This is a genomic window from Rathayibacter sp. SW19, assembly GCF_030866825.1.
Classification (GTDB): Bacteria; Actinomycetota; Actinomycetes; order Actinomycetales; family Microbacteriaceae; genus Rathayibacter_A; species Rathayibacter_A soli.
This window is the reverse complement of the sequence record NZ_CP133020.1, coordinates 628539-743881: the sequence shown is the minus strand read 5'-3', so window position 1 is coordinate 743881 and position 115343 is coordinate 628539. Positions and strand designations below refer to the sequence as shown.

Here is a 115343-nt window from a genome sequence, read left to right as displayed (position 1 = left end):
TCGCAATTCGCGCTTGCTTCGCTCGGCGACGACACCTGGGCTCGTGCCCGAGGTTGGGCACTGAGCATGGCGACGGCAATGGCTGCGCACTCCGACGACAATCCGCGGATGGCCGCGGTCGGCGCCCACGCAATCGAGCAGGTACTTCTGGGAGGCTGATGCCCCCAGATTGACAGCAAATTCACTCAAACGAATTAAAGGCACACTGCTACGCTTAATCAATGACCACGTCGCTTGAAGACCAGCACGCGGCACTCGCCTCACGAATTCGCCGCGATGTATTGAGCGCGTTGACAGAAGCACAGGGGCCCCTGGATGCCGCTGCAATCGCTGCCCGCTTCGACGTGCACGTCACCACGGCCCGCTTCCACCTCGAGCAGCTGGAGCACGCCGGGCTTGTGACGCGTTCCACGCAGCACGCGGGCGGGCGAGGTCGCCCGCGCGTCGTGTTCGAGGCGGTTCCCGTTCAACGCAACGATGACGCCTTGCGCCAGCTCAGCGAAGTGCTGGTCGACGCACTGGCACACGACGCGGATGGCGGCAGAAGCCGCGCACGCGAGGCCGGAGAACGGTGGGCATCCGCCTATGCAGATGAAACAGCCGACAAGGATGTCGATGCCGCAGAACCGATCATCCGAATCTTCAACCAGCTGGGCTTCGAACCGGAACTGAGCACGGAGTCAGTGCCAGGGGACGACGGAGCGCAGCGTGTGATCGCGTTGCACGGGTGCCCCTTCCGCGAGCTGGCCACCGAGTATCCCGATGTCGTCTGCTCGGCGCATCGCGGCCTGCTCGAGGGCGCCATCACCCGGCTCGGTCACGATCGCGACGACGCGACCCTGCGACCGTTCGTCGAACCGCAGCTGTGCCAGGTGCGACTGCTCGGCGCCTTGGCGACGCACTGAGCGAAGCAGCGACTCCCATAAAGCCTTCGCCGCAGCGCCCCTCCCCGCAGGGCTTGCCCAAAAGCGCGCTCCCAACAGCGCTTGCCCAACAGCGCGTTCGTCTCGGCCTCGAGCCGAGTCATAGCCAATTAAACCGTAAGATGTTACGTTTAATTAGATCCGCCGAGCGGCACCCGAATCCTGGAGTAGAGGCATGAGCGAGGAACGTTTTACAGTGGTGGCTGCCAGCGGTGAGCTGTTGCTGGGTGCCCTTCCGGTGGAAAGCGGCCGCATCGGTTCGCGGCGCATCCTCAAGGCGCCGGGCGCGCGCATCGTGCGACTGACGCTCGACGCCGGGCAGGTACTGCGCGAACACACTGCCGCCGTGCCGATTCTGATCCAGGTGCTGGCAGGCGACGTGCGCATCGACACAGACGGAACAACCCTCGATCTGCCCTCAGGCGCCATCATGCACCTGGATGCCGGTCTCCCCCACTCGGTCGAGGCGCTCACCCCCGCGCATTTGACGTTGACTCTTCTCGACGGGCACGATGCCGTGAGGCTCCGGCACGGCAGCAGCGCTGGCAGCGCCCACAGGAACGAGCCCCCAAAAACCGGGCACCAGCAGCCCGTGGCGACCAGCGGTGATCCGGTGGAGCACGTGTCACCGGATGCGCCCAGCACGCACGCAGACTCCTCTCCGACGAACATGCTCGTGTTCGCGACGAACGGCGCCGACTCGGCCGCCCTGACCGCGATCACCCGGCACCACGCCGACCTTTCCGGTGCTCTCGCGACGGATGCAGCGCGCTTGCTCGAGGCTGCAGCATCCGGCGATTCAGAGGCGCTACGTGCTGCGCGTGCACAGCTGGTCAGCTGGTGTCATGAGTCTCTTGCGCCACAGCTTTCTGCCGAGGCGGGCGCACTGTACTTAGCCGCAGAGGATGTACCGACAGGCGACGAGCTGGTTCGCACGTTGCGGGCGGACATCGAGCACATCGGCGACCTGTTCGACCGGGTCGCGTGCGAGGAAGAGCCCGCTGCCCTCGCGGCCGTGACGGTCACGTTGCGGGTGGCGGTTGCACGGCACCTGACAACGGAATCGGAGCGTCTGTTACCGCTACTGGCCGGTTCGCGCATCCATTCGCTTGCAAGCCTGTGGCAGGGGCAACTCCCGCAATTGGCCGCGGTTGCAGCCGCCCACTGACTCAGAAAGCCGCGGTGGCCTGCTAATCACCCTGCCCGGATGATGGAGCAGTGTGCGCTTCGGTGAAGACTCTCAGCGCGTGAGGAACGACCTCGTGCGATCTGAGAAAGCTGGTTGACCCATGTCGCTGGACACGACTGAGATTCGGGCGCTCGCCGCCGAAGCATTCACTTACCTCTATCCGATCGTCATCATGGACGTGACGAGGATGCAACTCACCGATGGATCGGCGTCGATCGGGCATAGCCTACCCAACACCTTCGCTCACGTTCCTGTGTTCCCGCCTGCGGATTTCCGAGGTGTCGTACGTCCGAACTTCGACACGCTCTATTCGGTCGCGTGGCTCGACCTGTCGAACGGCCCCCTGATCATTCACGTACCGGATACAGCTGGACGATATTATCTGCTGCCCCTCCTGGACATGTGGACGGATGCTTTCGCCGTGCCAGGCAAGCGAACCACTGGTACGAGTGCGCAGGACTTCGCGATCACCCCTCCGGGCTGGCAGGGCGCTGTGCCCGACGGCATCACCCCGATCGCGGCTCCGACACCGTTCGTATGGGTCATCGGACGTACCCAGACCAACGGGCCGGCGGACTACGACGCCGTGCACGCCGTGCAGTCCGGCTTCTCGATCCGAACGTTGAGCGGCGGCGAACCGTCAACCGATCGGGACAGCACTGCGGCACCCGCCTCCCTCGATCTCAGCAAGGAGCCGCTTCGACTGGTCAATTCGCTCGACGCGCTGCAATTCTTCAGTTACGCCAACCGGTTGCTTGCGATGCATCCTGGGCACGTCACCGATTACTCCGTGCAGGCCCGGATTGCGCGCATCGGCGTCGGGCCATCAGACGCTTTCGATCCATTGCCGCTCGGGGACGGAGCCGTCGACGCATTGAACGCGGGAATCAGAGACGAGCTTGCCCGGTTGACGGCGCTCATCCCTGCAGTGGGCAAGCGCGTCAACGGTTGGGAGATGATCCTCGACACGGTTGGCGTCTATGGCAACTTCTATGCAAAGCGGGCTGTCATCGCGATCGCAGGGCTTGGCGCGAACCCACCCGAAGATGCTGTCTACCCTCTTGCGGTGGCTGATGACCACGGCGATCCTTTCGTCGGCGAGCGAAGCTACCGTCTCCACTTCGAAAAGGCCGAATTGCCTCCGGTCGAAGCGTTCTGGTCCCTCACCATGTACGACGCGGAAGGCTTCCAGGCCGCTAACGAGTTGAATCGGTTCGCAATCGGCGACCGCGATGCCCTCACTTACGCATCAGACGGCTCCCTCGATCTCTACATTCAGCACACGAACCCCGGCCCCGGCAAAGAAAGCAATTGGCTGCCGTCACCTCTCGGGCCCCTCGGCATCACGATGCGGCTCTACGCACCGAAACCGCAGATCCTTAACGGAACCTGGGCGCCGCCGCCCGTCCGCGTGGTCAGCCCGTAAGAAGTCGGCGCAACGGGCCGCCTACCGGCCGGCTGTTCAGTCCTGTTGCGCCAGTCCTGGTGCGTCAGTCCTGGTGCGGGAGCCACGCCTCGGGTGGCGCCGCCCTGCCGGTCTCGTCCAGCCATTGCTGGCCCTGCTGTTGCAGCGCGTTGATCAGCGGAAAAATCTGCTCGGCGGGGATCCGCACCCGCGAACCGACGACGGCGGACAGCACCGCGTGACGCACCTCGCCGGTGTCCGGGTCCGGCACCGGTTGCGGCGGGTTCTTGATCGACAGAAAGTCGAGCACGAAGTTCTGCGGGGTGTGCCAGACGTTCACGAAGTCGGCAAACTTCCCGACCTCCCGATGAGTCGGCACGTCGATTGCGATCTGCACGGGCAGCTGTTTATTCTCGTCGCTCATAGCGACACGGTATCGCGTTCCGCGTCCGGCAGTAGCACGTCCTGACGCGGCGCCGCACCCATGGAGCCCGCACGCCGATCCCGGTAACGCACCAGACGGATCGCGTTCAGGATCACGATCAACACGCTGATCTCGTGCACGAGCATCCCCGTGGCCATGAACACCTGCTGCAGCAGAACGCCGGTCAGCAGCAGCACGACGGTCGCGAGGGCAATAACGGTGTTCTGCTTCATGTTGCGCACCGTCGCCTTGGCCAAGGTGTATGCGTGCACAAGCTGGTCGAACCGGTTGCCCATCAAGATCACGTCCGCCGTTTGAATGGAGACGTCCGTTCCAGCGCCCATTGCGATACCGACATCTGCCGCCGCGATCGCGGGGGCGTCGTTGATGCCATCGCCGATCATGCCCACGCGATGCCCGTCCGCTCGCAGCTCCTGCACCACGCGCACCTTGTCGTGCGGCAGCAGTTCCGCCCCGACGACGTCGATGCCCAATTGGTCGGCGACCAGCTGCGCCGTGTGCCGGTTGTCACCGGTGAGCATGGCGAAGTTCTTCACCCCTCGCGATCTCAGCGCGGTGATAGCCGCTCGTGCACCCGGGCGGATGCTGTCGGCGATCGAGATGAGCCCGGCAAGTTCGCCGTCTACCACCGCAAACACGACGGTGTGGCCGTCGCGCTCTCGCTGTTCGGCGCGGCCGGCGACGACATCGGACATCGCGATTCCCATGCTTGCCAGCACGCGCCGCGTGCCGACCGCGACGAAACGATCGCCTACCTGACCGCGGATGCCACCGCCGGTAATGATCTCAACGTTGCGCGGCTGCAACGGCAACTCCAGATTCTGTCGCCGCGCCTCGTCCACAATGGTGCGGCCGAGTGGATGCTCGGAAGCCAGTTCGAGCTGGGCGCTCAGAGCGAGCACGGTATGGGCAGAATCGCCGCCGGTCGCATGCAGTTCGGTCACCTCCGGGCGCCCTACCGTGAGGGTGCCTGTCTTATCGAGTACCAGCGTGTCGATCTTGGAGAGACGCTCCAACGCCTCGCCGCCCTTCATCAAGACGCCGTGCCGTGCCCCGTTGCCGAGGCCGGCGACCATGGACACCGGGGTCGAGATGACAAGAGCTCCCGGGCACGCGATCACGAGAAAGGTCAGTGCGAACTCCACGTCCCGGGTGACAAGCAGCACGAGTGCGGAGAGCGCGACGATTGTGGGAGTGTAGATGGTCGCAAAGCGATCCAGAAAGCGTTGAGCCCGCGTCTTCGTCTCCTGGGCCTCTTCAACCAGTTCGATGATCTGCGCGAACGTGGTGTCATCGCCGACTTGCTCCGCGAGCACCGTCAGATAGCCGTTGTCGAGGATAGTTCCGCTGTATACCCTGTCTCCGACGCCTTTCGATGCGGGCACGGGTTCGCCGGTGATCGTGGCCTCATCGATGAGTGCGCTGCCGGAGAGGATGGTGCCGTCGACCGCGATTTTGCCGCCGGATTGCACGACCACATGATCGCCCTCGACGATCTCGTCGACCGCGACAGTAACCGCTTCGCCGTGACGGATGACACGAGCCTCCTGTGGCGCCATGTCCACGAGATCACGCAACGAACGCCGTGTCTTCTCGAGTGTGCGAGCCTCCAGCCAGGCTCCGAAAACGAACAGGAACGACACGACGGCCGCTTCCATGTATTCGCCGATGATCAGCGCTCCCACCACCGCAATGGTGACGAGCAGGTCGATGCTGAACACTTTCGCCCGCAACGCCTGCACCGCGCGAATGGCGGTGGGGATCGCGGCGAGCACCGCGGAGGTGAGCAGCGTGGCATCCGAAAGCCCGGTAAGCCCGGTGAGATGGAAGATCAGCGCCAACAGCAAAAGGCTGCCGGTGATAGTCGCGATCCAGGCTCTGGTCCTGCCGCTCATGATGCTCCTTGGCTCGAGGGGTCGGCTGCAGTTGCAGCCTCTACTGGTCAGTCCAGCAGCAACGCCCCGAAACCACCTTGACCGGCGTCAAGGGGCGCCGAAACGGGTGACGTCGGACTGCTGACGTCAGACTTGGGTGACGTCAGACTGCTAGAGTGCGGCCAAGGCCGCGCTGTCGATCAGATCGATGCGTCGCCGCGGATGAAGCCGGATCCAGCCTGCGTCGTCGAACTGGGAAAGCTTGCGGCTGAGGGTTTCCGGGGTCAGACCGAGGTAAGAGGCGATGTCTTTCTTGGCGATTGGCAGCTGTAGCGTGGTGGCTCCCTGTGTGGTGCTCCCCTGTGAAGTGTTCCCCGCTGTTTGGGCCAGGTCGAGCAAGTAGTGCGCGACACGGTGTTCGGCACCGTCGCCCACTAATGAGCTCAACTGCCGCTCGGTGTCCCCGAGTCGATCGCTGAGAGTCTCGAGCATGGTCACAGCCACCGACGGGAATCGCAGCAGATAGTCGCGAACGTCGTCGTGGTGGATGGTGCAGAGATCCGTCGTCTCCACGGTGGCAGCGAAGTGATCGGCGGGGGCGCCGCTCATGAACATTGTTTCGCCCAGGAAGTCTCCGGCTTCGAGTACACGGATGACTTGCTCATGACCGGATTCGGTGATCCGATAAATCTTGACACGCCCGCTGTGCAGGATCATCAGCGTCGGCACAGTGTCGCCGGCCCCGTACAACTGCTCGCCGGCCTCGAAACGACGTGGACGCACTCGACCGGCAACATCATGAAGCTGGTCGGCGGTCAGCTGGCTGAAAAGGGGAACACGCGCCACCAATTGCTCCAGTGACGCGTGTTCGTGGTGGTTGGCGGCATGTGCATCCATGTTGCTAGTGAATCAGTCTTTGCGGATTCGTGTGCACCGTCTGCCGACCTGATTCAGGCGACCTTCTGAGACAGCACCGGGTAGCCGAGTGTAGAGATCGACCGGGCGATGGTGTCAGCACTCACGAGGTCTTCGTCGAATTGCACCTTGACCTTGTTGGAGTTGAACATGACCTGCGTCGAGGCGACACCGTCGAGTTTGCCGACGACGCCTTCGATCTTCTTGATGCAGGATGGGCATGTGAACGGTTCGGTCTCGAACTTCGCGGTACGCATGATCTGACGCCTTCCTTTCGAACGCTGCTGCGTTATCTCTTCTAGCAAAGCCGAAGCACGCTGCGATCGCCTTGATGTGGATCAAGGAGCGTCGGATTGCACGTGCTTAACGCAGGAAAGCCACCCCCGAAGGGATGGCTTTCCTGGTATTGCACGTTAAGTCCGGCGGTGTCCTACTCTCCCACAAGGTCGCCCTTGCAGTACCATCGGCGCTGGGAGTCTTAGCTTCCGGGTTCGGAATGGGTCCGGGCGTTTCCCTCTCGCTATGGCCGCCGTAACAGGTATCAATCTGTGTACGGTTCTTTTGTTTCAACCATGGTGTTGGTTGTGTTTGGTTTCCCGTCCGTAGATCGGGAACCACATAGTGGACGCGTGTCATCTCACGGTGTTACACCGTGTCCCCTGTTACCAGCCTTACAACATGTATCAGGGTAGTGATTGTCAAGTCATCGGCTTATTAGTACCGGTCAGCTGCGGCAGTCTTTCGTCCTGCCTTCCACATCCGGCCTATCAACCCAGTCGTCTGGCTGGGAGCCTCTCCCCCCGTGGGGGTTGGAAATCTCATCTTAAGGCCGGCTTCCCGCTTAGATGCTTTCAGCGGTTATCCATCCCGAACGTAGCTAATCAGCGGTGCTCCTGGCGGAACAACTGACACACCAGAGGTTCGTCCAACCCGGTCCTCTCGTACTAGGGTCAGATCCCTTCAAATTTCCTGCGCGCGCAGAGGATAGGGACCGAACTGTCTCACGACGTTCTAAACCCAGCTCGCGTACCGCTTTAATGGGCGAACAGCCCAACCCTTGGGACCTACTCCAGCCCCAGGATGCGACGAGCCGACATCGAGGTGCCAAACCATGCCGTCGATATGGACTCTTGGGCAAGATCAGCCTGTTATCCCCGAGGTACCTTTTATCCGTTGAGCGACAGCGCTTCCACAAGCCACTGCCGGATCACTAGTCCCGACTTTCGTCCCTGCTCGACGTGTCTGTCTCACAGTCAAGCTCCCTTGTGCACTTACACTCGCCACCTGATTGCCAACCAGGTTGAGGGAACCTTTGGGCGCCTCCGTTACTCTTTAGGAGGCAACCGCCCCAGTTAAACTACCCACCAGGCACTGTCCCAGAACCCGATCAGGGTTCGTAGTTAGATATCCAGTATGACCAGAGTGGTATTTCAACAATGACTCCACCCGAACTAGCGTCCAAGCTTCACCGTCTCCCACCTATCCTACACAAGCCACACCGAACACCAATACCAAGCTGTAGTAAAGGTCACGGGGTCTTTCCGTCCTTCTGCGCGTAACGAGCATCTTTACTCGTAATGCAATTTCGCCGAGTTCGCGGTTGAGACAGCTGGGAAGTCGTTACGCCATTCGTGCAGGTCGGAACTTACCCGACAAGGAATTTCGCTACCTTAGGATGGTTATAGTTACCACCGCCGTTTACTGGGGCTTAAATTCTCAGCTTCACCCGCAAGGGTTAACCGTTCCTCTTAACCTTCCAGCACCGGGCAGGCGTCAGTCCGTATACATCGTCTTGCGACTTGGCACGGACCTGTGTTTTTAGTAAACAGTCGCTTCCCACTGGTCTCTGCGGCCATCCACGCATCCCCCAGCTAGTGGGTTCACGCTTCAGGCCCCCCTTCTCCCGAAGTTACGGGGGCATTTTGCCGAGTTCCTTAACCACGATTCTCTCGATCTCCTTAGTATTCTCTACCTGACCACCTGAGTCGGTTTGGGGTACGGGCAGCTAGAACCTCGCGTCGATGCTTTTCTTGGCAGCAGAGGATCACCGAATTCGCCTAACGGCTATGCATCAGATCTCAGGCATCATGAACAACGGATTTACCTATCGTTCGCCCTACATCCTTACCCCGGGACAACCATCGCCCGGTACGGCTACCTTCCTGCGTCACACCTGTTATCACGCTAACCGCACCAGCATAGGGTCGCACGCTAGGCCCCACCCCCCAACCCGAAGGTCAAGGTAATAGGGATTCAGATGCTTAGCATTACTGGATTAGCTTGGGCGGTTCTTCGCCGGTACGGGAATATCAACCCGTTGTCCATCGACTACGCCTGTCGGCCTCGCCTTAGGTCCCGACTTACCCAGGGCGGATTAGCCTGGCCCTGGAACCCTTGGTCTTCCGGAGGACGGGTTTCTCACCCGTCTTTCGCTACTCATGCCTGCATTCTCACTCGTGTAGCCTCCACGGCTGGGTCACCCCGCCGCTTCACCGGCCACACGACGCTCTCCTACCCATCAACACGGCTGAACCAACACACAAAATGTGCGGCTTACCACTAATGTCAATGCCACAACTTCGGTGGCGTGCTTGAGCCCCGTTACATTGTCGGCGCGGAATCACTTGACCAGTGAGCTATTACGCACTCTTTCAAGGATGGCTGCTTCTAAGCCAACCTCCTGGTTGTCTGTGCAACTCCACATCCTTTCCCACTTAGCACGCGCTTAGGGACCTTAGTCGATGGTCTGGGTTGTTTCCCTCTCGACGATGAAGCTTATCCCCCACCGTCTCACTGCTGCGCTTACACTTACCGGCATTCGGAGTTTGGCTGACGTCAGTAACCTTTTAGGGCCCATTAGCCATCCAGTAGCTCTACCTCCAGCAAGCAACACGCAACGCTGCACCTAAATGCATTTCGGAGAGAACCAGCTATCACGAAGTTTGATTGGCCTTTCACCCCTATCCACAGCTCATCCCCTCCATTTTCAACTGAAGTGGGTTCGGTCCTCCACGTGCTCTTACACACGCTTCAACCTGGCCATGGATAGATCACTTCGCTTCGGGTCTAGGACCTGCGACTGAAAACGCCCTATTCAGACTCGCTTTCGCTACGGATACCCCACACGGGTTAACCTCGCCACAAATCACTAACTCGCAGGCTCATTCTTCAAAAGGCACGCCGTCACACCAACAAAGGGCGCTCCGACGGTTTGTAAGCAAACGGTTTCAGGTACTATTTCACTCCCCTCCCGGGGTACTTTTCACCTTTCCCTCACGGTACTTGTCCGCTATCGGTCATCTGGGAGTATTTAGGCTTATCAGGTGGTCCTGACAGATTCACACGGGATTTCTCGGGCCCCGTGCTACTTGGGATCCTCTCCACGCCAACAACAACATTTCAACTACCGGGCTGGCACCGTCTACGGCTGGCCTTTCAAGACCATTCATCTATGCTGCGCTGAAACGATCGGCGGACGGCAGCCCACCACGGAAAGTCCCACAACCCCGACCATGCAACACCTGCCGGCTATCACACATGGACGGTTTAGCCTGATCCGGTTTCGCTCGCCACTACTCACGGAATCACTATTGTTTTCTCTTCCTGTGGGTACTGAGATGTTTCACTTCCCCACGTTCCCTCTACCCGCCCTATACATTCAGACGGGAGTCACCAGGCCACCTCACGGCACCCAGCGGGGTTCCCCCATTCGGACACCCTCGGATCACAGTTCGTTTATCAACTCCCCGAGGCTTATCGCAGATTACTACGTCCTTCTTCGGCTCCAGATGCCAAGGCATCCACCGTTTGCTCTTAGAAACTTGAAATCACATGAATATCGAATCGATCGCACAACACCCCAAAAAAGGATGCTGCAAAATTGACCAATGATTAGTCAGAACATCCCCGAAGGAATGCCCTAAAAATCTTTTGTGATCCAGAACTCACGTCCTGAATCTAAGATGCTCGCGTCCACTGTGTAGTTCTCAAAATACGGGCGGCACCCCCACCATCGGCCAGTAATGCCGACAAGCAGAAGCCCAGAAGGTCCAGTTCCCACCCCCCACCCAAACGGCGGGCCGGTAAGGCCGGGTCCCTCAGGACCCAACAGCGTGCACGTCACCAGCGTCACCGCCCACACCTTTCCTTACCCCCGAAGAGGTCGTACTCGCTGCGAACAGATCCGCCGACAACCAATGTCAATGTTCCACCCATGAGCTACCAGCCGAACCAGGCTCCACCACGAAATGCGGCGGACTGTTCGAATCTGGCGCCTGGAAGACCGAAGCCTCCAGTTGCTCCTTAGAAAGGAGGTGATCCAGCCGCACCTTCCGGTACGGCTACCTTGTTACGACTTAGTCCTAATCACCGATCCCACCTTAGACGGCTCCCCCCCTTGACGGGTTAGGCCACCGGCGTTGGGTGTTACCGACTTTCATGACTTGACGGGCGGTGTGTACAAGGCCCGGGAACGTATTCACCGCAGCGTTGCTGATCTGCGATTACTAGCGACTCCGACTTCATGAGGTCGAGTTGCAGACCTCAATCCGAACTGAGACCGGCTTTTTGGGATTCGCTCCACCTTACGGTATCGCAGCCCTTTGTACCGGCCATTGTAGCATGCGTGAAGCCCAAGACATAAGGGGCATGATGATTTGACGTCATCCCCACCTTCCTCCGAGTTGACCCCGGCAGTCTCCTATGAGTTCCCACCATCACGTGCTGGCAACATAGAACGAGGGTTGCGCTCGTTGCGGGACTTAACCCAACATCTCACGACACGAGCTGACGACAACCATGCACCACCTGTACACCGACCTTACGGGGAGACTGTTTCCAGCCTTTACCGGTATATGTCAAGCCTTGGTAAGGTTCTTCGCGTTGCATCGAATTAATCCGCATGCTCCGCCGCTTGTGCGGGCCCCCGTCAATTCCTTTGAGTTTTAGCCTTGCGGCCGTACTCCCCAGGCGGGGAACTTAATGCGTTAGCTGCGACACGGAGACCGTGGAATGGCCCCCACATCTAGTTCCCAACGTTTACGGCATGGACTACCAGGGTATCTAATCCTGTTCGCTCCCCATGCTTTCGCTCCTCAGCGTCAGTTACGGCCCAGAGAACTGCCTTCGCCATCGGTGTTCCTCCTGATATCTGCGCATTCCACCGCTACACCAGGAATTCCATTCTCCCCTACCGCACTCTAGTCTGCCCGTACCCACTGCAAGCCCGAGGTTGAGCCTCGGGTTTTCACAGCAGACGCGACAAACCGCCTACGAGCTCTTTACGCCCAATAATTCCGGACAACGCTTGCACCCTACGTATTACCGCGGCTGCTGGCACGTAGTTAGCCGGTGCTTTTTCTGCAGGTACCGTCACAACCCAAAAAAGGATCACTTCTTCCCTGCCAAAAGAGGTTTACAACCCGAAGGCCGTCATCCCCCACGCGGCGTTGCTGCATCAGGCTTGCGCCCATTGTGCAATATTCCCCACTGCTGCCTCCCGTAGGAGTCTGGGCCGTGTCTCAGTCCCAGTGTGGCCGGTCACCCTCTCAGGCCGGCTACCCGTCGTCGCCTTGGTAAGCCATTACCTCACCAACAAGCTGATAGGCCGCGAGTCCATCCCCAACCAAAAAATCTTTCCACCCCCAGACCATGCGGCCAGGAGTCATATCCGGTATTAGACGTCGTTTCCAACGCTTATCCCAGAGTCAAGGGCAGGTTACTCACGTGTTACTCACCCGTTCGCCACTAATCCAGGAAGCAAGCTCCCCTTCATCGTTCGACTTGCATGTGTTAAGCACGCCGCCAGCGTTCGTCCTGAGCCAGGATCAAACTCTCCATAAATGCTCAATAGCCAACCACCGAAGCGACTGACACACATTACGCCTCAACACCACCGGAATAGGCGGACATCAAAGCAAGTTTGAAACTGACAGAACAAATCATTACTGACTTGCTTTGTTATAAATATTTCCAAAGGAATCTCGACCCAACCAAAAAGGCCAGGCACGAGGTATTTGGCATATGACATTGTGCACGCTGTTGAGTTCTCAAAGACCAGACGCACCCGACTTCAAACCTCACGGCCATCACTTCGGGGCAACTTCTCTACTTTACCACTCTGCAGTACGGTGTCAAACTGCTCGACCCCTATACTCCCGGGCGGCCCACGAGGGACAGCACAGTTGCACACGATTCGAGTGGGTTGAACCTACTCTGGAAGTGGATTTTCATTGTCCCCGCTTGAGGCCGGGAAGCGCTTCGGCTTACCCGCACCTTTGGGGTGACAAGTAAGTACTTTACGGGAGCACAGAGGCTTCCTGCAAATCGAATACTGCGCGCCTCGGCAAACGGTCAGCTTTGGCCGTCAATCCGCACGGTAGGCAGCGTGCGGCGCCCGAACAGTTGAAATAGGAACAGCAGCACCATCACCGGCAGCGCGAACCGGAAGAGCGCCGCCTGGGTGATCGCTTCTGGCTCGAAGAAGTTATCGGCGAGCCGTGTATTCGCGGAAACGGCGGTGTGCTGGCCGGAGAAGTAGACGATTGTGCCCGCGAGCAGGATCGCATAGCCGAAGAAGCCCATTACCCTCGTCGATCGGGGGAAAAATCGGCTGCTACCGTTCGTCAGCGATTCGCCGGACATAGTGATGTCCCAGCCGATCGCAACCAAGATGATGACGGCTGCCCATGCGGCGACCTGGTCGGCGCCCAGCGCCTGCGTGTAGAGCAGGTCCATCACGTACAGCACGAGCGTGGCGCATCCCAACGCAGACAGAGCTCCCGGCAGCCGTTCGGTCCATGGTGCGCTCGCTGGCGCACTCCCCTGTGCACGACGTCGTGCACCGCGTCGTGCACCGACCACGAGTGCCACGAGCCCGAACAGTCCAACACCGATCAGCAGGCGTGCCTCGCCAAGGCCTGGCCAGACGGCAACCGTTCCAAACAGTTGCCGCAGCGCAGCTCCACCGAACGACACGATCGTGAACGCCGTCACCACTCCATAAAGCAGAACCCCCACGCGTGCACTGATCGGCCAGCGCCTGCCGAAGACGAGCAGAAGCACGATGGCCAGGATGCTCACCAGCAGATCGAATCCGATGCCGATCGTCTGCACGAGGTCGTCTTGCCGCTGCGCCACCGCGGTCGCGGTCGTCGCGACGGAAGAGCCGGAGTGCGCGGCCGTGGCGTAGCCCGGGACCACATCGCTGAGCTTGGCCGGCGTCGCATCCGCTGCCCGGAACGAGCGCACGATCGCCTCGAGCGCACGCATCCGTTCGCTGTAGTTTGCCCCAGTCGTCAGGCCGTAGAAGACGAACGACCGCGCGCCCTGAGGCTGCGTGGCCTGAGAAAGAGGTTGCGTCCAGATCGCTCCGTCTCCGCCACCTGTCGGGGCGATCTCAAGCCGCAACCAGGCGCCGTCATGTTGCGGCGTTCCGCGCGTTGTGAGCTTCAGCTGAGTAGCGAAGTCAACCGCCGTGACCTTGCCTGGGATCTCGACGGCGGTCAATACGGTCCGCGTTCCGGCTGGCACGAAGCTTGTGATCACGTCGACGGAGCTCTTAGTCTCGGCAGCCCACCCACCCTGAAGCAGCACCGTGAACCCGGAGGCACCCGAATAGCTGCGAACATTCGCAGCCGCCGTATAGTCGCCGTGCGCAGAAACCGTCGGCACTTGCGGGGTCGAGAACGCGCCGGACAGTGATGCCGTGACCGCCCCGCCGGCCCAAGTCGAAACTGCCAAGACTGAGAAGAGCACGGCGAACCCGAGCGATCGCGGCCAGCGGATGCTCGGCACCCGCGCCGCGCGCCCGATCCCGAGGAAGACGGCAAGCAGCACAAGCAGAATCAGCACGGCCTCGCCGACCACGATCAAGCGTGCCAGCACGCTTCCCGGCAGGGCTGACCAGCCGATGACGATCAACGCCAGGCAAACGAGAGTCGGGACCACACGTATCCGCCACCACCCCGGCACCTTGGATGCCGCACGCAACTCGACACCGCCACCGTCGGCGCTGCTGTCATCGCCAACATGATGACTGGTGGTGAACGCCAGTCTCTCACCGGAGAGCTGGCCCCACTCGGCGAAGTCGACCGCCGCGATCCGCAGCAGCGGGATGGACAGCAGCGCGACATCCGTCATCAACGAGTGCACGGACAGCGGAAACAGCGACAGACCGTTCAGCGAAACAGAGGCGAACGCCAGCACGACAAAGAAGGCACCGAAGATCGCACACGACGCTATGATCACCATCAACCGAATCCGGATGCTGCGCGCAACGACCGCAGGTCGCGTGAGCACCGCCAGCATGAGCATCCAGATCAGTGCGAGAAGCGCCCAGCACACGGCGCGTGCCCAATCCGGCATCACGGCGAGCAGGCCGGCGACGCCCAACAGCCCGGTCGTCCACGCGATCAGACCGGTGATCAGCAACGTCGAGCCGACTGCGATCCAGCGTGCGGCGAACATCGCCGCTGCGGTGAGGTAACCGAGCCCGAGCGCCAACAGCACCAGGGTTGCGACAAACAGCGGAATGCTCAGACTCGTCTGCACGCCGCCGGTCGCGCCGAGCATTACGTTTCCTGCTTTGACATCACGCAATGCCACCAGGATGGCCGCGCCGAACAGACTGGCGAAGGTGACGGCGGTGGCCAGCCGAAGCGGGCGATCCATCGTGGCGATCGACAGTCGTCGCTGGGCGAAGATCGCGCGAAGGCCTTCCGCCGACGACGACGCGTCGGCCGACGGTGTACCTGCAGCGGGTGCACTGGCGGAGCGTGCACCGACTGGCGGTACAGGAGGCTGCGCGGACTCCGCAATCGGACTCACGGCAAGACAGTACGACCGGGCAGGCCTCACGCATAGAGCGCGCGCACCCCCGAATCAGGGGGTATGTTTCGCCTGTTCTTTCCGCGTGCGGCGCGCGTGAGCATCCGATGGATAAGGAAGCGTCACGTGTGAAGGATGGCAAATTGCGGGCAAATCGCTGTTCCTGGCAATGCGAAAGCCCCCACACTCCTGGCAATTACAGGGATGCGGGGGCTTGCACGTGGCGGTACCGGTGGGATTTGAACCCTAGTTCGGGGGCTTGGGCCCTTGGCATCCAGTCCAACTTCCGCGGAATGTCAACGAAGTAGTGCCCTGGCGATCTCAATAGATCTCATGCGAACTTGTGCGGTTGTAGTCAAAATGTAGTCAAACGTGGCTGGTAGTGAAATGTAATGTACGGTTCTGCCTCACGCCTATGGCTGCACATGTACAGGCAGTCCCGAGTCGATGATTCCCCACCGGACACAACTGAATCACAGCGCAAACATCTAATCGCTCGCTGGAGGCGTTCACTTGCTGTAGGGGGCCAAGGCATCGTCCCCCGCTACCACCAAAGCGTCAACTAGCACTTGCCAGTCGACGAGTCGGTCGAGTGAGTCGGCTGTTCTACGCACGTCGGTAAGCCACTTGTTGAGAAGGGAGGTCCAACTCGCGAGGGCACGATCATCATGAAGGCACAACTCGGACAACCAGGAAATTCCACGTGATACCTGGTCGTCAATCGGCAGACGTGCGACGACGCTGATGAGGGCGTCCACGCACATCAGTTTGTTTCTTCCAAGCGGGAGCCATTCGCCGATCAAATCCACGAGGTCTTCAACGTGTACCCAGTCAATTGGTGGCCCTCCCAACTCGCTGTACATCCCCGCCGCCCAGGACAGAGGAGTTGGAAGCAGCGCCGCCGCGGCCCAGTCACCCCACTGGCCATCGCGGAACGGGTCTGGTTCCTCGCTTGCATATGTGATTGCGCGTCTCAAGAGCGCTGGCCAGACTTGACGTGCTGCCCCCGCAAGAGTTTTGCGTTCTGCGCCCGCACCTGCGATCCCGTGGAGGAAATGCATCAGAAGACCCGCGTCCCCGCGGAAAGCGTCCAGATGCGTGAGAATCGCGCTCAATTCACCATCTGAGCTGACGGTGCTCAACAGGGCCCTGGCGGCGACCAAGTTATGCGTTCCCCTGTCGTCGACCGAGTATCCCTCCCTGGCGTGGTGAACCATCGCGCGGCGCTGTATCTCTAAGAAGTGCGCCAACAGCGACTGAGCCCGCTTCACCTGACAGTGATCTATTGCAGACGCAGCTCCCAGTCCTCGAATCACGGCGTCCAGCATGCGAATGTCGATCGAATCGCCGGCGATTCGAGCAAGGCGCTCGGGAACGTCGCCCTCGATGTAGCACCTCGACCTTCGCTGATTGTCCGGGTCCCAATCGCCAATCTCGGCATTCCGCGCAGTTTCGATCAGCCAGTCGATCGCTGTTGAATGAATACAAACGTCTCCGTGGCATGCTGCTGGCCAGACCCGATCGCAGCCACGCGCAAGGTAGAGTCGCGTTTCCAAGGCCGCATGGCGCGCCATCCCTAGTCCGGCCTTCGCGACGTCTTCTGGTGAGGCTCCGGTTGACGCCAGGAGCGAAGCTGGCGACGTCGTAAGTAGGGCCGGAAGGGCAAGGGCAACGGCGCGGTCCGCACCAAGGTCGAAGAACTGCTCATCGTACGGAGCGGTGCTTACGTCGAGAAAGTCGGACGCAGTGTCTAGGACAAACCGCACAGCAAAGTTGCCCTGATCGCCGAGCTCATCACATTGCCCATCGGCCGCGAGCTCGATCGCGGCGCGCGCAACGTGGGCGAGAATATCCAGCGAACGTGTCGGAAGTTGTTCGTCGTCAGCTTGGATGAGCTCCCGAGCGTCTCTCAGATCCCTGGCGACTTCGGCGGCAGTCGGGGGAACATAGTCGAGGTCGTGCTTTCTCGAGCTCCAATATCGGTTTTGCAGCCGTAGTGCTGTGTTGCTTAGTTGTCGACTTGCCTGGTGCCGCGCCTGAGCGAGTTGAACTTCGGGGGACGGGACAACCTGGATCAGTACTTGATCACCTTGCTGAGTCAGTTCGAAATTCGACGCATCCAAGGCCGCTGCCCAGTTTCTACTCACCTCGGCCTCGAGCCCTATGCGGTGCCCGTTCGCGACCAGCGCCGCTGCCACCTTAGATAGCTCCTCACGCCGGTCATCTCCTCCCACTGTAACCAGCCACATGGCGACCTCGGGTGGGGTCCAACGCCAGCGCTCGGCATTCACTACGTCATCGCTTGGTGCTCGAAAAGCGAAGCTTTCGCTTATGACTCGCCCGAACTCCAACTCCCAGACAGACGGCTCCGCTAAGTACCGGTCCAATTCACCGTTGAGCCGTTCCAGATGGCGGACGAAGGTCCCGTACAACAACCCGGGAACGGCCAAGTTTGAGCAACCCTCGAGCAGTGCATCCATAACTGTCGAAGGAAGAACCCCCTGGTCAAGCCAGCGGTCCACAGTGCGCTGCATCGCCAAGAGGGCGGAAGTAGCTGCCTCTGGCCCGACGGACGTGCCCCTGTACCAACTCCAGACGTGGCTATCTCCCGTGTAAAGCCTCGGGGTGCCGTCCAGATCAAGCAGAAGCCCATCGGGCTCGGGTTTGAAATCGGCCGGCTCAATTGGTGCCGCGAACGCGCTTGGGCGACGAAGTTTGCTCAATGTCTCGACTCGAAACTTTGCGCCGTGATTCAGGATGTTGTTCAGCACTCGAACGGACGTCTTGTACGGCGCGTTCTGGAAAAGTGGCCAGAATCCACCGAACCAGAACGCGGAAAATGGCGGGCCGATAAAAGTCCAGCGTCCCTGGTGACTACGCACTCCGTCATCTGGGCCCCACCTGTCGGCATCGGTGTCGATGTAATACGCCTCAATCATGTCCGCTAGCAACTCGGGGTCGCGCAATATGAGTGCCCGCGCGCTGAACGGTGAATCGGCTGCGGGTGCCAGAAACGCCGGAGCGCGCTCGCAAATGAGCCTTAGTGCGTTCTCGACGGCGGCATCGATGTCCGGCCCGAGCAACGCTAGCGTCTCCACGAACTCCTCTCGTGTGACGTGGTAGTCGAGTCGGCGATGCTGCTGTGGCCGCTGGGCCGGGGCGCCGGACGTGTCGTCAACATCGGCGGGGAACGAGTCCCAGAAACGGAGCAATCGATCCCTGAGCATGATCCGCAGCCGATTGCCGGACGGTGCGCCCGTCATAACCAAGGCTCGCAGCCAACTAGTGAGCAATTCAAAAGAGTCTTTCGGTCCTGCCCAGGGTTCATCCGCCTGCAGAAGCAACTCAACTACGGGCGCAGCGACGACCTGATTAACCAGGCCGCCAATGGTGTGCCGTTGTTGAACCACTCGCACCAGGTCGCTCATGGCAAGAACTGGGTCTGTACCTCTCACGGCAGTGTTCAAACATTCATAGGTCGATGTGGATCCAAGCACGGCTTCAATTGGGACATCGGCCCAACGTGCGCCGTGCTTAGCGCCAAGGTCCCTGAATCGGGTGAGCGCGGTGACAAACTCGATCGGCGCTATTTCTCGCGGCGAACGGTCCAGCGCCCCACGGCACGCTAGCACTGCCGCAGACATAGCCCATCGAGGAGCGTGAGCTGATTCCAACTCGGCCGCAACGTCCGGGGAGCGGACCAATAAGATCGCGGTCGCGTAGCGACGCACTTCGTCGTGTGCGAACTGAGGTTCGCCGACGAAGGGGTTAGCTGGCGCGAGCAAATGATCGCGTCGAAGAGCGTCAATCGAGACTGCCTCGAAGCTTATGTGGGCGCCACTGGCTCGCGCACTGCCTAGATTCATGGCTGCTACAGCGAGGAGCGCACGCTCCCGACCTTCCGCCGACCCGGCTTCTGGTCGCCCTTCGCCACGGGCCACGTGCCGCCAGATTGTCTCGAGACACTCCCACTCGCTCATCGACTGTCTGAGTTCGAGCCCAGTGCGCGCTAGCAGGTCAAGCACAACAAGTCGTCGAAACAGTGAGTCCGTGGGGAGGTCTCGCAAAACGTTGCGGAGACTTGGAAACTTCGTCGCCACTTTCGATATGTCGTCGTCATCTAAGGTTTGTACGGTGAAGGTTGACGGCCGAGTATCGGTACTTCTAGCAACCTGATCGCGAACGAACTCCTCGGCGACATCCGACGTGACTACTACGAGACCTGTACCTGTGCTGGCGGCCGACCGGCCAAGGTCAACGAGCAAACCCTCTGATCGCTCGAGGGCAGCGTCGGCGGCGTCAATGACCAGCATTCGAATCGGCGCCGCCATCTCTTCAAGCGCGTCATCAATCGAAAAACCGACCGCCGACCGCAATTCGAGGCTCGTACGCGGCAACGCTCGGAAGTTTAAGACCAGTGCCTCGAAGTCTCCAGGGTTCTTCGATTCGAGCTCAGCAATGGTGGACAGCACGAGAGCGCTTTTCCCCGTTCCAGATTCGCCTGCCACCACCAGGGCAGACCCTTCCAGGCCTACCGCGCGAATACGTTCGCCAAGTTCTGAATGCCGGTCTTGGAAGGGGATCTCGAGCACACTGGTGGACTCGCCCATCGTCGTGCGAACCGCTGAGATCGCTGCTCTCCGATGATCAGCAAGGACTTCCCAGGCCCGCGCATTTCGTCCGAGGTTGGTCGGCAGCAATCCGTGCAAATCTCGACGCAGCAGGTTTTGGTCCACGATCGCTCCTGTCGCGTCATAACGCGTGGCCTCAACCTCGATTCGATCCCGTATCGTAATCCCGTCGACGCCGTCTGCAGCAATCGAATCGAGCACTAGCGCAACGTTTGTTCGGTCGGTCGCGTTTGGTCCTTGGACAGCAAATCCGATTACGTGCAACCTCGAAAGCAACTTCCAACCAAGTGCCAGAACTTCGTCCTCCGACAACTCGGCGACCTCGGCCTTCTCGACCATCTTTAGAAACTGCTTCAGCCTGTTGCGAACCTGACGTGACCAGCGGCCCTTCACGTCTATTGCCATGCGGAATGATGTCGGGTCGGCATGACTCTGAGCCACCAAGCACACGGTGGCGAGTTCTTCCCATTGGCTTTGCCAGCCGGCAGTTGCGACTGCTACATGTTGAGTGTCACTGTCGAACCTTGCAATCTCGTCGAGAAGTGACCTAACCAACTTGACCGACGCTTCATGGCTGGGGACGAAGTTGGGCGTAGCCCTGCAAGCGATAGCAACAGAAACGGCGGTCTCGGCAGCCGAGCTGTCGATCAACAGGTCATCCACGGGATGGCTTGGGCCAGTCTGAAACGAAACTCGAGTGACTGGCAGATCCGAGACTTCGGGGCGGCGCCCATTGGTCAAAAGGTTCGCCAAGTACACCGTTGCCACGCGGTGGGCGAATGAAACTCCGCCGCCACCCGTAGCGTACGGGCTTGCTCCCAAGACTTCCGCTGGCTGCCCGGACTTCTCTGCCACAACCCCCCCCCTAGTGATCCTCTGTACGAGGCGTGTCGCCCGTCAATTGGGCCCAGCCTACCGACCACGTGCATTCGGCACCGGGACGGTCTGACGCGGCCGGTTGTAAAGTCCCCTCGATACCTATGCCGACCTCTTCGATGACGACTTGGATGCCGTTGCTGTTGCTCTTGATGCGGCTCGGACGAGGGCAGCCAGAGATGTCGCAGGCTAGCTGCCTCACCCGATTGAGGGCTACAAGATCAAGCCACACTCCGGCCAGAGTAGATGTGAGAGCAGCCTCAGCCCGGTGAACAGCCGTCGGCGTCGAGGTCCAAGCAGTCGCGAAAGTGAGACAGGTCCGAGTAGGCGGATCTAGTCGAACATCGCCGCAGCGATGAAACGGACAATTGCTGCTCCTCATTCGATGACTTTTGAAATGGGGAAACACTGTGCAATACCTCTTGGCAATCGGGGCCGTGATAGTCGTGATCGCCCTCCTGATCACGTTCTGGTACATCGCTGTGCCGATTGCTTTGATCGTCGTGTTGGCGTTCGTGCTGCCTCGGCTCATCCGAACCATCCGAAAGAACCGCTACTTCGCGAGCGAAGAGTTCCTCGCGAAGAAGGCCGAGATCGCCTCGGTCGTCGCCGAACACAATGAGGTTGCCGCGTACACATCCGAGATTCGCGAAGGAGCGAAGTTTCAGCTCGGGATCTCCTCAACCGGAACGAACTCGCAACTCGCCTCATTCGAGAACACAAGCGTGCACAAGTACCGCCGCGATCGCAACGTGGCGAGCTACCAGGCTCCGAACGTCCACAACTGTTCACTGCAGGTCGTTCGGAACGCAAGCGCCGACCCCATCAAATACCTGATGAAGTACTTTGAGATCAAAGCGGACGAGGCCAACCTCGCCGACGTCGAAAACCTCGGTGATGCCATCGCTCGACTTGAAGACGCCGTCGACAACCTTCACCAGCGCGAATCCGGAATCACCGCATCAATCGAGCCGCCTGCGTTCATCCTGAAGCATTACTCGGACGAGTTTATGGGACAAGTCGGAGTCGAGCTCTCGCCCATCAAGGTTCCGTACCCTGTCTACGCCTTCGAATACGTGAGCGCAGGCGGCAATAGCTCACAGCGGACGACCGTCACCCTGAACACCGAAACGATCGACATCCTCGTCGGTACGATGTCCCAGAAGATCCGCTTCAACAAGTCAGCTGCAGGCCAGCGTGCGCTCATGACCGCCAAGCTCCGCACCTTCATCAAGACTCGCGATCATCACACCTGTCGGTTCTGTTCGGTCTCGCTTGCGGCCGAGCCACACCTCCTTCTGGAGGTGGACCACGTCGTCCCCGTTTCAAAGGGCGGGATGACAACCGAGGAGAACCTGCAGACGCTCTGCTGGCGATGCAATCGGTCCAAGTCGAACAAGACCCTGCCCGTCTAGCCCAACACGACCGAGTCTATCTGCGTCCATTCCTGAGTCAGGCTCGCAACAGTTTGGCGGATTCAGAGCTGGCCACCCGGCCGGCTCCGAATCAGATGTAGTCACAATGTAGTCAGACGGCTCAGCGCCGACATGAAAAATGCCCCGGATTCCCTTTGTTTTGCAGGGATCGCGGGGCGTTCACGTGGCGGTACCGGTGGGATTTGAACCCACGGTGGGCTCTCACCCACACAACTTTTCGAGAGTTGCACCTTCGGCCGCTCGGACACGGTACCGGGAGATATCGTACGCGAGTGCGGGCCGCGGTGCGAATTGCACTCCGCCGGCCGAGTAGCCGGTGAGCTTTCGGGCCCTGAGCGGAGCCAAAGGGCGAGCATGCGCGAGACCTCCTGACCCGTGCGACGCAGGTCTCGATACGCTCGCTGGCGCTCGCTACTCGACCACCGGGGAGTGCTGGCACTCGCTACTCGGGCACCGGGGGTGCCGGCGCTCGCTACTCGGGCACCGGGGGTGCCGACGGCGTCGGAGCGAGCGCGGACAGATGCCGATCGGCGAGGGCAATCAATACCGGCAGGGCATCCGCAAGCGCAGTGCGCTGCTGCTGCGTCAGCGACAGAATGTCCGCTGTCAGTTGGCTGGTGCCCTCGCGGCGCAGGTCGTCCAGCGCTTGATTCCCGTGCTCGGTCAGACTGAGCAAATATGCGCGACGGTCGCTCGGGTCTGGGCTGCGCGCGACCCAGCGCCCGACCTCGAGCGCTTCGGTGAGGCGGGACATACTCGCGGCACTGATGCCCAACCACGTTGCAATGTCGCCCGGCCGCTGCGGACCGCCCTTTCGAAGAGCGACCAGAGCGCTCAGCCGCGTCGGAGTGATGCCTGAGCGGGCCGCGGGCGTGCGCAGATGAAACCCCAGCCGGTTGACGGCCGTACGCAACCCGCCGGCGAGCTCCGCCGCCGAACCGTCGACAGCGCCATCAACCAGAGCGCCATCAATCACAGCGCCATCAACCACCGCACCGTCGATCACTAGGTGACTATCCAGCGATCCCTGAGCCACGGGTGCCTCCCTCGAGCGGATGCCGCCCCATCGTCGATCCATCGCCTTCCGAATTTATCGCGGAATGCATCACCGGCGTGAGATCCGGCTCGGTGCCTGAGGGCACGCCGGCCGCCTGCACGCCAGCCGACTGCGCGCTGACCTTCGGCACGCTCCCGGTGGAACGGCCGACCGTCAAGTGATCGGTGTTCACATACTTGCCACCGCGCATGGCCGACGCAATCGCCGCAATCACGCATGCAGCGATCGCGAACGCGAACGCCACGCCAAGCCCCTCCGAGAAGGGCCCGGAGATCAGTGATGGGAAGAAACTGCGGCCCACCAGATAGTGAGCGTTGGCCGCGGGCAAGTGCGAAAGCACCTGTGGGCCGAGCAGCGACTGCACAGGGTTGTAGCCGAGGAGCGATGAGAAGAGCACGCCGACGGGAGGGAGCCCCGCCACTTTGGCGGCGGCATCCGCGGGCACGCCCTGGGCGGTGAGACCCGTCAACAGCGTGTGCGGAAGTGACTTGGACAGCCCGGTGATCATCAATGAGAAGAAGATGCCGATCGACAGCACCATGGCGGAGTTCTGGAAGGTGGTGCTCATGCCTGCGCCGACGCCGCGTTGGGTGGGCGGCAGGCTGTTCATGATGCCTGCGCGGTTCGGCGCCGCGAACAATCCCATTCCAAGGCCGTTGACCAACAGTGCGATCGCGAACGGCCAGTAGTTGAAGTTGACAGGAAGCATCAGCAGCCACACGAAACTCGCCGCGGCCACCAGCATGCCGCCGGTTGCAAACGAGCGCGCGCCAAACCGGTCGGACAGCCACCCTGACACCGGGCCCGCAACAAGGAAGCCGACGGTGAGTGGAAGCATGTAGATGCCGGCCCACAACGGCGTCGACGCGAAACTGTATCCGTGCAGTGGCAACCAGATGCCCTGCAGCCAGATGATCAGAACGAACATCAGGCCGCCACGGCCGAGCGCACTGAGCAGGCTGGCGAGGTTGCCGGCCGTGAACGCCCGAATCTTGAACAGGCTGAGCTTGAACATGGGCTCGCGAACCTGCGTCTCGATGATGCAGAAGACGACGAGTACGGCTCCGCCCCCGATCAGGGCGGCAAGCACCCACGGATTCGTCCAGCCCATTGTGTCGCCGCCATACGGCTGAATGCCGTAGGTGATTCCGACCAGCACGGCGATCAAGCCGACTGCGAACGTCGCGTTGCCCCACCAGTCCATCTCGGCATGATGCCTGGTGCCGGTGTCATGCAGCTTCAGATACGCCCATACCGTGCCGAAGAGCCCGACCGGCACGGACACGAGGAAGACAAGCCGCCAGTCGAGCGGGCCGAGCAGCCCGCCGATGATCAGGCCGATGAAAGATCCGGCGATGCCGGCGACCTGGTTGAGGCCGAGGCCGAGCCCGCGCTGGTTGATCGGAAAGGCGTCTGTGATGATGGCGTTCGAGTTGGCGAAGAGCATCGCGCCGCCCACGCCCTGCAGGATGCGCATGATGATCAGCCACAGCGCGCCGGCCGTGCCGGTCATCCAGGTGATTGTCAGTAGCAGCGAGAAGATCGTGAAAATCGCGAACCCGGCGTTGTACATCTTGACGCGCCCGTACATGTCGCCGAGTCGGCCGAAGCTGACGACCAGCACGGCGGTCACGACCATGTAGCCCATGATCAACCACAGCAGCAGGCTCGTGTTGCCCGGCTCCAGCGGGTTGATGCCGATGCCCCGGAAGATGTCTGGCAGGGCGATCAGCAGGATCGATGAGTTGATTGACGCCATCAGCACACCGAGCGTTGTGTTCGACAGCACGATCCACTTGTAGTGCGGGCTCGCGATATCCCGTGCGACGCGATCCCGACGACGTTGGCTTCTGGGCGCCAGAGTGCTGGCTTCGGTCATAACCGCCTTCTTCTGCCGGCGACGCGGCAAAGTTTAGTTAGTTGACGTGTGCTAACTATATTACGTGCCTGCCGAGGCTGTGAAGTAGCGTTTCGGTGTGAGCAACAGCAAGCTTCTCATCGGATCAACGGCCGCCGTCGCCGCTGTCGCCACCGCCGGGGTCGTCGGCGTCCGCCGATTCCGACGCCGGATGGCTGCGGGCGCGGTGACGCTGAACGCCACGCTGCCTGTGCACTCGAAATGGTGGCGCGACACCGCGAAACTTCCCGGTGAGTTGCTCTACGTTGCGATCGGCGACAGTGCAGCACAAGGCATCGGCGCGAGCGCACCGCCGCGAGGATATGTCGGGAGGCTTGCCGACGACATCCGCGGGGTCACTGGTCGCACGGTGCAGGTGGTCAACTTGAGCGTGTCGGGCGCGACCGTCGGGCTCGCGGTTTCTGAGCAGCTGCCGCGATTTCGCACCCTGTCGCCCGATGTCGTCACTGTCTCGATCGGCGCCAACGATATCGGCAGGTTCGATCCCGTGACGTTCGAAGACGGCCTGCGCCAGATCTTCGCCGCGCTGCCCTCGCACGCGATCGTCGCGGATCTGCCGTGCTTCTACCTGCCGCACAACGAACGCAAGGTCGCCGTGGCCAACGGCATCCTGCGCCGGGTCGCCGCGGAGCGAAAACTGACCGTCGTTCCTCTGCACTCGACGATTGCGCGGCAGGGCTTGGTTGGCATGCTGACGCAATTCGCTCAGGATGCCTTCCACCCGAACGATCGCGGCTACCGCGTATGGGCGGCCGCCTTCGAGCCGACGCTCGTAGCCGACCTGATCGCACGGTTTCCGGCGGCCGCATAGGCTGCCAGCATGCAGGCCCGGCCATTACTCGCCAGCGACCTCCTGCACGACGGACGCAAGCAGATCGACCGTTACAAGCGGGTCAGGATTCTTGCTCGAGACGTACGCGACGGTGAACCCGAGCGATCGCCGGTCGTCGAGTTGATGCAGCAGCCTGTCTCGTGTTGTGGACTCATCGATCGACAGGCTCGTGGTCTTTTCGATCTCGTCGTAGTCGCGGCCGACAGCGTCGCAGTGCGCCTTCAGCACGTCGAGCTTGTGGGCGGCGTCCGGGCCGCCGAAGATGTTGCACGCGTCCGCGTATTGGGCAACGAGTTTGAGTGTCTTGCGCTCGCCGCCGCCACCGATCATCAGATATGGCCTCGGCTTGCTGAGGCTCTGAGGTGAGTTGAGCGTACGCGTCAGGCGATAGTGTTTGCCGTCGAACGGGCCGTCGTCGTCGCTCCACATCTGCAGACAGATGCGCACTGCCTCGTCCAGTCGTTCGAAGCGCTCCGCGAGCGGCGGGAATGGCAGGCCCAAACCGTGCGACTCGTCTTCATTCCAAGCCGCACCGATGCCCAATCCGGCGCGACCGCCCGATAGAACGTCGAGGGTCGTGATCTGTTTGGCAAGCAACCCGGGTTCACGATAAACGACGCCGGTGACGAGGGTGTGCAACAGCACACGCTCGGTATGCGCGGCGAGAAAGCCGAGCGTCGTGTATGCCTCCAGCATCTCGCGCTCTGGCGGGCCGTAGTTTCCGATCTGCCACAGATGATCCATCACGGTCAGCCGCGCGATGCCGGCTGCCTCCGCCTCACGCGCCGTCCGAGCAAGTGTCGTGCCGAGGCTGGCGACGGGGCTATCCCACGTGAAGTTGGCATTGTGCAGACCGAGTTCCATGACGAGGGGCCCCTATCAAGTTCGAAATTTACCCGACATCGAATATTACGCTCAGGCTCGATCGACGGCAGCCGATGCCTAGGGGCTAGACCCTGGGCCGCTGGGCTACCGGCCCGGGCCCCTGGGCTACCGGCCCGGGCCCCGGGCCCTAGGCAGCCTTCGAGTCGGGGGCGAGATGCGCGAGCACCCGATCCCAGGCCGGCATCACAACGAGATGCCCGACGTTCGGTTCGATGTCGACGCTTGCATGTTCCAGGTGATCGCGATACCACTGCGCGTGCGCGGGGGTGATGAGCGGATCGGCGGCTCCGTAGACCAGCAGTGTTTCGGCACGCACCGCCGACAGATCAAAGCCCCACGGCCGCGCCGTGTAACTCAGGATGTCCGTGACCACGCCAATCGCCCCCTGGCGGAACGCGTCGCGCACCATCTTCTCAAGGCGATCGCGCGCGCCCGGCCGAGCGAGCACGCCCGCATCCGCAGCCGAGATTCCCAGTTGCTCGAGCGACACCGCACTGTCGGCGCCGGGCAATGGTGTCGCCTCGCGCGGCTGGGCGGCGAACATCGCCATGAGTCGCTCGATAGCATCCTCGGCACGCAACGTCGCCAGTTGCGCACTGGCCGCTGCTTGCTGCGGTGGGATCCAAGCGACCTCGTCGTTCGGAGCCGGGGTGGCGATCGCGGCAACGCGCTTGAAGACATCCGGATGCTTGGCGGCGAGTGCGAGCGCCACCCTGCCGCCCGCAGACCAACCGACCGCGCCGAGCGAATCCAATTGCGAGTTGCCCAGGGTTTGCGCGGCGCCTTCCGCGGAGTGCAGAAACTCGCTGATGTCGTCCGCAGCTCCTGTCACTGTCGGCCATTTACCCGGCGGGAGCGGATCCGAAGAGCCATAGCCGGGCCGATCGAAGGCAAGCAGGTGCACATTGCGCCCGGCGGTCGCGACCGGATCGGGATCGAACACGCTCGAGCCCGGGGCGGCGTGACAGAAAACGACGACGTGACGTGCCAAAGGATCTCCGAGCGCCGTGACGCCCAGCCGGCGACCGCTCGGCAGCGTGAACTGGAAATTGGCCATGCTGTCATTGTGCGCCGCACCACTGACACTCGCACCCGCGAATTGTCTCGGCGATCAGCGGGTCGCGGCATGCGACTGCGACGGTGGCGACGGCGACTGGCCATGGCCACCGGCCGCAGTGACCGCGAGCCGCGGCGAACGGGGCGCTGTCGGCGGTCGCGGCTACAGTGAGAGCGACCAGGGAGGTGTGGGTGGCGAAGACACAGGCGAGCTACCGGTGCAGCGAGTGCGGGTGGACCACGATCAAGTGGGCAGGCCGTTGTGGGCAGTGCCAGGCGTGGGGCACTGTGGCCGAGGCGAGCGCGCCGACCGGCATCCTGCGCGCGCTGAAGCCGGTCTCGATCAGCGCAGCGCGCGCTGCACGCCCGATCACCGATGTCACGACAGACGCCGCGCGGCACCGCCCGACCGGTATTGCCGAGTTCGACCGCGTGCTCGGTGGCGGAATTGTCTCCGGCGCAGCCATTCTGCTCTCCGGAGAACCGGGCGTTGGTAAGTCCACGCTGCTGCTCGAGGTCGCATCCAAGGCAGCGGCAGGTCGCTCGCGGGTGCTGTATGTGAGCGCTGAGGAGTCGGTCAATCAGGTGCGGTTGCGTGCAGAACGCACCGGCGCGCTGCACAACAACCTGTTCCTCGCGGCCGAAACAGACCTCGCGACCATCGTCGGCCAGATCGACGCGGTCAAGCCGCAGCTGGTGATCGTCGATTCGGTGCAGACCGTCTCAAGCGCCGGCGTTGACGGGTTGGCAGGCGGACCCGGTCAGGTTCGCGAAGTGGCGGCTGCACTGATCCGCGTCGCGAAGGAACGCGATCTGCCCGTGCTGCTGGTCGGCCACGTGACGAAGGACGGATCGATCGCGGGCCCTCGACTGCTCGAACACCTCGTGGACGTCGTCTGCCAGTTTGAAGGCGATCGTCAAACGAGCTTGCGTTTCGTGCGCGCGCTGAAGAATCGCTACGGACCGACGGATGAGGTGGGCTGCTTCGAGATGGCCGGCGACGGCATCCGCGAAGTGGCTGACCCGAGCGGACTGTTCCTCAGCCGCGCCCCGACCGCGGTATCAGGCACGTGCGTCACCGTCGCAATGGAGGGGCGCAGGGCGCTGCCCGTCGAGGTGCAGGCGCTGGTTATCAGCACACCGGCGCCCAACCCGCGACGGGTGGTCAACGGCGTGGATTCCTCTCGCGTGGCCATGCTGCTTGCGGTACTGGAGAAGCGGGCCAAGATCGTCACGAGCACGAAAGATGTCTACGTCTCGACCGTCGGCGGAGTGCGGTTGACGGAGCCCGGCGCAGACCTCGCGATCGCGCTCGCCGTCGCATCCGCCGTCAATGAGCGGCCGATCGCACACACCACGGTCGCGTTCGGCGAGATCAGCTTGGCCGGTGAGATTCGCCCAGTGGCCAACGGCAAGCAGCGCCACTCCGAGGCGAAACGACTCGGCTTCAGCACCCGCATCGACGACACGGCGACCCACCTCGCCGGCGCGATCGCTCGGGTATTCCCCGCGATGTAGACAACGCGGTCTAGACAACGCGGTCTAGACAACGCCCGTCCAGACAACGCCCGTCTAGACAACGCCAACCCCCAGCCGGCCGCTCGGCCAATTAATCGAGCTCGAACTGCTCGTAGACCTGATCGTCTCCATTCAGCCGCGCCACGATGAGCGCACCGTTCATGCGCTCGACCGTGTCCGAGGGCAGTGGGCGGCCGTAGTGCTTGCTGGCATCCTCCATGTCCGTCAACTCTGCGGTCCACCCGCATTCCGACAGCCAGCCGCCGACGTGGGCCTGATCCAGCGGCTGCCACAGGGGGCTTCGCATGTCGACCCGCGTGCTCACGGTTGCGCCGAGGACACTTCCGATCGCGGATGCCGCAGCCAATTCGGTCACGATCCGCGTTCTCGTCTCCGCATCGAAGGCCATCAGGTAGCCTTCCAGAATCCACAACGTGGGTTCCTCCCGCTGCCAGCCCTCGACCTCGGGTGCGGCCAGCCAACCGGCATCGAGCACGTCGGCCACGACCTCGCGCCGCCGTGCAGAATGCAGGCCCGCCGCATTCAAGATACGCTGTTTGGCCGCGAACACCTCCCTGTGGTCAACTTCATAGAGCGCGACTTCGTCGGGTAAGGAGAGGCGAAAAGCGCGCGAATCCAGTCCAGCACCGAGGATGACGATTTGCCGAACACCGCGCCCGACGCTGCGCAAAACAAGCTCATCGAGAAACCTGGTGCGCACAGCAATCCACGCAGTTAGGCCGACTCCCACACGTTCCTTGGCCGCTTGCGGCACAGCGGCCGCAAGCCGGACTGCCACCGGATCGATGAACCAGGGGCGGCCTCGCGCAGCCTCGCTGGCACGGGCCAGTGCGACCGCGAATGCGGATTGTCCAACCGCCGACAGATCGCCACTGGTCATGTGAAAACCTTACTCGGGTGACCGACTCTTCTGTCTATACTGCGCTCCTGTTCATACTGCGCTCCTGTCTGGACGGCACGCTTGTCTGGACTGCGCTCCTGTGCTGACTGCGCTCCGCTCGACAAGCGCGCCCGGCCGGTGCACGCTTCGTCAGTCGAGCAGAAACTGCTTCGTGGTTGCAGAGTCGAAGCCGCCAACCGATACCTTCAGATGATATGAGGCGCCGGCGGCCGGCACGACGGGCCGGTCGGTGCTACTGCAGGATGCAGGATCCGACCTCGTGCGGTCCCACGGGATCGGCGTGGAAGTCACCGTCTTAGCCGGTTTCAACAGGATCTCAGTGTGCACAGGGTTGGTTTGACAGTCGGTCGACTTCCAGTAGACCTCGGTGCCACTGGTGATCGTGTACACCTGCGTGGCCGTTCCCGCGTCCAGTGTGCACGACTTCGGGCCGGTGTTCGTCAGCGACAACGAAAGCTGCGGCTTCTGATCGGCGCCGTAGCTGGTGGCATCCGTGATCGCTTCGACGTCGATGTTGGCGGCCACGCATGGTGCGCCGGCGACCTGGGCTGCGGTGGTGGGGATCGTAGTGCTCGGCGGTGCTGTCGGGCCTGGCGTGCGGTTCGCAGTGGATGTCGGGGTGGTAGCCGGTGTCGGTGGCGTCTGCCCATTGCTGGCACCCGGTCGTACCACGATCAGCACGATGACGACGATGACCGCGATGAGACCCAGAATCACTATCAGCCGCCGGCGCCAATACACTTTGCTTGGCTGCGGGCCGACGGGATGCTTGATCGTCGACATGCCCTCAGGGTACCCAGCGGAGTGGCAAGCCCAGCGGATGCCTGCGGCGATTCGCGCGCCCTATCCGTTCCCTGAGCGTAGTCGACGCTTCTATGGGTTTTGTCAAGTGTTGGCGTTGAGTTTTCGGAAGATTGAGCGTGCGATGTGGCGTTTGAGGTTGCGGAGGGTTTCGCGGCGGTTGTGGCCTTGTTCTTGGCGTTTGGCGGTGTAGGCCTTGGTGGGCTCGTCGTTGAGCATGCGGTGGGAGGCGATGATGTAGAGGGCGTGGTTGAGTTGCCGGTCGCCGCCGCGGTGCAGGCGGTGCCGGGTGGTGTTCCCGGAGGACGCGGGGATCGGGGCGACGCCGGCGAGGCGGGCGAATGCGGCCTCGGAGCGGATGCGGCCGTGGGCGGAGAAGGAGACCAGGAGTTGGGCGGCGGTGAAGGGTCCGAGACCGTTCTCTTCCAGTAGCCAGGCGGCCAGTGCGGTGACGTGGATGGTCAGCTTGGCGTTGATGGTGGCGATCTCGCCCTGCCGGGTGTGGATTTCCTGGGCCATCCGGGTTGCTTCGGCTCGGATGGTGTTCTGTGCGGGGGTGTCGGTGCTGCGGGTGCGCCAGGCGGCGACCTGGCCGATTTGTGCTTTCGTCAGTTTCTTGCGGGCGTCGATGCCGAGGGGAAAGCCACGCAGCAGCGCGGTCAACGCGTTGCTGGTGGCGGTTTTGTTCTTCTGCAGTGCTTTCCGGGAGGTCAAAAGGACTCGCAGTGCGGCCTGGTCGCCGTGGTGTGTGCGGGGGATCATCAGCCGGTCCACGGGCAGGGCCAGTGCGTGGCGGGCGGCGTGTTCGGCGTCGATGACGTCGCTTTTACCGGCCCGGCGGACACCTCGTTTCGGTGGTTTCGTTTCGGTGACTTCCACCCGGTGGGCACTCAGCAGGTCGGTGAAGGTTGCCCCGTAGGAGCCGGTGCCTTCCATCGCGACCAGGGTGTGGCCTGGTGCCTCGCGCAGCATCCACGCGTAGGCGCGGTCCAGCCCGGGTTTACTGGTCGGGAAAGTCGCCGACTTCAGCAGCGCTCCGGCACTGCTGAGCACGGCCAGGGTGTGGGTCCTGGCATGCGTGTCGACCCCGATGACGTGGTCGTACTGTTGCCAAACCAGTTGTGAGACGATGGGCACGGTAACTCCTTCTGTAGGGGGTGTTATTACGTGCCGGTCTGGTCGTCGAGCAGGCGTTTCTGTAATGAGTCACGGGATCTCTTACAAGGTCCCGGACGAGCTTCTATCAAGCCATGTTCACGCGGTCAGGCCGGCGCTTCCCGCCCTGCCTGGTGGACATGTCGACTGCAAGACACACGCTGCGCGCGGTCGGAAGGGCGGTGAGTCACACCAGACAAAGCTGAAAACGCCAGTCTGCCAGCCAGTACCAGACCAGCCACAACCATTACAGAAGGGCCCGCCTATGCAGCGAGTGCGTTTGGCACCGCAGGCTGGCGCTTCGGCTCCGCTCAGCGACCGAAATAATCGGCCCCGGGCTGAATGCCCGGGGCCGATCGTTGGTGTTCTACTGCGCCGGTGGGCTACTTCACCTTGCCCGCGGCGGGAACAGTCAGCTCGGTCCAGCCGATGACCGCGCCCGTGGCGTCCTGAACCGCCAGCGACTGCCGGCCGTTCTCGAGCCCGGACGGCACCGTCACCGTGACGCTACCGTCGGCCGCAACCTGCAGCCATCCGCCCGCGTTGATGCCCTGCGACTTCTTCACGGGTGTTGCCCAGAACCACGCGGACACCCACTGGCCTGCCTTGTCGGCGCCGAGCTTCAGCGTGAGCGTCGTGCCGGGCTTCTGCGCACCGTTGGGAACGGTGAACACGTCGGCCAGTTGGCTGGTTTGCGCAGCCGCCGATGCCGAGACCGCCGGACTGCTCGGCTCCGCGTTGGGGTTGCCAACCACGGTGAGCGGCACCCGCACGGTCGTGCCGGACGGCGCGGCGGTGAGGATCAGCTCAGTCGTGCTCGTGACGTCGGCCGGAACCGTGAGCGAGACGGATGCCGCGCCCACCTCATTCACGGCAAACGCCACTGGTGCGCTCGCACTGCCCTGCCAGGTCGCGGACAGCTCGGTGTTGGCCGGGCTGCCCAGCGATGTCAGGTTCAGCTTGGTCACATCGAAGGACACAGTGTCGCCCGCAGCAACCGCTGTGGTCGGCACGCCGATCAGCGACACACCACGACGGTCGAAACTCGGTGACAGCGGGCTGTTGCCCGTGATGTATGCGATCCACGCATCACGGTCGACAAGTCCGGAGTCCTTCGTGTTGGCACCCTGAGCGATCACGCGGAAGTTATCGCCGCCGCTGAGCAGGAAGCTGAACGTTCCGATGCGGTAGTCGCGCGCCAGATCGATCGGCTCACCGTTCACGGTGATGCCGGTGATGTGGTCGCCACGCTCCCGTGTCGGGTCATAGGTGTAGCTGACGTTCTTCGACAGGCCCAGGTTGAGGAAGTCACGGCTGGGAACCGTGCCGTCCGCGTTGGTCTGCCACTGCTGCTCGAGCGCAACCTTGAACTGGGCACCGGTCAGTGTCGTCGTTCCGAGGTTGTTCAGGAACGGCAGCACGGCGTTGGCCTGAGCGTAAGTGACGCTGCCATCCGTGCCGTAGAGCAGGTCGGCACGAAGTCCGCCCGGGTTGACAATACCGATCTCTGCGCCGCCAACGTCAGGCGACTTCAGCGAAGCCAGAAGCGAGTCGGCAACCAGGTTGCCGAGGGTCGACTCCGACATCCGATCGTCACGGCTGCCGCCGATGAAGGCCGTTGTGATGTCCTTGGAGACAGACCCAACCTTCTGGTTGCCGATGACCGCGGCGTCCGCAATTGCCTTGTCGACGATGGTCTTCACCTCGGCGACACGCGGGTAGGAAGCGACCAGGTCGCCATCCGCGGTCGTGGTCCGAGAGACATTGCGTGCGGTGTAGCTGGACACGGCGTGCGTCGTCGGATCGATCGTCAGCTGAATCTGGCCGATGTTCTCGCCGTAGCTACCGGTCTGCAGGATCGGACGGGTCTTGCTGTCCGATCCGGGGACCGGTGCATCCCACGCGTACATCTTGTGCGTGTGACCAGTGAAGATCGCCGCCACCTTGGGCGAGGTCATCGTGACGATGTTGGCGAATGCGCCGCCCGCGGCGACTTCCTGCTCGAGCGTCGCGCCATCCGGTGTGCCGAAGCCGGCACCCTCGTGGTACTCGGCAACGATCACGTCGGCCTCGCCGTTGAACGGGTTGCCGTCGGTCAGCTGACCTGCAACACGGTTCACCGCTTCGACAGGGTCGCCGAAGTCAAGGCCGCTGATGCCTGCCGGAGTCACCAACGTGGGCGTCTCCTGCGTGACAACACCGATAACGGCGACGGTCAGACCATCGACTTGGAAGGTCTTGTACTCCGGGAGCGCCGGCGTCTTCGTGCCCTTGGTGTACACGTTCGCACCAAGGTAGGCGAAGTCGGCAGCAGACTGCACGCGACCGGTGAGGTCGCTGAACCCCTGGTCGAACTCATGGTTGCCCACTGCGGATGCCTTCAACTTCAGCGCGTTCAGCACATCGATGGTCGGCTTGTCCTGCTGCGATGCGGACGCGAACAGCGAGGCTCCGATGTTGTCTCCCGCCGACAGGAACAGCGTGTTGCTGTCTCCGCCTTCGGCGCGCAACTGCTCAACGGTTCCGGCGAACTTCACCGTGTTGGAATCAATGCGACCGTGGAAGTCGTTGATGTTCAACAGGTTCAGCGTGACCGGCTTCGGCGAAAGGCCGAGACCGACGATGATCGGGTCGTGATCCGACGCGCGGTACTGGTTCGGCACGTAGTAGTTCGTGACGTTGTAGTTGTACCGGCTGTATTCGAGCGCAACGGACTCGACCGAGTTGATGTTCCAGACATCCGCTCCGGTCACGTCGGCGTTCGCCTCAGCGTTGGCGAAGATGTGGTCGAGTGAGCCGACCGTTCCGCCGTATGCGTAGGTGTACTTGTCGGTCTTGGTGGTCACCTGGTCGACATAGCCCGCGTCGGTGAGAACCTTGATCGGGTCCTCCTTCATGTAGGCGTTGAAGTCACCGACCAGCATGACGTGGCCGATGCCGGTGCTTGCCTTCAGGTCATCCGCGAACTTCACAAGGTCCTTGGCCTGAGCGACACGAGAAGGATTGGATGCTCCCTGCCCGTCGCCCTGGTCAGCGTTGACGCCGGTGCCGGAACCCTTCGACTTGAAGTGGTTGACGATATCGATGAACGCCTGGCTGTCGGGCGCGCCCTTCTGCTTGAACGCCTGCGCCAGCGGGCGACGAGCGTTGTCGAACGCGGTGCCGGTCAACAAGATCTCCGACGAACCGACCGTCTCAACCTTTGCGGTCTTGTAAATGAAGGCGGTGCGGATGACGTCCTCGTTGCTCGGCAGAGCAGATGGGGAGCGAACGTAGTCCCAAACGGCGCTGCCTGCGGCCGCGTTCAGCGCGTCGACGAGTGTCGACAGCGCATAGTCGCGGTTCTTAGGCTTGCCGTCCGTGCCCAAGAACTTCGAGGAGTTCTCGATCTCTTCCAGCGACACGATGTCGGCGCCGAGGTCGTTGATTGCGACGACCTCTTTGGCCTGCTGACGCTTGAAGCTGGCCTCGTTGGCTGCGCCGCGAACGTCGCATCCAGTGTTCACCGTGACCGGGTTGCCGTCACGGTCCTTGTAGAAGGTGCAGCCGGTGACCTGATCGCCGGTGGTGGCGAAGTAGTTCAGCACGTTGAAGGTTGCCACCTTCACATCGCCGCCGACATTCGCCGGTGCTTCGGTGCGCGTGTTGGAGAACGTTGCCGGCTGAACCGTAGCCGCGTTGGCCGGAGTCAATTCGGAGGTCGGCTGGAGCTTCCACGCGTTGTTGCGGTAGTCCATGACCGCCGGGCCGGTGAAGCTAACAGCCGAACCAACGCGCACGTGGTCGTCAGCGGTCAGCCAGGAAAGTGGCTTGCCCTGGTTGGCCGCACTGAGAAAGTTCGTCGATGCGCCGTCGTCGAGCTTGATGGACAGCGATGCGTTGAGCGCAAGTGCCGCGTCATACTCCGCGGTGCGCGGTCCGGCCACCTCGGTCGGCTGAACGAGTGGCTTGTCTCCGACTGCGAGGCCGATTTCGCCGTACTGATTCAGCGAGTAATTGTCGGTGATCGTGTATGCGCCCTGCGGAGCGATCAGCATGCCTTCGAGGCTTTCGCGCTGCTCTTCCGTCGGCGGGATGACGACGGTGGCGGCGGTTGGAGCCGTGACGCCGGTCTTGTCGAGCTGCGAGACATCCGCAGCGCTTGTCGGGGTGAGCTGCGTCATTCCGTTGTATTCGCTCACGACACCGGAGACCTTGACGTAGTCGCCGATGTGCACAGTCGAAACTGTGGCGGAGGAGAAGACGAAGAGCCCGTCGGATTCGGTGTGCGTCGCCAGATCGAGGGCGCCGCCGGTGCCTGGGGTCTGAATGAAGTATCCGTTGAAGCCACCGGTCGGGTACGCCGCGGTGACGAAGCCAGTGGTCGTGACTGTTTTGCCCTCAAGCGGGCTGACGTTGGAGGTGCCTTGGATTTCTGCAATGGTGATCGGCGGGCTCGGGTCACCACCGGTGCCCGGATCCGTACCATCGCCCGGATCGGTGCCGCCATCACCGGGATCCGTGGTGGCGGGAGTAGATGCCTGCGGGGTGATGTTCGGTGTCAGTGAGAAGTCGGTGTGGTTGTCGTCCGAGTCCACGAAGTTCGCGCGGGTCAGCGACTGAACATCGGTCGTGGACTTCGGTGCCGGCGCGACAGCGCCCTCGAACGTGTTCGAGGTGCCCCAACCGAGCAGATCCACGATCTGGGGGTGGTTCGTGACGGAGGCGACCGGCGCCGTGACCTGGTTGGTCGTGTTTGCCAGGAAGAGGGTGCCTCCGCCGTTCGCGGGTGCCAGCGTGCTCGTGACATCTGGCGTCGGCAGGTCAGCACCGTTGGTGCCATTCGAGCCTCCTGCGATCAGGTAGTAGTCGTGCGGGGCGATCTTGCCTGACAGATTGATCACTGTCGACGGCAGGCCGGCTCCGGTAGCCGTTCGGTACTGCAGCGACCAACCGCTGACGGTGACGGCGGTGTCGCTCGGGTTGTACAACTCGACGAACTTGTTCTTGTAGAGGGCGCCCGCGCTACCACCGCTGAGGTACACCTCATTGATGACGACACCGGTGCCGTCTGTGCTCGCGTACGCCGGGAGGGCGACGAGCGGGCCGGCCGCGAGGCCGAGCCCTGCTATGGCAGCTGCGGCCAGTTTCCAGGCCCTGCCGTGTTGATGGGACATCTTTCTCCTTCATGATGGATTGCGCATCCGCCACGTTAGAGAGGTTCGAGGTACTGAATCCCACCTGCGAATGAACACAGAGTGAAGTCTCGTCCATCGTGCTCATATGAGCACCGAGCGCCTCATTGCGACAGTTACGGCAATGCGTGCAACCATAATCGACACAAACACGGCCTGTCAGCCAATCCATCAACTTTGCTCATATGCGCACGCAGGAGACCGCTTCATGATTCTGGGCGAGATCTGGGAATTCATCCGGCCGCCGCGGATGCTGTTATCAGGCGCACCACAGGGACATCAAAGTGCTGAGCCGAGCACGGACACCTACGGGCTCGCGCCCGATGGCACACGTTTCCGGCCGAGGTGAAACCACCTCGGCCGGAAACTGCTGGTAGGAAGCTAGGAGCGCTTCTGCGAACGCCCTTCCGATGCCGCCATGCGTCGGCGCGTCAAGAGGGCACCGGCCCCGAGAAGCAGGAGCAGCCCGGCCCCGAGAACACTAGCTGATAGGTCTGAACCGGTGTTCGCCAATCCTGACCCGTTGCCGGAGCCTGCCGCGGTGCCGCCCGCTTGGCCGTCCGAGCCGCCGGACGGCACGGCCGCGACGGTGATCGCGGCCCATCCGATCACGTTGCCTTCTACGCCTTGCACGACGAGCCGGTGTGCACCGAGCGCAACGTCTTTCGGTAGCGTCACTGCGATCGTGCCGTCGGCACGTACCTGCTGCCAGCCGCCGAGATTCGTCGGCGTCGACCACAGCCAAGTGGAGACGTACTCGCCTACGTGCGCCGCGCCGACGGTGATGCGCACGGTGTCGCCTGGGTGGTAGGTCGACTTGTCCGTCGTGATCCCGCCCTCGGTCTGCGGTGTCTGCGCAGACTCGTCGGCCGAGGTCGGCGACGTTGCCGGCGGCGGGGCCGTGGTCACCGTCAACGGAACGCGCACGACGGTCCCTGACGGCTGCGCGGTCAGCACGACGACGCTCGCGTCGGGCGCGGCATCCGGAACGGTGAACGAGACCGTTGCCGTGCCGTTGGCCATCTGCGTGTTCCCAGGGTCGCCCGGAGTCACGGGAACGCTCCCGAGGCCACCGGGTACCCCGTCGATCGCGATGTCGAGGGTCGTGTTCTCCGGGCTGCCGAGCGAGGTCAGGTCGAGATTCTTGACATCGAACGACACGGGCGACAGGCGATCAGCGGATGCCGGCACCCCGGTCACCTGCACACCTCGCCGCGCGAACGACGGTGACAGGTCGGCGTGCTCGCCGAGGTAGGCGATCCAGCCGTCGCGGTCGATCAGGCCGGAGTCTTTCGTGTCTGTGCCGTTGGCGAACTCGCGGAAGTTGTCACCGCCCTCGAGCAGGAAACTGAACGATCCGATGCGGTAGCTCGCCGTTGGGTCGATCGGTGCTCCGTTGACGCTGATGCTCGTGATGTGCTCGCCCTGCGCGGCATCGGCGTCGTAGGTGTAGCTGACGTTGTTGCTCAGCCCCAGGTTGAGGAACGGTCGACTGGTGATCGGCGTACCATCCGGGCTTGTCTGCCACTGCTGCTCGAGCACAGTTTTGAACTGTGCACCGGTCAGGGTTGTGGTCCACAGATTGTTCAGGAACGGGAGCACCGCGTTGGCTTCGGCGTAGGTGATCACGCCGTCCGGCGCCTGATACAGCTCCGAGCGGATGCCGCCGGGGTTGACGACGCCGATCTCGGCCCCGCCACGGTCGGCCGAACCGAGGGTTGCGACCAGCGAGTCGGCGATGAGATTTCCGAGGGTGGATTCCTTGGCACGGTCGTCGCGACCGACCGGCAGCCCGTTGTTGTCGAAAGTTCCCGCGGTGTACACACCGTTGACGTAGGACCCGCCGGTGAACGCGGTGGTGATGTCCGCGGCCACCGAGCCGACCGGTTGTTTGCCGATCACGTCAGCGGCGGCGAGCGCGTTGTACACGATCGTCTGCACCTGTTTCACCCGCGGGTATTGCTCGGCCAGCGTGTCATCCGCTGTCGTCACACGCGGAACGTTGCGCATGGTGTGGCTGGCGACCGACTTCGTGTTGGGGTCGTACTGCAACACGATCTGCCCGACATTTGCCCCATAGCTGCCGGTCTGGATGATCGGACGGGTCTGACCGGTGTGGCCGGGCCAGGGCGCGTCCCACGCGTACGCCTGGTGCGTGTGACCGGTGAAGATCGCGGAGACCTTGGGCGAGGTGTCGTTCACGATCTCGGCGAAGGCTCCGCCAGCTGCCACTTGATCGTCGAGCGTGCCGCCCGCCGCGTCGCCCGCGGCCGCCCCTTCGTGGTACGACGCGATGATGACATCCGCCTCACCGTTGCTGGAATCGCCGTCGGTCAGTTGATCGGCAACCTCGTTGATCGCCGTGACCGGATCGCCGAACGTGAGTCCGGCAATTCCCGCGGGAGCAACCAGCGACGGTGTCTCTTGTGTGACGGCGCCGATCACGCCGACGGTGACGCCGTCGACCGTGAAGGTCTTGTACTTCGGCAGTGCGGGAGCGCCGCCACTCGTGTACGTCACGTTCGCTCCGAGGTATTCCCAATCCGCGAGGCCCTTGGCGCTACCGGTGAGGCCCATGACTCGACCGGTGAGGTCAGCGAAGCCCTGATCGAACTCGTGGTTCCCGACAGCGGATGCCTGCAGCCCGAGCGCGTTCAGCACGTCGATGGTCGGCACGTCCTGAGCGGAGGCGGACGCAAAGACGGACGCTCCATAGTTGTCACCTGCGGAGACGAAGAGCGAGTTCGCATCGCCGTACTCGGCTCGCACCTGTTCGACTGTGCCCGCGAACTTCACTGTGTTGCTGTCGATCCGCCCGTGGAAGTCGTTGATGCCGATCAGATTGATCGGAACGGTGGCGGCCGGGGCCGCCGGGGCGGGATCCGCCGCAATCGCGGGTGCAGCCACGATCGGCGCGGCGATGAGGCCGAAACTGAGAATCGAGGCTGCGGTGAGTTTGCCGAGCATGCGCCGTGGTGTCGCCATGGATGTGCCTTTCGCGCGTCGTTGTGCGTGCAACATTCCCAGACACCCTATGCGAAATTCAGGGTTGATTCAAAGCTGGGCCTGAAGATTGCTCATCTGCGCCAACGGCTGACGGTCCCTGAGCGCAGTCGACGGGCCGCGCTTCGGCCTCGCTCAGCGACCGGGGTGGTCGGTCCCTGAGCGCAGTCGAAGGGCTGCCCTTCGGCAAGCTCAGGGACCGGGCTGCGCTCAGCGAACGAAGGTCACGGAGCGGGTCGCGCGCCCTACAGGCGCTTGAGCATCCGCGTGTTTCCTAGGGTGTTCGGCTTGACCCGTGCCAGATCGAGGAACTCGGCGACGCCCTCGTCGGGGCTGCGGACCAGCTCGGCATAGACATCCTGATCGACGGTCTCCTCGCCCATCTCGACGAAGCCGTGTCGCGAGAAGAATGGCACCTCAAAGGTCAAACAGAACAGGCGCGAGAGACCGAGCGCGCGGGCATCCTGCTCCAATTGCGAGAGCAACGCGTGGCCGACGCCGCGACCGCGCCAGCTGTCTGCGGCGGCCAGTGTGCGCACCTCTGCAAGGTCTTCCCACATGACGTGCAGGGCGCCGCATCCGATCAAGTGTCCATCGGCATCCTCGATGACACGGAATTCCTGCACGGCCTCATAGAACACGACAAGCTCTTTGCCGAGCAGAATACGGCGCTGCACGAGCGGTTCGACCAGCTGCTTGATGCTTTTGATGTCGCTCGTGCGCGCTTGCCGCACGGAAAAGGTGGTCTCGCTCACGCTCATCAGTCTACGGATGCCCTCCGGCCCGCCCGCGCCCCTCCCCATCCAATCCTCCCGTCACGTGCGGACTTCGGTCGCTTTCCAAGCAGGGATAGTGACCGAAGTCCGCACCTCAGTGAAGGGGGCGAGTTGGCAGCGGGCGTCGCATCGCGACGACGAACGAAGCGATCAGCAATGCGACGACGATCAGCCACGCCGCCACCGCGAACCAGATCCACACCGACGCGAGAGCGGGCAAGAAGGCGAAGTCGATGGCCCGGCCGAAGGTGGCAGAAGCGACGGCGTACATGCCCAAGGGGAACACCACGCTCCACAACTTCGCCTCGTAGGTCCACGGGTATCCGCGCACGAAGTAGCGCCACAGCCCGAAGATCACCAACAGTGGAATGAACCAACTGCCGAACGACCACAACACGACCGACAGCCCCACCACAAACGATCGCATTTCGGTGAGCAGGTTCGCGGTCATTCCATCACTGAGCGCCAGGATGCCGGCAGCCGCACGCACACTGATGGCGGTCGCGCCCATCAGAATCCAGTAGGCCGGCCCCATCTCGACCGGCGTGGTCTCTTTCAGGAAGAGCCGCGCGAAGATGATCACGATGAAGATCAGATAGAGCACGACGCCGACGCTCCAGAACAAGATGCTCGCAACGCCAAGCAGCTGGCTGCCGATCGACCACGGCAACACCGGCGCCAGCGCTGCGGCAACGACCGCAATCGACTGGGTACCGACGACCCAAACCAGCCAAACCCCCGTGATCTCGCGAAGTTTCGGATGATGCCCGGCAAGCACGATCATGGAGAACAGTCCATAGGTGAGCACGAGCCAGATGACGAATGCCACGATTCCCAGCGCCAGCGACACCGGCCAGAACCCGTGCCCGATCAGACCTGTAGCAAGCACATCGAACCCGGCCACGACCGTGAAGTAGCCGACAGCCGCACTCGGGTTGCGCAGCGATGCCGCAACAGCACTCGGAAAACGCACCGCGCGCGCGATGTATGCGCAGACCAGCACAACGAATCCGACAGCCGCGCAGCTCAGCACGATATCGCCGAGCAGCGGGAAACCCAGCACACTCAGACCGATCGACACGATGCCGGTCGCCATGACCAGCGCGAAATAGCCGGGCTCGAGATTCTCGATCCACGTCGCCACTCGCCCCTGAGGTGATGGATCGAGCGCTGATGCGTCTTGCTGCGCTCGAGTCGTGCGATCAGTCATTCTCATCACGTCCGACAGTAGGGTTCACCGATGAGATGGGATGTCGTCGACCCGCTCGGGGCGCGTTCCGGGTCTCGTGCTGCGCGCCCAGCCGCGCTGGGTGGCACGAGCTCCCAGCCGCATGTCCCGAGATCGGTAGACGACATACGGGCGGAAAAGGTACAACACAGGAATCGAGAAGACATGAACGAGGCGGGTGAACGGCCAGATCATGAACAGCAACATCGCGGTGATGATGTGCAACTGGAAGATCAGCGGCACGCCGACCATGAGCTCGACATTGGGTTGCAGCGCACCGAGGCTGCGAATCCAGGGAGAGATGGTTTCCCGGTAGTCGTACCCCGGCCCGAAGACCTGGTAGAAGAAGTTCGCCCACGTTCCGAAGACGACCGTGACCAGCAGGAAGGCGTACATGACGACATCCATCACCGTTGTCACCCGGAAGACCCGCTTAACGGCACCGCGTCGGGACAGCAGCAGGATCATACCGATCAGTGTTGCTACCGCGGCGAGCGCGCCGAGGTAGGTGGCGCCCCAGTGATACGCCTCTTCGGAGACTCCGAAGAAGAGAATCCACTCCTTCGGCACCAGTAGCCCGACAACGTGCCCGACGAAGACGGCGAGGATGCCGTAGTGGAACAGCGGCGAACCCCAGCGCAGAATCTTCGACTCGTAGCCTTGGGAAGAGCGAGAGGTCCAACCGAACTGGTCGTAGCGCCACCGGAAGATGTGGCCGACGACGAAGGCGCCGACCGCCGCATACGGAACCGCCACCCACAGCAAAATATTCAACACGGTCATATCCGCACCTCCTCCCGTGGAGCCCCCGCTGGCGCGTAGGGCGCAAGGTTGCCGAGAAATGTCAAGCCGACCAACTCGGCCGGCGGGCCTTCGTTGATGAGCTTCATGTAACGCTCACGTGCTTCCGCGTTCATCGCTGGAAGTGAAAGGCATACCGCATCGAGCACGTGCGCATACGGCGTTTCGAACGACTCGAGCGCCGCCCGCAACACCTGCAGTCCTTCACGATGAGCCGCAATGAGATCGTCGGAGATGGTCGAATTGCAGCGCGCCGAGAACTCGAGCACCATCGGCAGGTAGTCGGGCAGCTCACCCGGCTCGACCTCCCAGCCGGCCGCCCGGTATGCGTGGATGAACCGCACCAGCGCCATCCCCCGCTTTCGCGTGTCGCCGGTCGTGTAGTAAGTGAGGTAAGGGCTGCATTTGCGCTTCTGGTCGAAGATCGAGGTGAAGTGCGACTCGAGTTCGCGCTGCCCCATGGCATCCGTCGCGGCGAAGAAGCGGCCGAAGGCATCCGCCAGCGGCACCGGTAAGGTCTCGATCGCCCGGGCCACAGCGGCGAACCGCGACCGGTTCTGCTCGTGTGGATAGTCAAGCAGGATCGATGCGGCCATGTGCGTCATGGCGCGCTGACCGGAACCCAGTTGAAGCGCCGTTGTTTCGCGCGGCGGCACGTTGCGGCGAATCACGACACGCCCCCGGCAGACGCCGGCGGAAACAGCCCCGGAGCCGCAGTGTTACCGTTCCAGTTGAGCAGATTCATCCGACCGGGCGACGACTGTTCTGGCCCGGACTGGTCCGGGCCGGATTGGCCCGGAATCGCCAACTGCTCCTCGTCGTCGACAAGATTCTGCAGGTCATGGAACCTCTCCACCCCGTTTTCGTCCACGTCGAACCGCGCTACCGCCGCCGGCGCGTCACCGTGTCTGTTCCGCTTTCCTGCCTTGCGCACCGGCCCCATCCCAGAAAGACCCTCGCTCGGCCCGCCCATGCCCGGGCCGCCATCCATGTCGAGTGAGCAGGCCAGGTTCTCCAGGTCGCGGGCCTGCTCGACGTGGGCTTTCGGGATGACGTAGCGGTCTTCGTACTTGGCGATCGCAAGCAGCCGGTACATGGCCTGCATCTCATCGCCGCTCATCCCGACCAGGTTTGCGATCCGCTCGTTCGGCTCCTGCCCAAGGTTGATGTCGCGCATGTACGAGCGCATGGCGGCGAGTTTGCCGAGCGAGTCTTCGATTGGCTCGACGTCGCCGGCGGTGAACAGTCCGGCGAGGTACTCGACCGGGATGCGCAGCTTGTCGATGGCCGAGAAGAGATTGGCGACATCCTCACCGTCGCTGCCGCTGTTGGCGACGACGTCGACGACCGGCGACAGCGGGGGGATGTACCAGACCATCGGCATCGTGCGATATTCGGGGTGCAGCGGCAACGCAACCTTGTACTCGCTGATCAACTGATAGATCGGGCTGTTCTGTGCTGCTTCGATCCAGTCGTCGGCGATGCCCTCGGCTTTGGCCGCCGCGATTACTTCCGGGTCGAACGGGTCGAGGAAGACCGAGCGCTGGGCATCGAGGAGCTCGTGGTCATCTTCGACGCTGGCTGCCTCCAGCACCTTGTCGGCGTCGTAAAGCATCAGGCCGAGGTAGCGCAGCCGGCCGACGCAGGTCTCCGAGCAGATCGTCGGCTTGCCCTGTTCGAGCAGCGGATAGCACAGGGTGCACTTCTCCGCCTTGCCCGTCTTGTGGTTGAAGTAGACCTTCTTGTACGGGCACGCCGACACGCACATCCGCCAGCCGCGGCAGGCATCCTGATCGACCAGCACGATGCCGTCTTCCGACCGCTTGTACATCGCGCCGGATGGGCAGGCCGACACGCACGACGGGTTGAGACAGTGCTCGCAGATGCGCGGCAGGTAGAACATGAACGTGTTCTCGAACTCGAGCTTCACGTGTTCGCTCATGTGCGCGAGGATCGGATCCTGCGCAGCGGTCTCCTGAGCGCCACCGAGATTGTCATCCCAGTTCGGCGACCACTTGACCTCCATGTTCTCGCCGGTCAAGAGCGACTTCGGGCGCGCTACCGGGCCGTTCTTCGTCTGCGGCGCGATCGTGAGCATGTCGTAGTCGTAGGTCCACGGCTCGTAGTAGTCGTCAATCGTCGGCAGATCGGGGTTGGAGAAGATATTGGCCAGGTGCGCGAGGCGGCCACCCGAGCGCAGCTTGAGGCGGCCGCGCTTGTTCCGCTGCCAACCGCCACGCCACTTGTCCTGATCCTCATAGGTGCGCGGATAGCCGAGCCCGGGCTTGGTCTCCACATTGTTGAACCAGACGTATTCCATGCCATCGCGGTTCGTCCACACCTGCTTGCAGGTGACAGAACAGGTGTGGCAGCCGATGCACTTGTCGAGGTTCATCACCATCGACATCTGAGCCATGACACGCATTAGTACTCGACCTCCTGGCTACGACGACGGATGACCGTCACCTCGTCTCGCTGGTTGCCGGTCGGCCCCAGATAGTTGAACGCGAACGACAGTTGCGCGTAGCCGCCGATCAGATGCGTCGGTTTCAGCAGGATGCGCGTGAGCGAGTTGTTCGTGCCGCCGCGCTGACCCGAGGTCTCGGCGATCGGCACGTTGATCGTGCGGTCTTTCGCGTGGTACATGTACACGGTGCCCTCCGGCATCCTGTGCGACACGATCGCGCGGGCCACCACCACGCCATTGCGGTTGTATGACTCGATCCACTCGTTGTCGCGGACGCCGATCTTCTCGGCGTCCTGCGGGGACATCCAGATGCCCGGCCCGCCTCGCGAGAGTGTCAGCATCATCAGGTTGTCTTGATACTCGGAGTGGATGGACCATTTGGAATGCGGAGTGAGGTAGCGCACGGCGACCTCGGCGCGGCCCTGCGACCCGGCACGGCCCGTCGGCGCCGTGGAACCGATGATCGAGTCGTTGAACAGGCGGTGCATGTCCAGCGGCGGCCGGTAGATCGGCAGCTGCTCCCCCAGCTCGATCATCCAGTCGTGATCGAGGTAGAAATGTTGGCGGCCCGTCAGCGTATGCCACGGCTTCAGATGTTCGACATTGATGGTGAACGCGCTGTACCGTCTGCCGCCGTGCTCGCTGCCCGACCATTCCGGCGAGGTGAGCACCGGCACCGGAGCGTCGCCGACCTCTTTGAACGTGTACCGGCGTCCTTCATTGTCGGAGGCGAGCTGGGCAAGCGGCACGCCCGTGCGTTTCTCCAACGTGCGGAAGCCCTGTGTTCCAAGCCGTCCGTTGGTGGTGCCCGAGAGCGCGAGAATCATGTCGCACGCACGCTGGGCGGTGTCCAAGCGCGGGCGACCGGCAGTCGGCCCGGAAACGAACCGCCCGTTGCGGTGGCCCAGGTCTTCGACCTCGACGTCCGGATTGAATGCGACACCCTTCGTCGCCATGCCGAGTTTCGCGGTCAGCGGGCCGAGAGCGGTCATCCGGGCACCGAACGCCGGATAGTCGCGCTCAACAACTGACAGCTTCGGCATCGTCACGCCGGGAATCAGTTCCGGCGAATCCACCACCGTGCCGTGCGGCGTGGACATCGCATCCGGCGTGTCGTGCAGCAGCGGGGATGCCACGAGGTCGCGACGCACCCCCAGGTGCCCTTCCTGCAACTCGCTGATCTTGCGCGCGAGCAGCGTGAAGATCTCGAAGTCGGGCTTGGCCTCCCACGGCGGTGTGATCGCCGGATTGAACGTATGGATGAACGGATGCATGTCCGTCGTCGACAAGTCGTGCTTCTCATACCAGGTGGCCGGCGGCAGAACGATGTCGCTGAAGCCTGTCGTCGACGTGTTGCGGAAGTCGCTCGTGACCATCAGGTCGAGCTTGCCGATCGGCGCTTCCTCATGCCAGGTCATCGATGCAGGGCGGCGATCCGGACCGGACTCCTGCCCGGTGATTGCGGCGTCCGTGCCGAGCAGATGCTTGAGGAAGTACTCGTTGCCCTTGCCCGATGAGCCGATGATGTTGGCCCGCCAGACGTTGAGCACACGCGGAAAGTTCTCGGGCGCATCCGGATCTTCAACAGCGTATTTGAGTTCGCCGCTCTTCAGCTGATCGACCACATACTGTGCCGGTTCGACACCGGCCGCTTCGGCCTCGTCGACGATATCCAGCGGGTTGCGGTTGAAGGTCGGGTAGCTGGGCATCCAGCCGCGCTTGGCCGATTCGACGAGGCAGTCAGCCGTTGTACGGCCCGCGAAGAGCCCGTTCGCCTGCGCACTCGCGAGGCTGTCGGCCGGCAGGCCGTCGTAACGCCATTGGTCGGTCGCAAGGTACCAGTACGCTGTGCCGATCATCTGCCGCGGCGGGCGCACCCAGTCGAGGCCGAACGCGTATTGCGCCCAACCGGTCAGCGGCCGGATCTTCTCCTGCCCGACGTAGTGCGCCCAGCCTCCGCCGTTGACCCCTTGGCAGCCTGTCATGGTGGTCAGGGCGAGGAAGGTGCGATAGATCGTGTCAGAGTGGAACCAGTGATTGGTGCCCGCCCCCATCAGGATCATCGAGCGCCCGCCGGAGTCTTCGGCGTTCTGCGCGAACTCGCGGCCGATCCGCTCCGCCGCCTGCGCCGGAACGCTGGTGATCTCCTCCTGCCAGGCCGGGGTCCCTGGGCTGGAGGGGTCGTCATAGCCGGTCGGCCAATCGCCGGGGAGCCCGTCGCGGCCGACGCCGTAACGAGCGAGCAGAAGATCGAACACCGTGGTCACCAGCCGGCCGGCTACCTCACGCACCGGCACACCGCGACGGATGCCGCCCGCCCCGCCCGCGTGCGCGTGCTCAGCGTCGGGGGTCAGGTCGAAGCGCGGCAGCTCCACCTCGACGGCTCTGCCGTCGTGATCGGGCGCGTCGGCGATCGACAACAGCGGGTCGACGTCGCCGAGATCCAGGTTCCAGAGGCCTTCGTCCTCCTTCGAGAAGCGGTGACCCAACGAACCGTTCGGCACGACCGGCACCGCGTTCTGATCGAGCAGGACTGGCTTGAACGCCGGGTTGGCGACGTCCGCGGTCGTCGTGGGCAGGGCATCCGCCGTCAAGAACTTGCCGGCAACATACGCGTCGCCGTGCGGCGTCAGTTCGATCAGGTAGGCGGAGTCGCTGAACTTCTTCATGTAGTCGATGAAGCGCGGGGTGCGCTTGTCGAGCAGGAACTCCTTCAGGATGACGTGCCCCATCGCGATGGCGAGCGCCGCGTCGGTGCCTGGATGCACGGCGAGCCACTCATCGGCGAACTTCGTGTTGTCCGCATAGTCGGGCGAGACGACGATGACCTTCTGGCCGTGGTAGCGCGACTCGACCATGAAGTGGGCGTCTGGCGTTCGGGTGACCGGAACGTTGGAGCCCCACATGATCAGGTAGGAGGAGTTCCACCAGTCCGCCGATTCCGGCACATCGGTCTGGTCGCCGAACACCTGGGGGCTCGCGACCGGCAGGTCGGCATACCAGTCGTAGAACGAGAGCATGGTTCCGCCGAGCATTGTCACAAAACGCGAGCCGACTCCGTGCGACATGATCGACATGGCCGGGATCGGTGAGAAGCCAGCGACGCGGTCCGGGCCGTACTTCTTGATCGTGTGCACGTGCGCTGCCGCGACGATTTCGGATGCCTCATCCCACCTCGCGCGCACCAGCCCGCCTTTGCCGCGCGCCTGTTTGTATGCGCGCGAGGCGACCGGATCGTCGACGACGGCTTCCCAGGCGAGCACCGGATCGCCGACGCGCTCCTTGGCCGCCCGGTAGGCGTCGAGCAGAACGCCGCGCACGTATGGGAAGCGCACCCGCGTCGGTGAATAGGTGTACCAGCTGAACGAGGCGCCGCGCGGGCATCCGCGGGGTTCGTATTCCGGCGAGTCCGGCCCGATCAGCGGGTAGTCGGTCTGCTGCGTCTCCCAGGTGATGATGCCGTCTTTGACGTACACCTTCCACGAGCAGGAACCGGTGCAGTTGACACCGTGGGTGGAGCGCACCTCCTTGTCGTGGGTCCAGCGGTCGCGGTAAAAGGCATCTGCCTTTCGGCCGCCGTCGAGGAAGACTGTTCTGAGATCTTCAGAGACCGTCCCGGGCCGCAGGAATCGCCCCATGCGGATCAGACTGTCTGCAAGCACTCCGTCGGTTCCGGCTGTCGGGGTGTCAGGTGTGTTCTTTGGTCGCATGGCTGCTCCAATCGGGGCCGGCCGCCGAATTGGCGGCTCGAACCGTCTTGGGCGCAATCATCGTCGGGTTGCGCACCGCGTTCGAGCGCAAAACACCGTGTTTAATGCCGGCGCGCGCAATGCCCGTGAGATCAGGGCCGATGTGCGGCGCACAACTCGAGGGTGCACGTTCGCGCATCCGAGAACGGATGCAGCTGCTCGGCTTCCAGCGGACCGTCGACCTGCACCAGCACTTCCTGCACGAGCCCGAAGTGCACCTCGCAGACCTGCGGATTCTCCCGCGCCAATTCTGCGAACGGGCAATCGTGCATGGTCATGACGCGGCCATCCGGCTCGAGCGTCGAATCGAATCCGCACTGGTCCATATGGTCGTCGAGCAGGTCAAGTTGCTGCTGGATCGCCTCGTGTGTGGCATCCGGTTCACCAGATTGCCCCTGACTGCTTGCATAGTGCGCATCATGTCCAGCTTCATCGACGTGCAACAGTTGCCGCACCTGGCGAGCACGCTCGGCCGCGATCCGCACTTTGTCCAGCACGATCGGATCGTCCTGCGGAACAGTCGCGCTGTAGCGGATCCGCGGGCGACCGCGTGCCGCAACGTGTTCGGACTCGCCGTGCACAAAACCGGCGGCGACGAGCCGATGCAGATGTTCGCGTGCGGTGTTGCGATGGAGCCCTGTCGCGTCGGCCAGTTGCTCGATCGTCATGGAGCCACCCTGTTGCAACGCATGCAACAGGTTGATTCTGCTCAACGATGCAAGCGTTCGATACTGAGGTGCGCGGGCCGCAGCCATGACCCCATTCAACGCCATCGGCCGGGCGATTGCTACCCGCCCCGGTTAATGCCATTGAGGTGCGGACTTCGGTCGCTTCGCCAGTGGCAGAAGCGACCGAAGTCCGCACCTCAGCGAACGGTTGTGAAGTTAGTCGGCGGCGGCAGCCAGGTCGGGGGTGACGGCGCCCGTGCCCGGGCTCGCTCCGACGCCCGCGCCGATCGCGACCGGCTCCTCGTGGTTCGTCGTCGTGAACACGAACGCGTTGTCGACGAAGTCCACGTGAACGTGGTTGCCTGAGCCGAGCTCGCCCTGAAGGATCCTCTCGGAGAGCCGATCCTCGATCTCGTGCTGCACGGCGCGACGCAGTGGCCTGGCACCCAGCGTCGGATCGAACCCGACCTCGATCAGATGCTCCTTGGCTGCGGTGGTGAGCTCGACGGTCATGTCGCGGTCCAGCATCCGATCACTCAGTCGCTTGATGAACAGGTCGACGATCTGCAGGAGCTCCGGCTTGGACAGCTGCGGGAAGACGATGATCTCGTCGACTCGGTTGAGGAACTCCGGCTTGAAGTTCTTCTTCAACTCATCCTTGACCTTGCCGGCCATCCGGTCGTAGCCGGTCTGCGTGTCACCCTCGATGAGGAACCCGACAGGGCCGCCAGTGATGTCCTTTGTGCCGAGGTTGGTGGTCATGATGATCACCGTGTTCTTGAAGTCGACGACGCGACCCTGACCATCGGTCAGCCGGCCCTCCTCCAGAATCTGGAGCAGCGAGTTGAAGATGTCGGGGTGTGCCTTCTCGATCTCATCGAACAGCACGACGCTGAACGGCTTGCGGCGCACCTTCTCGGTGAGCTGGCCGCCCTCTTCGAAGCCGACGAAGCCGGGAGGGGCACCGAACAGTCGCGAAACCGTGTGCTTCTCGCCGTACTCGCTCATGTCCAGCGAGATCATGGCCGACTCGTCGTCGAACAGGAACTCCGCCAGCGCCTTGGCCAGCTCGGTCTTACCGACTCCGGTCGGACCGGCGAAGATGAACGAACCGGATGGGCGGTGCGGGTCCTTGAGACCGGCGCGCGTGCGGCGGATCGTCTTAGACAGCGCAGAGATCGCCTCTTCCTGGCCGATGACGCGCTGGTGCAGCGCCTTCTCCATGAAGACGAGGCGACTGGACTCCTCCTCGGTCAGCTTGAAGACCGGGATTCCCGTGGCCTGCGCCAGAACCTCAGCGATCAGCCCTTCATCGACCTCGGCCGTTGTCTTGACCTCGCCGGCTCGCCACTGCTTCTCCAAGCGCAACCGCTCGCCGAGAAGGTTCTTCTCCTCGTCGCGCAGGCTGGCGGCCTTCTCGAAGTCTTGCTCCTCGATCGCGGCCTCCTTGCTTTCACGAACTTTCGCGATCTTGTCGTCGAACGCGCGCAACTCCGGCGGCGCGGAGAGGATCGACAGGCGCAGACGCGCCCCGGCCTCATCGATCAAGTCGATGGCCTTGTCCGGCAGGAACCGGTCGCTGATGTAGCGGTCGGCAAGGTTCGCGGCGGCGACGATGGCGCCATCCGTTATCGACACCTTGTGGTGCGCCTCGTAGCGATCACGCAACCCCTTGAGGATGTTGATCGTGTGAGGCAGGGACGGCTCCGCCACCTGGATCGGCTGGAAGCGGCGCTCGAGCGCGGCATCCTTCTCGAAATGCTTGCGGTACTCATCGATTGTGGTCGCACCGATGGTCTGCAGTTCGCCGCGGGCCAGCAGCGGCTTCAGGATGCTGGCGGCGTCGATCGCGCCTTCGGCTGCACCTGCACCGACCAGGGTGTGGATCTCGTCGATGAACGTGATGATGTCACCGCGCGTGCGAATCTCCTTGGTCACCTTCTTCAGGCGTTCCTCGAAGTCGCCGCGGTAGCGGGAGCCGGCGATAAGCGAGCCGAGGTCGAGCGTGTAGAGCTGCTTGTCCTTCAGCGTCTCCGGCACGTCACCGCGCACGATCGCTTGTGCGAGGCCCTCGACGATGGCGGTCTTGCCGACGCCGGGTTCCCCAATCAGCACAGGGTTGTTCTTCGATCGTCGGGAGAGGATCTGCATGACCCGCTCCATTTCTTTCTCACGACCGATCACCGGGTCCAGTTTGTTGTCGCGCGCCGCCTGCGTGAGGTTGCGCCCGAACTGGTCGAGGATCTGGCTGCCGGCCTGCTGGCCCTGCTGCTCATTGGCCCCGACCTGCACCTGCTCCTTGCCCTGGTAGCCGGAGAGCAACTGGATGACCTGCTGGCGCACCCGGTTGAGGTCAGCGCCGAGCTTCACAAGCACCTGTGCAGCGACCCCTTCGCCCTCGCGGATGAGGCCGAGCAGGATGTGCTCAGTGCCGATGTAGTTGTGGCCGAGCTGCAGCGCCTCGCGCAGTGACAGCTCGAGAACCTTCTTCGCTCGCGGCGTGAAGGGGATGTGGCCGGTCGGCTGCTGCTGACCCTGGCCGATGATGTCTTGAACCTGCTCGCGCACGGCGTCCAGGGAGATGCCCATCGACTCGAGGGCTTTGGCTGCAACACCCTCACCCTCGTGGATCAGGCCAAGCAGGATGTGCTCGGTACCGATGTAGTTGTGGTTGAGCATCTTGGCCTCTTCTTGGGCCAAAACGACAACGCGACGAGCTCGGTCGGTAAATCTTTCAAACATGAGGTCACTCCTTGCGAAGCCGTGCGGACGAGGCTCCGTTACAAAGAGCGTAACCAGAGCACCCTGGGTAATCTGCCCCTGTTCGCCGTAGGCGTGACCGGATGCGCCGCCCCGGCCGGGCGCCGCGGCGTGCGCGAGCGCATCCGAAGTCTCAATCCGTCGACCGTGGGTCATAACTCAGGTTGGGTGCGGGGTCGAACACGTGGGCATCGGCGTGGCGAGCCGCCCAGCCTGAATTCTGCACGGGAAACCCGCGCGGCAGGCCAGATCACGGACCCGACGTGTGCCACGCCCTACTTCGGCAGCGCCGGCAGGGTGAAACGCAGCGCCTGCACGGTGACCTTGACGTCTTTGTGCGGGTCGATGTCGCCGGGGGTGGCGAAGACCGTGGTGTGGGGCACGTAGTCCATGGTGCAGACCTTGTCCGGGTATTCCTTGATCGCGACGGTCAGCTTGTTCGTGCCGGTCACCACGAAATCCGTACCGACCGGCGGGCAGGTCGAACTGCCATAGGTGGTCACGGTGAACTGCGCGCCGTTTTTCAGCCAGACCGAGAAGGGCGCACCGCCTGCACTGCTCGGCGGCGCCGTGACCCCCTTCGGCTCGCCGGGGTAGTTCGTGATCGGCTTCGTCGAGGAACCGGAACAGCCGGCGAGTGCGATCGCAACAGAGGCCGCGAGCAGGCCGATGGCAGCAGTGGTACGCACACGACGCAGCGAGATCATTGCCCCATGATAAGGGGCTGGCGTAGCCGATGGGTGAGCGTTCGAAGCGGCATCCGACCATGCCGCGCGTCGGCGCCCGGGCCGGCGCCGCCCCGGCCGTGCGCCGGCGCCCAAGCCGGCGCCGCCCCGGGCACCGCACCGACGCAGACCGCGGGTTAGGATGCCGCATGAGCAACCTCGAGCGGCGCCCCGCTGAGCTGATCGCCGACTGCACAGCGGATGCTCCGCCCGAGTCGGGCGGGCAGGCCAAGCGGCCGCTGGAAATCCTGCTCCCGCGCGAGGTGCCGCTCGGCGGCCCACGTGCGATGACCGTGCATCGCACGTTGCCGCAACGGCAGCGCTCGACGATCGGTGCCTGGTGCTTCCTCGATCACTACGGCCCTGATGACGTTTCGAGCACGGGCGGCATGCAGGTTCCGCCACATCCGCACACCGGCCTGCAAACCGTGAGCTGGCTGTTCGCGGGCGAGATCCAGCACGACGACAGCGTCGGCACATCGGCGCTGGTGCGCCCGGGCGAGCTGAACCTGATGACGGCCGGCCGCGGCATCAGCCATTCGGAGGTCTCCACACCCGACACGACGATCCTGCACGGCGCACAACTCTGGCTGGCCCTTCCTGATGCTGACCGCAACATGCTGCCGTTCTTCGAACACACCGTGCCGGTGCCGTTCACGTTCGCGGATGCGACGGTTCGCGTTTTCATCGGCGAGCTCGCGGGCGTCGCGGCGCCGGCATCCGTTTTCAGTCCGCTGCTGGGGGCGCAGCTTGAGCTCGCGGCGGGCGCGACCGTCGAGTTGCCGCTCGACGAATCGTTCGAGCATGGCATCCTGGTCGATCTCGGTGCCGTGACGGTGGACGACGAGTCGCTCGACCGCCGCGAACTGGGCTATCTCGGGCAGGGTCGCGACAGCGTGCGCATCCACGCGACGGCGGATGCCCGGCTGCTCCTGCTCGGCGGCACCCCGCTCGGCGAACAACTCGTGATGTGGTGGAACTTCATCGGCCGCGAGCATGAGGAAATCGTGGGCTTCCGCGACGCGTGGCAGCACGACGTGATCGCCGAGACGGATACCCGTGGCCGGTTCGGCCATGTCGCCGGCTACCGCGGGCGGCCGTTGCCGGCGCCCGAACTGCCGACCGTGCGGCTGAAGCCCCGCGAGTGAAACTCCGCGGCTGAAGCCCCACGGCTGAAGCTCTGCGCGTGAATCGAGTGTGGCACGTCTCCGCGTCGATACGCTGCGGCCTGGCCTCAACATGCATGCCAACACCCGACTTGTCCACGGATCTGAACTCCCGGCATCGTCCGCACCGCGGCATCCGTCAAGCTGGACATGCGTCGGTGCATGCAGACTACCCGAGTTTGCATGCATCGGCGTTATGATCAACCTATGGGAGTCACGGTGCAGGTGCGCAATCTCGATCCAGCGGTGCAAGAGACGCTAAAGACGCTCGCGCGAAACCAGGGCGTGTCACTATCCGAATACCTGCGGCGCACGCTGACCAGCATCGCAGAAAGACAGCGCGTGAAAGATCGCTGGGCAGAGGCGGAAGCCGAATACGAGTTGAAGCGTCAGCGGCTGAAAGAACATCCGCCAACGCCAGGACGGGTTGTTAAGATCGATACCCAAACGATCGTTGACATTATTCGCGAGGGACGTGGAGAGTTGCCCTCGTGAGCGTGGTCGTGGACAGCAGCGCAATAATCAGAATGCTGACAGCGAGCAGAACGCTAACATCGGCATCACACTCGGCGATCGACGGTCACGACATCCACGCACCCCACTTGATCGACCCCGAGGTGGTGAACGCGGTCAGGCGATTGGTGTTTCTGCGGCGCAACTCGCTTGACGACGCGCAGCTCATGCTTGACAGATTCGCCGGCCTCGACGTTGTGCGTTATCCGCACGCATCGCTGATCGCGCGCGTTTGGAGCCTGCGAGACAACATCACTCCCTATGACGCACTGTACGTTGCACTCGCCGAGCGGCTTCGCATTCCCCTGATCACCGCAGACAGTCGACTCGTGCGCGCCGCCCAGAACGTCTGCGAACTACGCCTTCTCGAGTGACACCTATTGCAGCGCCGACGTCAATCGGGAGAGGTTGTCGAGTACGGTTGCGTGCAGCGGCTGCTTCATCCACTCCTCCAGGGTGAGCACAGTGCTGTTGTCGCGGTAGTCCTGCTCGATCGCCCGCATATCGCGCACGAACGAGGAACCGCGCACCATGAGCGAGATCTCCATGTTCAGCATGAACGAACGCATGTCCATATTGCTCGACCCGATCACGGCGACATCGTCGTCGATTGAGAAGTGCTTGCTGTGCAAAATGTATGGCGCCTTATACCGCCAGATCGTGACCCCTGTGCGGAGCAACTGCTCGTAATATGACCGCTGCGCGTGGTAAACGAGCGCCTGATCGCCGATCTCCGACACGAACAATTCAACGTGCACGCCGCGCTGCGTTGCCGTGGTCAACGCGACGAGCATCGCCTCGTCCGGAACGAAGTACGGACTCGTGATGATGATCCGCTCCTGGGCCGCATACAACAGCGCGAGGAATAGTTTGAGGTTGTTCTCACCGACGAACCCTGGCCCGCTGGGCACGAGCTGGCAGTCCAACGGCCGATTCACGCCGGCGGGCATGATGGCCTCCAGCGTCTCGATGTCCAAGCGTTCGCGGGCCAGGAACTCGTTGGTCTCGATGAACCAGTCCGTGATGAAGATGGCGTTCAGACCTGCTGCCACGGGGCCTTCAACACGCGCAACCAGTTCTTGCCACTTCAGGCCGCGGCGAAGGTTCGACTTCTTGTTGTAGCTGCGGTCGATGACGTTCTGTGACCCCATGAAGCCGACAATGGCGTCGACGACGAGCAACTTGCGGTGATTGCGAAGGTCCGGTCGCTGGTACCGACCCCGCAACGGTTGGACCGGCAGCATCAGCCGCCAATTCGCGCCCATCGCTGTCAGCCGCTTGAGCGTGTGTCTGTAATCCCGGGTGCGCAAAGACGCAATGTGGTCGAGCAGCACATGCACGGTGACGCCGCGTTTGATTGCGGCCTCGAGCGCGTCGAAGAACGGCGCTGTGGTCTGGTCGCAACTGAGGATGTAGAACTCGACGTGCACGAACAGTTTCGCTTGCCCGATGGCCTCGGTCATCGCGTCGAGCGACCCCTGGTAGTCGGAGATCAGCACAGCCGAGTTGTCACCGACCAAGGGCATCGAGCCCAGATTGCGGTTCAGCGTGACGACGGATTCGAACCAGGGCGGCCACGGCTCGTCGTGCCGCACCCGTTCCATACCTTCCGTGCTGTTGAGGATGAATTCGTCGACCTGTTCCTGCCGCTCGCGCCTCTTCTTGGGCAGTTTGTAGCTGCCGATCAGCAGAAAGAACAGCACGCCGATGTACGGAATGAAGAAGATCGCGAGCAACCAGGCCGTCGCGGATGTCGGGCGTCGGTTGCGCGGGACCACGATGATGGAGACCACGCGGACGATGAAGTCGACGAGGAACGCCAAGACGACGATGATCGTCGTCCAGGTCGCCGCATCCATCTGGTTTCCTTCGCGTCAGAGCGGGCGCGGCAGGGCGCGCGCGCTGGGCTAACGCTATCGGAAAGCTAGGACTTCTGTGGGAGCCCGCGCTTCGCGCGCTCATCCGCCTCGAGCTTGGCGTATGCCTTGCGCTCAGTGCGGTCGGCGCGCACAATCGCGCGCATCACCACCCAGAAGATGAGCCCCACCAGCACGGTGGGCGCGAGGGCCCAGATGATGCCGCTCCAGACGTCGTTCATAGTGGTTCAAGGATACGCTGTCCCGCTGACCGGTGTGCAGGCGCAGTCGGCGCAGTTGTGCCTCGCCCGATGAACTGCGGCTCCGGCGCCACCACATCCAGCGCGGGATGTCCGTCGATCACGGAAAGCAGCGCATGCGCCGCCAGTACCCCCAATTCGTTGACATCATGGCTCATTGCGGACAGTTGCGGCATCGTCATCCGGCAGAGCGCGGAGTCGTCCCAGGCCAGGATCGACAGCTGTTCGGGAACGCTCACGCCGGACCGCTGTGCAGCCTCAAGTGCGGCAACGGCCATCACGTCGTTGTCGAAGATCACCGCTGTTGGGGGCACAGCTCGCGCCAAGAGCGCATGCATCGCAGCACTGCCACTGTCAGCCGAATAGTCACCGACATACAGGCTGCCCGTGACGGATGCCTCCGCAACCGCTGCATCAAAAGCGGCAGTTCTGGCCTGCGTATGCACGAATTCGATCGGCCCGGAAACCCTGGCGATTGTGCTGTGCCCGAGTTTTACGAGTTCCCGCGTTGCATTGGTCATCGCCCCGAAATTATCGACACGCACCACCGCCATGCCATCACGGGCGGCCGGTTCGCCCAGCGTAACGCTGGGCAGACCGAGCGACGACGTCAGTTCGGCACGCGCGTCGCCCATCGTCAAGTTCGTGAGCACAACGCCGGCGACGGCGCGCGTGGCAGCCCACCGCCGGTACGTGCTGAGCTCCTCTTCACGGCTCTCGACAACCTGCATCAGCACATTGATGCCGCGCTTGTGCAACACGGTCTCGAGGCCGGCAATGACCTCGCCGTAGAACGGCTCGATTCCGACGCCGACAGGTGAGCGAACAAACGCCATGCCGGCCGACGACACTGAAGCTAACGATGTCATCATGTCACCTCGATAAGGTCCCCTGCGTGGCGCAGCACGAGTCTATCCGTGAACATGATCGGGTCGAGAACTGCCGAACTCGTCACCGCGAAGACAACACTCTCCCCTGCTAACAGACTGACCATTCCACAATCAACGACCGCAGCAGGATCAACCCGATCTGCGTGCACACACACATCGCGCAGATAACTCGTGGCCGTGACGGTCACGGCGTAGCCAGTATCGGTGCGAACTGCGGTTGCCGCTAGAGCCGATTCCTCGAACGCTTGGTCGACGACCTCGCCGGGATTCCACAACGCACGCTCGAAGCCGTCGATGGTGGCCACTATGAGTTCGCATGCCGGATCGAGCGCGGCTGTCAGCCTCTCACTCAGCGGGACAGTCACGGCCGTCCGGGCGCCCACAACGATGTCGATAAGTTCGGCAAAAGCCTCGACCCCGGAGAACGTGACGCGAGAAACACTCGCACGCCCGACCGCGGTAGCGGCCGTGTCGTTGACCAGCACGAGTGCCAGGCCGGCTGCCGTCGGCTGAATGGTCGCGAGGCGCGGCCGATAGGCGTCGCGTAGCGCATACCACATCGGCTTGCGGTGCCCGTCGAAGTCGACGGCCGCCCACGAAATCGACGGCCAGTTGTCATTGAGTTGCCACAGGATCGTGCCCGTGTTGTGCGGAGTCAGCGAGCGGAAGTACTCGACCCCGTAGCGGATGGCGTGCGCCTGGTTCAGTTGAGTCGCCCAGTGCCAATCTTCGATGCGACAAGTCGTCGGCAGGTGCCCGGCCATCCCCCGCTCCAGCTTGAGATTGCCGTATTCCGCCTTCTGATGCACGAGCATCTGCGCCCCATACGGATCGAGGGGCTCATCGTGCACGACCGAGGTTAACGTCGACCACGCAGGCGGGCCTTGGAAGCCGAATTCGCTGACGAACCGAGGCGCATGCTCTCGGTACGCAGTGTAATCACGCTCGTTCCAGACATCCCAGATATGCGTGGTGCCGTTGCGCGGGTCATTCGGATGCGCATAGTCGACGAACGAGTATGGGCTGGCCGGTGAGTACGCGCGCGTTGGATCGAGTTCTGCCAGCAACCGGGGCAGCAGTGTGCGGTAATAGCCGTCGCCCCAGGCACGATTACCCAGTGCCTCTCGCCAGCCCCACTCGACGTAACCCCAGATATTCTCATTGTTGCCGTTCCAGATCACGAGCGACGGGTGCGCAGAAAGTCGCGCGATCTGCTCTCGAGCCTCCGCTTCCACCTCATCCGCTAACCAGCTCTCCTCCGAGTAGCCTGCACAGGCGAATAAGAAATCCTGCCAAACGAGCAGTCCGCGTTCGTCTGCGAGTTCGTAGAAGTCATCGCTCTCGTAAATACCACCGCCCCAGACACGAAGCAGGTTCACGTTCGCATCCACGGCATCCGCGAACCGGGCTTCATAGCGGGCCCGATCGATCTCGGTAACGAAGGCGTGGTCGGGAATCCAGTTGACACCTCTGATCAGAATGGTCTCACCGTTCACTCGGACGACAAACCGATTGCCGCCCTCGTCGGCCGACGTGTCGAGCGCGACCGTGCGGAATCCGACTCGGCCGTGCCAGCGCGCGATGCCGTCGCTGTTCTGCGCACTCAGCACGGCCGCGATGTTGTAAAGCGGCTGCTCGCCGTGCCCGATCGGCCACCATAGTTGCGCGTCAGGCACCCGCACGACGACGCACATTTCGGAAGCCCGCGGCGGAACCAACGCAGTCACATGCTTATCGCCGACCGTAACGTGCAGGTCGATGTCGACGGGCGTGTCATCGGATGACGCCGCGTCGTCACGTTCGATCGTCACGTGCGCAGTCAGCACCCCTGTCGTGCCGTCAAGGTCGATGAGTGGACGCACGGCCGCGATCCGAGCATTGCTCCATGAGTCGATGCCGATCGGCTGCCAGATTCCGCTGGTGGCGACATCGATACCCCAGTCCCAGCCGAAGTTGGCTGCGGACTTGCGTAGTTGGTTGTAAGGGTGATGATTCACGTGCGGCCATGCGCCATGGTTCCCGTCCCGCGACTCGACTTCGACGACGGGCGCAGCGAAGGTGACAGTCAGATGATTCTCGCCTTCACGCAGCGCCTGCCGAATGTCGAATCGATAGCTGCGGTGTTGATTCTGCGTGTGACCGAGCAGGTGCCCGTTGAGCTCGATCGTCGCGACGGTGTCGAGTCCGAACGCAACCAGGTCATGCCGGGTGTGGCCGTCATCCACCCAGGAGAACGAGCACTCATAATGCCACTCCGTACTTCCGATCCACTGCTGGGCCGCCTCGGCATCGCCATCGAACGGCGGGTCAATGAGGCCAGCGCGCAACAGGTCGGTGTGTATCACGCCGGGCACCGTGGCCGGCACCGCGCCGACCGGGAATCCTGCCGGCACCGGGCCGGCGCCGGCCGTCACCGTCCAGTTCTCTGCGAGCGCGGTGAACGTCGTCGGGATGAAGGTCATGCTGGTGCTCTCTACTTGCTACTTGCTGTGGGTCCCGCGATGGCGGGGTGGTACTGGCGGCGCTTGCCGCTCAGCGCGGATAAATCAGTTTGCCTCAAGCTGTTTCAGACGCAACTCCGGGTTCGGGGCAGCCGCCGCGAGCAGCTTCGTGTACGGGTGCTGCGGGTTGAGGATCACGTCGTCCGCCGGTCCGCGCTCGACGATCTCGCCCCGATACATCACGAGGATTTCGTCGGAGAAGTGTCGCGCGGTCGCCAGGTCGTGCGTGATATACAACACCCCCAGGTTCTCCTCGCGTTGCAGCCCTGCGAGCAGATTGAGCACCCCCAGCCGGATCGACACGTCAAGCATCGACACCGGTTCGTCTGCGATCAACATGCTGGGTTCCGGTGCGAGCGCGCGGGCGATCGCGATGCGCTGGCGCTGGCCGCCGGAGAGTTCATGCGGATGTTTCGTGGCGTATTCCTGTGGTGGAGTGAGCCGCACGCGTTCGAGCAGCCGGTTCACGGCGTCATCGACCTCGTTGTGCGTCGTGGCTCGCTTGTGCAGCTTGAGCGGCCGCGACAGGTGATGTGCGACCGAGTGGTAGGGGTTGAGAGAGGCGAATGGGTCTTGGAACACCATCTGCACTTCGTGGCGATAGTCCCGCGCGCCGCGGCCGTGGCGCGCGATCGGTTTACCGTCGAGCAGAATCTCCCCTGAGGTCGGATGCTCCAGTTGCAGCAGCAGCTTCGCAATCGTGGACTTGCCGCTTCCGGACTGCCCGACGAGCGCGATCGTCTTGCCGGACTCGAGAATGAAGTCGACGTGGTTCACGGCGAGCAGTTCGTGGGCGGCACTGCGACCGCGCACGCGATACTTTTTGACGACGTCGCGGAATTCCAAGGTTGTCATCGTTCTGCCCCGTCCTGCTCGGTGGCGTCCAATCGACCGTCGTGCACGCCGGTGCGGATGAAGTCTCCGCGTTCGCCTGTCAGACTCGGGAAGGATGCCAGGAGGCGTTTCGTGTATCGATGCTGCGGGTTCGTGTACAGCTCGTATGCGTCGCCGAGTTCGACGATCTCGCCATCCTTCATCACCGCGATACGGTCGCTGATCTCCAAGAGCAGCGGCAGGTCGTGGGTGATGAAGATGACCGCGAACCCGAGTTCGGAGCGCAATCTGGTGATCTCGTTCAAGATCTCCCGTTGCACGACCACGTCGAGTGCGGTGGTCGGCTCGTCCATGATCATCACCTGCGGGTCGAGCGCCATTGCCATCGCGATCATGACGCGCTGGCGCATGCCGCCGGAGAGTTCGTGCGGGTACGACTTCAGGCGCTCCCGATCCACCCCGACGCGCTCCAGCAGGTCGCCGCAGATCCGCACGCGTTCGCGCTTCTTCAGCTCCGGACGGTGCGTGGTGAAGATGTCCTCGAGCTGCGCCTGAATGGAAATGACCGGGTTGAGGGAGTTCATCGCCCCCTGGAACACCATCGAGATCTTGTCCCACCGGAACGCTCGCAGATCGGGCCCGCTCAGGGCTGCCATGTCGACCGAGTAGCCCTCCCGCGAATGGAATGTGGTCGATCCGGAGGTGATCAGCGCCGGCGGCTTCAGCAGCCGCGTCACTCCGTTTGCCAGCGTGGATTTGCCGCAACCGGATTCTCCGGCGAGCCCAAGCACCTCGCCGCGCCCGAGCGTAAGCGACACGTTCTTCACGGCGTGTGTGGTCTGCTTGCCGAGGTAGTCGACGCTGAAGTCCTCGATGCTGAGCACCAGATCCGCTACAGGGCGCGGCATCCGGATGGCCGTGGTCAGGCTCATATGACGTCCTCCTTCTCAAGGAGCTTGATCTGCTCGCCGGTCAAGCCCCACGCCTTGCGGGCCGCCCGCGTCTCGTTGCGCAGTTTCGGGTTGATGATCTCGTCGATCGAGAAGTTGATCAGCGAGAGCGCCGCACCAAACAGAGCGATCACGAGGCCCGGCGGCACGAACCACCACCACGCGCCCTGGGTCAGCGCCAGGTCGTTGTATGCCTGAAACAGGATCGTGCCGAGCGTGAACGTATTGTTGGCTCCGAGACCGAGGAACGACAGGCCGGCCTCGCCGAGGATTGCGAAGATAATCGCGAAAACGAACTGCGACGCCATCACTGGGATCAGGTTGGGCAGAATCTCCACGACCAGGATGCGCCAGGTCTTCTCGCCGGCGACCCGCGAGGCGGAGACGTAGTCTCGGCTGCGAATGGAGAGCGTGACTGCCCTGAGCACGCGAGCCGAGCCCGCCCAGCTCGTGATGGCCAGCACGACGGCGATCAGGAACAGTCCGCGCTGGTTCTCCGGCACGTAGTTGCCGATCACGATCACCAGCGGCAGACCGGGGATCACCAACGCGACGTTCGTGAACAGGGCGAAGCTCTCGTCGACGGCACCGCCCAGATAGGCGCCGAGAACGCCGAAGAATGCGGAGAGCACAGTAGCGAGGATGCCGACGGTGAAGCCGATGATCAGCGATCCGCGGGTTCCATACGCGACCTGGGTCCAGACATCCTGCCCGGTCTGCGTGGTGCCGAGCCAGTGCTGCAGGCTCGGAGGGGCGAAGGCGTTGGTGCTGATCGCGTTCGGATCGCCGACCAAAAGCGGGCCGAGAATGCCCCAGAGGATGATGACCGCGGCGAGGATCAGCCCAACGGTCAGCTTCGGCGAGCGCGACGGCAGAAGCTGCACGATGCTGTGCCTGGCGCGGTCCGCGCGCGCCCGCGGCGCATCGGTGACGGCGAGAGTGGATGCCATGTCGAGCGCCTCCTAGGAGCGTGCGCGGGTGCGCGGGTCGATGAGTCCGTACAGCACGTCGACCACGAGGTTCGCGGCGAGCACGGAGAGTGAGATGACGAGGAAGACACCCTGCATGAGCGCGTAATCATCGTTGGCAACGGAGGTGAACAGCAGTTGGCCGATGCCCGGGTAGCTGAACACCTGCTCGGTGACGATCGAACCGGCGACGACGAACCCGAGGGAGATCGCGAAACCGGAGAGCGAGGGAAGCACGGCGTTGCGCGCCGCGTACGTCATGCGCACCCGGCGCGGGTTCAGGCCCTTCGCTTCGGCGGTGACGATGTAGTCCTCGCTGAGGGTGGAGACCATCATGTTGCGCATGCCGAGCATCCAGCCCCCGATCGAAGAGACCACGATCGTGAGGGCGGGCAGGAATCCGTAGTAGATGGCACTGCCGATGAAGTCGAGGGAGAAGCCTGGCGTCGTCGAGGCGACGTCATAGCCTCCCGCATACGGGAAGAGCGGAACCACCCGGGTCAGCACGAGCACCAGGATCAGAGCCAGCCAGAAGTACGGCACCGACTGGAACATCGTCGTGACCGGAATCAGATTGTCGAGCCACGAGCCGCGCTTCCAGCCGGCGAGCATGCCGAGTCCGACACCGAGGATGAACGAGATGATCGTCGCCAACCCGACCAGCGTGATGGTCCACGGCAGTGCCTGGCCGATCACAGTCGTGACCTTCTCCGGGTAGTTGGTCAGCGACACCCCGAGATCGCCGTGCAGCAGGTTGACGATGTAGTCGCCGTACTGCTGAAGCAGGCTGCCGCCTCCCCCGCCCAGCTCGACCTCGAGCGCGTGCCGTGTGCCGGCCGTGATGGGCTGCCCGGCGGCGCCCATCTTGGCGATCATGATGTCGACCGGATTGCCCGGCATCAGCCTCGGAATGAGGAAGTTGAGCGTCACCGCTGCCCAGAGTGCGACGACGTAGAACGCGATCTTCTGCAGGTAGAACCGCATGTTTGACTACTTTCGTCGAGCGCGTCGGGTCGGGCGGATGAGAAGGCATCCGCCCGACCGTCAGCGATATGGCGTGCGGTTACTTGCTCACCGGACGGATCGTCTTCAAGACGATGCCGACACCCCAGTTGCCGCCCCACGGAAGCGGGAATGCGTACTGGTTGCTCTGGCTGGGCCATCCGGTCGCACGCGAGTTGTTGTACTCGGCGAGCGCGGAGTTGACGTACACCGGGATGTACGGCATGTCCTTGACAATCTGGTCTTGGATCGTCTTGTACGCGGCCTGCTTCGTCGCCTCGACGTTCGTCGTCGCGAGCTGCTTGATCGCGGCATCGACCGACGAATTCGAGTAGCGCGACGTGTTGGTCGTCGGAGCGATATCGCCGACCTTCGCCGTTCCGGCCGAGTTCAGGTAGGCCGAGTACTGGAAGTACGGGTCGGAGGAGACACCCATGTTGATCGAGTTCATCGACAGCTGGAACTTGCCCGTCGTCTCCGCCTGGCTCCAGGCGTTCTGGGCCATCTGGTTCACCGTCAGCTTGATGCCGGCGGCCTTGAACTGCCCCTGCAGAAGCTGGCAGATCGTGTCGTAGTCTGTCCATCCGGACACCACGTTGATCGTCAGATCGAGCTCGGCTCCGTTCTCGGCGTAGTAGCCGTTCGATCCGAGCTTCCAGCCGTCGGCTTCCAGGATGCTCTTCGCCTTGGCGACGTCTGCGCTCTGCGGCACCTGCAGGTAGTCAGGGCTGGTGATCTGCGCCTTATTGACCGTGTTCAGCAGCAGGGTCGGCGATGCCGGGCTGCTGAATCCGGCGGCGGCCTGCTTGTCGAGCTGCGTGCGATCCATGGCGTAGTACAGCGCCTGGCGCACCGCAGGGTCGGTCTGCGGTCCCGTGCAGCCGAGCGACGCGTTCTCACACGTGAACAGCGACGTCGTCGCCTGCGGCGAGTTCGAGTAGCTGAGGTTCTTGTGCTTGGCCATGATGCTCTTCAGCGTAGGCAGGAACGAGCCCATGTAGTCGGTCTGACCGGCTTCGAGTGCCGAGGTGGCGGCATCCGCGTTCGCGAGCGAGATGTACCGCACCTGCTCGACCTTCGGCGCGCTCGCGCCGGTACCCCAGTAGTTCGGGTTCCTCTCGAGCACGAAACTCTGCGGGGTGAAGCTCTTGAGCGTGTATGGGCCGGTGCCGACGGGCTTGTCGTTGGTGATCTTGGTCGGGTCGGAGATGTTCTTCCAGATGCTCTCCGGCACGATCGGCTCGTTGCCAAGGATCTGCGGCTCGAGCGTGAACGCTGTCGACGGGAAGGTGATGACGACGGTGTCGTCCGCGGTCTTCTTGGCGACCCACTTGATGCCGGAGGTGTTCAGACCGGCATTGTTCGAGATGAGGTTCAGCGAGTACACGATGTCGTCGGCCGACTCCGGTGTGCCGTTGGACCACTTGACGCCCTGACGCACCTTCACGGTGAGCTGCGTGCCGTCACTGTTCCACGAGTACGACGTGCCGAGCAGCGGCACCGGCTTTCCCGCTGCGGCCTTGTTGTAGTAGAACAGCGGCTCGTAGATGACGCCGTTGGTCGGCTGCAGGTACGAGCCGGTGTTGTTGAGCGGATTGAAGTTCTCGGTGAAGTTGCCGACCTGGCCACTGAAGAGCGTGACTGAGGAGGCGCCGCTCGACGCGGTGTCCGCGCCGCCTGACGAGCAACCCGTCAGAGAGAGTGCGGCCGTGGCCGCAACCGCGATCGCCCCGACAAGGAGCTTTCGCTTGGATTTGAGAGACATCGTTGACCCTTCGATTTGGTGTAGCGCAGGAATGCGAATTGCGTGCCGCCATTTCGCGGCGTTGCGTGCAGGTTCTTTCTTAGACGACTTTATAAAGTCTGTCAAGTTAGTAAACTGTGGTTCGATAGCACGGTGAGGCATGGTCTCACCGTCCGACCAGGTGGGGAGGTGGCCACGTGAGCCGTCGACGAGTCACGCTCGCAAACGGCACCAGCCGCGGTTTGGTGCTGGACCTGATCCGATCGCGGGGGCCAATCAGCCGCGTTGAGTTGGCTGACGCTACCGGCCTGACTCAGGCGACGATGTCGACGGTCGTGCGCCAGTTGATCGCCGACGGACTCGTTGCAGTGGCCGGACATGGCGAATCGACCGGTGGCAAACCCCGCGTTCTGCTCGACATCAATGAGCGCTCGCGTTTCGCGGTCGGGGTGCAGCTCGGGAGCGAGTCGGTCACCTACGTCGTGGCCAACCTCAGCGGCGCGATCGTTGGACGCATTCGAACGCAGGGCATCGGTGCAGCCACACCGGAGGCGATGGTACGCGTCGTCGCAGACACGATCGATTCCACGCTGACCGGCCTGGGAATCGAAAAAGAGCGGGTCGTCGGTGTCGGCGTTGTGGCTCCCGGCCCGCTCGACCTTGACCGCGGCGCGATTCTTGGACCTCCGCACCTGAACACGTGGAACAGCGTTCCGTTGCGTTCGCGCCTGGCCGAAGCGATCGGCCTCCCCGTGGTGCTCGACAACGATGCAACGGCCGCAGCGCTCGGCGAATTCTGGCGCGGCACGCTCGAGGGCGCAAAAGCACACGCCACGGTGTACATGGGCACCGGCATCGGTGCCGGAATACTCATCGAAGGTGCGGTCTATCGGGGGGCCAGTTCAAACGCGGGCGAGCTTGGCCAATTCCCCATCACAACAGTGTCGGCAGACGGCACGCCAGAGGCTGCAGGCAAGCGCCTGGTGCTCGAAGACGTCGCGGGGCCGTCCGCCGTGGTTGCCATCGTGCAAGCAGCTCCGGGGGGCAGCGACGCACTCGGACTCACCGGCGTGGACGACTTCACTGATTTCACGGCAATCGCGACCGCATCGGTACGAGGCAACGCTCTGGCGCTCGATGCGATCGGGCGGTCCGCGCAATTCCTGGCCACGGCCACGATTGCTTTGGCCAACGTGTTCGACCTGGATTCGATCTCACTCGCCGGGCCCGCGTTCGCCATCGCGGGGCCGCTCTACCTCAGCGTGCTCGACACGCGACTCCAGAGCGAGTTCTTCGTGCGCAGGAACCACGGGCTGCGCATCCGGTTGGCGGTCAACGTGACGGATGCTGCAGCGGTCGGCGGAGCCGCGCTCGTCTTGCAGTCGGAGCTGGCTCCGCGCAGCATGGGGCTGACCGCAGGCACGCAATCTGAACGGGACTGAGCGCGACCGCTGAGCACGTGCCGACCAGCAGCATCCGCAATTCGTGACTCTGATCGGCGCTTGGGTTCGCATCGCACTCACTGCCTGCCGAGAGATAATGACCTGGCCGCCACTGCAGTGTGATGCTGACGCATGAGGGCAGCCCGTACACGAACGGAGTACGACCACGCCACCCGTCTTGACCTTCTTCACGACCTTTCAGCTCGACCCCGTGGCGCTCGGCCTCATCGTGGTGCTCGCCGTCGGCTACCTCGTCGGGATCGTGCTGGCGAAGCGCGCCGACGTGAAGTGGCCGCCGTTGCGCACGTTGGCGTTCTTCGCGCTCGGGCTCGGCTCGTACGCGTGGGTGTCGTTCGGGTTTCTCGGCGCATACAGCACCGAACTGCGGTGGGCATTCACGACGAGGATCGCGCTTCTGCTGTTCGCCGTTCCCGGATTAATCGCATTGGGCCGGCCCGTAGAGCTGGCACGCGCCGTTATGAGCGGATGGCCGCTCCGCGCCATCGACGCCGTGCTGAACTCCTGGCCCGTGAAGCTGCTTGGCAACGCGATGTTCGCCGGCTTGCTCGCACTTGTGGCCTTTCTTGTGTTTCTCACCCCGTTCGCTTTGGTGCTTCGCCAAAGTCCGGTGGCCGAGTCACTGATCACCGTCATCGTGCCGGTCGTCGGGCTGATCATGGTGCTGCCGATCATCGGGAGCACCGTTGTGCGCACCAGCCTGTTCATCACGGTCGAGTTCTTGTTCGCTTTCGTGGAACTGGTGATGGATGCCATTCCGGGCATACTTCTGCGACTGAATGAGCACGTGCTCGACGGTGCACGCGCCGTGGCCGTCGGCATGCCGTCCTGGTTTCCGAATCCGCTGCACGATCAGCACCTCTCCGGCGACTTTCTGTGGTTCATCGCCGAGATCGCGGACATCCCGGTGCTCATCATCCTGTTCATGCGCTGGATCCGCGTCGACCGCGGCGAGGCCAAGCAGATGGACGAGCTGACCGACGAGGAGATGGAAGCACTCACCCAAGAACACCTGCGCGGCTACCAGGAACACTAGCGCCCGGCATAGTGCGCGCCGTCTGCTGCCTGAAAACAGGCAGTTTCTGCCCTGCGACACCTAAACAGTAGATTTCGCCCTGTCGCGGCGCGAACACCCTGTTTTGCTGAGCGTCGACCCGCCCCCACAAGTCGCCGACGGGCTGGCCTATCCACATTCTGCGCACTTCCCGGCTATTCGGATGCGCGCACTTGCGACCATACCGACATGAGTCTGACATCGGATTTGGCTGGCCTGGGCGGCCTGGCGCGGCGGACCCGGCTGCGCGCTCTCGGGTATTCAACGCATGCGATCAGGCAGTTGGTCACATCCGGTGGAGCCCGGCCCGTGCGTCGGTCCTGGCTCGCGACGCCGTCCGCCGACGCGCTCGCGGTGCGCGCCGTCGAACTCGGCGGCGTGCTCGGCGGGGAGACTGCACTGCGCAGCCTGGGCGTCTGGGTATCGCACGAAGGAGGCCTGTGCGTTGTGGCGCCACCGACGGCAAGCAGGCTGCCGCCCACTGCCGCGGGTGAATACCGCCTGCACCCTCACGATTTCGTCTGGCCGGACGGTTGGCGCACAGATGCTGTAGCGGCACTCGCTGTCCACACCCGTCGAGTAGTTGCCGTACATGCGATCGCGTCGATTGACAGTGCGCTGCATATCGGCGCGCTGCTGCCGCAGCAGGTGGATGCCTTCTTCGCGCGCCTGCCGCGCCGCTACCGTGCGCTGGGCCGCCTCATCGATGACCGATGCGAGTCCGGCATCGAGTCCATACTGCGTGTTGCGGCACTGCTCGAGGGATGGCAGGTCGACGTGCAGGTCCAGATATCCAGGATCGGGCGTGTGGACCTGCTCATCAACGGATGGCTCATCATCGAAGCAGATGGCGACTATTGGCATTCCTCGCGCGCGCAGCGGGCCGCCGATCGTGCCCGAGACGCCGCGGCCGTCAAACTCGGTTTGCGGTCGCACCGGTTCGGGCACGAACAGATCATGCACGACCTCGCAGGCTGCCTCGACGTGATTCGCGGCTACCTACTCGCCGGCCCGCCGCGTTGACACCGCCCGAAAACAGGGTGCGCTCACGCAGGCAGGCCATAACCTCCTGTTCCCAAGCGAATGCACCCAGACCTACTGTTTTTAGGAGGCGACGGAACGGGGAGGAGGGGCACCGGCTACTTGACCAGCGGGAACAGAATGGTCTCTCGGATGCCCAACCCGGTCAGCGCCATCAGCAGCCGGTCGATTCCCATCCCCATTCCCCCCGAGGGCGGCATGCCGAACTCGAGTGCACGCAGGAATTCCTCATCGAGGCGCATCGCTTCGTCATCGCCGGCCGCGGCCAGGCGCGCCTGCTCCACGAAACGCTCCCGCTGCACGACCGGATCGACCAGTTCGGAGTATCCGGTCGCCAGCTCGAATCCGCGGATGTACAGGTCCCATTTCTCGACGGCGCCTTCGAGCGACCGGTGCGCGCGCACGAGCGGGCTGGTGTCAACGGGAAAGTCCATGACGAAGGTCGGGCGTTGAAGGGAGCCCTTGACGAAGTGCTCCCAGAGTTCCTCGACGTACTTGCCGTGGATCGGGTGCGGCACCTCGATGCCCTCTGCTTCTGCGATCGCCTGCAGCTGAGTGATCGGTGTCTGCGGCGTGATCTGAACGTCGGTGGCTGCTGAGAGGCTCTCGAACATGGAGATCCGATCCCATTCCCCGCCGAGGTCGTACTCGGTACCGTCCGCCCACGTGACCGTGTGGCCGCCGGAGATGGCCAGCGCCGCATCCTGGATCAGGGTCTGGGTCAGTTCGGCCATCGTGTTGTAGTCGCCGTAGGCCTCATACGCCTCGAGCATCGCGAACTCAGGCGAGTGCGTGGAGTCTGCGCCTTCGTTGCGGAAGTTGCGGTTGATCTCGTAGACGCGCTCAATGCCACCGACGACCGCGCGCTTGAGGAACAGTTCCGGTGCGATGCGAAGGTACAGTTCGGTGTCGAACGCGTTCGAGTGCGTAACGAACGGGCGAGCAGATGCCCCGCCATGCATCGTCTGCAGCATCGGCGTCTCGACCTCGATGAAGTTGCGGGCAGTGAAGGTGGCCCGCAGGCTGGCAACGGCCTTCGATCGGTTCAGCACGTTCGTGCGGGCCTGTTGGCGTGCGATCAGGTCGAGGTAGCGGCTGCGAACCCGGGTCTCTTCGCTGAGCTCCGTGTGCAGATTGGGTAGCGGCAGCAGTGCTTTGGCCGCAATCTGCCATTCGGCCACCATGACGGAGAGCTCACCGCGTCGACTGGAAATGACTTCGCCGAAGACGAAAACGTGGTCGCCGAGGTCGACGAACTCCTTCCAACGTGCGAGTGATTCCTCGCCGACGGATGCCAATGACACCATCGCCTGGATGCGGCTGCCATCGCCGGACTGCAGGCTCGCGAAGCAGAGCTTGCCGGTGTTGCGCAGATGCACGACTCGGCCGGCGACGCCGACGTTCACCCCTGTAGTTGCATCCACTTGCAGGTCGCCGAAACGCTCGCGCACGGCCGGGATCGAATCGGTGATCGGCAACGTCACCGGATAGGCGCCACCGGCAGCGCTTGCAGCCGATGCGATCAGACGCGCGCGCTTGTGCAGCCGCACGGCCTTCTGCTCGCCGATCTCGGCGTCGCTGAGACCAGGCTCGACGGTTGCATCTGCGGGGGGATTGGCCATGGCTGGTCTTTCTGTCATGAGAGGTTGCCGGCAGTCACGATCCGATCACCAACGAGGCGTTGTCAATCAAGTGGGTTGATCCCACGCGCGCGGCGATCAGCATCGTTGCCTGTCCGCGGTAGTCGTCGGCGACCGGCAGGAACGTTTCCGGGTCGACTACCACGAGATAGTCCAGCTTAACCGCTGGCCTGCTTGCCACACGCGCGCGCGATATGGACAGCGCTGCATCCGTTCCGTCAACAGCCGCGTCGGATGCCGCCGCCAGCGCCGCAGACAGCACGAGCGCCGCGTCATGCTCGCCTGCGTTCAAGTACCGGTTGCGACTGGACAGGGCCAAGCCGTCCGCCTCGCGCACCGTCGGCACCACCTCCAGCGCGGTGGGTAGGTTGAGGTCGCGCACCATTTGGCGAACAAGGAAGATCTGTTGTGCATCCTTCTGCCCGAACACCGTCACCTGCGGACCGACGATGTTGATCAGCTTGGCAACAACGGTCAGCATTCCGTCGAAGTGACCGGGGCGCGTGACGCCCTCGTACAGAGCCCCGACGGCTCCTGCGCTCACGCGTGTGGCTGTTGGACCATCGGGATACATCTGCGTTACCGAGGGCGCGAACACGAGGTCCGCTTCTCCCGAAAGCGTCGCAAGATCCGCCTCGAGGGTGCGCGGGTAGCGCTCCAGGTCTTCGGTCGGCCCGAACTGCAGAGGGTTCACGAAGATTGAGACGACGACGACATCCGCGATGCGCGCGGCCCGCCGAACGAGACTCAGATGCCCGGCATGCAATGCTCCCATGGTCGGCACAAGCGCGATTCGGTGCTCATTCCGGCTGCCGCTCACAGCCAACTCGAGCGCATCATGAAGGGTGTCGATGGTCGTCGCAACGGCAATCGCACGGTCCACTGTCGCAGCGTGTGTGTCGGCCCGTGCGGTCACAGCATGTCGCTTTCGATCGGTGGCGGCGTTCGTGTACCCGCCCGGCTCAGTGCATCGTCCACCGTTGAACGCACCAACGGGGCGAGGAAGCTTCCCGGGTTCTCCATGCCGATTCCGATCAAGATGTCTGCAGCCTGCGCCACGATCGCCTGTGAAAACGTTGTCGCAGTTGCGATCGCCTCCGCATACGCGGGTCGGTCGTCCTCTGCGACGAGCACCGGCTCGCCGCCCATTTCTACCACGAGCGCTTGCCCGATGGGCTGCACCGGCGCGGGCGCCGTTACGGCGAACGAGCTCTCGGCAATGCGCACGAGGTCGATGCTAGTGCCGGTAAACGCCATCGCCGGGTGGATCGCAAGCGGAATCGCTCCGGCTGCAACCGCCGGAGCAAGCACACCGACGCCATACCCTGCGGCGGTGTGCATCACGAGCTGCCCTGGCTGCCAGACGCCCGCAGCCGCAAGCCCAGCGACCAGCTGAGGCAACTCGGATTCGGGCACGGCAAGCAGTACAAGCTCACTGCGTTCGATCAAAACGGGAACCTCAAGAATCGGAACGCCTGGCAAGATCGCCTCTGCGCGTTCCCGGCTCGCTTCCGACACTGCCGAAATACCCACGATCGCGTGCCCGGCGCCGGCAAGGGCGGCTCCGAGAATCGGACCGACCCGGCCTGCGCCGACGATGCCGACGCCGAGTCTTCCGGAACGTTCCGCGCTCATCCGCGGCCCTCGGCTCATCCGCGGCCCTCGTTGCCCGAGCTTGTCGCTGGTCCGTTCCAGCGATGACTGGTATCGCGGGCGGCCCAGGCGATCGCGCCGGATGAGATCCGATCGAACAGTTCGAGTGCGGCATCAACGGCAATCACCGACAGTTCAGGGTGCACGTGACCCTCGACGGTGTGCACCCTGGCCTTTGCGAGCGCGAACCAGCGACGTACCGGGCCCTGCCGCACTTCGACGCTCTGCAACCGGGCGAGCGGCACAAAGATGATGCGTCGGCCAATGACTCCATGTCGCAGCACGACGACGCCGTCCACGATCGTGTAGCCGGTGCGCCGCCAGGAGAACGGCCGCAGCCAACGCGCGCGCCGCGGCGCGTCCGCGAACACGCTCTGCTCGGCGTGTCGGTTCATCCCTGCCGTTGCGATCGCTGTGCGGGTCGCGTCGTCGAGCCCGGGCAACAGCAGCGGCAAGACCCTGTGCACGTCACCGACGCTGCCGACCGGCAGTGTCATGCTGTTGGACTCCCCCGCACCGCGTTGATGGGAATGCCCTGCCGTGTTGATCCGGATCTGCCACCAGCCGAACGGTCGCCACAGCACTGGCTGGAGCACCTCAACCGCGTGAATCCGGCCGGGTGGCAATGTCTCACTGCTCGTCGCGAACAGGCCGAACCCGATCCGCACGCCGTCTGACGTGCCGGAGATCGAATACCGCAGTGCTTTGCCGAATCGACGGGTGTAATAACCGAGCGTTCCGAGCAAGCCGGGGAGGATGACGAACAAGATCCAATACCGGCCGCTCAACACTCCGGCTGTGACAGCGGCCGCAACGATCAACAAGAACACGGTGAACCCGCTCAGCAGTAGCGAGCCGGCCAACCGCCCGGGGTGCATCATGACGACGGATGCCGGCGGTGCGGCATCCGGATTCAGATCGGCGGGGCTGATGAACTCGTCAACGCGATTGCTCAGGATGTCGGTCACGGTGCGGTGCTGCCCCGCTACATCGTGCGCACTCGCAGGCGGCGGCACGGCTTCGGCGACTTGCGCGCCGGATGCCAACCGCAGGATGTCGCGGCGCAGATCTTCCGCAAGGCCGGAGCTCAGATAGGCAAGGTGCACATTCGCGTCGTGCCCTGCGACAACGATCTCCAGCTTGGCCGCGCCGAAGACGCGGGCAAAGACAGGCCTGTGCACGTTGATCCCTTGGATGCGGTCCAGCCGGGCCTTGCGGTGTGAGCGTGAGAGGATGCCGCTACGCACTTCGACCGCTTCATCTCCGATGCGGAAGGTGTGCATCCGCCAGGACAGGTAGAAACCGCCGATCGCAACTAGGATCACCACGGCGACGCCGAGGAGTGCCCAGCCTGTGAGACCACGGTTGTAGATCTGATCGATCGGATCTCCCCCGTAACTCGGCGTGTGAAAGAAGAAATCGACCAGACGCTCCCGAAGGTTCGCGACGATCACGCCGAGCACGGCGATCAGCGCGATACCGCCGCGCAGCAACGGTGTTGCCGGATGCAGCCGATGCCACTGGCCGTCCGCATAGCGCGTGAAGGTGCGCTGCGCCGCGCCCGGAGGGTGCGCACCGGAAAGACCCTGCGAACTCACAGTCCCGCCCGGCGGCTCTCGGCGAGTTCGACGAGGCGATCGCGCAGTGCGGCTGCATCGGCCTCCGGTAGCCCCGGAATCTCGACCTTGGTGGATGCCGCTGCTGTCACGAAGCGTAGTTCGGCAAGTCCGAGCATGCGGGCGATCGGGCCGCGCGTCACGTCCACGAGCTGCATCCGCCCGTATGGCACGGACACGAATCGCTGAAACATGATGCCGCGGCGCATCAGCAGATCGTCGTTCCTCAGCTGATAGCCGATCGCGCGAGCGCGCCGCGGCGCGACGATCATCAAGACGAGGGTTGCGACCACGATTACGATGAGTGCCACCCAGACCCAACTCCAGCCGGCGATGAGCCAGAGCACCAGGGCGATGGCGCTGTAGATCGCGCCGCCGACAAGCGACTCGACGAGCACGACCAGCACGTACTTCGGCGACACGCGGGTGAAGTCGGCGGCAATGTCTAAGCGTTGCGTCACGGTTCTCCTGGGTGCGGGCACGGCCGGTCGCCGGGCGGTGATCGCAATCCATCGTAGTCGCGCGTGCTGAGCGCTAGTTCAGAGCGACGTCGGTGCGCGGTTACCGCAGCGGCGTCACAGCCGAGTCAAGTGGCGTGCTGGCTTGGCGCCTTTTCTTCTTCGTCGTCTGACGGCGGCAAGGCGCACAGGTGCTCTGCGACCAGCCCGGCCACCAAGAGCACGAGCGCTCCGAACGCCGCAGCCCCCGCCAGCCACAAAGGCCCTGCGCTTGGCAGCACGGATCGCGTGACCTGATACGTGAGGATACCGATGCCTCCGCCGGTCAGCAGCGCTCCAGCGAGACTGCACGCCTTGGCAAGAACCACGATCCGCGCTGCGCGGAACGGGTCGATGCGCGCGTTCGAGCGGCCCTGCACCGCTCGTCGAATCGGAATGGCGAACGCCACGACGATGGCGGCAATCGCGACCAAGGTGATCGGCAGCGACAGCGGCGGCACGAGCACCGCACTGCCCGCGGCAACCGTGCCGAGCTCCCAAAGAAAGCCGACCACGATCCCGGCGACGCCAAGACCGATCAGCGGGGTCGGGCGGGTGCGCTTCATCGGATGCCGTCCCAGCCGGATGCTTCCTGATACGGATGCACGGCGTCAGTCGCCTTCGCGAGCAATTCGACAACGCGACCGGCGCCGGGCACGCGGGCATGCGCATCCACGTCGAGCCACGGGGCAAGCACGAACGCGCGCTCGGCGGCACGAGGGTGCGGGAGCGTCAAGCGTTCATCGGAAAGGAAACGCCCGTCATAGTCCACGATGTCGATGTCGAGGGTGCGGTCGCCCCAGCGCACCTCGCGCACACGGCCGTGCTGCGCTTCGATCGCATTGACAACGCTCAACAGCGCGTACGGGTCGAGCGTCGTATCGATGAGCACCACGGCATTCAGATAGCGCGGCGCGGCGCGGTCGACGCCGGAGAGCTTGATCGCATCCGTCTCGACAAGCATCGAACGCGCCTCAACCCGGATGCCCGGGGTCGCGTCGAGATCGGCGACCGCCGCTGCGAGCGTCGCCACCCGGTCGCCGAGGTTGCTGCCCAGGGCGAGCACCGCAGGCACGCCGACTTTCAGCCGCTGCGGTTTCGGACGATGGATGCCGCCCGTCACGCCGGCTCCCCGGGCGCTGACCTGCTGGCCGTCGGTTCGCGCACGATTGTGACCGTGACGTCGTCGAACGGAACCGGAATCGGCGCGTTCGGCTTGTGCACGGCCACTTGTGTGCGGCGCACCGCGGCGAAGCTCAGCGCGACAGCGGCCACGCGTTCCGCGACGGTCTCGATCAGGTCGACCGGATCGTGGCTGACCGCGTCGACCACGGCAACAGCCAAGTCGCCGTAGTGCACCGTCGCGGCCAAATCGTCGCCGCTCGCGGCCGGCGACAGATCGAGCCAGACGGTCACGTCGATCACGAACTCCTGCCCGTTCTCGCGCTCGAAGTCGAATACCCCGTGGTGCGCGTGCACGCGCAGACCGGTCAGCGTGATCGTGTCCAAACTCATAGGTCCATTTTGGCGGATGCCGCCGCCCGCTCGCCGCTCTCCGCGCCCGTCGCGCCGGCCGCATCCGCAGCGCCCGTCGTCAGCGCCGCATCCGCAGTGCCCGTCGCGCCCACCGTGAGCGCCGCATCCTGCCCGCGCCCTGCAGCCCACGCCTCGACGATGTCCAGCGCCAGGCGGGTGCTCGGCACGTCGTGCACCCGCACACCCCAGACTCCGGCTTGCGCAGCCAGGGCACTGATTATGGCCGTCGGCGCGTCACGATCCGTAGCCGGCGCGCCTGCGGGCAGCAGGTCTGCGACGAATCGCTTGCGAGAGGCCCCGATCAGCACCGGCAACCCGAGCTGTTCGAATTCGTCCAGGTGTGCGAGCACCTGCCAGTTGTGCACGGACGCCTTGGCGAAGCCGAGCCCGGGGTCGACGATCAGCCGGGACGAGTCGACACCGCGCACGATCAGCTCACCCACACGGGCGAACAGTTCCTCGCGCACCTCGCGGGCGGCATCCGCATAGGTGGCATGGGCATCCATTTCGGTGCTGTGCCCGCGCCAATGGGTCACGACATAGGGCAGGCCTGTCGCGATTACGGCGTCGACCATGGCCGGGTCGGCAAGACCGCCGGACACGTCGTTGATCAGCTGCGCACCGGCCGCCGCCGCCGCCAGAGCCGTCGACGCGTTCATCGTGTCGACACTGACTCGCACGCCGCGCTCGGCGAGAGCACGCACTACCGGGATCACCCGGGCCTGCTCCTCATCGATCGGCACGCGATGCGCGCCGGGCCGTGTGGACTCACCGCCGACATCGACGATGTCAGCTCCCTGTCGGGCAAGCTCGATGCCATGGCGCACCGCGTCGTTCTGGTCGGCGTAGAGTCCGCCGTCGCTGAACGAATCCGGTGTGACGTTGAGCACACCCATGATCTGCGTGCGCGCTATTGGCGTACGCTCAAACCCGGCCGGGCGGCGCCCCGCGAGCCCCATCGAGGCCGCAGCCGTGTGCGCATCGACCGCGATCGAATCAAGCGAGCGGATGTCGAACGGTCGCGTCTGCGTGTCTTCCGTGTGGGCCTGCGCAAGCACGTGACCGTCGGGGCTGTGTTCTTGGGAGCTGTTCCCTTCGGTGCTGTGTGCGTCGAGGTCGTCACCTCGCCACTCAGGCATCATGACCTCCGCCGATCAGGGTGATGAGCTCGCCGCGGGCGCTCGGATCGGACAGTACACCTCGGCTGGCGATGGTGACCGTCGAACTGCCGATCTGGCGGGGACCGCGCGTGGTGACGCACTCGTGCACAGCGTCGAGCACGACAAGCACTCCGCGCGGGGCGAGCCCCGATTCCAGGGCGTCAGCGATCTCTTCAGTCAGGCGCTCCTGCACCTGCGGTCGCGCTGCGAGCGTCTCGATCACCCGCGGGATCCGGCCGAGACCGACAACGCGCTCTCCGGGCAGATAGGCCACGTGCGCAACCCCGAGGAAGGGCAGCAGGTGATGTTCGCAGATCGAGCGGAAGGCGATGTCGCGCAGCAGCACGGTCTCGGCGTCGTGGTCACCGATCGGCACCGCATCCGCGAGCTGCGTCAGCGGGTCCTCGCCGACGCCCGCGAAGAATTCCGCGTAAGCATCCGCCACTCGATTCGGTGTCTGAACCAATCCGGGCCGCGCGGGGTCCTCGCCGATTGCAGCGAGAACCTCGGCGACAGCGGCAACGATGCGCGCGCGATCAACCTCGCTCACATGACTCCTCTGTGTTGGCTTGCGCTGTGTTCGCTATGCGCTGTGTTGGCTATGCGCGGTGTCTGCGCCGTTGCCAACGCGCCGTGCATACGCGCTGTGGCCATCCGCTTCGGCCACGCGCCCAGACTACGCGGTGGCGGGGCGGGGCTTCGTCTGCCGCGTGCGCTTCGGCTTAGACGGCGTCGGCTCGGAGTCGATTCCGCCGTCGACGACGCCCTCATCGATCGGGGCCGTCGGGGTCGGGTAGGCGATCGGCGGCAGATCGGAGAGCGGACGCTTGTCGCTCGAGAGCCACTGCGGGCGCTCGGGCAGCTTCTTCACTTCAGTGAAGATTTCTGCGATCTGGTTGTGGTCGAGCGTTTCGTGTTCGAGCAGTTCGCGCGCGAGTTTGTCGAGGATGTCGCGGTTGGCGTTCAGAACCTCCCAGGCCTCGTCGTGCGCCTTCTCGATCAGCGCACGTACTTCGGCGTCGACGCGCTGGGCGATCTCTTCCGAGTAGTCACGGCTGTGACCCATGTCACGACCGAGGAACATCTCGCCGGAGGACTGGCCCAGCTTGACGGCACCAACATCGGCACTCATGCCGTATTCGGTGACCATCTTGCGCGCGATCCCCGTCGCCTTCTCAATGTCGTTGGATGCGCCGGTCGTCGGATCGTGGAAGACGATCTCTTCGGCGACACGTCCGCCCATCGCATAGGTCAACTGGTCGAGCAGCTCGTTGCGTGTGACGGAGTACTTGTCCTCCAGCGGCATCACCATCGTGTAGCCGAGCGCGCGACCGCGCGGCAGGATCGTGATCTTCGTCACGGGGTCGGTGTGGCGCATCGCCGCGGCGGCGAGCGCGTGCCCGCCCTCGTGGTAGGCCGTCATGACCTTCTCCTGGTCCTTCATCACCCGGGTGCGCTTCTGCGGTCCGGCGATGACGCGGTCGACGGCCTCGTCCAAGGCGCGGTTGTCGATCAACTGCGCGTTCGAGCGCGCGGTCAAGAGCGCAGCCTCGTTGAGCACGTTCGCCAGGTCTGCGCCTGTGAAACCGGGAGTCTTGCGCGCGAGCACCTCGAGGTCAACACTCTTCGCGAGCGGCTTGCCTCGGCCGTGCACCTGCAGGATCTTCAAACGGCCGAGCATGTCAGGAGCGTCGACGCCGATCTGACGGTCGAACCGGCCCGGGCGAAGAAGGGCAGGATCGAGGATGTCTGGCCGGTTAGTCGCGGCGATCAGGATCACGTTGGTCTTGACGTCGAAGCCGTCCATCTCGACGAGCAACTGGTTCAGCGTCTGCTCGCGCTCGTCGTGACCGCCGCCCATGCCTGCGCCGCGGTGACGACCGACGGCGTCGATCTCGTCGACGAAGATGATTGCAGGCGAGTTCTCTTTGGCCTGCTGGAACAGGTCACGCACACGGCTCGCGCCGACGCCGACGAACATCTCGACGAAGTCCGACCCGGAGATCGAATAGAACGGAACGCCCGCCTCACCTGCGACGGCACGGGCAAGAAGCGTCTTACCGGTACCTGGAGGGCCGTAAAGCAGCACGCCCTTGGGGATGCGCGCGCCGACGGCTTGGAACTTCGCCGGCTCCTTGAGGAAGTCCTTGATCTCTTCGAGCTCTTCGATCGCCTCGTCGGCGCCGGCAACGTCGTCGAACGTCACCTTCGGGGTCTCCTTCGAGACAAGTTTCGCTTTGGACTTGCCGAACTGCATGACCTTGTTGCCGCCGCCCTGCATGCCGGAGAGCATGATCCAGAAGAAGACGCCGATCAGCAGCATCGGGATCAGGATGCCGAGCATCGAGCCCCACCAGTTCGGCTGCGGAACCTGGTCGTTGTAGCCCTTTGAGAGGTTCGCGTCGGAGACCGCCTTGACGACCTCGGGGCCACGCGGCGCCACGTAGTAGAACTGCACCTTCGTGCCGAGCTTGCCGTCGGGCTGAGCCAGTGTCAGATCAACACGCTGATCGCCGTCGACGACAACCGCAGATGCGACCTTGCCGTCTTGGAGGAGCGCAAGGCCCTTCTGGGTCGTCGTCTCCTGGAAGCCGGACGCCGTGATCAGGCTCGACCCGATCCAGACCGCAATGACCGCGAGCACGATGTACAGAATCGGGCCACGGAAAATCTTCTTCAAGTTCATGGTGTTGCTAGGGTATCGCGACGGTACTGGATGCTCCCTGCGTGTTCGCCCAAGGGGGAACCAGAGTTTGCCCAGTATCCGGCTTACCGGTCCCTGCCCTTCGAGACGGCCGCGAGCGGCCTGCTCAGGAACCGCGACGTCGAAGGGTCGCCCTGTACTGCGCTTCGGCTTCGCTCAGCGACCGGAGTGGTCGATCCCTGAGCGAAGTCGAAGGGCGCGCGCTCACCCCTCGTACACGTGCGGCGCGAGAACGCCGACCGAACGCAGGTTGCGATAGCGCTCTGCGTAGTCGAGGCCGTAACCGACCACGAAGTCGTTCGGGATGTCGAAGCCGACATACTTGACATCCACCTCGACCTTCGCGGCGAGCGGCTTGCGCAGCAAGGCGCAGATCTCGACGGATGCCGGCCCTCGCGTTCGCAGGTTCTCGGTGAGCCAGGCGAGCGTGAGCCCCGAGTCGATGACGTCCTCGACGATGAGCACGTGACGGTCGGTGAGGTCACTGTCGAGGTCTTTGAGGATGCGCACCACGCCACTCGACTGCGTGCCCGCCCCATAGGAACTGACCGCCATCCAGTCCATGTTGATGTGCATCTTCAATTCGCGCGCAAGATCAGCCATGACCATGACCGCGCCTTTGAGCACTCCGACGAGCAAGACATCCTTGTCCGCATAGTCCGCTTCGATGCGGCGAGCGAGTTCGGCGAGCTTCGCCAAGATCTCGTCTTCGGTGACGAGGACCGATGTGAGGTCATCGGCGATGTCGGTATCCAGCACGGGCGCACCTTTCGCGGTTCGAACCAGTCAAGCCGGAGTGTTCGCTTGAAAGACGAGCATTCCGGCGTGTCTAGCAACTCTAACCCCGGGCAGGTCGAGTGCTTTCTGACCGTGCCAATGCGTGATCAGCCGCGCGACTGCCTCGACGTGAGTGCGTTCCAATCCGATGCCGAATTCGCTCGCGACAACATAACGGATGATGCGATGACGCAGCGCGGGCGGGTTCGCCTCGAGTGCGCCCACCGACACGGCGATGCCGGCCTCAGCGGGTTCGCAGATGTCCTCGATGGTCTCCCGGATCATTGCGTCCAGGGCGTCGTCATCCTCTCGAAGTTGCAGCGCCGTGCGGGCGAGCGCCTCGGCGATCCCGGGGCCGAGCTGCGCCTCGAGTGTCGGCAGTACGGTCTGCCTCACCCGCACCCGAGCGAACCGGGTGTCGAGATTCTGCGGGTCATCCCACGGTGTCAGCCCGGCATCGGTGCAGAACTGTCGCGTCATCGCCCTGCGGATGCCGAGCAGCGGTCGCAGGTACGGCCCGTTCACGGGGCTCATGCCGTGCAGGCTGGTCGCCCCCGACCCGCGCGCCAGCCCGAGCAGCACGGTCTCGGCCTGGTCATCGAGCGTGTGCGCAAGCAGCACATGGCTCGCTCCGACCTCGCGCATCGCGTCGTCGAACGCGGAGTACCGCGCGGCGCGTGCCGCGCCCTCCGGCCCTTCGTTCGGGCCCGGCCGTCCGGCTCCCGCGCGGGCCCCACCCGTCTCCAGGCCCGCGAGTGCATCCATCTGGTCGCCATCGGCCCCCAAAACCGGGTCTAAACGACCACTTGGATGCACTCGGCCGGGCTCCACGGCGCCCGGGCCGGCGAGAGGGACGACGACTCGGCGGACGAGCACAGGGGCCAGGCCGAGAGCGCTGGCCTGCTCGGCGGCGCGAGCGGCGACATCCGCAGAGCCGGTTTGCAGGCCGTGATCGACGATCACCGCCCCCGCTCGGATGCCCGCCCTCGGCGCCTCGAAAGCGGTCGCCGCCGCGAGGGCCAGCGAATCCGCTCCCCCGCTGAGGCCGACCAAAACGACGGACTTTTTTGCCGACGCGCCGGCCGACGTGCCAGGTCGCCCAGCGTTGCGCGAAGAATCTCCGTCGTTTTGAACACTGTCGGGTCGGCTCACTACGGAGATGAGCAGTTCGCGCACGGCACGACGGATGTCTGCGATCGCCGGCGTGAGGCGCGGGCGGCGGGCGGCGGGCACGTCAATCTCCATCCAGTAACGTTATTCCCAGACTTGCAGATCCGCTGCCGTAACGACGGCCACCTGTCAGGCATCCGCTCACCAGTTCTGTAGCTTCAGGCGAAGGAGAACCAACTATGGCCGATTATGACGCGATCATCGAGATTCCGCGCGGCAGCCGCAACAAGTACGAGGTCGACCATGAGACGGGCCGCGTGTTCCTGGATCGCGTGCTGTTCACCGGCTTCGTGTACCCGACCGACTACGGCTTCTTCGAGAACACGCTCGGCGAAGACGGTGACCCGCTCGACGTGCTCGTGCTGCTGGACTACCCGCTGTTCCCGGGTGTCGGTGTCAAGGTGCGCCCGGTCGGCGTGCTGAACATGTCGGATGAGGCCGGCGGCGACGCCAAGGTCATCGCGGTGCAGTACAAGGACCCGCGTTGGGCGCACATTCAGGACGTGAACGACATCCCGGAGTACACCCGCAAGGAGATCGAGCATTTCTTCGAGCACTACAAGGACCTAGAGCCAGGCAAATTCGTCAACGTGGATGCCTGGGGCAACGCCGCCGAGGCGGAGCGCCTAATTCAGGAAGCCCTTACTCGCGCGGGAACGCACACTCGCTGACGCCCTCGCTCGAGTAGCCCGCGAGCGCAGCAAGCAGGCGTATCGAGACCCGCACAGATCGGCTCACGAGGTCTCGATACAGTCGCTAGCGCTCCTTACTCGACCAGCGGTACTGCTACTCGGTGGTCGAGTAGCCCGCGAGCGCAGCGAGTAGGCGTATCGAGACTTTTGTAGGCCGGCTACGCGCTCGGGCGTGCCACCTGCCAGTATGGGCTGCCCCACACTGACTGGATTTTGACGACATCGCCCTCGGTTGGTGCTGCGATCATCATGCCGCCGCCGATATAGATGCCGACGTGGTAGAAGTCGCCTGGGCCATCCCCCCAGAAGATGAGGTCCCCCGGCTGCCGATTGCCGTACGACACGATCTGCCCGCGAGACGCCGCGGTGTACCACTGATTGTTGACCGAATGCGTGCCGATGTAGATGCCCGCGTACCGGTACGCCATCATCGTCAGCCCAGAGCAGTCGTAGCCATACGGACCTTCGCCGCCGAAGATGTACGGCTTGCCGAGTTGTGCCCGGGCGTAGTTGATCGCGTTCTGCACGGCGCTGCCGTTCGGTGGCCCGACGGGCGCACCACCTCCACCACCTCCGGCGCTTGCACCAGCGCTACCACCGCTGTTCGCTGCGGCCGCCGCACGGGCATCCGCTGCGGCCTTCGCATCCGCTGCCGCCTTGGCCTGCGCGGCAGCCGCCGCCCTTGCTTGTTCGCCCGCCACGTACTGCTGCTGAACAGCGGCCGACGTGTTCTGCAGTGACGCCAGCTGGGCGATCAACTCGGTCGACTTCTGCTGCTGTGTTGCCAACGCCCCCTGCGCGGCCGCCTGCGCGTCTTTTGCCGCTTGCAGAGCGGTGGTCGCGGCATCCGCGAGTTTGCCTCGCGCAGCCTTTGCCACCTTCGCCTGGTCAGTGAGCGATTGTGCCGCATTCTTGTCCGCGATCGCTTGGTCGTAGATTCCCTGCGACTGCTCAGTGAGCTTGCTCATGGCACCGAGCTGGTACAGCAGCGCATCCGCAGCCGAACTGTTGCCGCCCTTCAGCATGAGATCGACGGATGAGTCTTGCCCACCCGTGCGTGCCAAGTGCGAGGCGAGAAGCCCCGCGCGCATGCGCGAGGTTTTCGCCTTGCTTGACGCGGCATCCGCTTGCTTCTGAAGATCATCGGCACGCTTGGTAGCGGCATCCAGTGCGTCTCTGGCCTGGAAATACGCCTCCGCAGCCTTCTCCGCCTGCACGTTGGCGGCATCCACCTGGGCTTGCAGTCCGTTGATCAGGCCGGTGATCTTGTCGACGAGCGCCTGCTGCTGCGCGACGTTCTGTTTGGCCTGCTGCACGTCGTTCCACGAGGGGTAGTCGTCAGCGAACGCCGGTGGCGTGATGATGCCGACGGATGCCGTCACCGCGCCCATCGCGACGGCCCCGAACGCGAGCAGCGGCCCCGTGCGGTGGTTCTTGTTGCTAGCCAAGTGGTGCTCCTCGTTCTGCCATGAACGGTATGCCATTGATCGGGCGACCGTTGATCCACACCTCGAAGTGCAGGTGGTAGCCGGTGGCCGCCCCCGTCATGCCGACTCGGGCGATCGGCTGCCCGGCACCGACCTGCTGGCCGATGCCGACCATGATTCCGCCCGGCATGATGTGACAATACTCCGTAGTGATTCCACCGCCGTGATTGATTTGCACCGTGTAGCCGCAGGTGCCGTTCCAGCCCGCGTATTGCACCGTCCCGTCGTGCGCGGCGTAGATCGGCGAGCCGCCCGGCGCTCCGATGTCAATTCCGTAGTGATAACTCGAGCATCCCGGGCATGGTGACACGCGTGAACCGAACCCATCTGTGATGACACCACGCACGGGGTTGGCCCAACCCTGCGGCCCGACGTAGCCGCCGGGCAGCCCTGCTCCGCTGCCCGCTGCTGCGGCCGCGGCAGCACGCGCCGCTACCCCTTGTTCATAACTGGTGACAACCGATGCGGTCTTGTCTCTCAACGCCGCCGCTTGCGCCTGCAGCACCAATATCTGCTGCTGCTGCGCAGCCAGCTTGGCCGCTGCGGCCTGTGCGGCCGCGACCGCTGCCTTGAGCGCAGCATCCGCTTCGTTGCGCAGCGTCTCACGCTCGGCTTTGGCGACGGAGGCCTGTGCGGAGAGCGACTTCTCGCTGTTCTGCGCCATAAGCGCGTACTTGTAGATGTCGTTGGTGCTCTCGACGAGCTTGCTCATGCTGCCGAGGTTGGAGAGCAGTCGATCTGCTGCGGCACTATCCTGCGTTCCGCCGTGCAGGAACAGGTTGGCGCTCAAGTTGCCGCCGCCGGTGCGGTAGAGCTGCGCGGCGAGGCGCGCGGCCTGCTTGGTCGCGGCATCCGCTTTCGTTTTGGATGCGTCTGCTTGGGTCTGAAGATCCTCTGCGCGTCGGTCGGCGTCTGCGAATTTCTGCTGAGCGATCTCCAACTCGGTGCCGCGCGCCTGCGCTTCGGCTTCGGTCTGCGCGACTTCGCCCTGCAGTTGGCTGATCAGGGCCTCGATCTGGGTCACCTTGGCGGACGCTGCGGCCTCGTTCGACTTGGCGTTCTGAACGTCTTGCCAGCTGGGATAGTCGTCGGCATAAGCCGGCGACGCGAGCGTTCCGACCGAGGCCAGCGCGAGCACCGCGATGATCGCTGTGCGGATGCGCCACGATCGCGCGCCTCTCAGGCCGCTATGGCGGTGTTGGGTGTTCGTTGTGGAGGGGCGCATTGCTCTTTCGCATCGGAATCTTCAGCTGAAGCTGAACGTGAATCTTCAGCGAATGTATCCCGGTGGCCGATGATTGCTCGCCTGAACTGCCGCTCATTTCTACATCCGCCGCTTGAGCGTGTACGAGCAGCGCCGCGGATGCCGTTGCTCGGTTTGGCAATTCGCGCGGCCAACCCGTATGCTTACTCGTCGGTAGTCATGGTGTCGAAAGGCCCCACGGCCCCATCGTTTAGCGGCCTAGGACGCCGCCCTTTCACGGCGGTAGCACGGGTTCGAATCCCGTTGGGGCTACAGACTACTAAACCGAATACAATCAAACAGTACTAATAGTGAGGCCCTGTAGCGCAGTTGGTTAGCGTGCCGCCCTGTCACGGCGGAGGTCGCGGGTTCAAGTCCCGTCAGGGTCGCTGGTGAGAAGCCCTTTCGAAAGGAAGGGCTTCTTTTCAAGGTGCGGATGCTTCGGCGCCCGCGCTTGGCTCTGTAGCTCAGTTGGTAGAGCGTTCGACTGAAAATCGAAAGGTCACCGGATCGATGCCGGTCGGAGCCACTGTCCCGTTTCCAGGCTTCTACTGGGAGCGGGACTTTTTTGTGCCTGCGTACCTTCGTGCCGCCCGTCACGCCTGGTCGGGCACGGGAGTTTCACGGAGCTCGACAAGCGCGCGGAGCTCCGCAAGCGTATGCGCCGCCAAGACCGAATCGCGAATCTGCGGATGCATGACCAGACCAGTGATAAGAGGCGCCGCGCTGATGGGCGCGGCGGTGATGAGCGCGGCGCTCGGCACGACGTTGATCGGCACTGAGTCGGCTTGCTCTGTCATGACACGGTTTCGGCGGCAGCAACGGCCGCATCGCGCCAGCGCCTCAGTCCGGCGGCATCGCTGGCGAGCATCCTGGCAGCGTCCGGGCTCCTGGCGGCATACGGCTCACACCGCTGGACGATTCCATGGTTGCCGGCGGCCGAGTCATGCTCGTTCCAACTGTTGATCCGAGCTGTCATCTAATTGGATGCTTGTGATGCCCAGTGCCGTGCGAAGCAGCTGACGCGCTCGCTCCGCAACCGCGTGCCGCTCTTCGGCATCCGTTCGCGCGAGAACAAAGGCGAGCATCGAGATAGCGAGCATGACATCGTCGGTTACGGCGTGCGCACCCATCCGGCCGCGCGCTTGGTCGCGCGCCAGCATTGTGTCGACGACGGTCTCGACGCGGGTGCGCAGGTGTACGGTCCGCTGGTCGTGCCGTTCCGAGGTGATCAGGTCGATCAGTGCGCCGGAGCCCATCGCCTGCTCGGCAACGCTGTCGAAGAGTTCGCTGAGGCGGGCATCCGGTCGCGCAGCGAGTAGTTCGAGCTCAGTGATGTTGTCGTCGAACACGGCCAGAGCCAGCGCGATGCGGTCGGGGAAGTGCCGGTAGAGACTGCCCTGGCCGACTCCGGCCCGACGAGCGATTGTGCTCAGCGGGGCGCTGAGCCCCGTCTCGGCGAACACCTCCCGGGCTGCGTCGATGAGGGCTTGGCGGTTAGCCGGGCCCGCGCTCGGACCACGGTTCGCCTTCGGCGTCGCGGGTGTTGTCGCAGTCGGAGTTGCTGTCGCTTTCGGAATTGCCGGCACGGGTGTAGCGTACTACCGGACATGCTTGTCCGGTAGTATCGAAGCATCCGAACCGTCCCGCGACCCTAGAGAGATCCAGCCATGAGCAACAGCCCCAGCACCTTGTCCGGCGACATTCCGTCGTCTACAGCGCAGAGCACCACGGATGCCGGTGCTTCCGCACCTGCCGAGCCGCAAGCATCCTCCGCCGGCGCGGCCACGACCGCGGCCACGACCGCGGCCACGACAAAGGCCGGTGCCGAGCCGGAGCCGTGGGTTGAGCAGGTGACACCGGGCCGCTTCGCGGGCAAGACCGTGATTGTCACGGGCGCGGGCTCCGGTATCGGCCGGGCGACCGCCTCTCGTGTCGCCCGCGAGGGCGGAAAGGTGATCGCCGTTGACATTTCCCGCGAACGACTCGACGAGTTCGTCGCCGAACTGGCGGGCTTCGACATCGTGCCGGTCGCAGGGGACATCACCGATGACGCGGCGACCGCCGCAATCGTGGCAGCAGCCGGAGAGAAGATCGACGGGCTCGCGAACATCGCCGGCATCATGGATGACATGACTCCCGTGCACGAGTTGGGTGACGACGTGTGGAATCGGGTGCTCGCCATCAACGTCACCGGCACCATGAAGCTGATGCGAGCAGTCGTCCCGACGATGCTGGCGCAAGCATCCGGTTCGATTGTGAACACCGCGTCGGAGGCCGCCCTGCGCGGATCCGCTGCCGGGGCCGCCTACACGGCGTCCAAGCACGCCGTCGCGGGGCTCACCAAATCCAGCGCGTTCATGTACGGGCCGAGCGGCATCCGGGTCAATGCGGTCGCACCGGGGCCGACGATCACGAACATCGAGGCGAAGTTCGCTTCTGCTCTCGGCGCCGAGCGCGTGCGCCTTGCGATGACACTCCTCCCGGATGCCGCAGAAGCCGACGCTCTCGCCGCCTCAATCACCTTCCTGCTCAGCGACGACGGCGTGAACCTCAACGGCGTCATCCTGCCTTCCGACGGTGGGTGGTCCGTCGCGTAGGGCACGTTGCACGTACGGCACTGTTCACGCTAGGCCGGAGATCGTGCTCGGCGGCTTCCCCGGTGACGACAGGCCGCGGTCCTCAGCGGGCTGCACCGCGGCATCCCCGATGCAGGGCGCGCGCACTATCAGGGCGAAGGCTGCCCGTGCACTGCTCGTGCCACGCCGTCTGTGGCGTTGAACTCCTCTTTCTGGGTTGCTGCCCAGGATGCGAGCAGCTTGAGGCCGTCCGCTGAGGCCGAATCCGCAGGTGCCGTGTACACGTTCAAGACGAGCCCCGGCTCGCTCGGAAGCTCCATGGACTCGTAGTTGAGATCGAGATCGCCGACCACCGGGTGGTGCAGTCGCTTCACTCCGCTGCGATGAAACATGACGTCGCGCGACGCCCACCGCTGGCGAAACAATTCGCTCTGTGTCGACAGTTCGCCAATCAGCTGAATCAGCTCGGGATCGTGCGGCGAGCGCCCTGCCTCCAGCCGCAGCATCGAGGCGGCATCGTGTGCGATCTTGTCGTAGTCGCGCCAAAATTCCTTGGCTGCCGGATTGAGATAGGTGAAGCGGGTCGTGTTGACCGGTCGTCGCGGATCGTCGAAGACGGGTGAATACAACGCCCTGCCCATCCGATTAGCCGCGATGATGTCGTGACGCCCATTGCGCACCCACGCCGGGGCATCCGCAATCGCATCGAGCACCTGCTGCACGGCTGGACGAACGGATGTCGTCGCCTTCGTTGCGCGCTTCTTCCCCGGTCCGCTCGCGCGCGCCAGATCGAAGAGGTGCTCCCGCTCCGCGTCGTCCAGCTGAAGGGTTCTCGCCAACGAATCGAGCACGCCCTCTGACGCTCCGGCTAGATCGCCGCGTTCAAGCCGAACGTAGTAGTCGACCGAGACACCCGAAAGCATTGCGACTTCTTCCCGCCGCAGCCCGGCAACACGGCGGTTCCCGCCGAAGGCCGGCAGGCCTGCCTGCTGCGGCGTGATCCGCGCGCGGCGCGAACTCAAGAACTCGCGGATGTCTGCCCGGATGTCTCCCATACCTCGAAGATACGTGCTCGAGCCGGGTTCTGGGAGGCACTGCGGTTACCTGTTACGACAGACACTCCCGCGCTCACACGAATCGGCCTTTACTGGACGAATAGCCACCGAGGAAGCGGCCGATTCATCCCAGCTTTCAGAAGGGACCCCATGAGAGCGACTTACATTTTCGCAAGCGGCGACGTGCGCGTTGTCGACGCGCCAGACCCGACCATCGTGCGCCCGACCGACGCGCTGGTGCGGGTGACCCGCGCCTGCATCTGCGGATCCGACTTGCATCCGTACCATTCATTTCCCGACACGCCCGCGGGCAAAACGATCGGTCATGAGTTCATCGGCGTGGTCGCTGAGGTGGGTTCCGAGGTGGCCACGCTCAAGGCCGGGGACTTCGTCATCAGCCCATTTGCCATCTCAGACGGAACCTGCCAATTCTGCCGTGAGGGACTGCAGACGTCGTGCGAACACGGTGGGTTCTGGAACGATCCCCAGTTCGGCACTGCCGGCGCACAGGCGGAAGCGGTGCGTGTGCCACTGGCAGACGGCACCCTCGTGAAGGTGCCAGGCGCTGTCGACGATGCGCTCCTGCCTGGATTGTTGACCCTGTCGGATGTGTACGGCACCGGATGGCACGCGGCGGTGCGCGCCGGCGTGACCCGCGGCGATACCGTCGCAGTCATCGGAGACGGCGCAGTGGGTTTGCTCGCAGTCTTGTCTGCGAAGCAGCTCGGGGCCGAGCAGATCATCCTGATGGGACGCCACACAGCACGCACCGACCTCGGGCGCCAATTCGGAGCAACGGATGTCGTCGCCGAACGTGGGGAAGAGGGCATCGAGAAAGTACTCGACCTCACCGGCGGCCACGGCGTGGGCAAGGTGCTCGAAGCGGTCGGCCATCTGCCCGCATACCAGCAGGCTGTCGGAATCGTGCGCGCTGGCGGGGTCATCTCGCGGGTAGGCGTGCCGCAGTACGAGCAGGGGCCGATCGGATGGCCCGTATTCGGAAAGAACGTGACACTCACGGGCGGTCCGGCACCCGTGCGCGGCTATATCGAGCAACTCATGCCAGCCGTCCTCGACGGCACCGTGCAGCCGGGCCGGGTCTTCGACCAGGAGGTCGGACTGGAGCAGATAGCGACCGGATACCGAGCCATGAACGAACGAACAGCCTTGAAAGTGATGGTCAGACCATGAACGACGAGAAACAAACGCCAGCACAACGCGCGATCGGCGACTTCGCACCCAAACTGGTCGACCTCACCGACGACGTGCTCTTCGGCGACGTCTGGAGCCGACCTGAACTCGCGCGTCGCGATCGAAGCCTGATCACCGTCGCCAGTCTTGTCACCTCAGGCAGCACGGAACAACTGGTCGGGCATCTGCGGATGGCCAAGCAGAACGGTTTGACCGAGACTGAGCTGAAGGAGGCCATCACCCACCTTGCGTTCTACGCGGGCTGGCCCAAGGCGATGTCGGCCATGCAGGTCGCGAAACGCGTGTTCACCGAAGACGAAGCCGAACGGAGTCAGGCATGACGAGCTGGACCGGCGACGAACTCGATCAGATCGGGCACGCCGACGAGCTACGAATCAGTTCGTACCGCAAAGACGGCACCCCGCGCGCATTCGTCACGATCTGGGCCGTGCGGGTTGGCGAGAGCATTTACGTCCGCTCCGCTCATGGCCCCGAAAATCCCTGGTTTGTTCGAGCTCTGCGATCCGGTGCCGGTCGCATCGAAGCCGGTGGAGTCGGACGAGACGTGAGCTTCACCGCGGCGAACGCGGCCGAGCAGAACGCGATCGACACGGCGTATCACCAGAAGTACGACCGCTATGGGCAACGCATCGTCGCCTCCGTCGTCGGCGAGAAAGCGCACGCGCTCACTCTGCGACTAACACCCACAAGTTCCACTCAAGGAGAAGCATCATGATCGAACTCACACTGAACAACGGCGTGCGGATGCCGGCCCTCGGCTTCGGCGTCTTCCAGAGCCCGGCCGAGGAGACCGCTCAGGCGGTCGAGGCGGCACTGAAGACGGGCTACCGCCATATCGACACGGCCGCCGCGTACGGGAATGAGCGACAGGTGGGTGAAGGCATCCGTCGATCTGGGGTGAATCGAGCCGAGGTGTTCCTCGAGACGAAGGTCTGGGTCTCGGACTACGGATACGACGAAACGTTGCACGCGTTTGACAAGGCCGTCGGCAAGCTGGAGGTCGAACAGTTGGATCTCCTGATCCTTCACCAGCCGGCGCCGGATCGTTTCGACAAGACCATCGCCGCATACCAGGCGCTCGAGACGTTGTTCGCCGACGGGAAGGTGCGCGCGATCGGTGTCAGCAATTTCATGCCCCACCATGTGGAACGACTCCTCGAGGCGACCGACGTCGTGCCGGCCGTGAACCAGATCGAACTGCACCCGTACTTCACGCAACCGGAGGTGCGGAAGATCGACGAGGAGAACGGCATCCTGACCCAGGCCTGGTCACCCATCGGCGGAATCACCTTCTACCCCTATCCGGGTAGCGGTGACGAGCGACGCAGCGTGATGGACGACCCCACACTGAAGGCGATTGCCGCAGATCACAGCAAGTCAGCCGCCCAGGTGATGCTGCGCTGGCATCTGGAACAGGGCCGGTCGGCGATTCCCAAATCCACCAACCCGCAGCGGATCGCCGAGAACTTCGACGTCTTCGACTTCGAGCTGACCGCCGATGAACTCGCACGGATCGACGCACTCGACACCGGCATTCGCAATGGACCGGACCCAGATGCACCCCGCGCCGATTTCTTCGATCGCGCCATCCCCGAAGCGTGAGGACCACGATGAGAATTGAACCCAAGCCCGCAACGACGAAGGGGCCAGACGCGACATTCACCGGCGATGTGTGGGTCGACTCGATCGCCGCGCCCCACGATGCCGGACAGCGGATGGTCGTGGCCCGTGTTCGGTTCGCTCCCGGCGCGCACACGGCGTGGCATTCGCACGCGCACGGTCAGACATTGCACGTCACCGACGGCATCGCGCTCATGGGGACCCGCGATGGCACGGTGATCGAGGTGCACCCCGGACAGACGGTGTACACACCGCCGGGAGAAGAGCACTGGCACGGTGCAACACCCGAGGACTTCATGGAGCACCTCGCCATGCTCGACAGCGCCGACGATCCGGCAGCCACAACCACTTGGCTCGAGAAGCTCAGCACCGCTGAGTACCGGCGCCCCTGAAGTACAACTTTTCCAGAAAGGAAAATAAAGATGGACTATCGATATCTCGGACGAACGGGTGTTCAGGTCAGCCCACTCTGTCTCGGAGCGATGATGTTCGGCCCATGGGGCAACGACGATCGCTCCGACTCGATCCGCATCATCCATCGCGCGCTCGACAGCGGCATCAACTTCATCGACACAGCGGACGTGTACTCCGGCGGGATCTCAGAGGAGATCGTCGGTGAGTCGCTCGAAGGACGCCGCGACGACGTCTTCCTTGCGACGAAGTTCTTCATGCCGATGGGCGATGACCTGGGCCATTGCGGCGGGTCACGGCGCTGGATCATCCGTGAGGTTGAGAACTCGCTGCGTCGGCTGCGCACGGACTACATCGACCTCTACCAGGTGCATCGACCCAGCCCCGACACGGACGTGGAGGAGACCCTCGGTGCGCTCAGCGACCTGGTGCACCAGGGCAAGGTCCGCTACCTCGGCTCATCTTCATACGCTGGGTCCCAGATCGTCGAAGCGCAGTGGGCATCTCGCGAGCGCAATTTGGAGCGGTTCGTGACCGAGCAACCGCCATACTCGATCCTCGTCAGGGGCATCGAGGAGGACATCCTCCCCACGGTTCAGCGGTACGGCATGGGCGCACTGACGTACAGTCCGCTAGGCGGCGGCTGGCTATCGGGCCGGTGGCGGAAGGATTCCGCCTCGGCTCCCACGTCGCACGCACGCCCGAGCGCGCGCTTCGACATGAGCACGCCGGCGAACCAGCGCAAACTTGACGTCGTGGAGGAACTTGCGCTGCTCGCCGAGCAGTCCGGGCTCACCCTGATCGAGCTGGCGATAGCGTTCGTCATCAATCACCCCGGCGTCACCTCCGCGATCGTCGGCCCGCGCACGATGGAGCAGTTGGAGTCGTACTTGCCTGCCGCGAATGTGACGCTGTCCGCGGACGTCCTCGACCGCATCGACGAGCTCGTCGCACCCGGTGTGACCATCAATCCGGATGACAACAGCTATGGACAGCACGAACTGGTCGCCGTCAGGCGCCGCCGCCAGTAGCCGACCAAGAACCCGAAGAAATGGAAGTCACCATGCACACACGAACCCTCGGCCAAGGCCTCGAAGTCTCCGCGATCGGATTGGGTGCCATGGGCATGTCCCAGAGCTACGGGCCCAATCCGGGCGACCGCGACGATATGATCCGTGTCCTACGCAGCGCCCTCGACTGCGGCGTCACCTTCTTCGACACCGCCGAGGTGTACGGGCCCTTCGTCAACGAGGAACTCGTCGGCGAAGCCTTGGAGCCGGTTCGCGACCAGGTCGTGATCGCGACCAAATTCGGCTGGAAGATCGACGACGGCAAATCCGTCGGCCTCGACAGCCGCCCTGAGCGCATCAGGCGCGTCGCAGACGAATCCCTTCGCCGGCTGCGCACAGACGTCATCGATCTCTTCTACCAGCACCGCGTCGACCCGAACGTCCCCATCGAGGACGTCGCCGGCACGGTCGGCGACCTCGTCCAGGCAGGCAAGGTGCGCCATTTCGGACTGTCCGAAGCTGCGGCCGCGACCATCCGAGCCGCCCACGCAGTCTTCCCGGTCACGGCGCTCCAGAGCGAGTACTCGCTGTGGACGCGAGACCCGGAGCCGGAGATCCTGCCGACACTGACGGAACTCGGCATCGGCTTCGTACCATTCAGCCCGCTCGGAAAGGGGTTCCTGACGGGCGCCGTAGACGCATCAACCACATTCGCCGACGGGGACGTACGAACGACTATCCCCCGGTTCACCCCGGAGAATCGGGATGCGAATCACGCCATCGTTGAGCGCGTCTCCGAACTCGCGAACGACAAGGGCGCCACTCCCGGACAGATCGCCCTGGCATGGTTGCTCGCCCAACAGCCCTGGATCACCCCGATCCCGGGCACCCGGCGCACGTCGCGGATTGAGGAGAACGCCGGCTCAACCACTGTCGCACTGTCCGCCGACGAGGTCGCTGATCTTGACTCGCTGACCAGTCGACTGGGAGTTCAAGGCGACCGGTATAACGAGCTGCACCTGGGCTACGTCAACCGATAGGCATGTCCGGTTCTGGTCACCCGTCAGCGGAGTGCTCAGTAAATCGCCGGCGTGATGATCCACAGAACGCGGCTCGAGCCGGTGCTGACATTTCTCCAACGATGTGGAAGCCGACACAGATAGGTCGCGGAATCTCCGGGACCAAGAAGGTATTCGCGGTTGTCCAGCCACACTGTCAGTTGACCGTCAAGAACCAGAACGCACTCCTCGTCGCCCGGATGCGTATGCGGTTGGGCACCGCTGGCCTGCCCCGGGCCGATGAGCGATTCCATGACGACAAGCCGCGATGCCCAGGCAGGGGTCACGCGGAAGTCGTCGACGCCTCGACTGTGCAGCGGGTGCCGGTCGCCGGCGCGCACGACGGGACCTGACGCTTGCGCGTCATCGAACAGGCTTGCGAAGCTCTCGCCCATGGCCTGGACGAGCTTGCCGACGGTGGCAACGGTCGGGCTGACCTTGGCGTTCTCGATGCGACTGATGTAGGACGCGGTCAACCCTGCACGCGCGGCGAGTTCTTTCGAAGACAGGCCCTTCGCTCTGCGGAGCTGTCGGATGCGATGCCCGACGCGCTCGTCGGTCACACCGCCCCGGGACAGGTCCTGCGGTTCGGTCATTGCTGCCTCCGCTCACTGTCCCGACCTGCCGCGTGTCGGACAGAGGTCAGTCGATCTGATCGGATCCAGCATCTGCAAACACTCGTGTTGAACGCACTTACCATATATGAAAATACTTATTGACGCATCGTACATGGCGGGTGAATACTGAGCACACCCCAAACGCAGGAGGACCCGTGTCGTTGGTCAATGATGATCTGCAAACAACCGAGGCGGCAGAGCATTCGCTCATGCCGGTGCCCGAAAACGCAAGAACCTCCACCGTCTCCCACCAATTCTGGATCTGGTGCGGCGCGAACGTCGCTCCGATCAACTGGGTGCTCGGCGCCCTTGGCATCAACCTCGGGCTGAGCCTCTTCCAGACGATTCTCATCCTGGTGACCGGCAACATCATCGGGATGGCCACCTTCGGATTCTTCGTCCTTATGGGCCAGCGCACTGCTGTCAGCCAAATGGTGCTCTCCCGCAGCGCATTCGGTCGGCGCGGCGCTTATTTTCCGGCTCTGCTGCAGGGCCTTCTCGCGATCGGCTGGTGCGCCATCAACACCTGGATCATCTTGGACCTGGTCGTAGCGCTGTTCGCAAAACTCGGCTTCAACGGTGGCCTGCCGTTCAAGATCATCGTCGCGGTGATCATCATGGGCCTCCAGGTTTGGCTGGCCGCGGTCGGCTTCCGCGCCATCGCCCGATTCGAGCGCTGGACGGTGCCGATCACACTTGCCGTGCTCCTGGTGATGACCGTGGTCGCGTGGACCAGTTCAGGAGTCCATTGGAACTACAGCGGTAAGGGTCTCGACGGCGTGGCGCTGTGGAGTTCGGCAACGACGCTGATGACCGCGATCGGTATTGGTTGGGGCATTACCTGGTTCGCATACGCATCCGACTATTCGCGATTCGTCTCTCCCTCCGTTTCCCGCGCCAAGCTGTATTTCGGCAGCGTGCTGGGGCAGTTCATCCCGACGGTGTGGCTCGGCATCTTCGGCGCAACGCTGGCGACGATCTCGCAGACCGTAGACCCTGGGCAACTCGTCGTCGACGCGTTCGGGTGGTTGGCGATTCCGGTGATCTTTCTCGTCATTCACGGACCGATTGCGACCAACGTGTTGAACATCTACTCGTGCAGTCTCTCCGCACTCACCTTGGATTGGAATATCGACCGCCGCAAACTGAGCTACGGCGTCGGTGTGCTGGCGCTGATCTTCAACATCTACCTGATCCTGAACGGAGACTTCGCCTCGAGTCTGGATGGCTGGCTCAGCGGGCTCGTGACTTGGGTCGCACCATGGGCAACCATCATGCTCATCCACTTCTACGGCGTGAAAAAGGGGACCATCGACGTTCCTGCGCTTTTCGAGCCGCCACGATCGAAGGCCATTCCAGATATCTCCTGGCCCGCGATCATCGCGTTCGTGCTCGGCATCATCGCCACCTGGAACTTCGAATATGCGGTGCCGAGCTGGCTTCAAGGCTTCGGCGCGACGGCACTGGGCGGCATCGACCTGTCCTGGCTGGCAGGCGCAGTCATCGCGGGCCTCGCCTACTGGATCGGGCTGGCGATCACGTCACGATCGGACGCGTTGGAGCCGGCGACGAAGTGACTTCCGAAGAGGTGACACCAGAGGGGCGGGATGCAACGCGCCCCGCCGATCCGATCGACTGGCCGGGCGCAATGCGCTCCGCCATGACACTTGGCTTCGACATGGATGACGAGTCCGTCGTGCTCACGGCGAACCCGCAGAACCGCACCCGGCTATCTGTCATGTCGCATCAGGCATATGGAGCGGTCACCGGCATGCCGCGCATCCTCGCAATGTTGAAGCGGCGAGGCCTGCAGGCAACGTTCTTCTGCCCCGGGTACACGGCAGAGCGTTATCCGGATCTCCTCCGCCGCGTGCGCGACGAGGGCCACGAGATTGCGCACCACGGTTACCTGCACGAGGCGATCCAAGGAATGTCGGTACAACAGGAAGCGGATGTCCTCGATCGCGGCCTCGACGCATTGGAACGCGTTGCAGGGGTTCGTCCGATCGGCTACCGGGCGCCGATGTGGGAAACAACCTATGCCACAGCCGGTCTCTTGCTCGATCGCGGATTCCTATACGACTCGAGCCTCATGGATTCCGACGTTCCCTACGAACTCGCCGAGCACCCGCACGACGGCGCCCGTTCCCTGATCGAAATCCCCGTCTCGTGGTCGCTAGACGACTGGGAACAATACGCCTATGTGCCCGAGGTGTTCGGTTCCGGACTGATTGAGGATCCGGCCAAGGCACTGTCGATGTGGAGCGCGGAATTGACCGAATCGCACCGGTACGGCGGATGCTTCGCGCTGACGGCGCATCCGTTCCTCAGCGGGCGGTTGGGCCGGCTTCGCACGCTCGAGACGCTCATCGATCAGATGAGTGAATGGGATGACCTGTGGATCACAACGGCCGGAGAAATCGCGCAGCACACGCGTTCGCTCGGGCTGACGCCCCGAGTATTCCCCCAACCAGAAATGTGAACGAACATGGATGCGCACGACATCATTCCGCCAGCTGACGGCACCAAAATCCCACGCTACGCGGGGGCGCCGACGTTCGCCCGGCTGCCGCGCATCGATGAGGTGGCAAACTACGATGTGGCAATTCTCGGCGCGCCGTTCGACGGCGGCGTCTCGTTCAGACCTGGTGCGCGATTCGGGCCGTCGGCAATCCGTCAGGCGTCACGCAATCTGCGGCCGGCGTTTAACCCGGAGCTCGACGTGGCGCCGTTCAGTGTGCTGCAGGCGGTCGACGCCGGCGACGTGCCGTGCAATCCGTACAACATCGATGAGGCGCTCCAGCAGATCGACGATGCGGCAAGCGGTTTGATCGCCGCGGGGCAGAGACTCGTCACCCTCGGCGGTGACCACACGATCGCGCTGGGCACGCTGCGTGCGATCGCTCGAAAGCACGGCCCGGTAGCCCTGATCCACTTCGATGCGCACCTGGACACCTGGGATAGCTACTTCGGCGCGGATCGAACGCATGGCACCGTGTTCCGCCGCGCATTCGAAGAGGGACTGCTCTTGAAGGGCTCGTCGATCCACGTCGGCATCCGGGGGCCGCTTTACGATGCGCAGGATCTTGTAGCGGATGCCGGGTTCGGCTTCTCCACGATCCGCGCCAGCGATTTCGACAGGCTCGGCGTCGAGGAGGTCATCCGTCGCGTTCTGGAGCGGGTCGGTGACACGGCGCTGTATTTGTCTGTTGACATCGATGTGCTGGACCCAGCATTCGCGCCGGGCACAGGCACGCCAGAGATGGGCGGATTCACGTCTCGGGAGCTGCTGACGCTTCTGCGCGCTCTGCCGGGCGGCCAACTGGTCGGTGTCGACGTGGTGGAGGTGAGCCCGGCGTACGATCACGCCGAGATCACCGCATTGGCTGCAGCGACGATCGCGTATGAGACGATGTCGCTCATGGCAGCGGCACAAAACGGAACACGTTCATGATCGACCTGGTTGTCCGCGGGGCTCGACTCGTCGACCGCACCGCGCCTGTTGACATCCAAGTCGATGCCGGTCGCTTCGTGGCGATTGCGCCGGCATCCGAGGTGCCGCCGCAGGCGAAGCAGGTCATCGACGCAAACGGCGCACTGGTCAACGCGCCTTACGTTGAGCCGCACGTGCACCTGGATGCGACGCTCACGGCCGGCGAACCGCGCTGGAACGAGAGCGGCACGCTCTGGGAGGGAATCGCTTGTTGGTCGGAGCGCAAGCCCATGCTGAGCCGCGACGATGTCATCTCGCGTGCCGAGGAGGTGCTCCGCTGGTACGCGGCGAACGGTACGCTCCACGTGCGCAGCCATGTCGACGTGACCGATCGCAGCCTGGTCGCACTCGATGCACTGCTCGAGGTACGTGAGCGCGTCAAGGATGTCATCGGCCTGCAGCTGGTCGCTTTTCCGCAGGAAGGCGTTGTCTCCTTCCCAGGCGGCGGAGAACTTCTGGAAGAGGCGGCTCGGCGCGGAGTGGACGTGATCGGTGCCATCCCTCACTTCGAAGACACCCGTGAAGACGGCGTCGGCTCGATCGACACGGCGATGGACATCGCCGAGCGCTACGGGCTGCGGATCGATGCCCATTGCGACGAGATCGATGACGAGCAGTCCCGCTTCATCGAGGTACTCGCGACGAGAGCGCAGCGCAGCGGTCTGCGCGACCGGGTGACCGCGAGCCACACGACGGCGATGGGTTCGTACAATGCGGCATACAGTTACAAACTGCATCGCATCATCGCACGCTCAGGCATCAATCTCGTCTGCAATCCCGTGGTAAACCTCCACCTACAGGGCCGCTTTGAGGGGTATCCAAAGCGACGCGGACTCACTCAGGTAAAGGAGTTGCTGGCCGCGGGCGTGAATGTGGCCTTCGGCAACGACGACATCATGGATCCGTGGTTTCCGATGGGAACGGGGAACGCGGTCTTGGTGGCCTACGTCGGAGCAGTCGCAACCCAGCTGACCTCACCGGCCGAGATCGCCGAGTGCTTCCGAATGATCACCGACCGGCCGGCGGCCGTGCTCGGGTTGGGCGACGGGTACGGGATCGAGGTTGGACGGCCCGCCAGTTTCGTGGTCCTTCCAGCCTCGGATGCGTTCGACGTCATCCGCCGTCAGGTGCGGCCGACGCACGTGGTCGCACACGGAAGAGTGATCGCAACGGCTCCCGCGGCGGCGTCCGCGCTGACGTGGCCCGGACGCGAGCCCGAGTTGATCGACTTCGTGCGCGAGCGCGACCGGCTGCCTCGTTAGGAATCCGCTCGACGCAGCGCTGCGCACACTCTAAAGCCGAGGAAGCTGCCGCCGGTTCATGTGCCGCCCGGCCGCCGTTCGTCGGCGTACCGCGGCGCCATCGACTCCATCTGGTCCATTACCAGCTTGATGGCCCCGGGCTGCTTGTCCGGCGGGTACTTGTACTTGACGAGCAGCCGCTTGATCGATGAACGTAGCTTCGCGCGCACGTCGTCGCGCACCGTCCAGTCGGTGCGCACGTCACGGCGCATCACCGCCACGAGCTCTCGCGCGATCTGCGCTAGGACTTCCTCCCCCTGGACCGCGACGGCAGACCCGTTTTGCGCCACGGCGTCGTAGAACGCAAGTTCGTCGTTCGAGAGCGGCGGCGAAAAATGTGCACCACGGGATGCCTCGTCGGCGACCTCCTTCGCGAGCTCGATCAGTTCCGCGATGACCTCTGCCGCAGACAGTTGCTGGTTGGTGTACCGCATCATGATCTCGGCTATGCGCTCCGAGAACGCGCGCTGGCGGATCAGGTTCCCTTGCGTTACGCCAGACCCGGCGTCGACAAGCGACTTGCGCAGCGCCTCGATCGCCAGGTGCACGTTCGGCGCTGCCTGCGCCTTTGCGAGGAACTCCGGGCCGAGATCGTCGAGCGAGAGTCGCGGCAGCCCGGCGGCATCGTAGATGTCGAGCACGTCGCCTGTCGACATCGCCTCGGCTACCAGGCTGCTCAGCAGGCGCTCGATCTCCTCGGGCACCGGCTCGTCGCGCGCCTGCCGTTCCATGGCATCGAACTTCGCCATCCAGACACGCACTTCTTCGTAGAAGGCGATCTCATCGTGCAGTTCGGCGAGCCCCGCTCTGCCCGAGCTCAGGGCCCACGCGCGAGCGAGCTGGCCGCTCGCGGCACGATAGCGATTCGCGAGCCGGTCGGCGCCGAGTTCAGGGTCGTTGAGCGGGTTCGCGGCATCCCGCAGGAAGTTCGTCGCGGTCGTCGCGGCAACGAACATCGCCCGCGGTCCGCCGCGTCGGATGAGGGCACGCCAGTCACAACCGGCGAGCATCTCGCGAATCTGTGCGACCAGTTCGGTCGCGATCTGCACTGCCTCGTCGACATCGCGGCCAACGGGCCGGTTCTGCTGGTCGGAAGTCGTGTACTCCGAAAGTGCCTTGGCGAGGTTGTCCGCGAGCGGTGCGTATGCGACGAGCAGGCCGTCCTCCTTGCCCTCGAACGTGCGATTCACTCGCGCCAGAGTCTGCATCAGCAGTGCGCCTTTCAGCGGGCGATCCAGATAGAGCGTGTGCAGCGGCGGTGCGTCGAAGCCGGTCAGCATCATGTCTTTGACGATGACGAGTTCCAGCTCGTCCGAAGAATCCTTCAGTCGATCCTTGATTGCGTTGTTTGCCGAATCGCGCCGCACGTGGTCGCTGACGGGCGGCTGGTCAGTCGCCGATCCGGAGTAGACGACCTTGATCTTGCCGCCGTCGAGGGCGTCGGAGTGCCAGTCGGGGCGCAACGCCACGATCGCCGAATACAACCGCGCGCAGATCTCACGCGTCCCTCCGACGATGAGCGCCTTCCCAGGGGATTCGAGGAAAGGAGTCATGCGGGCGCGGCGTTCTTCCCAGTGGGTGACGAGGTCCCTCGCAAGGGTCTCGATGCGCTCGGGCGATCCGTACACCGCGTTGACAACGGCGACGGATGCCTCGATTCGTGCCCGCTCGGTGTCGTCGAGGCCGAGCGTGTACTCGTCGGCGGCGCGATCGATGTCTTGCTCGGTTGTATCGTCGGCGAACGACACCTTGATGAGCCGCGGCTCGAAGTAGACAGGCACGGTCGCGCCGTCGTCGACTGCTCGGGTCAGGTCGTAGATATCGATGTAGTCACCAAAAACTGCGCGGGTGTCGCGCTCGGCGAACGAGATCGGCGTACCCGTGAACGCAATGAGAGTCGCGTTCGGCAGCGCATCGCGCAAGTGGCGAGCGTAGCCGTCGAGATCGTCGTAATGGCTGCGGTGCGCTTCGTCGACGATCACGATCACGTTTCGTCGATCGGTGAGCAGCGGATGCTGCGCCCCCGCCTGCTTCTCCGCATCCGTCAGCCCGAATTTCTGCAGGGTTGTGAAGTAGATGCCGCCCGTGACACGCTGACTCAGCTCGTCGCGCAGTTGCGCGCGCTCGCGCACTTGAACCGGCTTCTCGGCGAGCAGCAAGCTGCGGTCGAACGTTTCGAACAGTTGTCCGTCGAGTTCATTGCGATCGGTCACGACGATGACGGTGGGGTTCTTGAGCTTCGGATGCCGCGACACGAGGTTCGTGTACAACTCCATCTCCATCGACTTGCCCGAGCCCTGGGTGTGCCACACGACTCCGGCCTTGCCGTTCGTCTCCACCGCCTGGATCGTGGTGTCGACCGCTTTCGTTACGGCGAAGTATTGGTGCGGCTTCGCGATGCGCTTGACGAGCCCTTCGGATCCTTCGTCGAAGGCGGTGAAGTTGCGGGTGAGCTGCAGAAAGCGCTTCTGGCTATAAAGGCCGTTGAGTGCGTCGTCGAGCGGTAGAACGTCGACCGCGCCTTCGATGCGCGGCTGGGTGAGCGGTGCGCCGTCATCATCGACGTTCCAGGGCGCAAAGTGATTGAGCGGCGTGAACGGGGTGCCGTACTTGGCATCGAGCCCGTCGCTGGCGAGCGTGAAGACGCAGAACCGGAACGCCATCGGGAACTCGCGCAGGTAGGTCTGCAGTTGGGCGTGTGCCGGGGCGACGCCCGTCGAGGTCGAGCCGGCCTTCTTCAGCTCGACGATGCTCAGCGGCATGCCGTTCACGTACAGCACGATGTCGAACCGGCGGTGCAGGTCACCTTGGCGGATCGTGACCTGGTTGACGGCCAGCCAGTCGTTTTGTTCGGGCGCGCCGAGCAGTCGGATGCGCGGGTTCTGCTCGAGGCCGTTGCTGTCGATGTAGTTGAGCGGGTAGCCGCCGACGAGGTACTCGTGGATGCGGTAGTTCTCGGTGATCGCGTCGAGCGATTTCGGTGCGGCGATCTCGGCGGCGGCCTGCTGCAGGTAGGTCACCGGCACGTCGGGATTGAGCCGGCGCATCGCATCGAGCAGGCGCGGACGGATCAGTAGTTCGTCCCACGCCTCGCGTTCGCCGCTGCCGAGAGCGATCTGGTCCCCCCTGAGCGGTTGCCAGCCGAGCGGCTCGGCAAGTGTCTCGAGGGCCGCGTTCTCCCAGTCGGCCTCGGAGATGCCGGTCATGTTCGTTCCTCCTTGGAGTGGTGCTCGAAAGCGTTCTCGCTGGACACAGCCGCCCAGACTTCGGTTGCGATCCATCGCTCCCGACCGCCGCGACCCCATCTCCCTGCCGAGCGCAGCCAGCCGCGGGACTCTGCGCGTCGTAGCGCTGCTGAGGCGGCGGGTCGGCTGACGCCAGCTTGGCGCATGACTGCGGCAACAGTCACGACAGGGTTGCGGAAGACGAGGTCTACGACAGAGGTGAGGGCAGAACGATCATTGATCGTCTCTCGCCGATATCGTTCGCGGATCTCGACCAGCGCACGTATTCGAGCGGCAGCCTGATTTGACTGTTGTTCGACGCCTTCGCAGAAGAACTGGACCCATTCCTCAATCTCGCCACGCTCTCGCACGGATTGCAGGCGGTCATAGTAAGCATCGCGGTTGCGTTCGAAGTATCCCGAAATCGGCAGGATGGGCGTGCTGAGCACCCCGTCGGCGACGAGCAAGAACCCGATGAGCAGGCGACCGATTCGGCCATTGCCGTCGAGAAATGGGTGGATGGTCTCGAACTGGTAGTGCATGAGTGACGCGCGCAGCACCGGCGGCATGCTCGATGGCTCATTGACGAAGCGTTCCCAGTCCCCGAGAAGATCGCCGATCCGATCGTGGTGCGGCGGGACGAACCGTGCGGTCTCAGGGCGCGCATTGGGGGATCCGATCCACACAGGTGAGCGCCGCAACTCTCCCGGAAACTTCTCCTCGCCGCGTACGTTCGCGAGCAAGGTTGCGTGAAGCGCACAGAAGAATCGCTGCGTGAGAGGCCAGGTCTCCATCAGCTCGCGGCCTTGCGCCGCGGCTTTGAGGTAGTTGCTCACCTCGCGCAGGTTCTCGTCTTCGATCGGCTCGTCGGCGCTCTCCGCGCTGAGAACATCACTCAGAGACGCCTGGGTACCCTCGATTCTTGAGCTCGACAAAGCCTCCTGCGCCATTGCCGGGCCGAGGAGGAGTTCGGGGTCATTGACGAGCATCGCCAGGCCGGATAGGCGACCGAGCGCAAGATCAGCCCGTGATACTGCCGCCATAGATTCTGCACCGAGAGTGAGTTCACGGGGAATCCGGCGCGGCAGAAAGTACGGGTGCGTCCATGCCCCGGTCGGGTTGGTTGTCAACTCACCGAAGCGCGTGCTCACGTACAAGTCGGTGCGCATGGGCTCATTCTTCTTGTTCGAATCGAACATGCAAGTAAAAGTAAGTTTATCTTACTTCTTCGGCATGGTTTGCAAACCTTTGATGCATACTGACTCCGCTCGGCACCACACTGCGGTGCAACGAGCGGGCTTCTCGCTGCCGGTCCCGGTCATGGCTTCCCTACGCCCACGCCGCCGATAATCGCGGCCTCTGCGCCAGGAAGGAGGATCGGGGCGGCGCCGGCTGCGGCGAACGCCATCAGTGATCAGCACCCTCGGTCGGTTCAGCTTCTGTTTCCGAATCCGTCGACCTCACCAATTGCGTGATCTCCGGCGTCGGGCTGGCGAGCGGCAGTTCAAGGTCAATGTCAGCGGTGCCGAGCAGCCCCCGGGCGATGATGCGCGTGAAGTCGTAGAGCGTCTCCAATGCTTCAGCACCGGCAAGCTCGGTAGCGAATCGGTCTGACTCGTCGCGGTCGAATGATGCAGTAGCTCGACCGCCGAACTGAGTGGCCGAGACCTCCACATCGACGCGTCCAGCCAGACTCCCAGCGTGGAGATTCGCGAGGAGGAACCGCCCCCCGTCCTCATCGAGTTCAGGCGCGTAGCCGACACTCCACGTGACGTGGGATTCGGCCTCGTCCAGCACCGATGCGCTGACCTCCATCACCATGGGTGAGACGATGCGGATAGCATCACCGGGCACGGTGCACCTCGGGGCGTATCCATCCGCCTGCGCGAACCGCCGCTGTTGGCGTGTGTGCGCTTTCGTGCCGCTGCCACTCGCGAGCACGCGCCCGCCGCTCGTCCACCGCACGCTCTGAGTCGAGCGAGAGGTGTTCGCCGAGCGCGTGGAGAGTCTCCGCGAGCGTGCGGACGGTGATGTTGCGCTCACCCTTCAGCCGTGCCGTGATCTCACCGCGGCTCACGCCGAGCCTGCGCGCGAGATCGGCACGCGATATCCCACTCGCTTCGAGTGCACGTGCAATCAGTTCGGATGCGTCGATCGTCGCCGCCTCTTGAGCGTAGACGGCGTCGTACTCCGGGTCTCCAATAGGGAAGACCTCATCCTCGTTCATCGGGGTTCTCCGTTCCATTCCCAGAAGATCGCGAGTGCCTTGGAGGCCTCGCGAGGAACTTGGTTGTCTTTCGGTTTCTCACGGCCGTGTGTCGCGTACCACGAGACGTTGTCCCGTATGACATAGAGCCGGTACTTGTCGACCTTGATCTCGAACACGGTCGGGTCGGGGCCAGATGGGCTCAGCCGACGGAAATTCTCCGGCGACTTGATCGGGATGCCCTTGCACAGGTACTCGAGGTAGCGCTGGAATCGTGCCCTAAAGCGAATGTTGAGCCTCGTGAGGAAATCGACCGCATCACTGCCTCCTGACCGACGGTTCATCGCGAACACGGTGTCGCAGTCCGGCAACAATCGCCTCGCGTGTTCAGTCATAACCTAACACATTCTCCTCATGCGCCGGCTTCGGATGCCGCAACCTCCGCGTCGTGAACGCGGAGCTTGCCGGACATGAGCCGCGGGAGGAGCGCGTCGCGGGTTGCGGCGAGCGTGCGGTTCTCGGCAAGGTGTGAAAGAGTCGCTTCCCTGATCGCATCGAGTCTGGACGCGACGAGGTTGAGATCAGCCGGGTCGGGCCATCTGATCTCGACTGCCGCGAGGTCCTTCCAGCTCGTCCGGGGCATCCTGGTGCCTTCGCTCGCCGCGACCACAGCTTCGACGACTGCATCGCTCGACAGTGCCGCAATGAGGAGGCTGGACTCCCGGGAGTCCCTGGCACGAACAACCAAGATGTCGGTCGAGCAGATGCCTGCGGTCGGCGTGACCACCACCTTGTGGAAGTACGGCCGAAGTTTGCCGAAGAGCACGTCGTCGGGTTCGAATTTTGACTTGGCGCTGGTGACGTCACGGGCTTCGCCGCCGTCACTCAACCACATGTTGCGTCGTCCGAGGTGTTCCAATCCGACATAGAGCTCCTGCGGGTCGACCGTCAACGGGTCGACGCCTGACCGCGGCGAGCCGGCCACATCGCCGATATGGACCGCCCTCCCATTAAACGACGCGTACTCCGCGCGCATCAACTCATCAGCGGTGGCCGCGAGCGCGGTGTTTGCAGCGATCTTGTCGTCGAGCGCGCTTAGCACTTCGGCGATCGCCTGCTGCGCTCTGCGGGGAGGCACTGGAACCGAAAGTCGTGCGAGGTCGGAGCCTCGAACTCCCGCCGCAGCGACCTGCTGAATGATCGTCTCGACCCGACGGCGACCTTCGGGCGACTTGAAGAAGTAGTAGTAGAACGGCGGGGCCGCCTTGGTCAAATCGAGACGAGCGCGGATGAGGTGGCTGTCCCAGGTTGGCCCAGTGTCATCAAGAACAAGCGAAACCTTTCCTGCGCCCTCATAAGTCAACGACTGCCGTGCGAACAAGAGGTCGCTCCGCTCAAGCCGAGCCGTGAGCTGCTCGCCGGAAGTGAGAGGCACGAGCTCGCATTCCACCTCAGGCGTAAGACGGTCGTATGCAAAGATCTCGCGCATGTTAATCATTCGAAAGCCACTTCCCCGCGTTCTCGACGGGTAGCTCACTCCGTTGCGTAGCGGCTCAGCGAGCAGATCACCGAAGGGCAACTCAGACATCGACCCTCCGCAACTGCTCGCGCACGACCTCAGCGAACCGCGCCGACTCCGCGAACTGGTTCTCTAGCTCGGCCCGGAGCCGTGCGAGCTTCTCCTCAATCGGCTCGCCATCGTCCTCAACCTCGGCGGCGCCGACGTAGCGGCCGGGGGTGAGCGCGTAGTCGGCGGCCTTGATTTCGGCGAGGGTCGCCGAGTAGCAGAAGCCGGGGGTGTCGGCGTAGGTGGAAGCGGATCTCGATACGCGGCCTTCGGCGACTGCTCGATCACCGGTGGGAGCGGCATCCGATTCGATTCCCCGCCACGCGTGGAAAGTGCCGGCGATGCGAGCGATGTCCTCGTCCGACAAGGCACGCTCAGCCCGGTCGACCATGTGGCCGAGGCCGCGCGCGTCGATGAAGAGCACCTCGCCGGCGCGCTTGCCCTTGTCTTTGGCGAAGAACCACACGCACACCGGGATACCGGTCGAGCGGAACAGCTGCGTTGGCAGCGCGACCATGCATGACACGAGGTCGGCTTCCACGATCTCGGCGCGGATCTGGCCCTCGCCGCTCGAATTTGACGACATCGATCCGTTCGCCATCACGACACCCGCGGTGCCGCCGGGCGCGAGCTTCGAGAGGATGTGCTGGATCCAGGCGTAGTTCGCGTTGCCTGTCGGCGGCACGCCGTACTTCCAACGGGGATCCGACTCGCTTCGCGCCCAGTCTTTGATGTTGAATGGTGGGTTGGCCATGACGAAGTCGGCCTGCAGCTCCGGGTGCAGGTCGCGCGCAAACGTGTCGCCCCAACGCGGCCCGAGGTTGCCCGTCAGCCCGTGGATCGCGAGGTTCATCTTCGCCATGCGCCACGTGCGCTCGTTGAGCTCCTGCCCGAACACCGAGATGTCGGAGCCTTCGCCCTCGTGCGCCTCAAGGAACTTCTCCGCCTGCACGAACATGCCGCCCGACCCGCAGCAGGGGTCGTACACCCGGCCGTGGTCAGGCTGCAGCAGCTGGACGAGCACCCGCACCACGCCAGCGGGCGTGTAGAACTCGCCGCCCCTCTTGCCCTCGGCGGCGGCAAACTTCTCCAGGAAGTACTCGTACACCTCGCCGAGGAGGTCGCGAGCGCGGCGTCCCGACGCCCCGGACTGGCCCTGCCCCGCGAACCGTGCCGAGTTCAGCAGGTCGATCAGTTCGCCCAGCCTGCGTTGGTCGACGCTGTCGCGGTTGAAAATGCGCGGGAGAGTGCCCGTCAGCTGCGGATTCGCCTGCATGATGGCATCCATCGCCTCGTCGATCAACAAGCCGATCGTGCGCTCCCCGCTGCCGGTTCCCTTCGCGTGCTCGGCGAGGAACGACCACCGGGCGTTGGGCGGAACCCAGAAAACACCGTGGCCCGTGTACTCGTCGGTGTCATCGATGAGCGAGGCGATCTGCTCTGCGTCATAGTCGGCCGCGGCGAGCTCGGTGCGGATCTGCCCGCGGCGCTCGTCGAACGCGTCCGACACGTACTTGAGGAAGACCAGCCCGAGGATCACGTCCTTGTACTGCGAGGCATCCATCGAACCCCGCAGCTTGTCGGCGGCCTTCCAGAGCGTGTCTTTCAGCTCCTTCATTGTCGATGGAGCCTGGGGGGCGACCTTCTGTGTGCGGGGCATGGTGCCTTTCATCGGGATTCGGATGCCGCGTTCGCGGCGCCATCGGTCAGTGTCACGGCGCCGGAGACGACTCCTGTTGTGAGCAGATCGGCATAGGTGTCGAGCGCTGCGATGCGGCGCTCAAAGGCTCCGCGGCGGTTCGCGAGATCGGTCAGAGCGGCGCGCAATGGTGCTGAAACCAGCGGTGGCACGCGCCGCAGATTCCACCGACGCCACGCTCCCGGGCCACCCGGGGAACGCTCGATGTCGGCCGCGATAAGCTCGGGAACGAGCCCGCCGGGGTCCGCCTGATCGATACGGAGTACTCGCGCGGGGTGGACCACCACCTTCGAACCGTCGGGATCGACCCACGCGCGAGGCGTAGGCGCGGTGCGAAAAACCACGTCCCCCGCGGCGGTGAGTTGGGCCAACGGATGCGTGGCCACGAACGCCAGCGGATCCACCCGGCGATCGCCAATTCGTGCGGGGCGCTCGAGATCCTCCGCCGCAATCACGACCAAGCCAGAGTCCGCATACTCCTCGGACGTGACCCGTGTTCCCGGAAGCACTCGCAGGTGCCGTTCGGAAATGAGCGACTCCACGCGTGCGGGCGCAATGGTCGGTCCGGGCTCCGCGGCAGGCGCGATCAGGGGAACGTCATCGTCGAGATCGGCACGGGCCTGGTCGAGCAGCGCCGGCAGATCGCGCCAAGACCACGGTGTCGCGGCGGATACGCTTGCGGTGACCAAGGCACCGCTGGAGGCGAGCAGTGACGCGGTGCGGATCAGCCGCGTGAACCGGAAGGCGTGGGCACGGATGTCGCGAGCGGTTCCCATCGCTGCGAGCACATCGCTCGTGAGGTCTGCTCGGGTCGCGGTCGTGAGGGTGGCATCGCTCAGGTCGGATACCGCAGTGAACCGGTCCGCCATGGGGATATCGCCCATCTCGCGCCCCAGCACCCACAGCGCAAGCGCCTCACGTGGGGCAGCAGTCACGAGACCGGAGGGGAGCTTCACGATCGCCCGCACGCGTCCTGATCGAAGTACATCCGTGCGTGCCAGCCCGTCGGCGGGCGCGACGGGCTCTGTCAACACCGCGGCGGGTGCCAGGACGATCGCACGATCGCGATCACGCATCCCGAGCACAAGTTCATCGATGGCCTGCAGCATTTCGGACGTTGACCTCGCGCCGCGCGAGGGTTGACGCTCGATGTACAGCCGGGACGCGTCCTCAACGGAGTGCCTCGCCGGCAGCATGAGCCCGTCGCAGAGGAGCCGTCGGCGGATGCCGCGTCCCTCAGTCAGCGATGACACCACGACGTCAACCTCGTCGCTGATTTGCGAGACGAATTCGGCGACAAGCGACGGGGTGATCCCCGCCCCCACGACGAGTTCCGCCTGCCGGTCGGCCGTGAGCGCTTTGGTCAGTGCGACCAGCAGAGCTTCGGCATCGCGTGTGAGCGGGCTGGAGGATCCTGCGGAAGACTGCGTCGCCCCATGACGCCGCTCGAGGAGCTGCGACGCCTGGATAGGCGAGTAAGCGGCGTCCGCCAACAGGTCCGCCCACTCCGGCCACGTCTTACGGGCAGTTGAGACTTCGGTCACCAGGCATGAATCGTCGGGATCAGCGGCGACAGCTCGTCGCCGAAGTTCGTTGACCGCAAAACCGCCAACGGGCTCCCCCGAAGCAGCGCGAAGAGCAAGCAATGCATCGACCGCTGCAACGTGCGCCGCCTCTGCGAAATCGAAGTCGGCTGGTGTGGCAGATGCGGCGGCGTCGGCGACCGCGTCCGGATTGTTCCCGTGCTCCGTGCGCGCCAGCCACTGCGCAACCGACATCGCATCGAAAAGCGTTCGGCCGCCCTTCTCGCTTACAACCTGAGGAAAGGGATCGGGCGCTGATGCGAATCGCGACCGCCAGACGGATGCCACGGGTCGCTGCACATCGGCCAACCGCGCAACGCCGGTCAGGTCGATGAGAAGTGATGAGCTCGTGGACACAAGGCAAATGTATCGACAATGTCGCAGGCAAGCCAGTAGCTTCTGATAAGTAGGGTTATCAGTGGTTTCTTGCTCTGAGCGCACACTTCGACCCATCATTGCGTCGACGACACAAGTCGTTGACACTGCCGGGGTCTCCCTGGAACCGCCCGGCCTGTGGGCCAGTCTTCTTAGCGATCGGAGCACGAGACATGAACAACAATGCATCAATCGGCGCAACAAACGAGATCAAATGCCCGCATTGCGGGACGGTATTCACCATCGACGAGGCGGAGTACGCCGATATCGTGCAGCAGGTGCGCACGGTGGAGTTCGAAAAGCAGCTCCATGCACGCTTGGCTGAGGCAGAGAAGGCCACGCAGACCGAAATCGAACTCGCCGAGGCGAAGGTCGCCCAGCAGGCGCAAAAGGCCGTCGCAGAAAAGGAGTCTGACATTCAGCGCCTGAAGTCTGAGCTGCAGCAGGCAGCGACCCTCCAAGAGCTCGCCGTCACCAAGGCCGTCTCAACCGCGGAGAAGCGCCTCACCGAGGCCGAGAATCTGCTGGCGCTGCAAACGGCCGAGCAGAAGGTCAAAGACGCCGCGCTCAGCGAGTCGCACACCAAGGAGCTTGCCCTCAAGGACGATCTCATCGAACGTTATAAGGACATGAAGGCGAAGCTCTCGGTCAAGCTGCTCGGCGAAACGCTCGAACAGCACTGCGAAATTGAGTTCAACCGCACCCGCTCGCTGGCGTTCCCCAACGCCGAGTTCGGCAAGGACAACGATGCTTCTGGCGGCACCAAGGGCGACTACGTCTTCCGCGACTTCAGCGAAGACACGGTGGAATACATCTCGATCATGTTCGAGATGAAGAATGAGGCTGACCTCTCTGCCACCAAGAAGAAGAACTCGGACTTCTTCGCAAAGTTGGACAAGGATCGCAACGACAAGGGTTGCGAGTATGCGGTGCTTGTGTCGATGCTCGAAGAGGACTCCGATCTCTACACGGGTATCACCGACGTCTCGCACCTGTATCCGAAGATGTTCGTGGTCCGCCCCCAGTTCTTCCTCGCCATCATCGCGTTGCTGCGCAACGCCGCTCAGGACACCATCCTGGTGAAGGCTGAGCTGGAGCAGGTCAAGAAGCAGAACATCGACATCACCGACTTTGAGGGCGAGCTCGAAGACTTCAAGTCAGCGTTCGGTCGGAACTACGACCTTGCCAAGCGCAAGTTCGACGCTGCCATCAAGGACATCGACGTGGCCATCGATCGCCTTCAGAAGGTCAAGGAGGGCCTGCTCGGCTCCGAAAATAACCTCCGTCTGGCCAACGACAAGGCGACGTCTCTCACAATCAAGAAGCTCACCAAGGGTAATGAGACCATGCGGGCGAAGTTTGCCGAGCTTGAATCCCCGAAGCCGGACGACGCCGCCTAGCCTCAATTGCGAGGAGCCTCCAGCCTCACACGAGGTCGGGAGGCTCCTACGCCCGTCCAGCTGGACGGGCAGCACCGACGGCGGTCGCAGCCGCCCCGGCGTCAGGCCGGTAAAGCCTCTGGGAGCGCGAAGCCCTTTTACTTGATCCGCGGCGCATGCTCGCCCCGATCTGGGGTCTTCCTGACGATTTGGCTTCACCGGTAGTGTCTGAGCCACTGTTCGAGTATGGGAGCCCCATGAAACGTCGCAGCGCCGCCGCAGTGTTCTTCTTGCCGATCATCACGTTGGGCATCTACTGGATCGTCTGGCTTGCAAAGTCGCGTGGCGAGATGAAGGCCCAGGGCGCGTCGGTTCCAACGACGTGGCTCTACATCGTGCCGATCGTCTCGATCTGGTGGCTGTGGAAGTTCTCGGCCGGCCTTTCACAGGTGACCGGGGGCGGAACCGGCGGCAAATTCGCGTTGCTGCTTCTGCTCGGAAACATAGGTGGGACGTTCGTTCAGGCGGGAATCAATGCACGGAGCCGTGGAGTCGCACCGCTACCGGTTGCGGCAGCGGCATAGGCCGTCGCATCGAAACCGCCACCCGACCGGATATAGCCGCCCTCTGAGCTTCGACACGGATCAGGACGGCACCGGCCGCGACGAGATGATCCAGATCGCAGTGCCCTTGGCCGCGTAAGCAACCGCTCTGCCCGTGTCGGCGCGGGATTGTGCCGCGCACGCGGCATCCTGATATGACTGACGGATGGAGCGCTACACCATTGCCGCCGCCGGGGCGTGAGCGGCACCGGCTCGCTATCCGTCTGGCGGGTTCGCGGAATGCCTGCTCTGCTTGGGGCCACGGCACTCGGATTCAGCGGTTACGCCGTGCTCATCACCGTCGCGCCGCTGTGGGCCGTGACGGGAGGCTCGGGGCCGGTCGGTGCCGGGCTCATCAATGGCGCACTCATGCTGTTCACCGTGCTCGCGCAGGCATTCGTCCCCATGGCATTGCGCTTATTCGGCTGGGGGCCAACCCTCGCCGTCGGGCTGCTGCTGCTCGGCGGAGCGTCGCTCCCGCAACTGCTCTCGAATCAGCTGGGCGTGCTGCTGACATTGGCGGCCGTGCGCGGGGTGGGATTCGGAGTGCTGACCGTCGTCGGCAGCGCAGCCGTGGCGGAACTGGTGGAACCCAGCCGTCGCGGCAGGGCGATCGGAGCTTACGGTCTCGCGATCGCCGCGCCACAGCTGTTCCTGCTTCCGTTCGCACCATGGATGGCGCAGAACATCGGATTCCCACTGGTGTTCGCGATCGGCAGCTGCCCACTCGTGGGGATCCCTGCCGCATTCGTGCTGGCGCGCCGGCTGCGCGAGAAGCATGCGGAATACAACGCCCGCAGGGACGGCGCACCCGCCCCTGGGGATTCCGACACCGCCGGCGGGCGGGCCGCTGTGATCGCACGGCTGCTGCGCCCCGTGATCCTCTTGTTGGGCGTCACGCTCGCCGGCGGTGCCATGCTGACCTTCGCCCCTCAGATGAGCAGCAACCAGACGGCGACCGTCATCGGCCTGTTCCTGCTGACCGCCGTCACCGCCCTCTGCCGGTGGCGCTTCGGCGCGTTCGCCGACCGCTACGGGGCTCGGCGGTTCCTGTGGCCACTCGTGCTGGTCACCACGGTCGCGCTGGCGCTCATCGCTTGGGCAGTCATCGATCCGACTTCGACCAGGATCGTACCTTTTTTGGCCGGCCTGGCTCTGCTAGGCGTCAGCTACGGCGGCTTGCAAAACCTCACCCTCGTCGACGCGTTCTCGTCGGTGCGCCGCCAGCACTACTCTCTCGCAAGCGCCGTGTGGAACACCGGCTTCGACGCCGGCACCGGAATCGGCTCGGTGCTCCTGGGGGTGCTTGCCGGCGCACTGTCGTTCCCATCGGCACTGCTCATCTGCGCGGCTATCTCGCTGGCGACGCTGCCCCTCGCGCTCGTCAGGCAGCGCGCACTGGCTCCCACAAGGCCGCGGCGCGGCTAGCTCGTTGCCTGCACCAAGGGGCACGGTTGGGGCGCGATGATTCAGCGAGCTGCGGTGTCAGGGCCGAGCGTCTACTGTTCGGCAATCTGTTCATTCTGACCTCCGCAATCTGTTCATTCCATCTTCCGCAATCTGCTCTCTTCGGCCCGTGGGAGATTCCTACGGCCTTCCACATGGGCCAGAGCGGCCGCGGTCGAAATCATGTGAGCCGGAAAGGGATCGACACGGCGCCGGTTGGGCCACCGAACTTTCCGGCGCGTTGCCCGAAGATGCCGGGGCGGCTCGTCACGTCAACTGCTTGCGCCAGAGCGCTAATTCCTCCCAGGCAGGAAGCACTCCCAAAGCGCCGACAGTCAGCCCGCTGGATGTGGGGAACGACCGAAGCGTTGCGGGGAGAATGCTCACACTCGCGCCCCGCGTGTGCGAGCTCAGGTGCTGCAGAAGCGTCAGCATTGCGAACGTCGTGTCCTTTACCGGCCCGATCGCGTCTAACGA

The 115343-nt window shown here is 63.6% G+C and carries 90 protein-coding genes, 4 tRNA genes and 3 rRNA genes (2 of these 97 cut by a window edge); 32 read left to right on the top strand and 65 right to left on the bottom strand.

Annotated elements, in window-relative coordinates; genetic code table 11:
* From QU604_RS03505 to QU604_RS03490, 4 genes are all read left to right on the top strand, one after another.
* Window positions 1-159, top strand: partial view of an aminoglycoside phosphotransferase family protein gene (locus QU604_RS03505; RefSeq protein ID WP_308467412.1) — the 3' end only. It extends 831 nt beyond the left edge of the window; 159 of the gene's 990 nt are visible here — the last part of the coding sequence; its start codon lies off the left edge, out of view; the stop codon is at window positions 157-159.
* 62 nt (window positions 160-221) lie between these two features.
* Window positions 222-905: a helix-turn-helix transcriptional regulator gene (locus QU604_RS03500; RefSeq protein ID WP_308467411.1), complete on the top strand. Its 684-nt coding sequence runs from the start codon at window positions 222-224 to the stop codon at window positions 903-905.
* A gap of 193 nt (window positions 906-1098) precedes the next feature.
* Entirely contained in the window at window positions 1099-2091 is a 993-nt protein-coding gene (locus QU604_RS03495) for a hemerythrin domain-containing protein (protein ID WP_308467410.1), read from the top strand.
* A 121-nt stretch (window positions 2092-2212) separates the two neighbouring features.
* Window positions 2213-3538: a DUF1254 domain-containing protein gene (locus QU604_RS03490; protein ID WP_308467409.1), complete on the top strand. Its 1326-nt coding sequence runs from the start codon at window positions 2213-2215 to the stop codon at window positions 3536-3538.
* Between the two features lie 64 nt (window positions 3539-3602).
* On the opposite strand, the gene QU604_RS03485 is transcribed toward QU604_RS03490, so the two are convergent.
* The 9 genes from QU604_RS03485 to QU604_RS03445 form a co-directional block, all read right to left on the bottom strand.
* On the bottom strand, window positions 3603-3941 hold the full coding sequence (locus tag QU604_RS03485; RefSeq protein WP_308467408.1) for a DUF3467 domain-containing protein: 339 nt from the start codon (window positions 3939-3941) through the stop codon (window positions 3603-3605).
* Window positions 3938-5857, bottom strand: coding sequence for a heavy metal translocating P-type ATPase (locus QU604_RS03480; protein ID WP_308467407.1), 1920 nt, complete (start codon window positions 5855-5857; stop codon window positions 3938-3940). Before QU604_RS03480 ends, QU604_RS03485 begins: the two co-directional genes overlap by 4 nt.
* A 150-nt stretch (window positions 5858-6007) precedes the next feature.
* Window positions 6008-6733: a Crp/Fnr family transcriptional regulator gene (locus tag QU604_RS03475; protein WP_308467406.1), complete on the bottom strand. Its 726-nt coding sequence runs from the start codon at window positions 6731-6733 to the stop codon at window positions 6008-6010.
* Between the two features lie 53 nt (window positions 6734-6786).
* Complete coding sequence (locus tag QU604_RS03470; protein WP_308467405.1) at window positions 6787-7008, bottom strand: heavy-metal-associated domain-containing protein; 222 nt, start codon at window positions 7006-7008, stop codon at window positions 6787-6789.
* A gap of 160 nt (window positions 7009-7168) precedes the next feature.
* Window positions 7169-7285, bottom strand: a 5S ribosomal RNA gene (gene rrf, locus QU604_RS03465).
* Between the two features lie 160 nt (window positions 7286-7445).
* Window positions 7446-10578, bottom strand: a 23S ribosomal RNA gene (locus tag QU604_RS03460).
* 479 nt (window positions 10579-11057) lie between these two features.
* A 16S ribosomal RNA gene (locus tag QU604_RS03455) occupies window positions 11058-12592 on the bottom strand.
* The 16S, 23S and 5S rRNA genes sit together here, the layout of an rRNA operon.
* A gap of 510 nt (window positions 12593-13102) precedes the next feature.
* Window positions 13103-15577: a hypothetical protein gene (locus QU604_RS03450; protein ID WP_308467404.1), complete on the bottom strand. Its 2475-nt coding sequence runs from the start codon at window positions 15575-15577 to the stop codon at window positions 13103-13105.
* A gap of 509 nt (window positions 15578-16086) precedes the next feature.
* On the bottom strand, window positions 16087-20871 hold the full coding sequence (locus QU604_RS03445; protein ID WP_308467403.1) for a hypothetical protein: 4785 nt from the start codon (window positions 20869-20871) through the stop codon (window positions 16087-16089).
* Between the two features lie 623 nt (window positions 20872-21494).
* On the opposite strand from QU604_RS03445, the gene QU604_RS03440 reads away from it, so the two are divergent.
* Window positions 21495-22499 (top strand): HNH endonuclease, encoded by a 1005-nt coding sequence (locus QU604_RS03440; protein WP_308467402.1) that lies wholly within the window; start codon window positions 21495-21497, stop codon window positions 22497-22499.
* A gap of 185 nt (window positions 22500-22684) precedes the next feature.
* Here the strand turns inward: QU604_RS03440 and QU604_RS03435 are convergent.
* From QU604_RS03435 to QU604_RS03425, 3 genes are all read right to left on the bottom strand, one after another.
* Window positions 22685-22774 (bottom strand) — tRNA-Ser (locus tag QU604_RS03435).
* A gap of 218 nt (window positions 22775-22992) precedes the next feature.
* Window positions 22993-23556, bottom strand: a complete 564-nt coding sequence (locus QU604_RS03430; protein WP_308467401.1) for a MarR family winged helix-turn-helix transcriptional regulator — start codon at window positions 23554-23556, stop codon at window positions 22993-22995.
* Window positions 23534-25456, bottom strand: a complete 1923-nt coding sequence (locus QU604_RS03425) for an MFS transporter (protein ID WP_308467400.1) — start codon at window positions 25454-25456, stop codon at window positions 23534-23536. The genes QU604_RS03430 and QU604_RS03425 overlap by 23 nt, the downstream gene beginning before the upstream one ends.
* A 97-nt stretch (window positions 25457-25553) precedes the next feature.
* On the opposite strand from QU604_RS03425, the gene QU604_RS03420 reads away from it, so the two are divergent.
* Complete coding sequence (locus QU604_RS03420; protein ID WP_308467399.1) at window positions 25554-26306, top strand: SGNH/GDSL hydrolase family protein; 753 nt, start codon at window positions 25554-25556, stop codon at window positions 26304-26306.
* 24 nt (window positions 26307-26330) lie between these two features.
* Here the strand turns inward: QU604_RS03420 and QU604_RS03415 are convergent, their stop codons facing one another.
* Both QU604_RS03415 and QU604_RS03410 read right to left on the bottom strand, forming a co-directional pair.
* Window positions 26331-27191: an LLM class F420-dependent oxidoreductase gene (locus QU604_RS03415; RefSeq protein ID WP_308467398.1), complete on the bottom strand. Its 861-nt coding sequence runs from the start codon at window positions 27189-27191 to the stop codon at window positions 26331-26333.
* A gap of 148 nt (window positions 27192-27339) precedes the next feature.
* Window positions 27340-28269: an alpha/beta fold hydrolase gene (locus tag QU604_RS03410; protein WP_308467397.1), complete on the bottom strand. Its 930-nt coding sequence runs from the start codon at window positions 28267-28269 to the stop codon at window positions 27340-27342.
* 191 nt (window positions 28270-28460) lie between these two features.
* On the opposite strand from QU604_RS03410, the gene radA reads away from it, so the two are divergent.
* Entirely contained in the window at window positions 28461-29786 is a 1326-nt protein-coding gene (radA, locus tag QU604_RS03405) for a DNA repair protein RadA (protein WP_308467396.1), read from the top strand.
* A gap of 91 nt (window positions 29787-29877) precedes the next feature.
* On the opposite strand, the gene QU604_RS03400 is transcribed toward radA, so the two are convergent.
* The 14 genes from QU604_RS03400 to QU604_RS03335 all read right to left on the bottom strand — a co-directional run bounded on the left by QU604_RS03400 (window position 29878) and on the right by QU604_RS03335 (window position 53997).
* Window positions 29878-30687 (bottom strand): class I SAM-dependent methyltransferase, encoded by an 810-nt coding sequence (locus tag QU604_RS03400; protein ID WP_308467395.1) that lies wholly within the window; start codon window positions 30685-30687, stop codon window positions 29878-29880.
* A 150-nt stretch (window positions 30688-30837) separates the two neighbouring features.
* A complete protein-coding gene (locus QU604_RS03395) occupies window positions 30838-31491 on the bottom strand; it encodes a hypothetical protein (protein WP_308467394.1) in 654 nt (217 codons plus the stop codon).
* Window positions 31492-31593: 102 nt separating this feature from the next.
* Window positions 31594-32646: an IS110 family RNA-guided transposase gene (locus QU604_RS03390; protein ID WP_308466613.1), complete on the bottom strand. Its 1053-nt coding sequence runs from the start codon at window positions 32644-32646 to the stop codon at window positions 31594-31596.
* A 401-nt stretch (window positions 32647-33047) separates the two neighbouring features.
* A complete protein-coding gene (locus QU604_RS03385; protein ID WP_308467393.1) occupies window positions 33048-37820 on the bottom strand; it encodes an ExeM/NucH family extracellular endonuclease in 4773 nt (1590 codons plus the stop codon).
* Window positions 37821-38219: 399 nt separating this feature from the next.
* Window positions 38220-40823 (bottom strand): bifunctional metallophosphatase/5'-nucleotidase, encoded by a 2604-nt coding sequence (locus QU604_RS03380; protein WP_308467392.1) that lies wholly within the window; start codon window positions 40821-40823, stop codon window positions 38220-38222.
* 263 nt (window positions 40824-41086) lie between these two features.
* A complete protein-coding gene (locus QU604_RS03375; protein WP_308467391.1) occupies window positions 41087-41602 on the bottom strand; it encodes an amino-acid N-acetyltransferase in 516 nt (171 codons plus the stop codon).
* Between the two features lie 109 nt (window positions 41603-41711).
* Complete coding sequence (locus QU604_RS03370; protein ID WP_308467390.1) at window positions 41712-42827, bottom strand: tellurite resistance/C4-dicarboxylate transporter family protein; 1116 nt, start codon at window positions 42825-42827, stop codon at window positions 41712-41714.
* A gap of 24 nt (window positions 42828-42851) precedes the next feature.
* Window positions 42852-43628 (bottom strand): respiratory nitrate reductase subunit gamma, encoded by a 777-nt coding sequence (narI, locus tag QU604_RS03365; protein WP_308467389.1) that lies wholly within the window; start codon window positions 43626-43628, stop codon window positions 42852-42854.
* Window positions 43625-44317: a nitrate reductase molybdenum cofactor assembly chaperone gene (gene narJ / locus QU604_RS03360; RefSeq protein WP_308467388.1), complete on the bottom strand. Its 693-nt coding sequence runs from the start codon at window positions 44315-44317 to the stop codon at window positions 43625-43627. Before narJ ends, narI begins: the two co-directional genes overlap by 4 nt.
* Entirely contained in the window at window positions 44314-46071 is a 1758-nt protein-coding gene (narH, locus tag QU604_RS03355) for a nitrate reductase subunit beta (RefSeq protein ID WP_308467387.1), read from the bottom strand. The genes narJ and narH overlap by 4 nt, the downstream gene beginning before the upstream one ends.
* Entirely contained in the window at window positions 46071-49823 is a 3753-nt protein-coding gene (locus QU604_RS03350; protein ID WP_308467386.1) for a nitrate reductase subunit alpha, read from the bottom strand. Before QU604_RS03350 ends, narH begins: the two co-directional genes overlap by 1 nt.
* A gap of 131 nt (window positions 49824-49954) precedes the next feature.
* Entirely contained in the window at window positions 49955-50617 is a 663-nt protein-coding gene (locus QU604_RS03345; protein ID WP_308467385.1) for a helix-turn-helix transcriptional regulator, read from the bottom strand.
* Between the two features lie 129 nt (window positions 50618-50746).
* Complete coding sequence (locus tag QU604_RS03340) at window positions 50747-53272, bottom strand: ATP-dependent Clp protease ATP-binding subunit (protein WP_308467384.1); 2526 nt, start codon at window positions 53270-53272, stop codon at window positions 50747-50749.
* A 293-nt stretch (window positions 53273-53565) separates the two neighbouring features.
* Entirely contained in the window at window positions 53566-53997 is a 432-nt protein-coding gene (locus QU604_RS03335; protein WP_308467383.1) for a hypothetical protein, read from the bottom strand.
* A 167-nt stretch (window positions 53998-54164) separates the two neighbouring features.
* Here QU604_RS03335 and QU604_RS03330 point away from each other — a divergent pair, with 167 nt between their 5' ends.
* The 3 genes from QU604_RS03330 to QU604_RS03320 all read left to right on the top strand — a co-directional run bounded on the left by QU604_RS03330 (window position 54165) and on the right by QU604_RS03320 (window position 56068).
* On the top strand, window positions 54165-55163 hold the full coding sequence (locus tag QU604_RS03330; RefSeq protein WP_308467382.1) for a pirin family protein: 999 nt from the start codon (window positions 54165-54167) through the stop codon (window positions 55161-55163).
* A 225-nt stretch (window positions 55164-55388) separates the two neighbouring features.
* Entirely contained in the window at window positions 55389-55676 is a 288-nt protein-coding gene (locus QU604_RS03325; RefSeq protein ID WP_308467381.1) for a FitA-like ribbon-helix-helix domain-containing protein, read from the top strand.
* Window positions 55673-56068, top strand: coding sequence for a type II toxin-antitoxin system VapC family toxin (locus QU604_RS03320; RefSeq protein WP_308467380.1), 396 nt, complete (start codon window positions 55673-55675; stop codon window positions 56066-56068). Before QU604_RS03325 ends, QU604_RS03320 begins: the two co-directional genes overlap by 4 nt.
* A 3-nt stretch (window positions 56069-56071) precedes the next feature.
* Here QU604_RS03320 and cls read toward each other — a convergent pair whose 3' ends face one another.
* The 9 genes from cls to QU604_RS03275 all read right to left on the bottom strand — a co-directional run bounded on the left by cls (window position 56072) and on the right by QU604_RS03275 (window position 66720).
* Window positions 56072-57553: a cardiolipin synthase gene (cls, locus tag QU604_RS03315; RefSeq protein ID WP_308467379.1), complete on the bottom strand. Its 1482-nt coding sequence runs from the start codon at window positions 57551-57553 to the stop codon at window positions 56072-56074.
* A gap of 65 nt (window positions 57554-57618) precedes the next feature.
* Window positions 57619-57792, bottom strand: coding sequence for a hypothetical protein (locus tag QU604_RS03310; RefSeq protein ID WP_308467378.1), 174 nt, complete (start codon window positions 57790-57792; stop codon window positions 57619-57621).
* The gene (locus tag QU604_RS03305; protein ID WP_308467377.1) at window positions 57789-58682 is read right to left on the bottom strand and encodes a LacI family DNA-binding transcriptional regulator; all 894 of its coding nucleotides are present in this window, start codon (window positions 58680-58682) and stop codon (window positions 57789-57791) included. Before QU604_RS03305 ends, QU604_RS03310 begins: the two co-directional genes overlap by 4 nt.
* Window positions 58679-61162 carry a glycoside hydrolase family 2 protein gene (locus QU604_RS03300; RefSeq protein ID WP_308467376.1) on the bottom strand — a complete coding sequence of 828 codons (2484 nt, stop codon included), beginning with the start codon at window positions 61160-61162 and terminating at the stop codon, window positions 58679-58681. Before QU604_RS03300 ends, QU604_RS03305 begins: the two co-directional genes overlap by 4 nt.
* Before the next feature lie 84 nt (window positions 61163-61246).
* Window positions 61247-62056, bottom strand: coding sequence for an ABC transporter ATP-binding protein (locus QU604_RS03295; RefSeq protein ID WP_308467375.1), 810 nt, complete (start codon window positions 62054-62056; stop codon window positions 61247-61249).
* Window positions 62053-62967 carry an ABC transporter ATP-binding protein gene (locus QU604_RS03290; RefSeq protein ID WP_308467374.1) on the bottom strand — a complete coding sequence of 305 codons (915 nt, stop codon included), beginning with the start codon at window positions 62965-62967 and terminating at the stop codon, window positions 62053-62055. The genes QU604_RS03295 and QU604_RS03290 overlap by 4 nt, the downstream gene beginning before the upstream one ends.
* On the bottom strand, window positions 62964-63935 hold the full coding sequence (locus QU604_RS03285; RefSeq protein ID WP_308467373.1) for an ABC transporter permease: 972 nt from the start codon (window positions 63933-63935) through the stop codon (window positions 62964-62966). Before QU604_RS03285 ends, QU604_RS03290 begins: the two co-directional genes overlap by 4 nt.
* 12 nt (window positions 63936-63947) lie before the next feature.
* Window positions 63948-64937, bottom strand: a complete 990-nt coding sequence (locus QU604_RS03280) for an ABC transporter permease (RefSeq protein ID WP_308467372.1) — start codon at window positions 64935-64937, stop codon at window positions 63948-63950.
* A gap of 79 nt (window positions 64938-65016) precedes the next feature.
* On the bottom strand, window positions 65017-66720 hold the full coding sequence (locus QU604_RS03275; RefSeq protein WP_308467371.1) for an ABC transporter substrate-binding protein: 1704 nt from the start codon (window positions 66718-66720) through the stop codon (window positions 65017-65019).
* 176 nt (window positions 66721-66896) lie between these two features.
* Between QU604_RS03275 and QU604_RS03270 the strand changes: the two genes are divergently transcribed.
* The 3 genes from QU604_RS03270 (at window position 66897) to QU604_RS03260 (ending at window position 70236) form a co-directional block, all read left to right on the top strand.
* Entirely contained in the window at window positions 66897-68141 is a 1245-nt protein-coding gene (locus QU604_RS03270; RefSeq protein ID WP_308467370.1) for an ROK family transcriptional regulator, read from the top strand.
* 178 nt (window positions 68142-68319) lie between these two features.
* Entirely contained in the window at window positions 68320-69195 is an 876-nt protein-coding gene (locus QU604_RS03265) for a cytochrome c oxidase assembly protein (RefSeq protein ID WP_308467369.1), read from the top strand.
* 207 nt (window positions 69196-69402) lie between these two features.
* A complete protein-coding gene (locus tag QU604_RS03260) occupies window positions 69403-70236 on the top strand; it encodes a putative endonuclease domain-containing protein (protein ID WP_308467368.1) in 834 nt (277 codons plus the stop codon).
* A gap of 116 nt (window positions 70237-70352) precedes the next feature.
* On the opposite strand, the gene lysS is transcribed toward QU604_RS03260, so the two are convergent.
* The 13 genes from lysS to tilS all read right to left on the bottom strand — a co-directional run bounded on the left by lysS (window position 70353) and on the right by tilS (window position 83082).
* Complete coding sequence (gene lysS / locus QU604_RS03255; RefSeq protein WP_308467367.1) at window positions 70353-71876, bottom strand: lysine--tRNA ligase; 1524 nt, start codon at window positions 71874-71876, stop codon at window positions 70353-70355.
* 34 nt (window positions 71877-71910) lie between these two features.
* Window positions 71911-72747 carry a pantoate--beta-alanine ligase gene (gene panC / locus QU604_RS03250; protein ID WP_409350052.1) on the bottom strand — a complete coding sequence of 279 codons (837 nt, stop codon included), beginning with the start codon at window positions 72745-72747 and terminating at the stop codon, window positions 71911-71913.
* Between the two features lie 59 nt (window positions 72748-72806).
* Window positions 72807-73529 (bottom strand): Rossmann-like and DUF2520 domain-containing protein, encoded by a 723-nt coding sequence (locus QU604_RS03245; RefSeq protein WP_308467365.1) that lies wholly within the window; start codon window positions 73527-73529, stop codon window positions 72807-72809.
* 14 nt (window positions 73530-73543) lie between these two features.
* The gene (locus QU604_RS03240; RefSeq protein ID WP_308467364.1) at window positions 73544-75145 is read right to left on the bottom strand and encodes a PH domain-containing protein; all 1602 of its coding nucleotides are present in this window, start codon (window positions 75143-75145) and stop codon (window positions 73544-73546) included.
* Window positions 75142-75624, bottom strand: a complete 483-nt coding sequence (locus QU604_RS03235; RefSeq protein ID WP_308467363.1) for a PH domain-containing protein — start codon at window positions 75622-75624, stop codon at window positions 75142-75144. Before QU604_RS03235 ends, QU604_RS03240 begins: the two co-directional genes overlap by 4 nt.
* Window positions 75625-75749: 125 nt before the next feature.
* The gene (locus QU604_RS03230) at window positions 75750-76226 is read right to left on the bottom strand and encodes a DUF3180 domain-containing protein (protein WP_308467362.1); all 477 of its coding nucleotides are present in this window, start codon (window positions 76224-76226) and stop codon (window positions 75750-75752) included.
* The gene (folK, locus tag QU604_RS03225) at window positions 76223-76783 is read right to left on the bottom strand and encodes a 2-amino-4-hydroxy-6-hydroxymethyldihydropteridine diphosphokinase (protein WP_308467361.1); all 561 of its coding nucleotides are present in this window, start codon (window positions 76781-76783) and stop codon (window positions 76223-76225) included. Before folK ends, QU604_RS03230 begins: the two co-directional genes overlap by 4 nt.
* Complete coding sequence (gene folB, locus QU604_RS03220; RefSeq protein WP_308467360.1) at window positions 76780-77175, bottom strand: dihydroneopterin aldolase; 396 nt, start codon at window positions 77173-77175, stop codon at window positions 76780-76782. The genes folK and folB overlap by 4 nt, the downstream gene beginning before the upstream one ends.
* On the bottom strand, window positions 77172-78338 hold the full coding sequence (gene folP, locus QU604_RS03215) for a dihydropteroate synthase (RefSeq protein ID WP_308467359.1): 1167 nt from the start codon (window positions 78336-78338) through the stop codon (window positions 77172-77174). The genes folB and folP overlap by 4 nt, the downstream gene beginning before the upstream one ends.
* The gene (folE, locus tag QU604_RS03210; RefSeq protein ID WP_308467358.1) at window positions 78328-78906 is read right to left on the bottom strand and encodes a GTP cyclohydrolase I FolE; all 579 of its coding nucleotides are present in this window, start codon (window positions 78904-78906) and stop codon (window positions 78328-78330) included. The genes folP and folE overlap by 11 nt, the downstream gene beginning before the upstream one ends.
* Window positions 78907-79032: 126 nt before the next feature.
* Window positions 79033-81042 carry an ATP-dependent zinc metalloprotease FtsH gene (ftsH, locus tag QU604_RS03205; protein ID WP_308467357.1) on the bottom strand — a complete coding sequence of 670 codons (2010 nt, stop codon included), beginning with the start codon at window positions 81040-81042 and terminating at the stop codon, window positions 79033-79035.
* A gap of 222 nt (window positions 81043-81264) precedes the next feature.
* Window positions 81265-81819 (bottom strand): hypoxanthine phosphoribosyltransferase, encoded by a 555-nt coding sequence (hpt, locus tag QU604_RS03200; protein ID WP_308467356.1) that lies wholly within the window; start codon window positions 81817-81819, stop codon window positions 81265-81267.
* Window positions 81820-81846: 27 nt separating this feature from the next.
* The gene (gene tilS / locus QU604_RS03195) at window positions 81847-83082 is read right to left on the bottom strand and encodes a tRNA lysidine(34) synthetase TilS (protein WP_308467355.1); all 1236 of its coding nucleotides are present in this window, start codon (window positions 83080-83082) and stop codon (window positions 81847-81849) included.
* Window positions 83083-83186: 104 nt separating this feature from the next.
* On the opposite strand from tilS, the gene ppa reads away from it, so the two are divergent.
* Window positions 83187-83678 carry an inorganic diphosphatase gene (gene ppa / locus QU604_RS03190; RefSeq protein ID WP_308467354.1) on the top strand — a complete coding sequence of 164 codons (492 nt, stop codon included), beginning with the start codon at window positions 83187-83189 and terminating at the stop codon, window positions 83676-83678.
* Between the two features lie 179 nt (window positions 83679-83857).
* On the opposite strand, the gene QU604_RS03185 is transcribed toward ppa, so the two are convergent.
* The gene (locus QU604_RS03185) at window positions 83858-85147 is read right to left on the bottom strand and encodes a C40 family peptidase (RefSeq protein ID WP_308467353.1); all 1290 of its coding nucleotides are present in this window, start codon (window positions 85145-85147) and stop codon (window positions 83858-83860) included.
* Complete coding sequence (locus QU604_RS03180) at window positions 85140-86411, bottom strand: M23 family metallopeptidase (RefSeq protein ID WP_308467352.1); 1272 nt, start codon at window positions 86409-86411, stop codon at window positions 85140-85142. Before QU604_RS03180 ends, QU604_RS03185 begins: the two co-directional genes overlap by 8 nt.
* A gap of 218 nt (window positions 86412-86629) precedes the next feature.
* On the opposite strand from QU604_RS03180, the gene QU604_RS03175 reads away from it, so the two are divergent.
* From QU604_RS03175 to QU604_RS03165, 3 genes are all read left to right on the top strand, one after another.
* Window positions 86630-86702: transfer RNA gene (locus tag QU604_RS03175), tRNA-Glu, on the top strand.
* A 42-nt stretch (window positions 86703-86744) separates the two neighbouring features.
* A tRNA-Asp gene (locus QU604_RS03170) sits at window positions 86745-86818 on the top strand.
* A 67-nt stretch (window positions 86819-86885) separates the two neighbouring features.
* Window positions 86886-86958, top strand: a tRNA-Phe gene (locus QU604_RS03165).
* Between the two features lie 67 nt (window positions 86959-87025).
* Here QU604_RS03165 and QU604_RS03160 read toward each other — a convergent pair.
* Window positions 87026-87229, bottom strand: coding sequence for a hypothetical protein (locus QU604_RS03160; protein ID WP_308467351.1), 204 nt, complete (start codon window positions 87227-87229; stop codon window positions 87026-87028).
* Between the two features lie 144 nt (window positions 87230-87373).
* Window positions 87374-88018, bottom strand: a complete 645-nt coding sequence (locus tag QU604_RS03155; RefSeq protein WP_308467350.1) for a TetR/AcrR family transcriptional regulator — start codon at window positions 88016-88018, stop codon at window positions 87374-87376.
* A gap of 81 nt (window positions 88019-88099) precedes the next feature.
* On the opposite strand from QU604_RS03155, the gene QU604_RS03150 reads away from it, so the two are divergent.
* Window positions 88100-89029 (top strand): SDR family NAD(P)-dependent oxidoreductase, encoded by a 930-nt coding sequence (locus QU604_RS03150; protein ID WP_308467349.1) that lies wholly within the window; start codon window positions 88100-88102, stop codon window positions 89027-89029.
* Window positions 89030-89157: 128 nt separating this feature from the next.
* Here QU604_RS03150 and QU604_RS03145 read toward each other — a convergent pair whose 3' ends face one another.
* Entirely contained in the window at window positions 89158-90063 is a 906-nt protein-coding gene (locus QU604_RS03145) for a helix-turn-helix transcriptional regulator (protein ID WP_308467348.1), read from the bottom strand.
* 150 nt (window positions 90064-90213) lie between these two features.
* On the opposite strand from QU604_RS03145, the gene QU604_RS03140 reads away from it, so the two are divergent.
* Genes QU604_RS03140 through QU604_RS03110 form a run of 7 tightly spaced genes read left to right on the top strand, consistent with a single transcriptional unit; the run spans window position 90214 to window position 95356 of the window.
* On the top strand, window positions 90214-91254 hold the full coding sequence (locus QU604_RS03140) for an alcohol dehydrogenase catalytic domain-containing protein (RefSeq protein ID WP_308467347.1): 1041 nt from the start codon (window positions 90214-90216) through the stop codon (window positions 91252-91254).
* A complete protein-coding gene (locus QU604_RS03135) occupies window positions 91251-91595 on the top strand; it encodes a carboxymuconolactone decarboxylase family protein (protein WP_308467346.1) in 345 nt (114 codons plus the stop codon). Before QU604_RS03140 ends, QU604_RS03135 begins: the two co-directional genes overlap by 4 nt.
* Complete coding sequence (locus QU604_RS03130) at window positions 91592-91990, top strand: DUF2255 family protein (RefSeq protein ID WP_308467345.1); 399 nt, start codon at window positions 91592-91594, stop codon at window positions 91988-91990. The genes QU604_RS03135 and QU604_RS03130 overlap by 4 nt, the downstream gene beginning before the upstream one ends.
* On the top strand, window positions 91987-92877 hold the full coding sequence (locus QU604_RS03125; protein WP_308467344.1) for an aldo/keto reductase: 891 nt from the start codon (window positions 91987-91989) through the stop codon (window positions 92875-92877). Before QU604_RS03130 ends, QU604_RS03125 begins: the two co-directional genes overlap by 4 nt.
* A gap of 8 nt (window positions 92878-92885) precedes the next feature.
* Window positions 92886-93287: a (R)-mandelonitrile lyase gene (locus QU604_RS03120; RefSeq protein ID WP_308467343.1), complete on the top strand. Its 402-nt coding sequence runs from the start codon at window positions 92886-92888 to the stop codon at window positions 93285-93287.
* A gap of 30 nt (window positions 93288-93317) precedes the next feature.
* Window positions 93318-94337: an aldo/keto reductase gene (locus QU604_RS03115; RefSeq protein WP_308467342.1), complete on the top strand. Its 1020-nt coding sequence runs from the start codon at window positions 93318-93320 to the stop codon at window positions 94335-94337.
* 32 nt (window positions 94338-94369) lie between these two features.
* Window positions 94370-95356, top strand: coding sequence for an aldo/keto reductase (locus tag QU604_RS03110; RefSeq protein WP_308467341.1), 987 nt, complete (start codon window positions 94370-94372; stop codon window positions 95354-95356).
* 35 nt (window positions 95357-95391) lie between these two features.
* Here QU604_RS03110 and QU604_RS03105 read toward each other — a convergent pair whose 3' ends face one another.
* The gene (locus QU604_RS03105; RefSeq protein WP_308467340.1) at window positions 95392-95970 is read right to left on the bottom strand and encodes a type II toxin-antitoxin system RelB family anti-toxin; all 579 of its coding nucleotides are present in this window, start codon (window positions 95968-95970) and stop codon (window positions 95392-95394) included.
* 176 nt (window positions 95971-96146) lie between these two features.
* Between QU604_RS03105 and QU604_RS03100 the strand changes: the two genes are divergently transcribed.
* The 4 genes from QU604_RS03100 to codA are packed head-to-tail and all read left to right on the top strand — an operon-like array spanning window position 96147 to window position 100746.
* Window positions 96147-97568, top strand: coding sequence for a purine-cytosine permease family protein (locus QU604_RS03100; RefSeq protein WP_308467339.1), 1422 nt, complete (start codon window positions 96147-96149; stop codon window positions 97566-97568).
* Window positions 97565-98473 (top strand): polysaccharide deacetylase family protein, encoded by a 909-nt coding sequence (locus tag QU604_RS03095; protein ID WP_308467338.1) that lies wholly within the window; start codon window positions 97565-97567, stop codon window positions 98471-98473. The genes QU604_RS03100 and QU604_RS03095 overlap by 4 nt, the downstream gene beginning before the upstream one ends.
* A gap of 6 nt (window positions 98474-98479) precedes the next feature.
* Entirely contained in the window at window positions 98480-99445 is a 966-nt protein-coding gene (gene speB, locus QU604_RS03090) for an agmatinase (RefSeq protein ID WP_308467337.1), read from the top strand.
* Window positions 99442-100746 carry a cytosine deaminase gene (gene codA / locus QU604_RS03085; protein WP_308467336.1) on the top strand — a complete coding sequence of 435 codons (1305 nt, stop codon included), beginning with the start codon at window positions 99442-99444 and terminating at the stop codon, window positions 100744-100746. The genes speB and codA overlap by 4 nt, the downstream gene beginning before the upstream one ends.
* A 56-nt stretch (window positions 100747-100802) precedes the next feature.
* Here codA and QU604_RS03080 read toward each other — a convergent pair whose 3' ends face one another.
* The 8 genes from QU604_RS03080 to QU604_RS03045 all read right to left on the bottom strand — a co-directional run bounded on the left by QU604_RS03080 (window position 100803) and on the right by QU604_RS03045 (window position 111421).
* Window positions 100803-103991, bottom strand: a complete 3189-nt coding sequence (locus QU604_RS03080; protein ID WP_308467335.1) for a type I restriction endonuclease subunit R — start codon at window positions 103989-103991, stop codon at window positions 100803-100805.
* A complete protein-coding gene (locus tag QU604_RS03075; protein ID WP_308467334.1) occupies window positions 103988-105208 on the bottom strand; it encodes a Fic family protein in 1221 nt (406 codons plus the stop codon). Before QU604_RS03075 ends, QU604_RS03080 begins: the two co-directional genes overlap by 4 nt.
* A 208-nt stretch (window positions 105209-105416) precedes the next feature.
* Window positions 105417-105863 (bottom strand): hypothetical protein, encoded by a 447-nt coding sequence (locus QU604_RS03070; RefSeq protein WP_308467333.1) that lies wholly within the window; start codon window positions 105861-105863, stop codon window positions 105417-105419.
* Window positions 105853-106236 (bottom strand): helix-turn-helix domain-containing protein, encoded by a 384-nt coding sequence (locus QU604_RS03065; RefSeq protein ID WP_308467332.1) that lies wholly within the window; start codon window positions 106234-106236, stop codon window positions 105853-105855. The genes QU604_RS03070 and QU604_RS03065 overlap by 11 nt, the downstream gene beginning before the upstream one ends.
* Window positions 106233-106610 (bottom strand): hypothetical protein, encoded by a 378-nt coding sequence (locus QU604_RS03060; RefSeq protein WP_308467330.1) that lies wholly within the window; start codon window positions 106608-106610, stop codon window positions 106233-106235. The genes QU604_RS03065 and QU604_RS03060 overlap by 4 nt, the downstream gene beginning before the upstream one ends.
* A gap of 17 nt (window positions 106611-106627) precedes the next feature.
* Window positions 106628-107803, bottom strand: a complete 1176-nt coding sequence (locus QU604_RS03055; protein WP_308467329.1) for a restriction endonuclease subunit S — start codon at window positions 107801-107803, stop codon at window positions 106628-106630.
* Window positions 107796-109442 carry a class I SAM-dependent DNA methyltransferase gene (locus tag QU604_RS03050; RefSeq protein WP_308467328.1) on the bottom strand — a complete coding sequence of 549 codons (1647 nt, stop codon included), beginning with the start codon at window positions 109440-109442 and terminating at the stop codon, window positions 107796-107798. The genes QU604_RS03055 and QU604_RS03050 overlap by 8 nt, the downstream gene beginning before the upstream one ends.
* An 8-nt stretch (window positions 109443-109450) precedes the next feature.
* Window positions 109451-111421: a hypothetical protein gene (locus QU604_RS03045; protein ID WP_308467327.1), complete on the bottom strand. Its 1971-nt coding sequence runs from the start codon at window positions 111419-111421 to the stop codon at window positions 109451-109453.
* A gap of 287 nt (window positions 111422-111708) precedes the next feature.
* Between QU604_RS03045 and QU604_RS03040 the strand changes: the two genes are divergently transcribed.
* The 3 genes from QU604_RS03040 (at window position 111709) to QU604_RS03030 (ending at window position 114848) form a co-directional block, all read left to right on the top strand.
* The gene (locus QU604_RS03040) at window positions 111709-112839 is read left to right on the top strand and encodes a DUF2130 domain-containing protein (protein WP_308467326.1); all 1131 of its coding nucleotides are present in this window, start codon (window positions 111709-111711) and stop codon (window positions 112837-112839) included.
* Between the two features lie 236 nt (window positions 112840-113075).
* A complete protein-coding gene (locus QU604_RS03035; RefSeq protein WP_308467325.1) occupies window positions 113076-113402 on the top strand; it encodes a DUF4234 domain-containing protein in 327 nt (108 codons plus the stop codon).
* A 258-nt stretch (window positions 113403-113660) separates the two neighbouring features.
* Entirely contained in the window at window positions 113661-114848 is a 1188-nt protein-coding gene (locus QU604_RS03030; protein WP_308467324.1) for an MFS transporter, read from the top strand.
* Window positions 114849-115133: 285 nt separating this feature from the next.
* Here the strand turns inward: QU604_RS03030 and QU604_RS03025 are convergent, their stop codons facing one another.
* On the bottom strand, window positions 115134-115343 hold the 3' end of the coding sequence (locus QU604_RS03025; RefSeq protein WP_308469022.1) for an Abi family protein. Its footprint extends 462 nt past the window's final position; 210 of the gene's 672 nt are visible here — the last part of the coding sequence; the start codon falls outside the window, past its right edge; the stop codon is at window positions 115134-115136.

Excerpts from the sequence above, each read along its gene's own strand:
- QU604_RS03500 (WP_308467411.1), top strand. The coding sequence starts at position 222 with ATGACCACGTCGCTTGAAGACCAGCACGCGGCACTCGCCTCACGAATT.
- QU604_RS03495 (WP_308467410.1), top strand. The coding sequence starts at position 1,099 with ATGAGCGAGGAACGTTTTACAGTGGTGGCTGCCAGCGGTGAGCTGTTG.
- QU604_RS03490 (WP_308467409.1), top strand. The coding sequence starts at position 2,213 with ATGTCGCTGGACACGACTGAGATTCGGGCGCTCGCCGCCGAAGCATTC.
- QU604_RS03485 (WP_308467408.1), bottom strand. The coding sequence starts at position 3,941 with ATGAGCGACGAGAATAAACAGCTGCCCGTGCAGATCGCAATCGACGTG.
- QU604_RS03480 (WP_308467407.1), bottom strand. The coding sequence starts at position 5,857 with ATGAGCGGCAGGACCAGAGCCTGGATCGCGACTATCACCGGCAGCCTT.
- QU604_RS03475 (WP_308467406.1), bottom strand. The coding sequence starts at position 6,733 with ATGGATGCACATGCCGCCAACCACCACGAACACGCGTCACTGGAGCAA.
- QU604_RS03470 (WP_308467405.1), bottom strand. The coding sequence starts at position 7,008 with ATGCGTACCGCGAAGTTCGAGACCGAACCGTTCACATGCCCATCCTGC.
- QU604_RS03425 (WP_308467400.1), bottom strand. The coding sequence starts at position 25,456 with ATGACCGAAGCCAGCACTCTGGCGCCCAGAAGCCAACGTCGTCGGGAT.
- QU604_RS03415 (WP_308467398.1), bottom strand. The coding sequence starts at position 27,191 with ATGGAACTCGGTCTGCACAATGCCAACTTCACGTGGGATAGCCCCGTC.
- QU604_RS03410 (WP_308467397.1), bottom strand. The coding sequence starts at position 28,269 with ATGGCCAATTTCCAGTTCACGCTGCCGAGCGGTCGCCGGCTGGGCGTC.
- QU604_RS03400 (WP_308467395.1), bottom strand. The coding sequence starts at position 30,687 with ATGACCAGTGGCGATCTGTCGGCGGTTGGACAATCCGCATTCGCGGTC.
- QU604_RS03395 (WP_308467394.1), bottom strand. The coding sequence starts at position 31,491 with ATGTCGACGATCAAGCATCCCGTCGGCCCGCAGCCAAGCAAAGTGTAT.
- QU604_RS03385 (WP_308467393.1), bottom strand. The coding sequence starts at position 37,820 with ATGTCCCATCAACACGGCAGGGCCTGGAAACTGGCCGCAGCTGCCATA.
- QU604_RS03380 (WP_308467392.1), bottom strand. The coding sequence starts at position 40,823 with ATGGCGACACCACGGCGCATGCTCGGCAAACTCACCGCAGCCTCGATT.
- QU604_RS03375 (WP_308467391.1), bottom strand. The coding sequence starts at position 41,602 with ATGAGCGTGAGCGAGACCACCTTTTCCGTGCGGCAAGCGCGCACGAGC.
- QU604_RS03370 (WP_308467390.1), bottom strand. The coding sequence starts at position 42,827 with ATGACTGATCGCACGACTCGAGCGCAGCAAGACGCATCAGCGCTCGAT.
- narI (WP_308467389.1), bottom strand. The coding sequence starts at position 43,628 with ATGACCGTGTTGAATATTTTGCTGTGGGTGGCGGTTCCGTATGCGGCG.
- narH (WP_308467387.1), bottom strand. The coding sequence starts at position 46,071 with ATGCGTGTCATGGCTCAGATGTCGATGGTGATGAACCTCGACAAGTGC.
- QU604_RS03350 (WP_308467386.1), bottom strand. The coding sequence starts at position 49,823 with ATGCGACCAAAGAACACACCTGACACCCCGACAGCCGGAACCGACGGA.
- QU604_RS03345 (WP_308467385.1), bottom strand. The coding sequence starts at position 50,617 with ATGGCTGCGGCCCGCGCACCTCAGTATCGAACGCTTGCATCGTTGAGC.
- QU604_RS03340 (WP_308467384.1), bottom strand. The coding sequence starts at position 53,272 with ATGTTTGAAAGATTTACCGACCGAGCTCGTCGCGTTGTCGTTTTGGCC.
- QU604_RS03335 (WP_308467383.1), bottom strand. The coding sequence starts at position 53,997 with ATGATCTCGCTGCGTCGTGTGCGTACCACTGCTGCCATCGGCCTGCTC.
- QU604_RS03330 (WP_308467382.1), top strand. The coding sequence starts at position 54,165 with ATGAGCAACCTCGAGCGGCGCCCCGCTGAGCTGATCGCCGACTGCACA.
- QU604_RS03325 (WP_308467381.1), top strand. The coding sequence starts at position 55,389 with ATGGGAGTCACGGTGCAGGTGCGCAATCTCGATCCAGCGGTGCAAGAG.
- cls (WP_308467379.1), bottom strand. The coding sequence starts at position 57,553 with ATGGATGCGGCGACCTGGACGACGATCATCGTCGTCTTGGCGTTCCTC.
- QU604_RS03310 (WP_308467378.1), bottom strand. The coding sequence starts at position 57,792 with ATGAACGACGTCTGGAGCGGCATCATCTGGGCCCTCGCGCCCACCGTG.
- QU604_RS03305 (WP_308467377.1), bottom strand. The coding sequence starts at position 58,682 with ATGATGACATCGTTAGCTTCAGTGTCGTCGGCCGGCATGGCGTTTGTT.
- QU604_RS03300 (WP_308467376.1), bottom strand. The coding sequence starts at position 61,162 with ATGACCTTCATCCCGACGACGTTCACCGCGCTCGCAGAGAACTGGACG.
- QU604_RS03295 (WP_308467375.1), bottom strand. The coding sequence starts at position 62,056 with ATGACAACCTTGGAATTCCGCGACGTCGTCAAAAAGTATCGCGTGCGC.
- QU604_RS03290 (WP_308467374.1), bottom strand. The coding sequence starts at position 62,967 with ATGAGCCTGACCACGGCCATCCGGATGCCGCGCCCTGTAGCGGATCTG.
- QU604_RS03285 (WP_308467373.1), bottom strand. The coding sequence starts at position 63,935 with ATGGCATCCACTCTCGCCGTCACCGATGCGCCGCGGGCGCGCGCGGAC.
- QU604_RS03280 (WP_308467372.1), bottom strand. The coding sequence starts at position 64,937 with ATGCGGTTCTACCTGCAGAAGATCGCGTTCTACGTCGTCGCACTCTGG.
- QU604_RS03275 (WP_308467371.1), bottom strand. The coding sequence starts at position 66,720 with ATGTCTCTCAAATCCAAGCGAAAGCTCCTTGTCGGGGCGATCGCGGTT.
- QU604_RS03260 (WP_308467368.1), top strand. The coding sequence starts at position 69,403 with ATGAGTCTGACATCGGATTTGGCTGGCCTGGGCGGCCTGGCGCGGCGG.
- lysS (WP_308467367.1), bottom strand. The coding sequence starts at position 71,876 with ATGGCCAATCCCCCCGCAGATGCAACCGTCGAGCCTGGTCTCAGCGAC.
- QU604_RS03245 (WP_308467365.1), bottom strand. The coding sequence starts at position 73,529 with ATGAGCGCGGAACGTTCCGGAAGACTCGGCGTCGGCATCGTCGGCGCA.
- QU604_RS03230 (WP_308467362.1), bottom strand. The coding sequence starts at position 76,226 with ATGAAGCGCACCCGCCCGACCCCGCTGATCGGTCTTGGCGTCGCCGGG.
- folB (WP_308467360.1), bottom strand. The coding sequence starts at position 77,175 with ATGAGTTTGGACACGATCACGCTGACCGGTCTGCGCGTGCACGCGCAC.
- folP (WP_308467359.1), bottom strand. The coding sequence starts at position 78,338 with ATGATGCCTGAGTGGCGAGGTGACGACCTCGACGCACACAGCACCGAA.
- ftsH (WP_308467357.1), bottom strand. The coding sequence starts at position 81,042 with ATGAACTTGAAGAAGATTTTCCGTGGCCCGATTCTGTACATCGTGCTC.
- tilS (WP_308467355.1), bottom strand. The coding sequence starts at position 83,082 with ATGGAGATTGACGTGCCCGCCGCCCGCCGCCCGCGCCTCACGCCGGCG.
- ppa (WP_308467354.1), top strand. The coding sequence starts at position 83,187 with ATGGCCGATTATGACGCGATCATCGAGATTCCGCGCGGCAGCCGCAAC.
- QU604_RS03180 (WP_308467352.1), bottom strand. The coding sequence starts at position 86,411 with ATGCGCCCCTCCACAACGAACACCCAACACCGCCATAGCGGCCTGAGA.
- QU604_RS03160 (WP_308467351.1), bottom strand. The coding sequence starts at position 87,229 with ATGACAGAGCAAGCCGACTCAGTGCCGATCAACGTCGTGCCGAGCGCC.
- QU604_RS03150 (WP_308467349.1), top strand. The coding sequence starts at position 88,100 with ATGAGCAACAGCCCCAGCACCTTGTCCGGCGACATTCCGTCGTCTACA.
- QU604_RS03145 (WP_308467348.1), bottom strand. The coding sequence starts at position 90,063 with ATGGGAGACATCCGGGCAGACATCCGCGAGTTCTTGAGTTCGCGCCGC.
- QU604_RS03140 (WP_308467347.1), top strand. The coding sequence starts at position 90,214 with ATGAGAGCGACTTACATTTTCGCAAGCGGCGACGTGCGCGTTGTCGAC.
- QU604_RS03135 (WP_308467346.1), top strand. The coding sequence starts at position 91,251 with ATGAACGACGAGAAACAAACGCCAGCACAACGCGCGATCGGCGACTTC.
- QU604_RS03130 (WP_308467345.1), top strand. The coding sequence starts at position 91,592 with ATGACGAGCTGGACCGGCGACGAACTCGATCAGATCGGGCACGCCGAC.
- QU604_RS03125 (WP_308467344.1), top strand. The coding sequence starts at position 91,987 with ATGATCGAACTCACACTGAACAACGGCGTGCGGATGCCGGCCCTCGGC.
- QU604_RS03120 (WP_308467343.1), top strand. The coding sequence starts at position 92,886 with ATGAGAATTGAACCCAAGCCCGCAACGACGAAGGGGCCAGACGCGACA.
- QU604_RS03115 (WP_308467342.1), top strand. The coding sequence starts at position 93,318 with ATGGACTATCGATATCTCGGACGAACGGGTGTTCAGGTCAGCCCACTC.
- QU604_RS03110 (WP_308467341.1), top strand. The coding sequence starts at position 94,370 with ATGCACACACGAACCCTCGGCCAAGGCCTCGAAGTCTCCGCGATCGGA.
- QU604_RS03105 (WP_308467340.1), bottom strand. The coding sequence starts at position 95,970 with ATGACCGAACCGCAGGACCTGTCCCGGGGCGGTGTGACCGACGAGCGC.
- speB (WP_308467337.1), top strand. The coding sequence starts at position 98,480 with ATGGATGCGCACGACATCATTCCGCCAGCTGACGGCACCAAAATCCCA.
- codA (WP_308467336.1), top strand. The coding sequence starts at position 99,442 with ATGATCGACCTGGTTGTCCGCGGGGCTCGACTCGTCGACCGCACCGCG.
- QU604_RS03080 (WP_308467335.1), bottom strand. The coding sequence starts at position 103,991 with ATGACCGGCATCTCCGAGGCCGACTGGGAGAACGCGGCCCTCGAGACA.
- QU604_RS03075 (WP_308467334.1), bottom strand. The coding sequence starts at position 105,208 with ATGTTCGATTCGAACAAGAAGAATGAGCCCATGCGCACCGACTTGTAC.
- QU604_RS03065 (WP_308467332.1), bottom strand. The coding sequence starts at position 106,236 with ATGAACGAGGATGAGGTCTTCCCTATTGGAGACCCGGAGTACGACGCC.
- QU604_RS03060 (WP_308467330.1), bottom strand. The coding sequence starts at position 106,610 with ATGACTGAACACGCGAGGCGATTGTTGCCGGACTGCGACACCGTGTTC.
- QU604_RS03055 (WP_308467329.1), bottom strand. The coding sequence starts at position 107,803 with ATGTCTGAGTTGCCCTTCGGTGATCTGCTCGCTGAGCCGCTACGCAAC.
- QU604_RS03050 (WP_308467328.1), bottom strand. The coding sequence starts at position 109,442 with ATGCCCCGCACACAGAAGGTCGCCCCCCAGGCTCCATCGACAATGAAG.
- QU604_RS03035 (WP_308467325.1), top strand. The coding sequence starts at position 113,076 with ATGAAACGTCGCAGCGCCGCCGCAGTGTTCTTCTTGCCGATCATCACG.
- QU604_RS03030 (WP_308467324.1), top strand. The coding sequence starts at position 113,661 with ATGCCTGCTCTGCTTGGGGCCACGGCACTCGGATTCAGCGGTTACGCC.